This window comes from Beggiatoa alba B18LD (genome assembly GCF_000245015.1).
Classification (GTDB): Bacteria; Pseudomonadota; Gammaproteobacteria; order Beggiatoales; family Beggiatoaceae; genus Beggiatoa; species Beggiatoa alba.
In genome coordinates this window covers 3140923-3255634 of the sequence record NZ_JH600070.1, presented here as the reverse complement: position 1 = coordinate 3255634, position 114712 = coordinate 3140923, and the positions used below count along the sequence as shown (strand labels likewise).

Here is a 114712-nt window from a genome sequence, read left to right as displayed (position 1 = left end):
CATAACACCGTTGTCCCACCTGATTTACCTTCGATAATGTCATCCATTAACAAATCCATTTCGGCGGTTAAAATGTCGATTAAATCTGTTTGCTCAGGGGGTAAGATTAATTTATCTTTTAAATCAGGTTGATAAACATAAGGTTTCATATCATCCACATGCACCCAAACATGATGATGCAATTCTAGGTGAAACATGAGGATATAACCGTGTACGGGTAATTCGGTGAATAAATCAGGTGGGATTTTATCTTGTAATTTTTCGACAATCGCTTCTACTTTCGGATTGTAATTCGCGCTCCGCCCAGCTTTACGTAAATATTTCGCAAAAATATCGCCAGAACTATCAAGGGTTAATTCCCGCTCTTTCAGAATTTCTTCATCATTCACAACACGCGCCCAACCGCCCCCCGAAGATAAAACAATATTACTTTTACGTGTCCAGTCGGTACTACGATGAGAGGCTGTCGGGTCTTCGGTAAAAATGCCGATACCTCGCGCTGAAAATTGTCGGCTGTAATCAGAACGCCATTTAAAATACATTTCGCTAGAGGCATCATAAGCAGCGATTAAATCAGGAGTTTCCTTTAAATAACCACTGGCGGCAAAAATTTCTGCAATGGTTTTGCCGATAATGTCGCGCTCACGGATAATCATGGAAAGCGTAACGATTTTTGTCAGGCTATTGGCTTTTAAGTCTAATAAAATGCGTCCACTTTCTTCTTCTGCGGGCGGACTAAAATCAAGACGCACAATGAGATAAGGCAATGGCTTGCCAGCAGAATTAGCTTTAAACACCCAGCCACGAATAGCATCTTTTAATAAAAATTCTGCAATGGCGGGCAATAATTCCTCTAATTGTCCCTCCTCGAACCGTCTGCCACCGTCCATTAATGCTTGTCGTAAGGTCGCAATTTGTGCTGCTTGCCCGCTCATTTTTTCGCCAGTAGCGACATATAAACTATGCAAATGTCCTAAATGTTCTGTTGAAAGATGATGAAAAGGCAGTTCGGCTTTATTGCCAAATTTAAGCTGTTCGGCGAGGCTGTGCAGTTCGGGGAACTTTGTCACCATAGCCTCTACATAGGTTCGTTCGATGAGAAGTTTCATGCTATTGGCTAACTCACTGTGCAATAAATTGGAAAATGTGGCACTGCAAAGTATAAGCCATTCATTATTTGGTTTTATTTTTAACGATTTATATGATAATTCCTTATGAAAAATCTGGTTTATGACACCATTTTGAAGCTGAATCACTGTTTTTGCCTCTTAAAGAGGCGTGAAGCGAAAGCTGTATTAACTTGAGTTCGGCGGGTTTCCTTTAAAAAGATAAAAGATTGTCTGAATCAGAATTCACAGAATTTTCAGAATTAGCAAAATGCGAGTACGGCGAGTTTCTTTTAAAAAGACAATAGCTTGTTTGAATCAGAATTTTCAGAATTAAAAAGACAAGAAAATTAAAAGAATAAAAAATTATGTTTTTAATTGTTTTTAATTCTGCTAATTCTGAAAATTCTGTGAATTCTGATTCAGACAAAAAAAGACCTGCTAGATTTTCAAAACCTAGCAGGTCTCTGTTTTATTTTATAAAACTCGCCGAACTCAAGTTATTCCTACTTTTCCTTTAGGTACAACTTTTTATTTCTTCCATTCCGCTTTTATCATTAATCCTCTGTTTTATATCTATTATCTCGCCGTACTCGCGTTGTATTAGTTTGTAGCGTAATTAGCAGGATTGAAAAGCGTCATTCCCCTGACTTTTTGGTTTGCGGGTTTTAAATCCTGCTAATCCTGAAAATCCTGATTCAGACAATGTTTTAGTTTTAGGATTAAAAATAAGAGCCAATCCCATATCGTTCAAAATTTTCTAACATTGCGCGGGCTTTATGAGCACTGAGTGTGAACTGATAAGTTTCTGCTAGCTCAATGAACTGCGTTAAGATTGTTCCAATACGATTATCTCCCCCACGTACTTTCGGCAAAATTTTCTGCATAATCTGTTCGTCTAATGCGTCTTCCCACGTGACGGCTAATTGTTCCGCAGCAGTGACATAGGCGTTAATTTCTGCAATCACGCGAAAGGCAAACGGGGCAATCGGGTGTAAACAGTCCCAAACAGCTAATAAAGGCGTTTGATAAGCGGTATTTTCTAACTGTCGTGCTAATGTTTCTCTTTCTATTGTCAACTCAATCAATTGGGCGCGGTCGTAAACCTTATCGGCAAAACCGTGCGTCGTTTCGTCAATATTCACTGTACCGATAAAGTATAAATTTGGGGGTAACAAGACTTTTTCGCTGGGGGCTAACTCTATCATTGCCTCGCCTTGTCGTGCTCGAATTTCTAAGGCAGATAAAAACCGCGCAAAATAATATTCGATACGGGCTAAATTCATTTCATCCAAAATTAAATGATACGGTTGGGCAAACTCGCCGTATTGTGTGTAAATTTCTCCTGCTTCCCGTAAAAATTGACTAAAGGGTGTATCTTGATATTTATTCACTAATGGATTGATATAGCCTAATAAATCCTCGTTACTTGTCCAATTCGGCGCAACAGGTACTAATAAAGTTTTTGCTTGTACCGCTTCGCCATAAGTTTCTGCCAGCCATGTTTTACCCGTTCCGCTTAACCCTGAGAGAATGACAAAACCGCGTGTTTGTAGTGCGAGATGATATCGGCGGAGTGTGCGCGATTGAATGACAAGCTGTTTTTGTTGAATAAAGGCTTGAATCTCGGTAAAACTAGGCGGTGTATAACTAAGGCTTGGTTGTAGGAGAACTTGCCATGTGTTTGATGTTGCATCGTCCATCATCATTGCCTCGTCAGCTAAGTTAAGATATTGGACATGAAGGTATAAAAACCAGTCTAGCTCAATAAAATCTGTTGCATTTAAGCGATTCTTTAATTTTAAAATTTCTTCTTGAAAAGCGGTTAAATTCGCAACGGGGCAACCTAATTCTTCTAAAACCCGTTTTGCAGAGGAGCGATAGATTGCAAAGTGTTGCGGATGGAAGAGCATTACTAAGCCCGTTGCAATCATATCGCCAAAGCCAACCAGTTTTTTAATGGCGTGGGCTTTTTCTAATGGTGATAGTGTTGTGTTGTTTAAAAGGGTTAATGCGTGTTGAATATTCTGTTGTTTTTGTGCTTCATCTTTTAATTGTGGGGCAAAAACAGGGTTGCTAGAACTTGCTCCCCAAATGTGTTGCCCATGCAAGACCAATTCGCCTGTTTCTAATCCTTGTTCAAAGGATTGAATTTCATTAATTGTTAATGGCGTTTCATTAAAAAAAATTCGTCCTTTTACGTCTTCTCCGAATAAGGTAGCTGTACTTTCAAATTGCCAGACTTCTTGTTCAAACATTTGTACAGAAATGCTTGCAGGATTGGCTAATAAATCACGTAATCGTTGGGCTTGATGTTGACGGACTTTCACGCGAAAGCGTTCTAATGGGTCAGCTTTAAACTGTTGAAAGATAGTTTCTAAACTGGGTAATTTAGTATTATCTGTTGATAATTTTTTATTTTCTTTACGTTTTTTTGCATCTTCTCTGCGCCATTTTCGCCATAATTGCAAGGCTTCTTCATTGCTTAGGGTGAGTTTTTGCCCTTTTTCGGTCAATTGCCACACACCGCGCATTTTTGTTTCTAAAAACTTTTCTTTTTTTAAATAATGGCGTATCCAATTTAGGTGTAAATCGAGTCTATCATGGTCTTTTTTGCTTAAACTTTCGGCTGGCATATTGATTAAAGATAATAGGTTAGTTTTTATTTCTTTAGACTGGAGACTTCCGCCAGAGGTTTGGAACGCGGTTAAAACGAGAATGATATAGTCGGGATATTTGTATTTTTTTGTCATTATGAATGAATCACAGTTTTATCTTAATGATTTTTATTTGATTATATGTCAATAATAACCTATAACAATAATTATCTATTGACATAACTTTTTTATATGACCCTGATAAATTATATTATCCACAAGTCAGATATTATCGACTAATATTGAACAGCATTTGTCTTTGCTTGAGCAAAGCCTTATTTATTTTTATAACAGACTGTTTTTAATGACCACATCATCAAGGGGATAACGTATGGCACATATTGTCATTCTGGGAGCTGGTATTGGTGGATTACCCGCCGCATTGGAGTTAAAAACTGCTTTGGGAAATGGTCACGAGGTAACGGTTATTAACTCAGCTGATCATTTTCATTTTATTCCATCGAATCCATGGATTGCAGTGGGTTGGCGGAAACGGGAAGAGGTCAGCTTTGCATTAGAGCCTGTTTTAAAACGGAAAAATATTAATTTTATTGCGCAAACCGTGACCAAAATCGATGCGCAACAAAGTCAAATCACTTTATCTAATCAGCAAACTTTAAATTATGATTATTTAGTCATCGCAACAGGGCCTAAGTTATCTTTTGATGAGGTAGCAGGTTTAGGGCCTGTGAATGGTTTTACGCATTCTATTTGTAGCTTAGACCATGCTGAGAAAGCCTATGAAGGTTATTTGAAGTTGTTAGAAAATCCCGGCCCTGTGGTGGTGGGTGCGGTGCAAGGCGCGAGTTGTTATGGGCCTGCGTATGAGTTCGCCATGATACTGCATTCTGCATTAAGCAAGGCGAAGCGTCGGAAAGATATTCCGATGACGTATATCACGGCTGAACCTTATATCGGTCATATGGGCTTAGGCGGTGTCGGTGATTCTAAAGGAATGCTTGAGTCTGAATTGCGGGAACGGCATATTAAGTGGATTACGAATGCAAAAGTCAACAAAGTTGAGCAGGATAAGATGTTTGTTGATGAGCATAATGAAAAAGGTGAAGTGGTTAAACAGCATGAAGTGCCGTTTAATTATTCAATGATGTTGCCCGCGTTTAAAGGGGTTGACCCTGTTGCCGCTGTTGAGAACTTATGTAATCCACGTGGTTTTGTCATTGTGGATGATTATCAACGCAGTAAAGCCTATAAGAATATTTATTCTGTGGGGGTATGTATTGCGATTCCGCCTGTTGAAGCAACCCCAATTGCGGTGGGCGCGCCAAAAACAGGGTATATGATTGAATCGATGGTCAGCGCGACAGTTGGTAATATCGTCAATGAGTTGACAGGTAAACAGCCTGATAAAGTGGCGACATGGAACGCGATTTGTTTGGCAGATTTAGGCGATACAGGCGTGGCTTTTGTGGCAATTCCGCAAATTCCGCCCCGTAATGTGACGTGGTCGAAAAAAGGTAAGTGGGTGCATTTGGCAAAAATCGGTTTTGAAAAGTATTTCTTGCACAAGATGAAAAAAGGCGTTTCTGAGCCTACGTTTGAAAAATATATTTTAAAGGCGTTAGGGATTGAACGTTTAGAATAATGGGTTCGCTAAGACCTGTCGGATTTTTAGGCTATTTTTGAAAATCTAACAGGTCTTATTTTTTATTGCAGTTGGTCAACTTCTTCCTGTGTCATTGTTCGCGCTTCATCGGGTAACATCACAGGGATTCCATCACGAATGGGATACGCCAGTCGCGAGGCTTTACAGCGTAATTCATGCGCGTCTTTATCATAAATCAGTGGGGCTTTGGTTACTGGACAAACCAATATATCAAGCAGTCTTTTGTCCATTGATTTCTATCCTTTTTAAGCGTTGTAGTAACTTCTCACCAAAGGTGACAGATAAGCGGGCTTCTATTGGTAAGTACCAATGTTGTACACCCGCGATGGATCGACATTTTACCGCGTCTTTTTCCGTCATAATCACGGGTAAGTTATCGGCAAAGGTAATATCTTGCGCGGTATAGTAATAATGGTCGGGAAATTCATGACCAATCACTTTTAAGCCTAAATCGCGTAGCCGATTGAAAAACTTTTCAGGGTGTCCAATGCCAGCAATTGCGTGAACTTCCCGATTGCGCCATAGGCTAATAGCTTGTGTCGTCTGTGCATTTTGCAAGGCGTGCAGGGTTTGCCCTTCATAGTGCATAGAAAATTCATTTTTTAAACCAACCGCCCCTTTTGTCACAATAAAGTCAACTGTTTGTAAACGGCTCATCGGTTCACGCAACGCACCTGCGGGTAAACAGCGACGGTTGCTATAACGGCGCACATCATCCAATAGTAGAATTTCAATATCGCGTTGTAAGGCATAGTGTTGCAAGCCGTCATCACTTAGGATGAGATTGCAATTAAACGCTGTCAGCAACTTTTTAACAGCGTCTGTCCGTTTCGGCGCGATAACAACGGGGCAATGACTGTGCTGTGCTAATAAAACAGGTTCATCGCCAACAATGTGCGGGTCGCTTGTTGGGGTCACTGAGAGCGGATAAATCTTGCTAGTACCGCCATAACCGCGACTCACAATCCCAACTTGATACCCCTGTTGGGTTAAAAACTGGGCTAACCAGATAACTAGCGGGGTTTTTCCTGTTCCGCCTACGGTCAAATTTCCCACGATGATAACAGGGACAGGCGGACGATAGCGGGCTAGTAGTCCCCATGCATAGAGCTGACGACGTAATCGCACCAGTCCACAATATAGCCATGCAAGGGGCACAAGTAATAAGCTAACGGGATGACCTCCATACCAAACATCATTCCATTTCATAGATTGCGATAACTCACAAGTAGTTATTCAGGGGTTTGCTCAACTTCAAAACTTAAATGCACGTAATTTAAATTACGTGCGGCTTCCATCGCACGCATCACTGCTTCATGCGGTGTTTTTGCGTCAGCACTGATTAAAATACGCGGTTCAGGCGTACTACCCACCACCTGTTTCAATGCACTCATTAACGTATCTAATTGGTTGTTAATCAGCGTTTTACTGGTGTCATTAATCGCATATTCACCTTGTGCGGTGATATAAATTCGCGTGGGTGTTACTTGTTCTTTAGGTGCTTCACCAGCGGCTTGTGGCAAATGGATATTTAACTCTGACTGCCGATTAAATGTCGTCGTCATCATAAAAAATACTAATAACAAGAACACGGTATCAATCAACGGTGTTAAATTAATCCGCAAACTATCTCGGCTGTCTTTACGACGACGTTTAAACATTATTCAGCCTCGCGCTCACCGTGAATAATATCAATCATTTTCAGGGTTTCTTGTTCCATATCGACAATAAATTGGTCAACTTTACCGCGAAAATAACGATAAAAAACAAAGGTTGGGATGGCGACAAATAAACCTGCTGCGGTTGTAATTAACGCTTCTGATAAACCGCTAGATAAAACAGCAGGATTGCCTAAACCATGCTCACCGACAGCCGCAAACATGCTAATAATCCCTGTGACTGTTCCTAATAAGCCCAATAACGGGGAAATTTCTGCAATTGTTCCTAACGTGTTCAAATACTTTTCTAAATCGTGTTCTACTTCATTAGTGACTTCGGCAATGCCTGATTTCATCATCTCGCGGTCATGGTGCATGTGTGCAATGGCTGCGGCTAACATCTTGCCTAAAGGAGAATTATTGCGTAACACTTCTAAATGCTTCTTATCAAAATTTCCTTCCTGCATCCGCTTCCAAACCTGATTAGTTAAGCCTTTAGGAATGACATACTGACGCTGTAAACTCCAAAAACGCTCCCCAATAATGGCTAATGCCGCGATAGAACACAATAAAATTGGCAGCATCACCCAGCCACCAGCAACTATAATTTGAAACACAATTAACGATTCCTCATTGGCTTATATCGGATTAATTTTCAATTTTAACATTTTGTTGGCTTAACTCAGTAGCGTTATACAAATACGTAACTATGGATTAAACGTAATTCATATAAAACACATTTGTTTAAAGCCCTACCTAAGATACGCTATATTACAACGATCAACTGTTTCTTTTCACCCTAGAACCTGAGACGTATGCAACTGCCCGAACTTCTTCAAACGACCCTCTATTTTTTCATCGCCTACGGCTGGGTACTTTCCCTGCCCATTTTAGAACGCTTCTGGTACATTCAAAAACAACCCTTGCTGCGTCAAGGATTCGTCAGCGATTTACTCTACCCCTATCATCCTTTTGGCATAGAATTTTTTATTATTGTCGGCTTTGCTTGGTACGTTTTCCCTGCGGAACACAATGGCTATTTACAAGGCTACTTAAGCGATAAATCCTTTATTTATACCATGATAATCTTGATTATCTTAGGTGAAATTGTTTTTTATACGGCGCATTATTTCTCCCATAAAATTCCTTTTCTATGGGAATTCCACCGTGTTCACCACAGCTCGACAATGCTCGATTCGCTTTCAACCAGTCGCTTTCATATCTTTGATCGCGCCCTATTTACTGCGCCTATCCTTGTTATTATTGCCTATCTCACGCCTCGCCCTGAAATCGTACTAATTTACGAATTTGCACGCGGATTTATGGACAGATTTATTCATAGCAATTTAAATGCCCCCCGCATTCTGCATAAATTTCTGATTTCCAGCCCTCACTTCCACCGCTGGCATCATGCGCAAGACCGCGAAGCGTGGGACACCAATTTTTCAGGCAATTTTATTTTTATGGACTTAATTTTTAAAACTGCCTACGACCCTGACCCTAGTATCAAAGCTCCCCCCACGCTGTTTGGAGAAGAAGGCTATACCAACAATATTATTTTGCATCAACTTCTACCTTTCCATTTTTTACTCAAAAAAACCCTGTTCTATACGGCGCTTTGTCAAAAGATAAACATTGCCTATCAACAAATTCGTGAGCATAAATGGCATCAACAACTACTACGCTTAAAATGGGTACGTGAACTCTAACCGAAGGAGAGAACAATGGAATTATCACCTCGTGAAAAAGACAAACTCCTGCTTTTTACTGCGGGACTGTTAGCCGAGCGACGCAAAGCCAAAGGCTTAAAACTCAACTACCCTGAAGCGGTTGCTTATATCGCCTGTGCAATTATGGAAGGAGCGAGAGAAGGCAAAACCGTTGCGCAATTGATGAGTGAAGGCGCGCAACTATTAACCCGTGCTGACGTGATGGAAGGCGTAGCAGAAATGATTCCCGATGTCCAAGTAGAAGCGACTTTTCCCGATGGAACAAAATTAGTAACGGTACATAACCCCATTATATAACCACGAAAAGCACGAAAAACACGAAAAAACAATTCATATTATTTATTTCCAGATATCCTTTTCGTTCTTTCATTTTTTGCTTTTTTTCGTGCCTTTCGTGGACAATACGCTAATGACACACGGTTTACACCACCCCTTAACCGCTAAACAATTACAAGAAACCCTAAACGAGTACGTTGGGCTGATTTTAATGGCGCATCGTCAATTAGATGAAGCGGTCAAAGCCTTAGCGACTTTACCACGCCCGCAACAAGATTGGGTATTAGAATGGGTGCGCGTTGTCAGCCGACAAAATATGGAGTTAGGTTATGAGTTTATTCATCAAGTTTCTTATGCCTTGAGTTTAATGGATGAAAACGGCGTTGAAGAATGGATTACTGCTGTTATCGAAACTTATGATAAAGAAGGCTTAAATAAAGCGTTAGAACAATTAAGCATGGTCGGACAGTTTGCACAACAATATCGCTTAAATAATATGGGTTTACCCCTGATACAAGTGCAAAATATCTTGCAACATTTCATCATCGGTTTAGATGGACGTGCTTTAAAAATTGAGGCGGGCGATGTTGCTTTTACCGATACAGAAACCCTTTTTTTGCCAACCGCATTAAGCCATTTTGATGATAAAGAACTGAATTTTTTATTATATAAAGCCACCGCAACCCATTTATGGGCGCAAACATGGTTCGGTACGTGGCGATTGAGTTTAGCCACTGCAAGCACTCAATTCCCCAACCGCGAAAAAGCCATTCGATTATTCCATGTATTAGAACGCTTACGCTTAGATGCCTGTATTCAGAGAGAATTATCAGGCTTATATCGAGATATGCAAGCCTTACTTGCGCGTTTAGGTGAACCCGCTATCCCAACAGGCTGGGAAGCGATTGCACAACAGTTAGCCGACCCTCAAGCCAGCGTACAAGATAGTTACACGATACTAAATCAAATTCATTCATGGGCTGTGCCTGAACCTGTTGCTTATCAAGGTATTTTATTGCCAGAACAGGTCGAGCAAGTCATGAATTTGCGCAAAGTGCATGATAAAAAAACGTTACAAAAAGCATTAGCCGAATTATTGCAAAAACAACCAGAACAAACTCAAGAAACGGACGAAAGCACGCAACTAAATGCCCAACCCATTGCAGAACAACAACCGCAACTTAATGAAAAAACATTACAAAATTTATTATCTTTGCAGGGAGAAGGCGCGCCTGAACAGCCTGAATTAAAAGATGTCATTGCCTCAATTAAGCAAGATTATGGTGAAATTCCGCCCGATTATTGGCTAATTCCCGCAGGCGCAGGACAGGGCGAGCCTGATTTTTTTAACCCCGAGAAAAAACACCGCGATTTAGCAGATACCAACAGCCCCATTTTTTCTTATCCCGAATGGAATTATCAACGTCAACGTTATCATAAAGATTGGTGTCAGTTACGTGAAGTTGATGTCCCTCTAAAGCAAGATAATTTTGTGCAAGAAACCCGTTATAAATATCGCGGATTACTGTTAAATTTACGCCGTACTTTTGAAGCCTTACGCGGTGGCAATCAATGGCAACGTCGCCAACCTTACGGCGAGGATATTGATTTAGAAGCGTTAATCACCGCTTATACCGATGCGCAAGCAGGGCACGAAATGAGTCAGCGGGTTTTTACGCATTTACGCCGTTTAGACCGCGATATTGCCGTTATGCTCATGATAGACATGAGTGGTTCAACCAAAGGTTGGATTAATTTAGCCGAACGCGAAAGTTTAGTTTTATTATGTGATGTGTTGGAATTATTGGGCGACCGTTACGCGATTTATGGCTTTTCAGGCGCGACGCGCAAACGGTGCGAAATTTTCCCGATTAAATGCTTTGATGAACCGTATAATATGACAGTACAGCAACGGATTAGCGGGATTAATGCGCAAGAATACACCCGCATGGGCGTTGCGATTCGGCATTTAACGCAACGTTTATTAACAACAGATGCACAGATTCGCTTATTAATTACCCTTTCAGATGGCAGACCCGATGATGAAGGCGAGAATTATCGGGGCGTTTATGGCTTAGAAGATACTCGACGCGCCTTATTAGAGGCGAAAAAAGTCGGCATTCATCCGTTTTGCATCACGATTGATAGTCAAGCAAAAACCTATTTGCCTTATATGTATGGCGCGGTAAATTATGCGGTGATTGATAAAGTAGAACAATTACCGATAAAAGTAGCTGAAGTATATAGAAAATTAACAAGTTAAATAATAAATAAATTGACTTTGAGGATTTTATTGTGGATGAACCGATTGTTGTTGCTTTACTGGTCATTGTAAGTATTTATTTCTTTTTTCTTTTTATTCGTTTATTTGCAGATATTTATATGGCAGGCGTTGCGATTGTTTGCGCGGTGATTGCTTTTAATATTCCTGCTTTTTACCCTGAAGCCAGTGGTTTATTACAAGATATTGGTATTTTAAAGATTCTACATTTAAGTTTACCAGAACAACCTGATACAACAGCAATTTATACCATTGCTGGGCTGATTGTGCTGTGTGGTGTTTTAATCTGTTTACCTGTCTTACCTTTTTCAGCCACTTATCGCTGGATGTTAGGCGTAGAACGAATTTCCCGTAAAGAAGAAGCAAAAATTCGTTATTGGATTCAAGAAGAAATAGAAAGAACCATGCAGGATGATGACGAGTAGTTGCTACTCACTTAAAATCCAATCGCTTGAGTTAGCGATTGGATAATGTTATCAACAGGTCTTTTTTAAACGAAAAACCGTTCACAGTGCTAAAAATAAAATAAGCTAGATACTTTTCCACCCGTGTTAAAACCAGCGAGTTTTCTAGTTATCCTAAAAATCTCAATAAAATAAATAAATTATATTTTAATATGGCAATAATCCGATTATTCATTGTTTGGACATTTTTATTTATTTTTTACCACATAGCGACACGCTTATCTTGTGAATTTATTATTCTTTTCTCGCTACCCGTTATTCTAATTATCGCGCTCAGTATGTTGGAATCTGCACTGGTCAAACGACGGGCTTTTGTGCATACCTATTTAAATCCTGATAGTTGGTTATATCGCCTATTACGTGGCGGGCTTATCATGGCGATGTGGCAACTTCTAAAAGCGTTACTTTTTGGGCTTTTTTTGCTGGTTGAAATGATTTTTTGGGAATCGTGGGTATGGTGGGTTTTATTACTAGATATCTTCTTTGTTTACTTTCTCTATCAAACATTACATCTTTTTCTAAATCGTTATCTACGTCCTGCTTACAGTGCCGTTATTAGCCGTCACTATCTTGTCATCATCAATACGCTGATTTTTTCCATCTTACTGACAACGATTAGCCTTTACATGCCTTATGCCGATTACCGTAATCTCTCCTTATCATCCTCCATTCAATCCGAATTAGCACAATTAACGGTTTCTTGCGATGTTTTTGCCTTATTTGCCCGTTTATCCGTGACAAAAACGACAGTCAGCTGGTGGCTAGCACAACATTATTTAACACAAGAATCACAACTGATATTTCCCTACATTAAAGAAAGTATTTGGCTCTTATTTTTACTCAGTTCTACCGCCTTTATGTGGGGTTACAGCCGTTTATTAGCGGGAGCATTGCTTTCTCCCCGTGCGGTTATTCAATTGTTAGAATCACGAGGATAGAAAAAGACCTGCTAGGTTTTTTTGTCTGAATCAGAATTCACCGAATTTTCAGAATTAGCAGAATTAAAAAGCATGATTTATCTTACTTTTTGGTTTAAGGGTTTTAAATTCCGCTAATTCTGTTAATTCTGAAAATCCTGATTCAGACAATGTTGTAGTCTTGTCTGGTGAATCTTGATGAAAAACAAGAGAATAATCTCTGCCAGTCCGTCAAACCTTTTCGCGTGTTCCAACAGACCTGCTCGGTTTTCAAAACCTAGCAGGTCTCTGTTTTATTTTATAAAACTCGCCGAACTCAGGTTAACTACTTAACAAGCTGATTTAACTCAAAAATAGGCAGTAAAATTGCCAAAACAATCACTAACACGATTGCACCCATCGCCAAAATTAACAACGGCTCAAATAACGCCAGTAAAACCCCGATAAGCGTTTCTAATTCCCGTTCTTGTGTAATCGCTGCCCGCTCTAACATCTTCTCTAACGCGCCACTCGCTTCACCGCTGGCAATTAAATACACTGTCATCGGTGGAAATAAACCCGTCGCACTTAAGGCGGCTTGTAAACTAGAGCCTTCACGCACTTTATTCGTGACCTCTTCCACCGCTTGGCGCATGTGACGATTAGAAACCACTTGCGAGGTAATCCGTAACGCTTCCAAAACAGGCACACCGCTTTCTGTCAAAATGCTTAAAGTACGGGTAAAACGGGCAACATTCACCCCGCGTTCAATTCGTGAAATTAACGGCAATTTCAACAATAATCGATGATATTGCAATAAAAAACGCTCATAACGTAACGCATAACGCATACCCGCAATGCTAATACCTAAAATACCTAATAAGACAAATCCCCATTCGCGCAAAAAATCACTGATTTGAATCAATACACGGGTTAATAATGGCAATTCTTGTTTAATATTCACAAAAACCTGTACCACTTGCGGAACGACATAAGCTAGTAACCCAATAACCACGACTAAAGCAACAAGGGTTAAAAGCGCAGGATAAAACAACGCCATTAAAGTCTTTTGGCGCATGTATTGGCGATTTTCCGTATATTCCGCTAACCGCTCTAAAACAATATCCAAATGTCCCGACTGTTCCCCTGCGGCAACAGTTGCCCGATATATTTCAGGAAAAACTTGCGGAAAATCGCTTAAGCCCTCCGCCAAACTATGCCCCTCTAAAACCCGCGACCGTACTGCCAGCAACAAACTTTTAACCCGTTGTTTTTCCGTTTGCTCTGCAACTGCCCGCAAGGTTTCTTCAATGGCTAATCCTGAATGCACTAAAGTGGCTAATTGACGAGTTATCAAGGCTAAATCGGTCGCACTGACACGAATCCCCCGTTGTCGACGCTGTTGTTGTCGAGCTTGTACCACCGTATCAATGGATAAAGGCGTTAAACCCTGCTCACGCAATTGCTGCCGAATCTGGCGCGGTGTATCGCCTTCTAACACCCCTTTACGGGTACGTCCTTGTTTATCAAGCGCGGTATAATCAAAAGCAGTCATAATTTAAATGTCGAAAAATCCATAAAATCCGTGAGGCATGAAAAAGTGAGTATAACAGGCGGTTGTTATTGCGGACACGTTCGCTATGTCATTGCACAAACGCAATTAACCGATGTGGCGATTTGTCATTGCTCAGTCTGTCGACGCATCAGTGGCGGGACTCATATCACATGGGCAAGTGTGCCATTAAATGCATTTCAATGGACACAAGGCAAACCCGCCCTGTATCAATCAGAGCCAAGTTGTCAGCGTTATTTCTGCGCGAATTGTGGCACACAATTAAGTCTATACACCACGCTTGCCCCTGAAACGATGGATATTAGCGTGACTTCTTTGGATAACCCTGATTTATATCCCCCCCATAAACATATTTGGGTGAAAAATAAATTAAGTTGGGTGTCGTTAGCGGATGAGTTGGGGTGTGAGGATGAGGAGGTTTTGTAGGGAAAGATAATCTATTTCTTGGATAAGTTATAAAAGATTTATACTGGTAAAGTAGTATTTCATCTCCTATTTTTTTAAAAAATTTAAAGTATATTTTTCTGTATTGTTTGGTTTATAGAGATTATCAAATGAATAGACATAATAACTTGTCGAGTAAAATTGAAGATAGAGTAAAACTACTTGAGAAATTTGCAAATCATGCTAGAAAGTGGTTCAACGGTGACTATGGAAATGAAGAAAAAGAAGAATTAAAAAGGCTTATTAATCGTGATCTAATTGTTGTTAGACAAGCTGTTATTGATGCTGGAACTATGCAAAAGATAACTATTGCCCCTCCACCTGTTGGTGGAGTTATTCTCCAGTCTTATAGATCCATTTAGAAATTTTTTTGGTATGGTTCACGGAAGATCATTAATTCCTGAAATTATTGATTGTGTCGAACAAGCTATTGGAGTGTATCTCCATATGATGGAGAATCCCGAACTTATCCATTTACAAAGAAGAAACGCTATTGATATTGAAGCGGCTTTAGAGCGTGCATTAAGACCCGCTTTTAGTAAAGCTCAACCAACAAATGAGCGTGATGTTCAGGATATAATTGAAATTATATTAAATTCTCTTGGTGTTAGCTTTCAAAGAGAACGCGAAACCGCTCCTGTAGGGGGGTAAAAAATACGTTCCCGATTTTACTATTCAAGATTTAGACCTTGCTATAGAGGTAAAGTTAGCTAAAGAGAAGCATAACGAGGCAAAAATACAAGAAGAATTAAATGCTGATATTTCTGGATACGGAACAAAATGGAAAAATTTATTAGTTGTTATCTATGACTTAGGTTGCATTGCTGATCCTTATCGTCTTCGTCAAGAGAATCAAAAACATTTTGGTATAACTATGGTAATTATAAAACTAAATAATTACTTTAAAGTTAACTGCTACTTGTTGAACTTTAATGACTTTACATTTAGCCAATGTGTTTATTGTTCTTTAATAACAGTGAAATTAACGAGTAACATAACAAGATATGTGTTGAGTTAAATTTAAATATTGATGAAATTAACCAAGAATTTACCGCCCAGATTTAATGATATATTTGAAAAAACATCAACTAATCAGAAAGTTTGACAAAGCTAAAAGTTTGTTTGAATAGACAATACACACTCATCATTAAATGTTGAAGTGCTAGAACCCAAACACTAGTGTTATTTATCGTTGTTATTATCAATCATTATAAATGAAAAAATTTTGAACACTGTTCAATTATATGCTATAGTTTGACTAAATCGCTTTTTTATTCATACTTAAATTGAACACTGTTTAATTTTGGCACTACCAGTGCAATACGGAGGGGTATCATGTTTAGCATTTTTCGTCGGGTGAATGACATTTTAAACGCAAACGTCAATGATTTACTGGATAAAATCGAAGACCCTGAGCGGATGATTAAGCAACTGATTCGGGAAATGGAGGAACAGATTGCGCAGGCTAAAGATGGCGTGATTCATGCCATTGCCAGCGAAAAACAATTGTCGCGGGAATTAGCCGAGCAGAAAACGAATGCAGCTGAATGGCAAGGAAAAGCAGAAACCGCTTTACAGTTGGGGAAAGAAGACCTTGCCCGCTCTGCGTTACAACGCAAGTTAGAAATCGACAACGTTATTCGCAATTTAGAACCCGCTTGGCAAACTGCGAAAAACACCAGCGAGCGGTTAAAAACGCAGTTACATCAGTTAGAAAGCAAACTGGAAGAAACCAAGCGCAAACAAGGCGCGTTAGTCGCCCGTCAACGAGCGGCACAAGCCCGTCAGCAAATGGGGAAAACCCTAGACCGCTTTCAACAAGGATTGGATACACAAAGCCGTTTCGACCGTTTAGAAGACCGTATCGACGAGATGGAAGCCTATACGGAAGCTATGGCAGAAGTGAATGATAAACAAAGCGAATTAGATAAAGAATTCGCTAAGTTAGAATCCACGCACGAAGTTGATTTATTGATGGCTGAATTAAAAGTAAAAGTTCAGCAGAAGTAATAAAGATAAAAAGAGCTAGCATTTTTTAAAATGACTAGCTCTTTTTTTTATGTGGCGTTTTATCAAAAAATAGGTTTATTTTCCCTATTTGGGAGTCATTATCATGCAATGGCTTGTTAAATTTGCTTTAATTTTTTTATATTTCTACCTATTTCCGCCCATTGTTGCGGTAATTTTAGGCTTGATTACGTTTGCATGGCAAACAACGGATAAAAATAATAAAAATCCTGCTAATAATGCGAATGGGCAGGAAATAAAACGGCAAGATTTAAGCGATTTAATCACGCTTTATTTTGAATTGCGCAATAATTATCGACAATGGCAAGTTTCACCTGAAGAATATCAGCAGTTATTAACAGATATTGCAAGCCGTTGTCAGCGGTTAATTCATTATCATGAGATTGATGATGTTGAGAAAAATCGACGTTTATCTCATGCGTGGCGGTTATTACGTCCGAATACAGTCGCGTATTGGGAAAAACAAGAAACACAACTATCAGAAAATACGATTAAAATTAAGCAAGAAACAGTCGCTACGGTAGAGTCGGTCGATAATTTGATTCAGGAGTTAGACGCAAATCTTGCGCCTGTTGCGTTACCGTCTGCGGTTACTTTACCCCCGCCTGTGATTGTCCCGCCTGCTACTGTGGTGTCTAAAACTGCGCAATCAGTTCCGCAACCGTCTATCCAAAAGCCTAGCACTCGCCCCGTTGTTTCACGTCCTACGCAAAAACTCATGCCTGAAATACGTGCACGCCCTTCCGTTGTCAATCGTTTTCAGTTGTTTATACAACAAATTTTATTGCCGTTTATTTGGCAAAATATTGGCTGGTTTGTCGGTGGTTTTTGTTTTGTGTCGGGTTCTGGGTTGTTGGTCGCTTATACCGATGGTTTTGTCAATGGTTTGGTGGTGTTGTTAAGTTTGGCATTTTATACCTTTTTGATTTTGTGGGGAGCGTATCAAATCCGTCGACAACGTCCTGAATTATTTATTTCGCATCAGGTTTTAAATTTTTTAGGGATTTTTTTGATTCCGCTAAATTTTGCGGCGATTGTACGTTTATTCGTTGGAAGTGGTGATAATTTATTTTTATTAGCTATTGCTGTGAGTTGTGCTGTTATTTTATGGCTAGGCTTTTTATTTACGCTGAAATTAGCAAGCGGTAGTTTAGAACGGCAGTCGTTACAGGAATATCCACAATTATTTTTAATATTAGCGGGCTTACAGTTTGCTTTGCCATTTGTGCAATGGGCAAATAGTTGGTATTTCTTGGCTTTTTTACATATTTTGCTGTTAGTAGGCTTAAGCTATGCATTTTTGCGGTTTACACAGGGTTGGCTAAAGGCAATTTTTTTAGATGCGGATTTATTAACCTATTTTACCGTGAGCAGTTTGTTATATGCCGCCTTAATTTCCTTTATTCATCTGACGGTTAGTAGTGGTCTCTCCTTGCCTGAAGGTTATGCGGGCGGTTTGTTGATGGTAGTGTGTTTGTTGTTATTTTATGTGGATAGTTGCGCAAAAAAGGGCGAGTTTAAGCAAAGTGCGATTAATTATTTTACGTTTTTGATTTATGGCTTATCGGTCGTGGCGATTGTGGCGAGTTATGCCAGTGCGTGGTTTGTGCCGACGTTATCGTTAGCGATTGTTTTATATACGGCAATGGTTTGGCGGTATTTGACGTTATCGCCGTTGTATTTGTTGTTAGCGTCGGTCGTGTTGTGGTATTGGCATGTGGTGCTTGTTCATTTCACGCCTGACCAGCATTTTATCGCTAGCGTGCCGTTATTTGTCGGTTTGTGGCAGTTGTATCGCTTGGCGTGTCGTCGGGATAATCCGCGTTTTATTCATATTACTTATTATACGTTTTTAGGGTTATTAAGTAGTTCTGTGGCATGGAGTTTATATTATGCGCAACCAAGCGTCATTGGGTTAATAACGAGTTTATCTGCGTCTTTGCTGGTGTTTTTGTTATCTCGTGGGCGGAAAACGAGCGCGTATGTAAAGACGTTAGGGCTTATCGGTGCGGTGACGTTAAATGGGATTTACGCGCCGTTGTTTCCCGCGTTGACGGTGTCTGTGCAATATACGTTTTTATTCTTGTTGCTCAGTGTGTTGTGGGCAGTGGTGAGTGCGTCGCGTTGGATAAAACCGCCTTATTTGCCTGAGTGGTTTATGCAGGCGAGTTTGTTTAGTGCTTTTGTGAGTTTAGCGATTAGTTTATATGTGCGTGATTTGTGGCTAACGATTGAGGTTTTAAGCGTTTTAGCGGGTTTATTGTTAAGTTTTGGCTGGGGTTTGCGGGTTCAATCTTTCTTTTATAGCGGGTTGGGCTTAGTTGCTGGGATAGGGTTGTTATTAAAATGGGTTTATTTTCCACAACCGCATGTATTAACGGCGTTATTATTAGCTTTTGGGTTTTGGGGCTTGGCGTGGGTGTTACGTGGGTTACAAAAACGGCTTGTACCGAATCCTATCGCGTTAGAACCCTTTTCTTTTTTAGGCTATTCATTAGTACGGACAAATGACCGTTTTACGTTGTTAATTCCGCCCTGTTATGTGGCGATGGTGGTGTTGTGGGGCGCGGGTATTTTTGCCTTTTTTTATACTTTGTCATTTGCACGATTACCGCTGAATGGGGAATTATGGTTATTGCTGGCGTTAGAATCTTTGTTGACGGTTTTTATTGCGGGGCAGTTGCGACAAGTGAAGTTGTTGGTGGTCGCATTTTTCTTAATGGCGTTTAGTGTCTTTCCGTTAATTAATCATGGATATATTGCTTTAGGATTCTTTTTATTAGCCAGTTATGCATTAGTCACTTGGTTAATGACTTTGTTTAGTTTGCGGTTTTTACATCCGCTATTAACACGGGTGTTAGATTGGCAAGGGGGATATGGTCGTGCAGGTGGGGCGATTCAAACGAGAAATTGGATATTTTATAGTACGTTATTGTTAGCTACTGGGGTAACAGTGCTGACGGTGTTGTATGGGATTTTTATCACGTCTGCATCACCGTTATTAACGGCTACCTTTGTGGTTATCTCTTTGTATTATGGGTTAGTTGGATATTATTTCCGTTCAGTCTTATTAAGTTATGTAACATTATTAACGGTTACGTTGAGCTTGCTCAGTTTGGTCGGTTTATCGGCTTTGTGGGCGTTGGATGCGGTGCAATTGCCATTAGCGTTGTTAGGCGTTGCGGTGTTGTTGGTTGTTGTCAGTCGTTTTTTAAAACTTTTTCCTGTTATCGATACCTTGTATAACAAGCCATTACAGCATATGGCGACTTTGTTGTATGCCTATGTTTTTTGTTATGCCTTTGGGGTGTCCGTGTTGCAGTGGTTGCATCCAATGCAGGGCTTAGGCTGGGTTTTTGCGGGGTTATGGTTGGCGCAATTCCCTGTGTTGCAATGGTTGGGGGATGTTGCTAAACAATGGCGGGGTTGGTTATTTCCCGTATTGGGGTTGGCAATGTTGCTTTTGCTTGTACCGCAAGGGGATTCGCTCTTATGGCTTGCTACGCCATTTATTTTATTAGGCTTTGCTTATTACGGGTTGCCGTGGTTTAACCGTTATTTTTCTGCTTGGGCAATAGAGCCTTTACCTTGTTTATTATTAAGTATCGGGGTTTTATTAGGCTTACCCGCGTTGTATTTCCTCGATACAGGGCGAATTAGTTGGCAATATTTATTGATGATTGCCTTATATTTTGCCGTGTTGCAACAAAAAACGAACAGTGAAAGTAATAGAACCGTATTTACACATTTATTCCTGTTTGCGGTTATTAGCTTGTTGTATCGCTTGAACGCTTTATTTTTCGCATTTTCCACACCGATGTTCTTGTTGGGCTGGTCATTGTTGATGTTTTTAGGGTTACAACTGAACTATCGCCCGAAAGCGTTAGAAGCATGGTTATTTTTCTCGCTCTGTGCGAGTTTAGGCAGTTTATGGCTTGTTGATAATGCAATAACCACGCAGTTAGTAGTTTTTATTGCAGTGAGTAGTTTTGCGCTGGTGTTGGGCGTGCAACGAGTGGATAAAGCGTGGTTTAACGTTGGTGTTATAAATGCGCTTATCACAGTTCATCTTTTCTGGTTTTTCTTACCACAAGCGACGTTATGGGCAGTTCTGCCTTATTTCGCCTTACAAAATGCCATTTTTGCCTTTGTGTTACTTTTCTGGCTACCTGATGCAGAAACGAATACGGACAGTTTTCGCTATCGCTTTAATTTAACATGGTTATTGCCATTTATTGCAGGCAGTGCTTTGTTACTTTGGGGGGTTGGTTTATTTGCTAATATTTTAGTGAATCAGCATTTATTTGGTTTGTTAGATACAGGCGTTTTATTGGCAACAGGTGGCGTTTTTATCGGGTTGTGGTTATGGCTTCCTACGACGGCGACTTCAGAAAAATTTATCGGCACGGTGTTTTTACTCAGTGTATTAGCAATTTATTGCCGTTTCTTATTTTTCGGGTTTGTGGGGTTAAATGCGTGGGATAGTGTGGCTTTAATGGTAATGGCTTATGCGGGATTGTTGACACGGCGATTTATCGATGTTGACGCGCTGGATGTTTTAAATTTCTTACTGCCTTTAATCGCGCTTGTTCCGTTGTTTGTCGTCATGGATGCCAAACTTGCGACATGGGTTTTATTGATGGGCGCGACTTATTACTTTTTCTTGCATCAACAAACACAGCAAGTGGGGGTGTTATATCTGGCGATGGGTTTTATTAATATTGCCTTTTATCTGTGGATACCAGCACTTGCACAACAACAGCATTTAATTCAACTGTATGCTTTCCCTGCTGCTGTGACGGTGTTAATCATGACGCATATTCATACAGGCGAGATGAAAACAACGTTAAAGCATCATCTCCGTTTGTTAGCATTAACGGTACTTTATACCAGTGCGACCGCTGATGTATTTCTACGTCCTGAATTAAGCATTTTTATCCTTGCATTAGGGTTGAGTATGGTTGGCATTATTTTAGGGATTGCCTTACGGACACGTGCCTTTTTATATGCAGGGGTTATATTTTTAGTTGTCAATGTCTTAGGGCAATTAATCCAATTTTATCCTGAAGACCGTTTGAGTAAGGCGATTATTTTAATTGTGTTAGGCGGAGGAATTACGATTAGTATGATTTTCTTTAATTTAAAACGGGAAATGATATTACAACGTCTCCGTATCATGCGGGCAGATTTGGCGGAGTGGCGGTAGAGTTTAAGCTATTAGAGGGCGTATTATTGATGCCCTCTTACGTTATTAAAACAAGCTGGCATTGCTATCGCATTAATTGCTGAAACAACGGGATTAACGATTGAGGAAATCGAGGCATTATTCTTGTGTGCAAGTAAATTCCGAGTGTTTATATTTCCCTATACTGGCGAAATGTCTATAATTCTAGTGTTCTTAATCGTTGTATTAAGAATCAAGCTGTCAGTTAAGACAATAATGATTACAGGAGATTAAAACGAATGCGTTCTATTTTTGCCGCGACTTGTTTAAGTTTAGCCATGGCGAGCACTGTGTTTGCTGCCGAACCTGCTAAAGTTGCAACCACTGAAGAAGCAACCAAATTAATTCAAGATAAGGGTTATATTTGTTTAACCTGTCATCAAGTTGACACTAAAGTGTTAGGGCCTTCTTACAAAGAAGTGGCTGCGAAATATAAAGGGGCTGATGAAGCAACGATTGCCCGCTTAATGAAAGAAATCAAAGAAGGGAAAGCAACCGATTTAGTCTGGGGTCAAGTGCCTATGCCACCTAACCCAACGGTAACAGATGAAGATGCTTCTACCCTCGTTCATTGGATTCTTTCTTTAGCCGCTGATGCCCCAGCCGCTCCTGCAACAGGTGAAAAGAAGTAACAAGTCGTTAATGACCGTTTTTTCATAAGCGGTTTTTGTTTTTTTTGTTAAACTGCGTGAAAGTATGCGTTGTTTCACTTTCACGCAGATTTTTTGCGACGGGTTGTCTCATTTTTATTCTGCTGACAATCTACACGTTCATAATATTCTTGCTTACTTATCTTGAGACTTGCACAAGTAGAGTGTCCTCTATTTTTGTGTGTACCTGTGAATATGCACCTTATCCATTATTGTTTAGTCTGTTGGTTAATTCTTTTTCCGCTTTCTCTTGCTGCGCAACAAGTAACCTTAAATTTCCGTGATATGGATATTAATGTGTTAATTGATACAGTTGCAGAAATTACAGGAAAAACGTTTATTGTTGACCCTCGTGTAAAAGCAAATATCACTGTGGTTTCGAATAGCCCGATGAACAGTGAGCAGGTTTATCAAGTCTTTTTATCGATTTTAAGTGTGCATGGTTTTGCAGCAGTTGAATCTGGCAAAGTCGTGAAAATCCTTCCTGATTCTTTAGCAAAATCTGAGAATACCCCCGTTGAATCAGAAAATATAGATAGTATTCAAGGGGATGTATTAATTACTAAAGTAATTTCTTTAAAACATGTTTCAGCCGCACAGTTAATTCCTTTATTACGCCCTTTAGTCCCACAACAAGGGCATTTAGTCGCTTATCCCAGCAATAATACAATTATCGTTTCTGACCGTGCGGATAATGTGAGTCGTCTATTACGCATTGTCGAGAGAATCGACCAAGCGAGTCAGCAAGATATTGATATTGTAGTATTAAAACATGCTTCTGCGGCAGAAACTGCGCGAGTCGTTACCACGTTAGAGCAAAAAAATTCGGCCGCTTCTACAGCAGCGGGTACACCTGATACAACCAGCGTCGTTGCCGATGAGCGGACAAATAGCTTATTAATCAGTGGTGATAGCGCAACCCGTTTGCGGATTAAAACCTTAATCGCCCATTTAGATACACCTATCGCAACCGTTGGAAATACGATTGTGGTCTATTTGCACTATGCACGAGCAGAAGAGCTAGCTAAAGTCTTGCAGGGCATGTCGGATGGTGTGGTTGCCTCAACAACCGTGACGACAACAACAGGACAGACAGGGCAAGTAAATAGTGCATCAACCAACACACCTGCACCAATCTTGTTAGCAACAGGTAATCAAAATAATGCGAATGCAGGGCAAACAGTAAAAACCAGTATTCAAGCTGACCCCAGCACGAATAGTTTAGTGATTACTGGCGTGCCAGAGGTTTTACAAAATTTACAATCGGTTATTCGTCAATTAGATGTGCGACGTGCGCAAGTGTTGGTCGAGGCAATTATTGCCGAAGTGTCAACAGATATAACCAATGAGCTAGGCGTACAATGGTTTATGTATGGCTCAGGCAGTGGCCCGATTGGCTTGTCTAACTTTAATAATGCAGGCACAAGCATGAGCTCTTTAGCATCGGCTGTGGATAGTTATCGTAATGGTAGCTCTACCGCATTGGGTAATCTGGATTTAACAGGCTCATTTTTAGGCTTGGGAATTTTTGACAGCAATACGTTTAATATTGGCTTATTAGTCCGCGCGTTATCTACCGATACTGATAGCAATGTGCTTTCTACCCCGTCTTTACTGACCTTAGATAATCAAGAAGCTGAAATTGTTGTCGGGCAAAATGTACCTTTTATTACAGGGCAGTACACAAATACAGGCACAGGCTCAAGTACAAGTCCTTTTCAAACCATTCAACGAGAAGATGTAGGCTTAAAGCTGAAAGTAAAACCGCAGATAAATGAAGGTAATGCGGTAAAACTGGATATAGAACAGGAAGTATCTAGCGTTACGCGCAGTTCTGTGACAACGGCGGATATTGTGACGAATAAACGCACGATTAAAACCACGGTGATGGTAGAAGATGGCAATATGATTGTCTTAGGTGGGCTGATTGATGAAAACTTACAGCAATCGATTCAAAAAGTACCCGGTTTGGGCGATTTGCCCGTAATTGGTGGCTTGTTCCGTTCACAAAGCACACAAAAAGTCCGTAAAAATCTGATGGTTTTCTTGCGTCCTGTAATTATTCGTAATGATAATATTGGAACGATTGTGAGCGGTGGTAAATATGCCTATATGCGCACAAAGCAGTTAGAGCAACAAGAAAAAGAAGCCAATAATTTATTATTAAAATCTAATGAAGTTCCTGTCTTACCTGATATGAATGAATTTTTAACCGTTTTACCAGGAACAGCACAAGGCACACAAAAGGTTTTCCCCGCGCCATAAATAAAGAAAATACTGGCAGTCCTTGAAGCACTGCCAGTCCTGAAATTATCTTTTTTCGCCCAACTGGGGTTAATTTGCCCCCAGTAATTGTCTGTCTATCAAATCACACAAACAATGAATAACCAGCAGATGCACTTCTTGAATACGAGCCGTTGAGGTGCTAGGCACACGGATTTCTATATCATCAGGATATAACAACTCGGCAATTTTTCCGCCATCTTTTCCTGTTAAACAAATCACTTGCATTTGCTTTTCATGCGCAACATGGATGGCTTGTAACACATTCGGCGAATTACCGCTTGTACTGATAGCCAGTAAAATATCGCCTTCCTGTCCTAACGCATAAATTTGCTTTGCAAAAACTTGCTCATACGCATAATCATTGGCAATAGACGTAATTGTTGAACTATCTGTTGTTAATGCAATCGCGGGCAAGCCTATTCGTTCCCGTTCAAAACGATTTAACATTTCTGAAGAAAAATGTTGCGCATCACCAGCCGAACCGCCATTGCCACAACTGAGGATTTTTTTTTGCTGATTAAAACAGTGATACATACTCTCAGCCGCTCGCACAATAACAGGCGCGAGCAAAGGCAATGCTTGGGTTTTCAGCGTGATACTGCTGGTAAACAAAGTTTGTACTCTTGCTAATAAGTCCATTATTCCGTTGCCTTGAGTTGTTGCAGTTCCCATTGCCACGCATGTTGAATAATGGTTTTTAAATCTGCAAATTGTGGATTCCAACCTAGTTCTTGACGAGCTTTGCGGGCATCAGCCACTAATCGCGCGGTATCGCCTGCACGGTTGTCGCCATAAATCACATTAATGGCGCGTTGCGTCACTTGTTGCGCTGTCTCAATCACTTCGCGCACGGAAAAACCTTCACCATTGCCTAAATTATATTCAGCACTTGATGCACCTTGTAAGAGTTGTTCAAGGGCTAAAATATGCGCTTGGCACAAATCCTGAATATGGACATAATCCCGAATACATGTTCCGTCGGGTGTGTCATATTTTTGACCAAATACCGTGATACTTTTGCGTCGCCCAGAAGCCGTCTGCAACACTAGCGGAATTAAATGCGTTTCAGGTTCGTGACATTCCCCTAGTTGACATTCTGGGTCAGCTCCCGCCGCATTAAAGTAACGCAGGCAAATTGCACGCAAATCATAGGCTTTATCATAATCTGCAAGAATTTGCTCAACCATCCATTTAGTACGACCATAAGGATTTGCAGGATTTTTAGGGTGTTTTTCATCAATAGGAATAATCTGGGGTTCGCCGAAAATAGCGGCTGTTGAGGAAAAAATACACGCTTTTACCCCATGCGCTAGCATGATGTCTAAAAGATTAATCGTATTAACAACATTATTTTGATAGTACTTATTCGGTTGATGAACTGATTCGCCGACTTGAATAAAAGAAGCAAAATGCATGACGGCATCAATAGAATAGGTTTGAAAAACCCGTTGTAAATCGTCACGATTGGCTAAGTCGCCTAAAAAAAATTCTCCTCCTAAAACGGCTTTACGATAACCTGTTGATAAATTATCAAAAATAACGACATGATAGCCTGCTTTTAGCAGTTGTTTAACAATATGTGAACCAATATAGCCCGCACCACCGACCACTAAAATTGTTTTCATAACGCTGAGTAACGGAAAAGTAAATAAAAGCTGTATTTTAACTGATGTGCTTTATTCTCTCAAAAGTTAAATCTATCGTTATTTTTTTAGGTAAAAATCATTTAATTTATAGAAATTATAAAAAGTTATAGAAATGCTGATTGATATTTTTAAGCATTAATTTTAAGAAGATAAGCCAAAATTCTGGAATATAGACTATACTTCTATGTCATTTTTCTTGTGTTTATCCATTTTCTTTGGTATAAGGCAGGACTTTTTTAAAAAATAATGAGGAGGTACTCCCCATGTTAGATAAAGGCAAAGACCCCGTATTTAAGCCATATGAGCTAGTCGATGGCGAAGAATACATGAACGATAAACAATTAAGTCATTTTGAAGAAATCTTACTCGATTGGAAAAAGAGTTTGATGGAAGAAGTTGACCGAACTGTTCACCATATGCAAGACGATGCGGCAAACTTTCCTGACCCCAATGACCGTGCGACGCAAGAGGAAGAATTTACATTAGAATTACGGACTCGTGACAGAGAACGTAAGTTAATTAAAAAAATTGATGAATCTTTACAATTAATCAAAACAGGCGATTATGGTTATTGTGAAGCATGTGGCGTGGAAATTGGCGTGCGTCGTTTAGAAGCAAGACCAACCGCAACAAAATGTATTGATTGCAAAACGTTGGACGAATTCCGCGAAAAACAACACGCTTAAGACCTGCAAGAGAAACCAATAAAAAGCGGGCAAGGTTATTGAAATACCATTGATGACAACACCGCATTATCGAGGGCGGTTTGCGCCTTCACCAACGGGCTATTTACATTTAGGCTCATTGCTGACTGCTGTTGGTAGTTTTTTACATGCCCGCCATCATCAAGGTGAATGGCTAGTCCGCATTGAGGATTTAGATACACCGCGCAATGTACAAGGGGCGAGCGTCGCCATACTGGATACCCTGACACAACTAGGCATGTCTTGGGATAAAGAGGTTTGGTATCAAAGTCAGCGAGTTGCCCACTATGAAACGGCTTTAGAAGCATTAACGGCGCAACAGCTAACCTACCCTTGTGCGTGTCCCCGTCGTTTAACCGCTGGACAGATTTACTCAGGCTATTGCTGTCTTCACCCCCCCGCCCCGCAGTCAGCCCAAGCAATTCGCTTAAAAGTTCCCGCTAAAAACTTTTCTTTAACTGATGAAATTCAAGGTTTTTATAGTCAAAACTTGGCGGAGCAAGTAGGCGATTTTGTCTTAAAGCGTCGAGACGGGATTATTGCGTATCAATTGGCGGTTGTGGTAGATGATGCCGCACAAGGAATAACCCATGTCGTCCGTGGTGCTGATTTACTGGATAACACGCCCCGTCAATGTTATTTACAACAGTTATTCGCCTTCCCAACGCCACACTATGCGCATTTACCGATGATAGTCGATAGCCAAGGGTTGAAACTCAGCAAGCAAAACCATGCGCCTGCGGTAAATCCACAGCCCGCTGTTCCACTCATCTTACAAGCCCTGACTTTATTAGGACAATCGCCCCCTGATTTTTTAAAAAATAGCGATTTAAACCACTGTTGGGAATGGGCTATTGCTAACTGGGATAGTTGCAAAGTACCTGTTTTACATCAACTATCTGCGGATATTTCATAAATATGACGACTACATCACAAGGTATTGTCAGTTTAATTGTTGCGATGAACCCACAACGGGTTATCGGACTTCATAATAAAATGCCTTGGCATTTGCCTGCCGATTTAGCTTACTTTCGTCGTGTCACAACAGGCAAACCTGTGATTATGGGCAGAAAAACCTATGAATCTATCGGGCGACCTTTACCCCAACGAGAAAATTTCATCCTCTCACAACAAACGGATTTAACGATAGCAGGTTGCCAAGTTGTACATAACATGGCAGAAATATTGCATATTTTTCGCAGTTATCCAGAAACGATGGTTATTGGTGGCGGAAGCCTTTACCGCTTATTAATGCCCTATGCGCAACGGCTTTACCTGACTATTGTCGAAGAAACTTTTGCAGGAGATACCTATTTTCCTGAATTTTCTGCGGAACAATGGCGCGAAGTTTGGCGCGAACCGCATGTTGCAGACGCAAAGAATCCATTTAATTACACTTTTTGCAGGTTAGAACGTGTAAATTCAATGTCACTTTGCTATAGTTAAAATTAAGTGTCTAAATCAGCCTAGTTACTGGGGTTGATTAGCGCGTGAATGAAATTGTGTTATGTATGAAACACACGTTACAATAAAACAGGCTTTATAACGAGTCTTAACGGCTTTTTCTCTAACGAACTCAATTGCAAATAAAACACAACAGCGGTGAACATCATGATAGATACAGACGGTTACAGATTGAATGTCGGTATCATTCTCGTGAATCGGGAAGGCGGTGTTTTTTGGGCGAAACGAGTCGGACAAAATGCGTGGCAATTTCCACAAGGGGGAATTAAAGCGCATGAAAAGCCAGAACAAGCAGTTTTTCGGGAATTGTATGAAGAAGTTGGCTTGACGAGTAAACAAGTAAAAGTTGTTGGCAGTACTAAACGCTGGTTACGTTACAATCTGCCTAAAAATCTCATCCGTTACCATCAAAAACCCTTGTGTATTGGTCAAAAACAAATGTGGTTTATGCTACAACTGAACTGTAGCGATGAATTTATCTCTTTAACCAGTAGTAATACCCCAGAATTTGATAAATGGAAATGGGTGGACTATTGGTATCCGCTTGAAGAAGTCGTCTATTTTAAACGCAGTGTGTATGAAAGTGCTTTAGACGAATTACAATCTTGTCTCCCCAGCGCGACAAAAAAAGTTGTTAAAGTATCCCTGTCGCCTACTTCTGTCAGAACAACCGCTGCAGTTATTATTCGCTGAGTTTTTGCGGGGTTCTTGCTTAAATTATCATTAATCCAAATTGCGAAGCATCGAACCAAGCCTGATAACAGCTTATTCTCTCTTCATTTCTATAATTAATTTATCTAACCACGTCTTAAATCGTTCGCATCTCGACAATATGGTGTTTAGAGAAATAGCTTCCGCTAATAATGGTCCGTGGAAAGTCTTTTGATAGCTTGGTACTAAGTTTTTTAATCGTTTAGACGGTGCTGTTTCTGTCCCATCATTGAGTAGTTCAGGATTTTCATATTTTTCAACAGCTTTTTCTAATTCTATTCTATTCGCGTCTGGGATTTCAGGTAAAAAATCAAAGCCATCTGTTGATGAAAATAATAAGCTTTCAAACTCATGCAGTTGAATATAAGGGATAAATCTGTAATGATTTATATTTTCAGCGATAGCGTTCTCAAGAAATGTCACTCTTTGAATTTTGTCGTTTGGGTGTGCCTTTATTGCTTCTTGGTATTTTGGAAAATCTGTTTTTAATCGAAAAAAATCTATTAAAGAAGTAACAATTATATCTTTTTGATGGTTTAAAAGTTTTTCAGCATTTGATTTATATCTCTGATAGGATACATCTCCCCCTTTATGCCCTGAACTTGTTTCCATAAGGATACATCTAACATCATAAAGATTATTATTGGCAAAATAGGGTTGTAAAATTTCATTGATAAATTGTTCTTCTGTCTGTCCTTCTCCTAAAATATATAACCCCCTCATCTTGGTCTGCCCCCTAATACATTTTTCTCCCACAACTCGCCTAATGTATAGTCGTCAAGCCAATCTTTTAATTGTTCTTCATTCTGTCTTGAAAATACGGTTTGTTTCTCTTTTCGCTCAACAATAATGATGTCATCAGCGGTAAATTGGTCGACTAAATTTACAGACTGCGTTGAAATAATAATTTGCGATTTAGTCGATGCACTTTTTATTAATGCACCTAACTTTTGAATAGCAAAAGGGTGTAATCCTAATTCTGGTTCATCAATTATTATGGTTTTGGGTAATTCAGGTTGAAGCAATAACGTTGCTAATGCAATAAAACGAAGTGTTCCATCAGATAAATTATGTGCATTAAAATACTCATCAGAACCGCGCTCTAACCAATTTAAAAAAACCACGTCAGGATTTTTTGAATCGGGTTTTAAATCAAAGCGTTCAAAAAATGTTGCAACGGAACGAATCGCAAATTCAATGATTTTAAAATGCTTCGGATGAGTATCTTTAATTTTGTATAGAAAAGCGGCTAAATTACTACCGTCTTCCTTTAGATATTCATAGTCGTGTGTTTTATTTGGTTGTTTTAAAGGTGAACCTGAGCTGGTATCGTGAAAGTGAAAAACATTAAAATCTTCAAAATACGCCTTTAAAAAATCTGCTCTTGTCAGAAAGTTATTTATCAGTTCGCTTTCTTCCTTACCTGCTCCGCCTAAATCCTGAAAATCCCAGTTTTCGTTATATCCGCTTGCATAAGTGTTATATCCACCAAGGTCTTGTTCAAAATAAAAACCGCTTCCTTGTGTTTGAGGTATTAGTTTGAAATCATACCTATTATTGGTGTTTCCATTTTCTGGCTTAAAAACAATATATCCTTCTAAACTTTTAGAGTGTTTTCTGCCGAAATATAACATACGGTTTTCATAGCCATTTTCCGCAGTATAAAATTTTAGCCTTTGTTTGTATATATTGTTCAATAATTTGAAAAAGTGAATGAAATTGCTTTTTCCAGCACCATTTGGACCAATTAGCACATTGATAGCACGAATTTTAATATCGCCTGAATCACGAATTGATTTAAAATTTTTTATGTGTATTCGGTCTATTGGCATAATGCAGTCTGCAAATTTAGTTCAAATATCGCAACTTCCTACGCCGCCGTGATATTTTTATGGGTTACACATAAACAAGTGCGGTTGTAGCCTTGAATTTGGGCGGTGTGTAATGCGTTGTCGGCATCAGAAATTAAGGTTGCTAGGGTGGTTTCAGTCACGCCTTCGGAAGAGGTTAAGCCAATACTTATCGTTATATCGATATTTTCGGGTTTTAACTCGGTCATTTTTTGGCGGAGATTTTCGGCGATGGCTTTGCCTTTTTCTAGCCCTGCATTCGGGAGCAGTGCAGTAAACTTTTTACCCGCAAAGCGCACGAGCATGACTTCTGGGGCGAAATAGTTGAGTAAAAATCGTCCGATAACGTGCAAGATGTGGTCGCCGATGATATGCCCTTGTACTTCGTTGATAATTTCGAAGTGGTCTATGTCTATCATCATTAAACAGACTTGTTTGTGTTGTTGGATAAATGCGGGGGCTTCGTCCATTAAATATCGTTTATTCCGTACCCCTGTTAGGCTGTCTGTTGTTGCGAGTTGATACATGTCTTTGGAGTAGCGTTTTAAGACATTGTATTGATGTTTAACCAGTAATAGTGATTTTAATCGCGCAATTAATACCTCTTCAATGACTGGTTTGGTGATAAAGTCGTTTGCGCCCGCGTGGAAAATTTCCGCCTGACATTTTTGGTTGTCTTCTATGGTAATCACTAATAAGGGCATTTCTTGGCGGGAGTAGTGGAGTTGGGTGCGAATGGCATAGAGTAAATCACCGCCCGTCATTTGCCCTTCTAAAAAGAAATCTGTGAAAACAATGTCGTATTGTTCAACTTCTGGCGCGTCGGGGGAGTTTTGGGCTTTTTTCAATAAGCGTAAGGCTTCTTCGCCACTGGTGACGTGGGTGATGTAAAGCCCGTGTTTTTCCATCAATGTGATGGTGCTTTGTGCGGTGCTGGGGCTGTCTTCTACGTAGAGCACTCGTCCGACAAGTCCCGCATGGCGTTGGCAAACGTCTTTGATAAATTCGACAAGTCGTTTGTAGCCTAGGGATTTGTTGAAATAGTCGGTTACGCCCGCCGAAAAACCTTCGCGTAGTAAACGGGTATCTGCATCGCTGGAGACGACAATCACGGGGGTTAGGTGTTGTTTGTCGCTTTTACGGACTTCGTGGCATAAATCTAGCCCGTCTAGGCCCGGTAAAAGGAGTGCGGTTGTGATTAAGTCGAATTTTTCACGATGTAAGTATTCCAGTGCTTCTTCTGCACTGCCTGATGTGACGATGTAAGCATCGGGCATTTCTTTTTGCAGAATGTGCGAAATAATTGACCGTGCCACTTCTGAACGGTCAACAATCATGATGCGACTGGTTCTTTCGGGGTGTAAAGTGGTCATTTAGAGAATGCCATAAGTCATAGGGGATAAAAAAGGTATCTTAAATTATAGAGTTTACACACGATGATAACCATTTTGTTGTTGTTTTTTCTGTTTCCCCTGTGTTGCTAGTTAGTTGAAAAATCCAGAATCTTCAGAGGATATAAGCGAGTTGCTGCTTATCGTAACGTGGTAAATTATGATATTCCATGCAGTATGTCAAAATAAATTCCAGTAATTTGATTTAACTATCTTAAATTTTAAATCCTTTTTCCGTTAATCCGTTGGTTAATCGCTGATTGTAAAAATAATGGGTTGAAATTCTGTGAGGAAAGAGACAGTATAAAAATGCTACTGTTTTAGTAGGCAATCATATATCCCTGTAATAACTTAGTTACAAAGGAGTTTTTATGAAAATACGACAATTGTTAGCCATTGGGGCAACGCTGGTATTTAGTTTATTAACGCAAGCGGTACAAGCGGGTGCAACTTTTGACGCGATTAAGAAAAAAGGCTTTGTGCAATGCGGGGTTAATACGGGATTACCCGGATTTTCTAGCCCTGATGATAAGGGGAATTGGACTGGTTTAGATGTTGATTTTTGTCGTGCGGTTGCGGCGGTGGTTTTTGGGGATGCAACTAAGGTTAAATTTACGCCGTTAAATGCAAAAGAGCGGTTTACGGCGTTGCAGTCGGGCGAAATTGATATTTTATCGCGTAATACAACGTGGATTTTAACCCGTGATGCTTCGCTTGGTATGAACTTTGTCGGGACTATTTATTATGACGGACAAGGGTTTTTAGTGAGTAAGAAATTGGGGGTTAAAAGTGCTTTAGAGTTGGATGGGGCAACGGTTTGTATTCAGGCGGGGACGACAACAGAGTTGAATCTTGCGGATTATTTTCGTGAGAAAGGGATGAAATATACGCCAATTACGTTTGATAATTCGGATCAAACCGCGCAAGGTTTTGAAACAGGGCGTTGTGATGTGTTGACCAGTGACCAGTCTCAGTTATATGCGTTACGGATTAAGTTGAAAGACCCTGAATCGGCGGTTGTGTTACCTGAGGTGATTTCTAAAGAGCCGTTAGGGCCGTCTGTCCGTCAAGGGGATAATGAGTGGTTTAATGTGGTGAAATGGACGTTATTCGCTTTAATCAATGCGGAAGAGGCGGGCATTACGAGTGCTAATGTGGAAGCGATGAAGAAAAATGCAACGCCTTATTTGGGACGTTTATTAGGCAATGAAGGCAATATGGGTGAGTTGTTGGGCGTGCCGAATGATTGGGTTTATAAAATGGTGAAGCAGGTTGGTAATTATGGTGAAATCTTTGAGCGTAATGTTGGACAGGGTTCGCCTTTAAAAATTGCACGGGGTTTAAATGCGTTGTGGACAACGGGTGGCATTCAATACGCGCCACCTATTCGTTAATCCCGATAAGTTAAGTTTGATAAATGGGAAAGTTTAGCAATGGATTTCATGTAGAGGTGAGTTGCTTATCTCTACATGAATAACCCGAGCTCGGCGATATTTATAAAATAAAACAGATACCTGCTAGGTTTTCAAAACCTAGCAGGTCTTTTTTTGTCTGAATCAGGATTCACAGAATTTTCAGAATTAGCAGAATTAAAAAACGTGATTCGCATTAATTTCTTGGTTTAAGGGGTTTAAATTCTGTTAATTCTGATTCAGACAAGCTGTTGTCTTTTTAAAAGAATCTCACCGAACTCAGGTTGAATAGGTTGTTAGTACGAGTCAGCTAGCCACTGCAACGGGTAAATTAACGAGTAGGTTTTGCGGTTTGATTTGTACACATTGTGCATTATCCATGGCGATTGCTAAGTAAACAGGTTTGTCGCCAATGCTTGGGTCTATCATCGATACATCTAAAAACTCTAGTTTAAATAGGGCTAAGAGTTGTTGTAGGCGACGGTCAGAAACGTTTTTACGTTGATATAAATCGTTTAAAATCTGCATACTGTCCATATCTAGCCCGATATGCCATACCCAAGGTTCGTCTTTAATGGCGCGTAAAGGGCTAATACGGGTTGCAATGCCGTAAAAGTGATTAATCCATTTTTCCAAGACGCGACAAAATGCTTGTAATCCGCTGCTATCAATACTGATGTTTAAGACTGTGTCATATTTTTCATGCCGTCCCCAATAAATCGCGGCATTTTCCGTCGTCAATACATCCAATTCTATCGAGCGTGAAGTCATATCAGCCCCAACGACTAAATGACTGACTGCGCCATATCCACCTAACGTTGCCCGCATTTCAACAAGTTCTTCATCGGCTAATAAGATACCTTGTTCAGTGCTCACTTTTTGTGTGCGAAAAAATAATTCAGCGGCACGGACTTCTAAAGGGTTTTGTGTATCTCTTAACACATGGCGCAAAATCACATGTACCAGTTGATCCACAAATAACGGGGGAATCAGTTGATCAGGGGATAAGTTTTGCTGTTTGTCCTCATTAAATAAACTTAAGTAACACGCTTCAAGGCTAGGATGCGAAAGAAGCAAGTCTCTAAAACGTAATACATAGCCATAGTTTTCACGGGTGACATCCTCAGTTAACGCATCAATACGTTCCTGTTCAACCATAAGACGTGGATTATTTAATAAAGCATGGTGTAAAGATTTCTCTGCTTCGCTCGCTTCTGCAAGCGGGCGCATCTCAGGACGTAATAAGTACGCCCGTAAAAAATCATCGGTGACTGTTAACTGTCCATCCGCATTAACGGCTAATAAGTGAATCCCTGAAGATTGCCAAAAATCGGGCATAATGTTTTCCTGTGACAAGTCAGCAATATACGCCTACAATAAGGCGACCTGAATCAATCTTTCAAACGCTACAAGATTCATTACAATGGTACTGATTCTACCGTATGTCATGTGAATAACCCATGAAAATGGATTGAGATAGCGACAATAAGCCATACAACCATTACAGTAAGGCGTTTATTGTTAGATAAAATAGTTATCGCATCACGTGCTATCAATGCTTACGATATGCCTAAAAAGACAACGCTGATAATTTGCTCGCTATTGCTATTGGTGAGCTTAACAAGCGTCACGATAAAAAAACAATCGGAGTCAATATCATGACTAATCCTAATCAATTCGAAACCCTGTTTAAAGATTTCCTCAGTTCGCTACCCAAAGGCGCGATACAGTTACAGCAAGATGCTGAAAAAAACCTGCGTTTAGCAATGGAGGCGACATTTCGGCGGATGAATCTGGTCACTCGTGAAGAGTTTGACGTACAAGCCGCTGTATTAGCGCGGACACGGGAAAAATTGGATGCCTTAGAAAGCAAAGTTGCGCAATTAGAAGCTCAACTCGGCAAAGAAACACACGTCCCTTTTCCACCTGCTGATATGGAGTAATTCACCCTGTACGCCCTCTCTGTTGTTCACAGCCGTGCTCAAGTCGGCATACAAGCGATTCCTGTGACGATAGAAGTTCATCTCACAGGTGGATTACCCAGTTTATCTATTGTTGGCTTGCCCGAAGCAGCAGTAAAGGAAAGTAAAGATCGCGTCCGCAGTGCTCTTTTAAACGCACAATTTGATTTTCCCCTACAACGGGTTACTATCAATCTAGCCCCCGCAGACCTTCCTAAAGAAGGCGGACGTTTTGACCTTGCCATTGCCATTGGCATTCTTGCTGCTTCGGGACAACTTAATAGCCAACAACTTGCCGATTATGAATTTATTGGCGAATTAGCCCTCAGTGGTGAAGTCCGTCCTGTACGGGGTGTTTTACCCGTCGCCATGGCAGTCCGCGATAAACAGCGTAAACTCGTTGTTCCTCTGGATAATGCGCATGAAGCGTCGATGGTGCGCAATACGCCTATTTTGCCTGTTAAACACCTGCTAGAAATTTGCGCCCACTTACAAGGGGCTGCTCCAATTAGCCCTTATAGTGTCGACTGCGTACCCCATCCAACCCATGTGCGCCATGCCATAGACTTAAGCGAAGTTCGCGGACAACACCATGCTAAACGCGCCCTAGAAGTCGCTGCCGCTGGTGGACATAACCTTTTAATGCTGGGTCCCCCTGGTACAGGAAAAACCATGCTAGCCAGTCGTATGGCAACCATTTTACCGCCAATGACCGAAGAGGAAGCCCTAGAAACGGCGGCAATTTCTTCGATTGCGAATCAAGGCTTTGATCCGCAAACATGGGGACATAGACCCTTTCGCGCCCCTCATCATACCGCCTCCGCGATTGCCCTTGTTGGTGGGGGTAGCCAGCCACGACCGGGTGAAATTTCACTGGCTCATCATGGCATCTTATTTTTAGACGAATTACCCGAATTCGATAAAAAAGTGCTGGAAGTGTTACGAGAGCCTTTAGAATCCAATCGCATTGTGATTTCTCGCGCTGCACGACAAGCAGAATTCCCCGCACATTTTCAACTCATTGCAGCCATGAATCCTTGCCCCTGTGGCTACTTAGGCGACCCCCGCTGTCACTGCTCTGTTGAACAAATTCGCCGATATCGTAGTCGTTTATCAGGGCCATTACTTGACCGTATCGACCTGCATATTGAAGTGCCCAATTTACCGCGTACCGAATTACGGGCAGAAACCGTACGCGAAAGCAGCGCGGATGTACGGCAACGAGTGGTTAATGCCCGTCAAGTACAACTACAACGCAACGGAAAACCCAATAGTCACTTAAATAACCGTGACATTGAACAATATTGCCGTTTAAGTGCCAATGATGAACGTCTGCTTGATGCCGCTATCAATCAGTTAGGACTATCAGCGCGAGCATGGCATCGCATTTTAAAAGTAGCACGAACCATTGCAGACCTAGCGAATAGCGAACAGATTAATACCGCTCATCTCACCGAAGCAATAACGTATCGACGCATGGAACGCATGAAATAAGTTAGCAATAAAATTGCATTGATAACATGTTTAAAAGCAGAGAATTCGCGCTAGCAAGACAGAAATAAAACAATAATAGGTAAGGAAACCACTATAGACTTTAAAGTAAGCGTTTTAAAATAAATTGACTGTTTTAAAACACGGAACTCACTTGATTTCCCTATTGAGCAGAATCATTTTAAAGAACAGTTTGCAACCGCTCACAAAGCCGATTCAGGTTGAGTGCCTCCACCACTGCAAAGCGATTTACACATAAAAAGTGTTGGATTTTACAGAAGTTGTGTATAAAAAATTTTCTTACACCCTTGACATATTATGTCAAAAGACATATTATGTCACTAATTCAATCGTAATTCAGGAGGAAACATGACCCCCCAAGAAAAACTGAATCAACTGGCAGTCGGTCTTAATGGTGCGACAGGATTTAACGGTTTAGTTTTTAGTACGGAATTAATGCCGGGCGATGTAGATGTACTCATTCTCACCCTTGGTGATCGAGAAGAGTTTCCCATTTACATCACGGTAGATGAAAGCCAAATATTGTGCATTACCCACTTATGGACAGAAACAGAAGTTAATCCTGCGAAAAAAATGGACTTATTAGACGCATTATTAACGCTCAATATTCCAATTCCGCTTTCATCTTTTTCCAAGATTGGACAACAATATGTCATATTTGGGGCGTTATCTATTCACTCATCCCTAGATCAAGTCATCGAGGAAGTGGATACATTAAGTGACAACACGCTCACAGCGGTTGAAGAACTCAGCGCATATTTGCTTAAGAAGTAAGGAGAATTATCATGGGTGTATTTGGCAAATTATTTACGGCTTTACGCGGTGCAGCAACCGAAACAGGCGAAGCCATTGTTGACACACAAGCATTACGAATTCTGGATCAAGAAATGCGTGACGCAAGAACTAACTTAGACGAAGCAAAAGAAAACCTTGCAAAAGTCATTGCTGAACAAATGGGCGTAGAACGCTCTGTGAAAAAACTCGCTGACCGTGTCAAAGAGTACGAAGGCTATGCCATGCAAGCCATGGACAAAGGCGACGAAAAATTAGCCACCGAACTGGCTGACGAAGTCGCTAGAGCCGAAAACGAACTAGCGGCACAACAAGCCGTGTTAGATGGTTACAACAACAACATCAATAACCTGAAAAATATCATCCGCAACACTGAACGCAATATTGTCTCTATGGAGCGCGAAATCAGCGTGATTAAGACCACAGAAAGCGTACAGAAAGCAAGCACAGCCGCCGCGACCAAATTTACAGGCATGAACTCATCCATGCGTTCTGCGACGGAATCCTTAGAGCGGATTAAACAAAAACAACAACAACGTTCTGACCAAATGAACGCTGCGATTCAACTGCAACAAGAAGAATCAGGCGACGGCTTACAAAGCAAATTAGCCCAAGCAGGCATTATTCCTGAAAAAGGTACGAACAGTAACGCTGTGTTAGAACGCTTAAAAGCCAAACGTGCGGGTGTCAGTATTCCACCAACACCGCCAACCCAAATCATGGCGAATAGTGTTGAGATTAAAATTAACCAATAATCTTGGCACACCGTTATGATTAAATAAGGGGCAGACATAACAGCCATGTTGTGTTTGTCCTTTGTTTTTTCACTAACTAATTGTTACTGTAGGGAAGTTTAGGCATTATGACTGATTTACCAAATAACTGGAAAAAATCTGAACGCAGTGTGCGGGCGGTACAACTCGCCTTTGAATTTAGCAAAACCGTTTCCGATGTCATTCGCCAAGAAGCCAATAAACAAGGACTCAGCCCCTCTGACCAAATCCGCATGGTCATTGGCTTAGAATCTAAAAAACCTAAACGTCCCCGCTTAACAGTTTCGCTCTCCGAAGTTGACTATGAAAAACTCGCAAAACGCTACCAACTCTCGACAGAAGATAAAGTCGGCATCCGCGACGCGATTGCGAACGAACTCATTCAATACTCATCCACGGTTATCGCCCAAAAAGAAACAAAGTGAACCATCATGCAATACGCAATTTATGCGGTTCTTGGCATTATCGGCTTATACCTGATTTATGTCATTTCTACGACGATTATAGGCTTTGTCATTAAAGTCATTATTTACGGACTACTCCTAATCGGCATTGTTTACCTCTTATATAAAATGGGATTTTTTAAACTACTGAAAAAATGACAACACAAACAAAGGCAGGGGATATATGGGACTACTCGACACAATACTATCGCCCAAGATAGATGAAGCCGTCATTAAACAAGAGATTGAAAAGCTCAAAGCTGAACTACCAACCCCCGTTTTTTGGTTGTTGGGTAAAACCCAAGCAGGAAAAACCTCGCTAATCCGAGCATTAACAGGACTAGATGCCCTCGTTATTGGTAATGGTTTTCAAGCCTGCACAAAAACCGCACAACTCTACGACTTTCCAAATTCTGAATTTCCGCTCATTCGCTTTTTAGATACCCGAGGACTTGGCGAGGTTGATTACGACCCCCATGAGGATATGCAACTATTCCAGCAACAAGCGCATGTCCTCATCGTCGTGATGAAAGCGATGGATAAAAATCAATCCGCTGTGATTCGTGCCGTACAAACCATTTTAGCCCTACATCCCACATGGAAAGTCATTGTTGTACAAACACATCTACACGAGGGTTATCCTAGCCCCGACTTTCCCCACATACTTCCCTACCCCTACACACAAAATACGCAAGCATTAAAAATTCCCCAACAACTCGCAAGAGCCTTGGCACATCAACGCCAACTTTTTGTTAATGCAGAGATACAAGCACATTTTGTCCCGATTGATTTCACCCGTGCAGAAGAGGGTTATACCCCTGAGTTTTACGGCATCGACGAACTCTGGCAAACCTTAGAAAATGCCCTTTGCTTCAGCCTGCGTGATTTAGTGGGTCAACAAGAAACTAACCTATCTAGCATACACGCTGAAGCCGCGCATCAACACACCATTGCTTATGCGTTGATTGCAGGGGGAGCAGGTGCAATACCAATTCCTCTGGTCGGCACACCTGTTGTATTAGCGATTCAAGTTAAAATGGCACAAGCCATTGCCTCACTGTATCACCAACCGATGGATAGCGCATTGCTCATGGAATTAAGCAGTACATTAGGCATCAGCTATTTACTCCGTTTAGGCGGACGAGAACTGTTAAAACTTATTCCTGTTTATGGCTCTGCAGTCAGTGCCGTTTATACAGGCGCAACCACTTATGCACTAGGACAAACACTAACCTTATACTTTAGTCGCGTAAAAGAAGGACATTTACCAGATACCGCTATTTTTCAAGAATTGTTTCAACAAGAGTTTGAACGCGGGAAAAATCTATTAACACCATTTTTGCAAAAACAAGACCCTAATAAAACATGAATTCAATAGATATTTTTAAAAAAACAATATGTTATATGAATCAGAATTAACGGAATTTAAACCCCTTAAACCAAGAAATTAATGCGAATCACGTTTTTTAATTCTGCTAATTCTGAAAATTCTGTGAATTCTGATTCAGACAAAAAAAGACCTGCTAGGTTTTGAAAACCTAGCAGGTCTCTGTTTTATTTTATAAAAATCGCCGTACTCAGGTTAATTCCTATCTAATTGCTCAGTTTGTGGCAGATAAACGACTCGAAACAAACGAGTTAATTTTCCCCAATCTTTGAGGGTTAAACTCACCTCAATCGCTTTTAAAGCAACAATAGAGGATGTGCCATCATTTGTTTGTCGCGTTGTTTGTGTAGCAGAGAGTGCAGATGACCATTGGTCATGCCATCTCGCCTCGCTATCTAAAAAACGAATCTGCACAGCCGTCACATTTGATAATAATGTGGCTGTTTCTGGCTTACTGTCTTGAGCTTGGTCTAACACATTCCATGATGAACGCCACCACTGTTGCTCAGACCAATAATAACGGACACGTTGCAACGTGCTGCGTGTTGCTTGGGTTGGATTCCGCCAACCTGCCCGTGTAAACTCTAACTGAGTTATTTCACCTGTAAAAGCTGGCTCGTTATCCCCATATTTATTACGAATAGGACGCATGATAACTTGTTCTACATCGCGTGCTAATAAACTAAATACTTGTTGTAACTGCGCTAACTGCGCTGCTTGCAAATCTGTCTGTTCCCGAGTATTTAAAACAACGGTTAATCCTCCATAGGCTAAAACCGCAATTACAGCAAAAATCGCTAATGCAATTAATAACTCTAATAATGAAAAACCTTGATGTCTTAAAAATCGCTGTCTATTAATAAACGCTTGTTGTAAACCCATACTTGCTTTACTTACCTAAATTTAAGAGGAATTATCGTGGCAGTCATTGAATTAACGGCAGACAACTTCGAACAAGTCGTAACAGGGAACAGCACTGTATTCATCGACTTTTGGGCTCCTTGGTGTGCGCCGTGTCGTTCGTTTGCACCCACTTATGAAGCGGTTGCTGTAGAAAATCCTGATGTTGTCTTTGCAAAGGTCAATACAGAAGAGCAACAAAGTTTAGCGGCTCATTTCCAAATTCGTTCTATTCCAACCCTGATGATATTTCGCGATCAAATTATCATTTTTTCACAAGCAGGCGCGTTGCCAAAAACTCAACTACAAGAGGTTATAGAAAAAGCAAAAAGTTTAGATATGGATAAAGTACGCGCTGAAATTGCCAAACAGCAACAGGCTTAATCTATCCCATTCAAGGCGTATCAATACTGCTACGCCTTGTTTATCTCTTCTCACGACATTTCCATGGCTCGATTTATGATGATAACGCCACATCCTGCCGCATTATGGGCACAAACAACCCCATTTTCTCCTATTGATATTGATTGTGTTACAGCCGTTATGCTGAAAATACTAGATAGCAAATGCAAAATGGGACAAGCGGAACAAATTGCGTTAGCTGCCATTTATGACGTGGTTAAAGACCAACAAGGCGAATTACTCGATAGCAGTTTACACCCACTTATCGCAAGTGCACGACAACAGCACGATGAGGCACTATTAACCATCATTCACGCGCAACGGGTTCATGCCGAGTCAGTCATTCCTAAACCAACCATGAAAGCCTTTAAACAGCGTTTACGCAATGCACTGATGCCTAATAAAGCAGACAGTGAGATAGATGACGATGATTAATCATGTATTAATAGATTAAACATGACGATATTTATACAACCTGTAAAACGCCAGCGTGGTTTTATTCTCGTCATGACCTTGTGGATAATTGCCATAGCAACGCTTGCAGCGAGTGCATTTGCACTTTGGACGCAACAAACTATCGCGCTTGTACAGACCATGCAAGAAAATGTACAGGGCGAAATAGATATACAAAATACACAAGCAACATTACTGTATTTACTCAATACCAAAACCTTCAATATGGCAGGGCTGACTGTACCGTCCTTGCATCCCGTTGAGACGAAAACACCTGTCGATACAACACAATTATTCGAAGATGACTTTAGCCTAAGCGAAATTACACACACTGAAATAACCTTAGATGACCAAGTTTATCATGGCTTAGGGCTTGCCAAATTTGCCTTACAAGATGAAGGTGGATTGCTTAATGTGGGTTGGATTTCTGATGCAAGCTTTTTTCGCTTTTTAGGACTATTAGGCGTTGAAACCGATCAACGTGACCCCTTGCTGGATAAACTAAAAGACTTCACTGATTTAGACGATAACCACCGCATTAACGGTGCAGAAAGTTATCAATATCAAGAACAAAACCTCCCACCACCGCCCAATCGTCGCCTACAAACGCCTTCCCAAGTCAAACAAATTTTAGGTTGGCGTGAGTTACATCACTTATGGAAATCTGGCATCTGGGAACAAAATACGTCTATCGCAACCAGTGGTTATCCGAATATCAATACTGCACCTTCATTAGTCTTACAATCTGTCTATGGACTCAATGCTGAGGCTGCTCAACGTGTGATTGCGGCACGAATAGAACAACCCTTGACCTCTCTCGAACTCATTAGCCGTTTAACAGGGGTTATTTTACCAATGGGGGAAGAAGAAATGGTCTATTTTGCCAGTGCCTATTTACGCTTAACAATTTGGCATGAAAAAAGCCAGCGTATTCGGCAAATTCATTTCTGGTTTAATCCACTGATTGAAAAAAGTATGCCGTGGCAAGTGCTTTATAGCGTAGAATTACCGCTCTTTGAGACTTACCAGCAAGCTAAACCCAAGTATGTTGAAACGCCTCTTTTTACCACAACGCTATCTACAAACCCATCATGAAATTATTGCCCCAACCCATAACAGCAGTGGACGGCGAGAATGGATAATCGGGCGGTGTTTATGTCACTATCACCTTTTTGATTTAAGTGATGTTCCTAGCCATCGTTGGGAAACCGTTTTAACACTAAAAATCCGCCAATGGAGTCCTTTCAGCCAATATCAATGCTTTATCACATGGCAAGGAACATATGCGCAAGTGTGGGTGTGGGAACAAGCCCCTTATCAAGAAGCATTAACACAACAAGCCGTTAAACCCAGTATTACCCTACCTGAATCAGTCCTCTATGCCCGTCCTAAAACCGAAGGGGCACGCTTATTGGCTTGTCTAACAGGGGTTGAAGGACAGGTCTGGCAAAATGGCATTTTAATAGGAAGTCGTTGGTGGTCAAATCCCCCCACCTTATTAGAATGGCAACGTTTCCAACGTGCCCATGCCTTACCACTCAGCCATCAAATCCCCACCGTAGAAAACCCCCCTTTACTCGAAAAAACATGGGCAAAAACCCATCAACTTTTTTCTAGCACATTACTACGTCAAGAGCGCGTCTGGTTTGTATTAGCAGGCGGATTATTTATCGGATTAATAAGCTGGCAAGGGGTTAATATTTGGCGATGGCAACAAGGGCTAACAACATTAAAAACTGAAATAGATACATTGATGGGACAAGCCAGCCCCATTTTAGAAGCCCGTACCGCAACATTAGCAGACCAACAACGCTTAACCCAATTATTAGCGTTGAATAAACAACCGTCTCAATTGACGTTAATGGCTCAAGTTGCCGAAACACTGCCACAAAAAGTCAAATTAGTTGACTGGTCTTATCAAACAGGTCGTTTAAAATTTACGATTGAAGCAACCGCTATAGACCCTCGTTTTTATGTAGAAGCCTTTCAAGCCTTGCCGAATTTTCATGAAGTGCAAACCGAAGCAGGACGAACTGCAAATCAATTAGTCATTAATACACAAATTGAAGCTATACCAGCCTCAACAGTTGCTCCCGTTCCAGAAGAAAGGAAAACAAACCCATAAATTTTCCCCAAAAAAAAACCTGCCAAGCATGATACTTGACAGGTCAGATTGACTAACTAACTTGAAATCGTTTTAACGATTAGTTTGCACCATTAGAATAAGCCATTTCACCGTGTAATTTCACATCTAAACCACTTTGCTCAGATTCATCATCAACCCGTAAGCCAATAGTGAGTTTGAGAATAAAAGCAATTAAGAATGTACCGACTAATGCCATACCAATCGCAATACCAACGCTGATGAATTGAGTGGTCAACACGCTCATTTCACCACCATACATCAGCCCTTTACCTAAAGAATTAATAGCTGGGTCAGCTAACACGCCTGTTAAAATCGCGCCCCAAACACCACCAACCCCATGAATACCAAAAGCATCTAAAGTATCATCATAGCCTAATTTATGTTTTAAGCGAATAGCAATTAAACAAACTAGCGGAACGGTCGCCCCTAAAATTAAAGCCCCTGTAACATTGACAAAACCTGCTGCAGGCGTAATTGCGACAAGCCCCGCAACCGCGCCAGATGCAAAACCTAAAGCCGTTGGTTTGCCATAGAATAAAGACTCAAGCACTAACCAAGTTAATGCCGCTGTACCACAAGCAATTTGTGTCACCACAAAAGCACTCACCGCTAATTCATTAGAAGCAACCGCAGAACCTGCGTTAAAACCAAACCAACCAAACCACAATAAACCCGCCCCCACTAACGTAAAGGGTAAATTATGTGGACGGACATCTTCATGAGAACCAATTTTCCGTTTGCCTAATAAAATAGCCAGCATTAAACCAGAGAAACCAGAGGAAATATGAACGACTGCACCACCCGCAAAGTCTAACGCGCCCATATCAAATAAATAACCGCCTTTACCCCAAACCATGTGCGCTAAAGGTGCGTAAACGACTAAGCTCCAAATCCCCATAAAAATGACAAAGCTAACAAACTTCATCCGTTCTGCCACCGCGCCTGCAATCAGGGCAACAGTAATAATGGCAAACATCATTTGGAAAACCATAAATAATTGATGCGGTAAAGTAGTCGCGTAAAAATCATGCGGGGTTAAACCAACACCATTTAACAGCAACCAATCTATTCCACCAAAATACGGGTTATTCGGCTGGAAAGCGATACTATAGCCAATAACAACCCATAAAACAGAGATTAAACCCATGGATACAAACACTTTCATAAACATATTTAACGCATTTTTAGCCCGCACTAAACCACCATAAAACAGTGCTAACCCAGGGGTCATTAACAACACTAACGCGGTAGAAATCATAATCCACGCAATGTCACTTTTATCAACGGTTGGTTTCGGTGCTTCTTCTGCGGCGACAGGTGCGGCAGCCGTTGTCTCAGCTGGTGCAGAAACAGGGGCAGGATTTGCGGCATTTGTTGTATCTGTCGCAGTTGCAGGAGCTGTCGCTTCTGTACTAGGGGTTGTAGCAGGAGCAGGGGCTGCGGGTGGCTCATCCGCTAACGCCACTTGACTTAATACAAGCAGTAATATGCTTGAAAAGTGTAATAACGCTTTTTTCATTCAAGAAATCTCCATGAAAAACAAAGGTCAAAACAAACTTACATTAAATTTGTTTAAGAGAACATCACATGTCCTCTTAATAAAGAATTACTTATGCATAAACTCTGGATAAGCTTCTAAACCACACTCTGAAATATCCGCGCCTTCATATTCTTCCTCTTCTGACATGCGAATACCAATCGTGAGCTTTAAGATAAACCAGACAATAAAGCTAGTAATAAATACCCAAGAGAAAATAGCAATAATACCGACAAATTGGGCAGAGAATTTAGCCGCTGTATTGGTAATAGGAACAGCTAATAACCCCCAAATCCCTGCGACACCATGCACAGAAATAGCACCAACAGGATCATCAATCCGCATCTTATCCAAAGTGACAATAGAAAATATTACCAACACACCACCAACAGCCCCAATCATCACTGCAAAAGAAGGGGTTGGCGTAGAAGGTTCTGCGGTAATGGCAACTAAACCAGCTAATGCACCATTGAGTATCATGGTTAAATCCGCTTTACCGAAGAGAATACGCGACACTAATGTTGCTGCGACTAATCCCCCTGCCGCTGCCATGTTGGTATTCACAATGACTGACGCAATTGCATTAGCATCATTGATAGTACTGAGCTTTAATTGAGAACCACCATTAAACCCAAACCAACCAAACCATAAAATCATCGTTCCTAAAGTGGCTAAGGGTAAATTTGCCCCTGGCATAGGGTTGACTTGTCCGTTAGAACCATATTTGCCTTTACGTGCACCCAGTAATAAAACCCCTGCTAAAGCAGCCGTTGCACCACATAAATGGACAATACCTGAACCTGCGAAATCTTTAAAAGACGCGCCATTTAAGAAAGGAATAGCATCTAACCAACCTGCCCCCCATTTCCAATAGCCTTGAATGGGATAAATGAACGCTGTCATAACAATTGCAAATAGCAAAAACGCCCATAATTTCATGCGCTCCGCGACAGCACCAGAAACGACAGACATCGCAGTTGCAACAAAGACAACTTGGAAAAAGAAATCCGCTCTTAATGCATAGCCTTTGCTAGCAGTCCCATTTAACACACTCTCGGCTGTTTGCTCACTGCCTAGCATAAAACTTAAATGCGGAATAATACCTGCAATAATCCCCTCACCGCTAGGATACATGAGGTTGTAACCCACTAGCATGTACATAATGCAAGCGATTGCATATAACGTAATATTTTTTGTCAGGATTTCAGCTGTGTTTTTGGCGCGAACTAAGCCAGACTCTAACATTGCAAAGCCTGCCGCCATAAACATCACAAGTACGCCTGTCAATAATAAATAAAAAGTATCCAGTGCATATCGAGTTTCGATAGTGGCACTTGCGACATCTAAAGGCATTGTGAAACTCCCTATAGATTTAAATAGAAAAGGGATTTATTAAGAATTACAGTGCGTCGCTTCCTGTTTCGCCTGTACGAATACGAATAGCTTGCTCTAAATCGAAAACAAAAATTTTCCCATCACCAATCTTGCCAGTATTTGCAGCTTTTGTAATTGCATCAATAACCTGCTCTACTAAATCGTCTTGGATAGCAGCCTCAATTTTTACTTTAGGCAGAAAATCAACAACATATTCAGCACCGCGATATAATTCAGTATGACCTTTTTGTCTGCCGAATCCTTTAACTTCTGTTACCGTAATACCTTGCACACCGATATCAGATAAAGATTCGCGCACATCGTCAAGCTTGAAAGGTTTGATAATGGCAGTCACCATCTTCATGGATATTTCCTCCTAACAGTCAATAAATGAAAATAAAAGCCCTTAGCATAAAAATGTATTCATCTAACATGAACGAACATCATTACTTAAGTAGCCATAAGACACAAAAAAACGTGCGTATTATGTTACAGCAGAAATAAATAAAACAGCGAACGAACCGCCAGTAAAAAATTCTTGTTTCTAAAAGTGGGCTAAATCTAATTAGGTGAATCAATCCCATCCAGAGCGATTAACCAATTTGATTCAAAACTAAGCAGGTTATTTTGTAGCGTTTACCCATTTACAATAATTATGCCACGCTTTTTTTTATATAAAAATCAACCTGCTATTTATAGATATTCACTTAATTAGGAAAGGATAATTTATTTGATGCACCATAATAGTGCGTATAAAGTTTGAAATGGCTTAATTATAAGGCAAGAAAAATCTGGACTCGAAGAATAACCCTAATTCTCTATCAGTTAATTCCCCTCTATTCTATGGCGTATTTATGCCCCTATCAAATAAATACATCAAGAAAAATCTTGAAAGTTGCATCAGTTCATCTGTTTGTGTTGTACTTATTATTTTCCCTTACTATTAGCCTTGAGGCGAGGATAAAAGATGGCTGAAATTACAACAAATAGTGGTTTAATTTACGAAGATACAATCGTTGGTACTGGTGCTGAAGCCATTGCGGGCAAAAAAGTCTCTGTCCACTACACGGGTTGGCTAACCAATGGACAATTATTTGATTCCAGCAAAAAACGAAATGAACCCTTTCAATTCATCTTAGGAGGGAGACATGTTATTGCTGGTTGGGATGAAGGAGTGCAAGGTATGAAAATCGGGGGAACTCGTAAACTAACCATTCCACCACAATTAGGCTATGGCGCACGGGGTGCGGGTGGCGTAATTCCGCCAAATGCAACATTAATATTTGAAGTTGAATTGCTGGCTATTTTATAACCAGTTAAAGATAAGAAAAGGCGTGGATTTGACTGCGCCTTTATTTAAGGCAATGAAAAGATAAAGGCTATGGTCTCATTATCTTGTGGGGCTAAAAGCACCCACCTACCCAGTTTGTTACGGCGACATCTCTGAACCGTGTGGTTCAAGTGGGTATATCGAGCGATTTATCAGACTTCCCACTTCAAGGTGGGCATGCACAACAAAATCAGTAACTCTTTATTCCCGAGATGCAAAATTATAGGTTCAAGAGTATTACAAGCTTTCACAACCTAAGCAGGGGATGCCGAAACCGTTATTTACGTGACTAACTTTGCTTTTCTAACACAATAAAGAAAAGACTTGATTTAAGACTACCGCTTTATTTCTTGTAAGGCAAGCTCAATTTTTGACTGCAAAGAAACCACCTTATCTTTCAATGAGCTACTCTCAATTTCATGATTTTGTTTATACCGAAAATATTCATGAATGATGTTCAGCGCACTCACAACAACAATACGTTCAGTGCTAACTATTTTGCCACCATCCCGTACTTCCTTCACTTTTTTATTCAGATAATCCGCAGAGGCAAGGAGCGTTTCTCGTTCTTCTTCAGGGCAAGCAATCACATAATCCTTATCGAGAATATGTAAATTAACAGGAATTGTTTTACCACTGTGTACAGTCATACATTTAATTCCAACGTTTTTAAACGTTCAATCATGGCTTCAACACGGTTACGGGCTAACTGGTTTTTTTCAATTAAAATATCGCGCTCAATCAATAATTGCTCCTGTGTTTGTCGCAACTGCTGATTTTCATTTGCTAATTGTGCGCAAACTGTTAGCAACTCATCAAGACGGGTTTCAAGTAATCGTAGTTCAGCATTTTCCATTGGTTTCTAGCTTCTTATGATTTTTTCTAAGGGAAATCCACAAGGATTGAATAGGCTAAAAAACAGGCATTGCAACTCAGTGATGCACTTATTTAGTGGCGGGCTGAGTGCTGGCTTTGGGCTTGTCCTTATTATCTTCTATATCACTGAACAAATCATCTAATTCCTCAGAGGATTCTTTTTTAGGTGGATTGCCATCATAAACGAGGAATTCACGACGCTGTAAGTAGGCATTGCGAACATAGGTATATTGGTCTAACGCGCCTTGGTCGAGTACTTTTTCTACCCCAATTAAATCCGCCCGTTTATCAACAGCACTAACAACATTAGTAACCGCAATAAAATTACGAGTACGTTCACCTTCACCAATATACCAACGTGGGTCTAGGGCTAAATCACCCGCCCAGCCTACCGTATCTCGAGTTGAGCTAGGTCCAAAAAAAGGCAACACAATATAAGAACCGCTACCAACGCCCCAATAACCTAATGTTTGTCCAAAATCTTCATAATGTTTAGGAAAACCGAAGGCTGTACCCACATCTAAAATACCAAAAATGCCAATAGTAGAATTAAATAATAAACGCATTGAGTCTGATGCGGCTTGTTTTCCTTTGAACTGCAATAAATCATTCACAACTACTACAACATCGCCAACATTGCTAAATATATTAGAAACTCCTTCGTTAATAGGGCGTGGCGTAATTTCCTTATAGGTCATTGCTACAGGTCGTAAAACCGCATCATCAATGGCTTCATTAAATGCGTAAATCTTACGATTTATTGGTTCATAAGGGTCGACATTGTCAGCAGTAACAGTTGCACAACCTGAAAGACTTGATACGGCAGCGAATGTAATAAGACAGGAAAGGGGGCGGATGTGAGCAGTTAGCATAAAATCGGTACAGTTGGGAAAGTAATATTAGAAAACGTTTTTCATGTAAAAAGCATAAAGTATTGCTTATTAATGTTCAATCATGTAGACAGTTGTTTATTCTACGACTGATTTTTAATTTTTAAATGCCCCGCTATTAATTTTAAATACGTCACATTCAATTCTGTGAATTTCTGTTTAAAAATTAACTGTAAAAACAGATTATTACTAATCTCATAAATTAGTAACACTATAGTTGCCGTAATTGCAACAAATGTTCACGCAAAAAATATGCTTGAGAAAAACCTTACTTCACGCATAAAAAAAGAGTTCAAGTATGGAATCTTGAACTCTTTTTATTTTACCTAAAGCGAGAACATGCCTTCAAATAAGCATTATTGCATTTTTCTAGGGCGTTCTACAGCTAAGAACTCTTCCAGAGAGATGGAACCGTCGTTGTTGGCATCGATTTTTTCAAATGCCATTTCGCGACGTTTTTCCGCCTTTTGCTCATCCGCATGTTTCGGTACGGGGGCAGCGGCTAGTTCTTCTTTAGAGATAGCACCATCGCTGTTAGTATCAATTTTTTTGAACATCTCTGTTTTCATCTCCTTGATTTTTTCGGGAGAGGGAGGAGTACGACCTTCAGCCATCACAACATTTGTGGTTAATACGGCGAATAAAGCAACGGTAGATAACAGAGCGCGTTTCATAATAATTCCTCAATAAGAAAAGTTGTATAGAAAATACCTTGATTCAGGTATGTTGTATTGATTTATACGAACCGCTGTTATAAAAACCGTTGCATCTACAAAAATTTTTTAACCTTCATTCATCATCCGTAAAAAACCTGTGCTCATTACGATGGCAACGAACAGATTTACTTTATTCAAAAAAGCACATTCAAAGTTAGTAAGGCTTCAGGTAATATTCTCCGTATATACACGCTTTCGCCGTTTTGCAAGGAATCGTCAATGAAGTATCGCGTCACGCATAAAACACTTTATAGCTACAATGCACCTGTGTCTTTATGTCATAACGAAGCCCATCTTTCTCCACGCAGTTCCCTTTATCAAACCTGTCTAAAAAGCAAGTTATCTGTCAAACCAATACCTGCTATTCAATATGAACATGTTGATTATTTTGGTAATTCAGTTAGTTATTTTGCCATTCAATCACCGCACAAAGTATTGACAGTGACGGCTATTAGCGAAGTGGATATTAATCAATTACCTTTAACGCCTGCGGCAATTAAAAGTTCGCCCTCATGGGAGTCTGTGCGTCATTCATTGCAAGACCGTCAGCAATTACAAACAGCGATGATAGAAGCCCGCGAATATCTGCTCGATTCGCCCTTTATTCCGTTTCATCCCCAATTAAAGACTTTTGCAGAAGTCTCTTTTACTCCGAATCGTCCGATATTAGAAGCCAGTTTAGACTTGATGCAACGGATATTTACAGAATTTAAATATGACCCAAGTTTTACCACTATTGTGACTCCCGTTTTAGATGTTTTAGAACATAAACGGGGGGTTTGTCAGGATTTTGCGCACTTAATGATAGGTTGTTTACGCGCCTTAGGATTAGCTGCGCGTTATGTCAGTGGTTATTTAGAAACCTTACCACCGACTGGACAGGTAAAACTACAAGGCAGTGATGCCTCTCACGCTTGGCTTGCCGTTTATGTGCCCGAATTAGGGTGGATAGATTTTGACCCCACCAATAACCAAATTCCAATGAATCAGCACATAACAACTGCTTGGGGACGTGATTATAGTGATGTAACGCCTTTAAAAGGGGTTATTTTTGGTGGAGGTGATCATATGTTAACCGTCGCGGTAGATGTAGAAAGAATAGACGCGTAGTTTTAAAGTAAACACAATCAATCACAGGGCAAGGTTGAGGTAGGTAAAACTACGCAACATGACAGGAGATAAATACAATGTCGATTAACTGGAGTACTTATCAAACTCAACATTTTTATGATGAGTTAATTGATCATAAGGGAATACCGCGCCACGCCGCCGCTGAGCTCTGTAAATATTTAAGTAGCCTAACGGAAGACGATATTAAAGAGCGTAAAAATGCGGGCGAATTAGCTATTATCGTCATGGGCATTACCTTTACCGTTTATTTTGAAGGTACAACCATAGACCGTGCATGGCCATTTGACCTGATTCCGCGCATTATTCCTAAACAAGAATGGGATAAAACCGAAGCAGGATTAAAACAACGGGTTACTGCCTTAAATATGTTTATTGATGATTTATATCACAAGCAAAAAATCATCAAAGATAAACGCTTTCCTGCTGAATTATTAAAAAATTCTAAAAATTTTCGTGAACAATGTGTTGGTGTTACCCCACCGCTTAACATTTGGGCGCATATTTGTGGTAGCGATTTAGTCCGCGACAAAGACGGCACAATGTACGTTTTAGAAGATAATTTGCGCGTTCCTTCAGGCGTTTCCTACATGCTCGAAAATCGCTCTGTGATGAAACGGATATTGCCAGAATTATTTGAAAATCAGACTATTCTTCCTGTTGACGATTACCCTTCAAAATTGTACGACATGCTCGCGTCGATTTCTCCGCGCCCGTTAGATTACCCACAAGTCGTCGTTTTAACCCCTGGTATTTATAACTCTGCCTATTTTGAACACGCCTATTTAGCACAAAATATGGGCGCGGAATTAGTAGAAGGCACTGACTTAGTCGTCGGTGATGATGACTGTGTTTATATGCGCAATATCGAAGGCTTAAAACGGGTTGACGTTATTTACCGTCGCATTGATGACGTATTCTTAGACCCAGAAGCCTTTAACCCCGACTCGATTTTAGGCGTTAAAGGACTCCTGCGTGCATGGAAAAAAGGCAATGTTGCCTTAGCAAACGCACCAGGTGCAGGCGTAGCTGATGACAAAGTGGTTTACTCTTACGTTCCTGACATCATCAAATACTACTTAGATGAAGACCCAATTATTCCCAATGTTGAAACCTACCGCTGTATGGAAAGCAAACAACTCAACTACGTTCTTGCCAACTTAGAAAAGCTCGTTGTTAAACCTGCTAATGAATCAGGTGGCTATGGCATGTTGGTTGGCCCTCACTCCACCGCAAAAGAACGCAAACAATTTGCCGAATATGTGAAAAAAGACCCCCGCAATTACATCGCACAACCCGCGCTGAGTTTATCCACCACGCCGACATTATGCGGTGATAACCAAATTGAACCGCGCCACGTTGACCTGCGCCCGTTTATACTCTCCAGCAATACGACCTATGTCACCACAGGCGGACTCACACGGGTTGCTTTACGCAAAGGGTCGTTGGTTGTGAACTCTTCACAAGGGGGCGGGAGTAAAGATACTTGGATTGTTGATATGGAGGGTAAATAAATGTTATCCAGAGTTGCAAATACGGTTTACTGGTCAGGGCGTTACATTGAACGAGTTGAAGATACAGCACGCTTAGTGATTGTCACCAGCAATTTATTGCTCGATTTACCCAAAAGCCTAACCACAGGCTGGCAACCGCTTTTAACCATCACAGGCAGCGAAAGCCTGTTTTATGAACAATACAAAGAAGCCAATGAACGCAATGTTAGCAAGTTCTTAATCAGCGACATCAATAACCCCAGCTCGATTTTAAGTAGTTTAAGCTTTGCCCGTGAAAACATGCGCACCACACGCGATATAGTCCCAAATGACTTATGGGAACATTTGAACAACCTCTACTTATTGGTAAAAACACGGGTAGAAAAAGGGCTTACCAAAAATAACCGCTTTGAAGTACTGAAAGAAGTGATTACAGGCTGTCAACTCCTGACAGGATTAACCACAGGCACTATGAGCCGAGGCGCAGCCTATAGCTTTTTACGCACAGGCTTATATTTAGAGCGGGCAGATATGACTACCCGTATTTTAGACGTGCGGGCGGCAAATTTACTCCCCAAACAAGGCGACGACGCAAATTTAAGCCTCACTCCCTTTCAAAATATTCAATGGGTTAGCGTATTAAAATCACTGACAGCTTATCAAATGTATCGCCAACACATTCGTTTAGGCGTAAAAGGTTCAGACGTGCTGAAATTCCTGTTACAAGATGAACAATTCCCCCGTGCTGTGCGCTACTGCCTACGCATGGTAGAAAGTTATCTGACGAATTTACCCAAAAACGACATGCCCTTACGTACTCTTGCCCGTTTACAACGCCAAGTCCAATCTGCTGATGTCTATACCCTTGCACACTCAGGCTTGCATGAATTTATTGATGAGTTGCAAATTGGTTTAGCTGGTGTGCATGACCAAATCTCTACCACTTATTTTGGTGTGACTCCCAGCATAGGACAAACACAAAGCCAAGTTGCTTAATCGTTATCTATAACTCAAATACTGGTCATTCTTGAGTAATGACCAGTTTTCCTATTGAAATACTATCTTATTGCCTTTGCAAAATAGGCTTTAACCCTGTTTATAATTCAACGGTATAGATGAATATAAACGATAGGGAATCATTTTTGCAGCATATCCCCCGCGTCAATTTGACGATAACTGTAAACACTCACTAACATGCATGTCATTTATTTTTCAACGATTCAAAAAAGTTATCGTATTTGCTGCCCCTACGATAGCAATACACCCCATGACTTTATCCAATAAAAGCCGCATCGTTGCACTTATAATGCATTATTTTCCTGCAACTTTTTTACTTCTATTGTTATTCACTACACCTAGCAATGCCGAAATTATCTTAGATGGGTCTTTAGGACGTACTGACACGTTAACAGGTACAGAAATGGAAGTATCTGCCGATATGGGTAAACAAGTTGGAAGCAATTTATTTCATAGTTTTTCAGTCTTTAATTTAAATAAAGAAGAAAGTGTCCGTTTTACAGGCAGTAACAATACCAATAATGTGATTGCTCGCATCACTGGGGGAGAACGTTCTTCTATTGATGGCACGATTTACAACAGCATTCCTGATGCAAACTTATATTTAATCAACAGTAGCGGTTTTATTTTTGGTCCTAACGCCGTTTTAAACACAACAGGCGATGTTGTGATTACAACAGCCAGCGAATTGTATTTAGGCGATAAAGGCGTTTTTTACAGCACATTAGACCAGCCCAGCATTCTTGCCAGTGCTGCCCCCAGCGAATTTGGTTTTTTTAGCCCACAGCCTGCCGCAATTGATTTACAAAATAGTCTATTAGATACCGATATTGAACATACTTTGTCATTATCAGCTAATGCAATTAATCTCAATGGCGCGCAAATTTCTGCACCATCAGGGACGGTAAAACTACAAGCGATTGCTTTTAATAATCAGCTCATTCCCACCGCTGATGAATTGATACAAGCAGGTACAATTCGTTTAACCAATAACTCCGTTATCGATGTTGGAATAGAAGGCGGTGGCAGTATTTATATTCGTGCAGAACAATTTGAATTAACCAATAGCGATATTATCGCTAATGTCATGGAACATGATGGCGGTATTGTTTCGATTGAGACTAATACATTGACCATGAATAACGCTAATATCGATAGTCGTACCTTAGGTTCAGCGAATGGGGGCGATGTCTCTATTCAAGTTCGACAACAAGCAACCTTGTCAAATAGCAATATTTTCACAACCGCACGAAGCACCGAAGCGCAGGCAGGGAATGCAGGAGATATTAGCTTATGGGCAGATTGCTTAGACATGACTAATAGTACTATTAGTACAACAACTTACGGGGCAGGACAAGGCGGGGATATTACCCTAAACATTGCTAAAAATTTTAATTTAACCACTGTTGGCGGTCTATTACTGCCGACCAGTAGCGTTCAAGCCCGTTCAGAACAAACAGAAGGCGTGGCAGGTAATGCAGGTCGAATTATTGTCAATGCACGTAATTTAACTTTAAATGGCAATAATACTCGCATTGATAACAGCACGTTAGGTTCAGGGCAAGGGGGGAATATCACTCTTAATATCACTGACCGCTTACAGTTAGATAGCAATACTTCAATCTCAGCAGATAGCCGTGGAACAGGGAATGCAGGCGCAATTACTATTAATACCGCCGAATTGAGCCTACAAAATGCCTTTATTTCCAGTAAAGCAACGCAAGCAAATGGCGGGAATATTATTCTTAATGTTCGAAAAAGCTTAGATATTAACACGGGCGAGGTGAGTACCACTGTCAGTGGTGGCACAGGCAACGGCGGTAATATTGCCATTTCCAACCCGCATTTGTTTCGTTTAACTGATAGTAAAATCATTGCGAATGCAAAAGAAGGTAATGGCGGGTCAATTTTAATCATTACCGATTTACCTTTGAGCGCGTTAGGTAGTGAAATCACTGCCAGCTCAGAAACAGGCGCGGACGGACGGATTCAAATTGATATTCCGACTGTTAATATGACTGCCTTACCCGTTAATTTTTTAGACGCAGTCAACTTGATTCAACAACGTTGTGCTGCACGCTCAGATGACCAAGTGAGTAGTTTTGTATTAATCGGACGCGGTGGTTTACCCAATGCTCCTGAAGATTTACAAAGTTATTTCCCACTTTTTCTACAATCACCATACTGATTAAGAGGAAGAAAGCTAAATCATGAGTTTTTTTACCCGTTTGATGATTGCCCTGAGTTTATTAGTATTGCCCCTAGTCATCGTGTTAGTTTTAGGTTTTTTATGGTTATGGGAACATGAACTATTTAGACAATGGCTATTTATCAGTTTTGTCTGGGCAGGATTAGCATGGGCATGGATTCTCTATTTACGTTATGACTATCACAAAAAATATATTGCTAATACCAAAACAAATTCAATGCCGACAGATATTCCCACAACACCAGAAACAACCGTGTTATGGCAAGAAATCACAGAAATGGCAAACGCGGTAAATCCTGACGAATATCCCCTAGAAGATTTTAATAAACTCATAGTCCTAACAGAAACGGTTTTACAAAAAGTTGCGAATCATTACAAACCCAATGCAACACATCCTATTTTAGATATATCTCTCCCGCACTTACTCCGTATTGCTGAATTAGTCAGCGCAGACTTACAAAAAACCTTATCGCAAAATATTCCGCTGAGTCACACTGTGAGTATTTCTAACTTATTTCAAGGCTACCAATGGATGAACGCTGCGAGTAAATATTACAACCTTTACCGTATCGCCTCTGTGCCTGTAAATCCTGTCAACGCATTACTACGAGAAGCCCGCAGTTTTGCAGTAGAAAAAATGATGGGGTCTGTCTCCAGCAATGTAAAAGCATGGGTACTCAAAAGTTATATTGAACAAGTTGGACATTACAGTATTCGCTTGTATAGTGGCACATTACTATTGCAAGACCCGCAAGCGATTAAACAAGTTGAAGAAATACAAAAACCTATTTTTGCCGCTGAACCGCTACGCATTTTAATCATTGGACAAGTGGGAGTCGGTAAATCCAGCTTAATCGACGCACTGTTAAATCAACCTGAAACAACTGTTTTACCAAATATTCAAACAGTTACTAGCTATCCATTTGAGTTAGACGGACTTAAAAGCCTGCTGATAGAAACACAAGGCTACGAAACAGCGGAAGAAGCCAAACAACTGATGAAGCGTTTAAAAACGGAATTATTAAATGCAGATTTTATTCTATTAACTTGCGCCGCCAATAATGCCGCACGTGATGCTGATAAAGCCGCATTAACCGAAATCTACAAACATTATCAAGTTGTTGAATCACAATATCACCCACTACCGCCCATTATTTTAGTGGTCACTCATATAGACAAACTGAGTCCCGTTCAAGAATGGAATCCACCTTATAACCTTGTTAATCCACAAAGTTCAAAAAAAGCCCAAGCGATTTGTGCAGTTTTAGACGTGATTCATCACGAATTACAAGATAGTTTCCTCGACATTATTGCCGTCAATAGTGCGCCAGACCGACGTTATAATATTGAGGAGGGTTTACTACAACAATTATTGAATCATCTCCCAACAGCACAAAATCATCACTATATTCGCTGTATGGAAACTTATCAAAAACTTGAAACCCGTCAATTATTAGTGACTCAAGCTAAAAAAGCGGGGCAACTGGTGTTTGATAAAGCAAATGCGTTGGTTAAAAAGTTTGATATATGGAAAAAATGAAGTCCGCAAAAAGCATTGCAACCGTTGCAGTCTTTCCTTCATCATCATTAGACTGTGTTATGTTAAAAAACAGAAATTAATTTAGCTCATGTTTTCTTAAGGTTATATAAAAGTGAAGATTTACCAAGTAGGTGGTGCAGTACGCGATAAACTGCTCAACCGCCCTGTCCAAGATAAAGATTGGGTTGTTGTTGGTGCAACACCCACACAACTATTAGCAATGGGTTATCAACAAGTCGGCAAAGATTTTCCCGTTTTTTTGCACCCAGAAACTAAGGAAGAATATGCACTGGCGCGTACTGAACGAAAAATAGGCAAAGGTTATACAGGCTTTACCGTTTATGCCGATGCAAACGTAACGTTAGAAGAAGATTTACAACGCCGAGATTTAACGATTAATGCAATTGCAGAAGACAGTGAGGGACAAATTTACGACCCTTTTAACGGACGTGCGGACTTAGCACAAGGCGTTTTACGCCATATTTCTCCTGCATTTATTGAAGACCCTGTCCGTATTTTGCGGGTTGCGCGTTTTGCTGCACGCTTTGATTTTCACGTTGCGGAAGAAACACAATTTTTAATGCAAACAATGGTTGAAAATGGCGAAGTAGATGCTTTAGTGCCTGAACGTGTTTGGCAAGAAACCCAACGGGCTTTAGGCGAAGCAAAACCACAACGCTTTTTTGAAGTGCTTTACCAATGCGGGGCTTTAGCGCGAATTTTTCCTGCCATTCATTGCTTATTTGGCGTACCACAACCTGAAAAATATCATCCTGAGATTGATACAGGCATACACACACTATTGTGTTTACAAGCTGCACGCCAACTCACAACCGACCCAAGTGTCATCTTTGCCGTATTGCTCCACGATGTTGGCAAGGGTTTAACCAACCCCGATATTTTGCCACATCACTATGGTCATGAGGAAAAAGGCGTTTCACTCATCGAGGCATTATGTACACAATTTCATGTTCCAACACACTATCGAGAATTAGCCATTCTGGTTGCGCGTTATCACACACACTGTCATCAAGTTTATAATTTAAAAGCAAAAACTTTATTAGAAACCTTACTTGCATTAGATGCTTTCCGCCGTCCTCAACGGTTTGAACAATTTTTATTAGCCTGTCAAGCTGATTTTAAAGGACGTACTGGTCACGAAGAAAAAGTCTATCCACAAGCTGATTTTTTTTATCAAGCATTTGAAACTGCAAAACATATTACAGTGAAAGATATTATTGCTGAAGGGTTTAAAGGCGCGGCAATCAGTGAAGAGTTAAGACTACGCCAACTCTTCGCCATCAAAACATGGAAAAAACAACAAACAGTTCTACATGATTTAACACAAGAAAAAACCTGAATAATGCCACCACTTACTGTCTCTACAAGAAGCGGGACAAAAACAAGCGCGTGACAACATTTTAATCTTAATAAATACTGATAATTATCAGCAAGCTAATCAGGTAATTTATATAATTCGATAGGATAATCAGGCCACTTATTTTTAAGCTGAACAATTCGTAAACGCGGATATTCCATATCTTGAAAACGAGTTCCTTGCCCTGCTTCGCGCCATCCTAATGTTTCCTCATTCCACTCACTGATAGGTGCGCCCACACCAAATTGAAAGCGAATCACATATTCTCCAGTTACCACAGTAGATTGCGATTTTGTTGTAGGCATTTCTTCGGCGAGGGCTTCAGCAACATTAATATTTGGCACTGTATTCCGTGTTGTTTCTAACGGTGGCATATTTGCCAATGCTAAGGCTGTTTCCTCATCTAAAATATCCGTAAATGATGTTTTGCCGACATCCTCAATCACTGTGTCTAACACCAAATCAGTGCCCAATAAATTCCCCGCTTCATGAAATGCTAAGGTAATTTCTGTTACATCTTTTTGCTGACGTAATTGCTCTAACTCAATGGCAGAAACCCGTTTATCTAATGAAACACCTCTCGCTGATGAGATGTTTTCATGATCAGTATGTTTACCCATGGTTCTATCCTTTTGGAAAAACACTGTTTATAACGTACACTCATTTACTCTACAAACAGCATGATAAGAATCAATCATCCTATTGCTAGCGTTATAAGGATTCATCCTTAATGAACAACCTTTATCACCTTGCCTTATAAAAATGATTGACGTTTGTCAGAATCAGGATTTTCAGGATTTAAAAGATTTATTTGCGTTGTTTTTTTATTTTAGCGTTCTAAATCCTGTTAATCCTGAAAATCCTGATTCTGACAAGAAGGTTTTAGCTGTCTAAAACCTTTCTTGTTTAGCACTACCAATAATTTTACTTGATATATTCCAATACACAGCTTGTTGTTAGGTTATACCGTGTTTTTATAAGAATCAGAACAAACAAAGCCTTATACCGCCAAAAAATCAAGCTAATTAGCTGATTTAATAATAATTATTATTAAATATAAATTTTTTGTAATTTCTTACATATTGAGATCGATAAAACTAGCCATATTATGTCATCACACAATCGTGTAACATTTAATTACTCACTGAAATTATAAAAGGAGTCAGCAAGATGGGTTTATTCGATATGTTCAAAGGGGATTCAGGCGCAGCCATGACACCGCATTTAGCATTTGCAACCGCGTTGTTATACATGATTAGCGCAGATGGAGAAATCGATAACGAAGAAGTTGGGCAATTGCTGGCAGTATTAGGCGGGGAAAATAGTGGCGGTTCTATTGGTGTTGGCGCAAATAGTCGTCAACTCTTAGAAAGTGCGCAACGTTACATGAGAAGTCACTCTATTGATGATTTCTTAGCCGAAGCAACACCGTTATTAAGTGATGCCCAAAAAATGTGTATTTTAACGAATCTGATTGACTCCTCATTATCTGACGGACAAGCAGAACCACAAGAACAAGCTTTATTTGGGAAGATTTTACAAGCTTTCGGCATCAGCGAAGCACGTTTTACCCCGTTCTTTGAAGTGATTGCCTTAAAAAATGACCGCTCTGTCTTTACTAACCAATCCCATCCAAAAAATGACCCTGCTTATCAAGTCAAATTAAGCCTGTAATATAAAAATGCCCCTATTTATCTATAGCAAACGTATTATAAAACGACATGAAGGACTGGCAGTCCTAGATTTAAATCACTTTATGGTACGGTTACTATATTTGATAATATAGGGGCATTGATAGTTTTACCTTTCTCTTTCTGCTTAGAATGTCAACAATTGCGACGCTGAACCTGTGCCTAACGCTTGGCTTTGTGAACGAATACTTTTATCCACAAATGCCGCAAGTTTGGCTAATTTGTCAGGCGTTGCCGCATCAATTTCAACAAATTGATTCAAGCCCGCTTCTGTTTGAAAAATCTGTAAATAACCTGATGCGGTACTATTCCCCGTATTAACCCCCACTAAGACCGTTATCATCGATTCTAAAAACTCATCTTTGCTGATGTCATACACTTGTTTAGCAATCATTTTCGGCGTAACGGTTGAGCGATTATCTTCACCATCAGTAATGATATAAACCGCTGCATTAACCCCGAAATCTTGGTCGAACAAGGTTTTGCCATAAGTATTCGTCGCACCAATCGCATCATAACAAGCGTCATATAACGCTGTTGAGCCACTACACTGCAACTCAGGATAACTATTCGGGTCTATTTGATTTAAAGGGACAAACCCATGTACTTCTTGGCGATTGTCGTTAAAGGTCAATAAACGCACCATTAAATTATCGGCTCTAGGGCTACGTTGACAGCCTTGAATAATAGATTTAATACACGCTAACAAAGCTTTTTTAAAACCGTCCACGCTCCAACTAATATCAACCACAATGGTGACTAAAGTGTATTCTGTCGCGCCCAACTTATCAGGACGGATGGCTGAAAATTGGAAATTACCACCGCCTGCTAAAGTTGTCGTTTGCATATCATTAAATTTAGGCATGATTTTTCCCCTTAAGCGGAGTCTTTTAGACTAAAAACTCGGTTGATTTTGCCGTTCTCATACCGCGCCCTTTCATTTCCCGCAAAAATTGATCGGCTAAGGCTTCAAAACCTGATACGGGTGAAGTCGTATCTTCAATTAACACCATTTTGGAAATATTGGCTTCCCCAAAATTATTGGCAATATCTCGAATTGTATTCGCAACACAGTGGGATAAGGCTTGTCCTGATAAGGCAATTAAATCTGCATCTTCTAGTGTGCTAATCAATCGGGTATTTAATTGTGTGCTGGGGTCTTCTGGGTCTGGCACATCGGCTTGTACCGCGCTGTAGTGCTCTGTCCAAGGGTTAGAGCCTTTTGTCACCATATCGACGATAGCTAATTGATTTTCCCACTCAATTAAAGTTTTAGCGATAGGGTCAACCACATTATGCCCATAATGTCCGATTAAACAGTGAGGAGGCCAAATGGTTAAATCATAACGACCACCTGTCTTTAAGGCTTGTACATAATTTAAAGCACGGGCTTGGCAATTGGGTTGTGTGGTTCGCCATTTACCTGTTTGCACATCATCCACCGTAATCGTGGTAAATGGCGCGGGATGATTGCCTTTACTGTCCACCCAAAAAACAGGATGTGCGATATCTACCCAGTGATGCGAATCTAAAGTGACGTGAATGTCATCAATTTTGTCTAAATGCCGTTTTAACATAGCGGCTAAACGTTCAGAATCTTTATCCGCCCCCGCTACAAATAAATTGCCTTTAGGATTCGCAAAGTCGTTTTGTGGGTCAATGATTAAAAATTGTAAGTTCATCGTGATACCCTCCTGCGTTGTGGGTGAAAATATAAGAATAAATAAACTTATTCTCTATATGAAACTATCTTAGTTTAGAAATACAACTTTGTAAAGTAGGTAAATTTCCTAGAGTTGATGAAATTTTTTCAGAGTTAATCTGATTGAATAATCAGAAGATTTTATAGATAACCTGAGTTCGGTGAGTTTCTTTTAAAAAGACAACAGCTTGTCTCAATCAGGATTAACAGCAGGATTTTCAGGATTAAAAAGCGTGATTCACCTGACTTTTGGGTTTGAGGATTTTAAATCCTGCTAATCCTGAAAATCCTGATTCAGACAAGGTTTTAATCTTTTCGCGTGTTTGGACAGACCTACTAGGTTTTAAAAACCTAGTAGGTCTCTGTGATGGATGGCGATAAGCTATGAATTAACGCAATAACACAATATCAAATTGTTCTTGTGTGTAAGAAGTTTCGACTTGGAAACGGATAGAACGTTGAATAAAGGTTTCTAATTCGGCAACGCTATTGGATTCTTCATCTATCATCATATCAACAACATCTTGCGAGGCGAGTACTAAAAACTCTTGGTTTTCAAATTGACGCGCTTCGCGGAGGATTTCACGGAAAATTTCATAACAAACTGTTTCCGCTGTTTTTACGGAGCTACGCCCTTGACACGTCGGGCAGGTTTCACACAGCACATGCTCCAAACTTTCGCGGGTACGCTTGCGTGTCATTTGTACTAAGCCTAAAGAAGAGACTTCACTGGCGATAATGTGGCTCTTGGTATGGTCTTTTTCTAAACACTTTTCCAAGGTTTTTAAAACTTGGCGTTTATGTTCAGCGTCTATCATGTCGATAAAATCGAGGATGATAATGCCACCTAAATTGCGCAAGCGTAATTGACGCGCAATGGCTTGTGCTGCTTCTAAATTGGTCTTGAAAATCGTCTCTTCTAAGTTCCGCGTTCCAACAAATGCGCCTGTATTCACATCTATTGTAGTCATCGCTTCGGTTTGGTCTATTACTAGATAACCACCAGATTTTAAAGGGACTTTACGTGCTAAAGCGCGGTTAATTTCGTCTTCAATATTGTATAAATCGAAAATCGGACGTTCACCAGGATAGTGTTCTATAAGGGGAACAATGTGTGGAATAAACTTTTCAGCAAAACTAATAACCTCTCGATAAGTTTCGCGTGAATCAATTCGCACTTTTTCGATACTTCCTCCCATTAAATCACGGATAGTACGAATAACAAGGGAAAAATCTTCGTAAACCCGTGAGCAGGGTTTAGATTCGCTCGACTTTTCTAAAATCTCTTGCCAAAGTCGACATAAAAAATCCATATCTGCGCAGAGCATTTCTTCTGAAACGCCTTCCGCTGCGGTACGAATGATAAAGCCATAATTTAAGCAAGGGCGTATATTTGTCCCTGTCGAATTTTCAGCGGGGCGGGTTGCAAAAGTTTCGCGGTCGTTTTGGTTGTCTATTACACCTTGTTCAACCATACCCATATGACGCAATACAATTTCTTTTAAACGTCTGCGTTCATCTTCTTTTTCAATGCGGGTGGAAACGCCGATAGTATTGGCAGAATAGGGGATTAAGACGACATAACGTGAGGGAATAGATATTTGCGTGGTTAAACGCGCGCCTTTTGTCCCTAATGGGTCTTTAATAACCTGTACTAATAGGTTTTGTCCTTCATACAATAACTCATTAATTTTCCATTCCTCTTTAGAATCCCCCGCGATAGGTGGGGGTAAAATATCAGAGGCGTGTAGAAAAGCGGCGCGTTCTAGTCCAATATCGACAAAAGCGGCTTGCATACCAGGTAGAACCCGACAAACACGTCCTTTGTAGATATTACTAACGATACCTCTTTTACGGGTGCGTTCAATCACAACCTCTTGCAACATCCCGTTTTCCACCATGGCAACACGGGTTTCTCGAGGGGTGACATTGATGAGAATTTCCTCGCTCAAGTGCTTTGTTTCCTTTGTAAGTCATGAAGTTAATTTAATTTATTAAAATTCTGTTAGTTATTCTAGCATTCAAGCGGGTAGAAGCGTTATTTTCAACTGGTTAAAGCCATGATTTAACCCTGTCGACTTCTCTTTAAATCTGTCGCTTCTGCCTTATTTTCTATGCTAGTTTGCTGATGGATTCATGGAGGGATTATGTTAATACTGTCACGTTTATCTGCGTTTCTTAGTTTTATTTTATTGGCTTGCAGTAGTTTTGCCAGTTTTGCATATTTGCCTGTTGCTGTAGATGGACAACCTGTCCCAAGTCTTGCGCCGATGTTGGAAAAAATTACCCCAGCTGTTGTTAATATTTCTACAAAAGGGCGGGAGCGTATTCAAGAGAATCCGTTATTTAATGACCCTTTTTTTCGGCATTTTTTCGAGTTACCTGAGCAACCGCGTGAGAAAATCAATCAAAGTTTAGGCTCTGGGGTGGTGATTAATGCTAGTTTAGGCTATGTCGTTACCAATAATCACGTGATTGAGGCGGCTGATGAAATTTCGGTGACGTTACGCGATGGTCGTCAGTTAAGTGCGAAATTAGTTGGCACAGACCCACAAACGGATTTAGCGTTATTAAAAATCTTACCTGAAAATTTGGTTGCGATTCCATTGGCAAATTCCGATAGTGTACGGGTTGGTGATTTTGTGGTAGCCATTGGGAATCCTTTTGGCTTAGGGCAAACCGTTACGTCTGGAATTGTCAGCGCGTTAGGACGGAGTATTGGTATTGAGGATTATGAGGATTTTATTCAAACCGATGCGTCTATTAATCCGGGGAATTCTGGCGGGGCGTTGGTGAATTTGCGCGGGGAATTGATAGGTATTAATACGGCGATTCTTGCACCGGGCGGTAACGGGGGAAATATCGGTATTGGGTTTGCCATTCCAACGAATATGATGAATCAGATTATTCAGCATTTAATTGAGTATGGTGAAGTCCAGCGTGGGACTTTGGGCATTAGAATTCAGGATATTAATGCAGAATTAGCGAATGCTTTTGGCTTAAAAGAGAATAAAGGGGCGGCAATTACAGGGGTAGAACGCGGGTCAGCCGCTGAACAAGCAGGTTTGCAGGCGGGAGATGTAATTATTAGCGTCAATGATAAACCTGTCAGTAACGCAACGGAGTTGCGCAACCGTATTGGGTTATTACGCATTCAGGAAAAAATCAATATTGGGTTTATTCGTAATGGTAAGCTAATGACTGTAAAGGCTAAAATTGATGGCACAGAAACTATTCAAGCAGAGAGTATTAACCGCTTTTTGGCAGGAATGCGCTTGAAAGAGGATTCGCAAGGGGTAGTTGTGCATGATATTAAAAAGAATAGTAGTGCGTGGCAATTGGGTTTTCGTAAAGGGGATGTGATTGTTGGTATTAGTCGACGTGTTGTGAAAGATATTGCAGGGATACAGGCTTTATTAGATGGGAATGTGCGTAGTTTTAGCGTACAAATTGACCGTAATGGTGAAATTTTTAATATATTAGTGCGTTAAGCTTGTTATTTTCCTTTATTCCCACATGTACTGTTAGTACACCCACGTTGGAATCAACAATATGCAATCTTTAACACCTGCTGCACAACAACAAGTTCAACAACTCGCGCAACGTTACGGGGTTAGCGTTGATGCAGTGACGACCTTATTATATGCAGTCTCACAAGGTAACGGCTCGATGGCGCAGTTTAGTCATCCTGAATTAGGCGGGTCGGGGCAGTGGATGCAGGGCGGGATGTTGATGTTGGGCGATATGTTTAATTACAATTTAAAAAATATCGTCAATGGTTTATGTAATGATTTAAGTCAGTTACTTTATACTCAACCATTTGTTATCAGTCCAACATCAACATGGTATCCTAAAGAATTAGGTTCGCCTAACGCAAGCGGTTCACAAAATGGGATTCGTTACGCTTATTTTGCGAATGCATGTCGGTTAGCGGTGGAAATTAACGGACAAGTTTCCGTTTATGACACGTTAAACCATCAAATTGGTGGTTTTTCACAACAGCAAGGGGGCGGGAGTTCCTTGCTCTTTAGCAGTCAATACGGCACTGTGGATGTTTTAAACCTGCCATTGTTATCAGGGCAAGGGACTTTAGGCACTTTATTTAATAGCAATAATTCATCTAACATCCAACAACCGCAACCTGTTCCAATGAATAGCTTTAATTCAACGAACGCTCCTTCATCAAGCTCAACACAGGCGGCAGAAGATATTTTTGAAAAAGTTCAAAAATTAGCCGATTTACGCGCTAAAAATATTCTGTCTGAAGAAGAGTTTTTCACTAAGAAAGCCGAGTTGTTAAGTCGTTTATAACGTTAAGTAAGCATCAGGGCTGGCAGTTTTTAAAGAGCTGCCAGCCCTTTTTTATGGATTAACCTGAGTTCGGCGAGTTTCTTTTAAACGATAACAGCTTGTCTGAATCAGGATTAACAGGATTTAAAACCCTCAAACCCAAAAGTCAGGTGAATAACGTTTTTTAATTCCGCTAATTCTGAAAATTCTGTGAATTCTGATTCAGACAAAAAAAGACCCGCTAAGTTTTGAAAACCTAGCAGGTTTCTGTTTTATTTTATAAAAATCGCCGAATTCAGGTTATAGATTAATCAAGATTTTATCGGCGCAAAGCTCGCATGTTGGCGGGCTGCGTTGATAAAGCCTGTAAATAAGGGATGACCGTCACGCGGTGTCGAGGTAAATTCTGGATGGAATTGGCAACCAACAAACCAAGGATGATTAGGGTTTTCAATGACTTCAACTAAACGTTCATCTGTTGACATACCAACAAAAGCTAATCCTGCTTTTTCTAATAAATCTTTATAATGGTTATTAAATTCGTAACGATGGCGATGGCGTTCACGAATTACATTTTTACCGTATAAACGACGGATTAAACTGTGTTCTGATAACTGGCAGTCTTGTCCCCCTAAACGCATCGTTCCGCCTTTATGGCTGTTTTCTGTGCGTCGCTCAATTTCACCCGCATCGTTTAGCCATTCCGTAATCAGTGCAATAACAGGGTGCGGCGTGTGTTGGTCAAATTCGCTACTGTTTGCATTGGTCAAGCCTGCGACATGACGGGCAAACTCAATGACAGCAACTTGCATTCCTAGACAAATCCCTAAGTAGGGGATGCCATTCTCTCGGGCAAATTGTGCCGTTTTAATCTTGCCTTCAATCCCACGTAAGCCAAAACCACCTGGTACTAAAATCGCGCTCATCCCGCGCAAGCATTCTGTGCCTTGGGCTTCGATTTCTTCCGAATCAATATAGGTGATTTCAACTTGTGTATGGGTATGAATTCCTGCATGTTTTAGGGCTTCAGATAAGGATTTATAAGCATCAGTTAGGTCAACATATTTACCCACCATTGCAACATTGACACAGGCAACGGGGTTGTCTAATGCGGTCACAACTTTTGTCCATGCGCTTAAATCTGCTGGCGGGGTATTTAAACGAAATTTATCGCAGACTAATCTGTCTAAGCCTTGTTGTTGTAATTGTTCGGGAATTCGATAGATAGAATCCGCATCAACCAGAGAAATTACTGCCCATTCATCCACATTGGTAAATAAGGCAATCTTACGGCGTTCATTTTCTGGCAGGGGATGGGTAGAGCGACACAATAAAATATCAGGCTGAATGCCAATAGAACGTAATTCTTTCACAGAATGCTGTGTCGGTTTGGTTTTTAATTCGCCTGCGGTAGCAATGTAAGGCACTAGGGTTAAGTGAATAAATAAAACCCGTTCACGTCCGAGTTCAGATGCCATTTGGCGCAAGGCTTCTAAGAAAGGTAAGGATTCAATATCGCCAACTGTTCCACCGATTTCTATCATTGCCACGTCGGCATCGCCTGCGCCTGCGATAATAGAGCGTTTAATCTCATCCGTAATATGGGGAATGACTTGCACCGTCGCGCCTAAATAATCGCCTCGTCTTTCTTTATTAATGACGTTGGCATAAATCCGCCCTGTCGTGTAATTATTAGCTTGCGACATGGTAGTGCGGACAAAACGTTCATAATGCCCTAAGTCTAAATCTGTTTCTGCTCCATCGTCTGTTACATAAACTTCCCCATGTTGAAAAGGGCTCATTGTACCAGGGTCAACATTAATATAAGGGTCTAATTTTAGAAGAGTTACTTTAATTTTGCGGGATTCTAAAACAGCGGCAAGTGATGCGGCGGCGATGCCTTTGCCTAATGAGGAAACCACGCCACCTGTAATAAAAATAAATCGAGTCATGGGGATTGTGCGCTAGCTAGTGAGTAGAAGGACAAAAGCAATTAAAAATAGCAAATTTGCTAAGGCTTCTCAATGTGAAAAAAACTTGTAAGATAAGATTTTAAAATCGTTGTGATAGTTATAACGGGATTATTTTTCGTTAATCATAGGGGCATTTTTAATAATCTGAATCAAGATTATCGGGATTCACTAGACAAGATTAAAACCTTGTCTGAATCAGGATTAACAGGATTTAAAACCCTAAAACCAAAAAATTGAGGTAAATCACGCTTTTTAATTCTGCTAATTCTGAAAATTCTGTGAATTCTGATTCAGACAAGCTGTTGTCTTTTTTAAAAGAAACTCGCCGAACTCAGGTTAATACAAATTTAAGCATTAGAAACCATTCCCGCGCATAAACGTGCGTTGGGTAAGTAAATTGAGGAAGTAAAAGCTGAGTTAGTCACACACTGTGAGCAGAAAAAAACATAGCGTTACGTCATAATAGCAAGAGCACTTATCCGACAAACCACTTTGAACTTGTCGCGCAACACAAGGGACAACACAATTCAGAGGATGATATGAACAAAATCGGCATTTTTTTTGGCACTGAAACTGGCACTACGCGATTGGTCGCTAAAAAACTTCATCAACTCCTAGGCGCAGACCTTGCGGATAAACCCGTTAATGTCAACCGTATCCAGCCTGAAGACATGCTAGCATACGATGCACTGATTCTCGGCACTCCCAGCTATGGCATCGGCGATATTCCGGGCAAAAACGCTGCGGGTTGTTTTGAACCTAACTGGGAAGAGTTTTTGACCACCTTTGGCAAACCAGACCTTAGTGGCAAGCGCATTGCCTTCTTTGGACTTGGTGCGCAAGAGCGTTATTCCGAACAGTTTGCCAGCTCGTTGATGGCTTTATACACCGTGTTTGAATCTTTGGGCGCGGAGATAATTGGCGACTGGAGTACTGAGGGCTATACCTTTAAGCACTCGGATGCTGTGCGTGATGGGCGTTTTGTTGGACTCGTGATTGATCAACGTACTCAAGGTATGCTGACTGAGGAACGTCTTAAGCAGTGGTTAGCGCAAATCACGCCAGCTTTAAAAGAGAAATTAACTTAATACTGTTTCCAGCAAAAGAACCGCCAGTCCTTGAAGGACTGGCAGTCCTGAAACTCAGTTACTCACTTTAGTCGTTGTAATGTAAGCTAATAAAAAAGCCTCGCCCAGCAGTATGATAATATTGAGCAAGCTCATAATCTTTATCAAGAACATTATTCACGGTTGCGCGAATTAACCATTGTTGATTGAGCTTATATTCGCTATTAAGGTTTAACAAACCATAGCCCGCAACTTGGCGTTGATTGGCTGTATCTTCATAACGTTTCCCTTGTGCTAACACTTCTGCCCCAATACGTCCTTGATTAAATGTGTAATTCAGACTGAGTTTTGCAGATTGTTTTGCCCGACGCGGTAGCCAGTTACTTGTCGCATCATCTTCGTGGTCTAACCATGTTGCATTACCAGCTAATTGCCACGCGCCCCATGTCGTACCGATTTCTGCTTCAACTCCTTGAATCGTTGCTTTATTTAAATTCATGGGTAAATAGCTGTCAGTGCTTGCATCGTAGCTGGTTGCAATCAGTTTTTTCACTTGGTTTCGATATAAATTCAGTGACCAATGGTAAGCCGTTTCATGACCCCGTAAACCAAATTCTATGCTATCCGCTTCCTCAGGGTCTAAATTTGGACTACCAAAATAAGGGTAGTAAAGTTCATTAAATGAAGGGGCTTTAAACGCTGTTCCATAAGCAACAAATGTTTGTAATGTTGGGTTAATGTCATAACCAAGATTAATATTGCCCGTACTTTGTCCGCCAAATTGTTCGTTATCATCATAACGTCCGCCCAGAATTAACCGCCATGCGTCCCACTGTCCTTGGTATTGGGTAAAAATGCCGTGATTTTGCCGTGATGTTTCGTCGTAAGCGGTGTTACTGTCTAATTCATCTTTTAAATAATCATAACCCAATGTCATGATTTGATTATTTCCAATACTCCAATCATTTTGCCAAATCGCATTATTGCGTTTAGTTTGGTAATTGCTGGGGTCAGTTTCGTGTCCAAAACTATCTTGTTCATCCTGACTTTGCCCAATATTCAGCGACATATCCCATGTTTGAGAAACATGATATAACGCTTTAGCCCCGATAACTTGTTGCGTAAAATCAATTTCATTCGCAAACATCGAATCGTACTGATTATTACCCGTTGCCCGTAAAGCATATAGACTGGCTTGTAATTGGTTGCTAACTTGGTGATTCACTTGCGCACTAAATGACGTATTGTCATAGCCATCAGCATCAGGTTCTGTGGTGTAACAAGCACGGGATTCAGCACCATTACACGCATTAAATCCATCACTACTGGTATAGTCTGCGGTAACGCTATAACTGGTTTGTTGATTTTTACCGCTATGGCTGGCAGTTGCTTGATAAGTTTGATGATCACCCGCTCCAATACTTAACTGGGTGCTTGGCGCATTCCCTTGGCGGGTAAAAATTTGAATGACCCCACCAATGGCTTCTGAACCGTACAGCGATGAGCGTGTCCCACGCACGATTTCAATGCGTTCAATTTGACTGGGCGGTAAATATTGAAAAGCGGTTGTGCCCAAACTGGCAGAACCCACTTTAATGCCATTGACTAAGACTAAAACATGATCAGATTCAGCTCCTCGCACAAAAACCGATGTCACTTGTCCGACACCGCCACTACTGACAATATCGACACCCGCAACCCCTTTTAATAACTCCGTTACGGTTAATGCCTGACTCTGCTCAATCATTTTGCGGTCGATAACAGTCACAGACGCGAGTGTTTCATCAACACTTTGTACAGTACGTGTTGCGGTCACAACAACAGTTGGCTGAACCTTTTCATCTGCCGCCATCGCTGATAATGGCAACCCGATTATCATTACAGGGAAAAAACGTGAATAAAACCCAAAAGACATGACACACTTCCTTACTTCATCGAATTATCATGAAAGTGTGCAGAGGTAAAAAACGGACGCAATGACACATAAAAAAACGTAAACCACGCATCAGCCTGTTGCCCTCCGCAACACGACAGTACACCCTTAATAGGTCGGTATCCGGACTTGTCAGCGAATAATGATAATTATCCTCATCAAGTTCCCTTCCCATGCGATTTAGGCACAGTGGTTTTTGAACTGACGTTTAACTGAACTTACCGTTGCGGGGGCAGTATTGGCTTTGCACCAATTTCCCAGAATCGTGAGTGATACACTCACCCCTATTAAGTCGCGGGCGATTAAACGAGGTTAAATTAAGAATGTCAAGTCATATACACGCCATTTTTTAAAATAAAAAAATAGCTTCAATTCATTTTTACAGTACATACGCACTTGAAGTGCAACAAAATCATTCCTTCTAAATTATCTCGTTAAAAAATTTTTATGTCTTACAACTCCACAAAATACTTAAAAGTTTTCTTTTTAAAGACTTGACAGCGCAATAAAACATCATTATTATCCTTCGGCTCTAAAGAGCTGGAATTCTGTTAAAATTTCAGCTCGTTTTTATTTCATTGATTTCTTAACAGATGAGCTTTTAAGTCGTCTGTACGTAGTACCAGCCCCTGTATTCGGAGCAATTATGGCAACAATTAATCAGTTAGTGCGTAAACCGCGCAAATCGCCACAGACTAAGAGCAATGTGCCTGCCCTTAATGGGTGTCCGCAAAAGCGGGGCGTGTGTACGCGTGTTTATACCACTACCCCCAAAAAGCCAAACTCTGCGATGCGTAAAGTTGCGCGTGTGCGGTTAACAAACGGTATGGAAGTAACGACCTACATTGGTGGGGAAGGACATAACTTACAAGAGCACTCCGTCGTGTTGATTCGTGGTGGACGTGTGAAAGACTTACCCGGTGTGCGTTATCACACAGTACGCGGGTGTTTAGATACCTCTGGTGTAAACGCAAGACGGCAAGGACGTTCCAAGTACGGCGCGAAGCGTCCTAAATCCTAATGCTGTCATCCGTTTCTAAGTATTGATTAAAGCTAAAAGTTGAGTTCAATTTTATGCCAAGAAGAAGAGTCGTCGCAAAACGCGCTATATTACCTGATCCTAAATTCGGTAACGAAACCGTTGCTAAATTTATCAATATAGTCATGAAAAGTGGTAAAAAATCGGTTGCTGAACGCATTGTTTATGGTGCGTTAGACCAAATTGCCGAAAAGAACAAAGGTGATCCTTTAGAGATTTTTATTAAAGCCCTTGATAACGTCAGACCTGTTGTCGAAGTTAAATCCAGACGGGTAGGCGGTTCTAACTATCAAGTGCCTGTAGAAGTCCGTCCTGTCCGTCGTACTGCCTTAGCCATGCGTTGGTTAGCTGACTGTGCACGGAGTCGCGGTGAAAAATCTATGGGTCTGCGTTTAGCGGGTGAAATTTTAGATGCCTTTGAAAACAAAGGTTCCGCAATTAAAAAACGTGAAGACGTTCATCGTATGGCAGAAGCGAATAAAGCCTTTTCGCATTTCCGCTGGTAATTTATTTGGCTCAACCATTAACTGCTTGTTTAAAAGGTTCTTAACGTGGCACGAAAAACACCCATTGAGCGATACCGCAATATCGGTATTATGGCGCACATCGATGCGGGTAAAACAACAACGACCGAACGTGTATTGTTCTATACAGGTCGTTCCCACAAAATCGGTGAAGTACATGATGGCGCAGCAACCACAGACTGGATGGTGCAAGAGCAAGAGCGTGGGATTACCATTACCTCTGCGGCGGTAACATGTTTCTGGCGTGGTATGGGTCAACAATTCGATGAACATCGCATTAACATTATTGACACCCCTGGTCACGTTGACTTTACGATTGAAGTCGAACGTTCCTTACGGGTGCTAGACGGTGCATGTGCAGTCTTTTGTGCTGTGGGTGGTGTTCAGCCCCAATCCGAAACCGTTTGGAGACAAGCAAATAAGTATCGCGTTCCTCGTTTAGCGTTCGTTAATAAAATGGACCGTGCTGGCGCGAACTTCCTAAAAGTGGTTGAGCAAATCAAGACTCGTTTAGCAGGTAATCCTGTTGTATTACAGCTACCTATCGGTCAAGAAGATAAATTTGAAGGGGTTGTCGACCTCATCAAAATGAAAGCCATTTATTGGGATAATGAATCTCAAGGAATGCGTTTTGAAGAGCGTGAAATTGCTGCCGACATGTTAGCCGACTGTGAAGCATGGCGTGAAAAGTTAATAGAATCTGCTGCGGAAGCCAGTGAAGAGCTGATGGATAAATACCTTAACGGTGGGGATTTATCCGTAGAAGAAATCAAGCAAGGCATACGAGTACGTACTTTAGCCAATGAAATCGTCCCCATGATTTGCGGTTCTGCCTTTAAAAATAAAGGCGTGCAAGCCATGTTGGATGCTGTTGTTGAATATATGCCTTCCCCTGTGGACATTCCGCCAGTGAAAGGAACGCTTGATGATGCTGCACAAACAGAAGCAGAACGTCATGCGAGTGATGATGAGCCTTTCTCTGCATTAGCTTTCAAAATTGCAACAGACCCCTTCGTCGGTTCATTAACCTTTTTCCGCGTCTATTCTGGTGTCTTAAATTCTGGTGATACCATTTACAACGCCGTGAAAGGTAAAAAGGAACGGGTTGGTCGTATCGTGCAAATGCACGCAAATACCCGCGAAGAAATCAAAGAAGTTCGTGCAGGTGATATTGCGGCCGCCATTGGTTTAAAAGATGTTACCACGGGTGAGACCTTATGTGATGTTAATAACATCATTACGTTAGAAAGAATGGACTTCCCAGAACCCGTTATTTCTGTCGCTATTGAACCTAAAACTAAAGCTGACCAAGAAAAAATGGGCGTGGCATTGTCTAAACTGGCTGCTGAAGACCCCTCTTTCCGCGTTCGTACCGATGAAGAAACTGGGCAAACCATTATTTCAGGGATGGGTGAATTACATCTCGAAATCATTATCGACCGTATGAAACGTGAATTTAACGTTGAAGCGAATATCGGCGCACCTCAAGTCGCCTACCGTGAAACTATTCGTACAAATGTTGAACAAGAAGGCAAATTTGTTCGCCAATCAGGTGGTCGTGGTCAATACGGTCACGTTTGGCTTCGCCTCGAACCTCAAGAACCAGGTACGGGCTACACATTTGTTAACGCCATTGTTGGTGGTGTTGTACCTAAAGAGTACATTCCTGCTGTCGACAAAGGTGTCCAAGAACAAATGCAAAATGGGGTTATTGCTGGATTCCCCGTTGTTGACGTTAAAGTTACCATTATTGATGGTTCATTCCATGAAGTGGACTCTAACGAAATGGCATTCAAAATCGCAGGCTCTATGGCGTTCAAAGATGGTGCTAAAAAAGCCAAGCCTGTCCTCCTTGAACCTATCATGGCGGTAGAAGTTGAAACTCCTGAAGACTATATGGGCGACGTAATGGGCGACTTAAACCGTCGTCGCGGTATCCTGCAAGGGATGGATGACACCCCCACAGGGAAAACCATTAAGGCAGAAGTACCACTAGGTGAAATGTTTGGTTATGCAACTGACTTACGCTCCTTATCTCAAGGACGTGCCAGTTACACCATGCAGTTCACGAAGTACAGTGAAGCCCCCAATAACGTTGCTGAAACTGTCATTAAGAAAGCCGCCAGCAATTAATTCATTCGTTTTAATTTTTGGTTTTTGATTTTTGCGGCTACTTCATGTTGCTCAAAAGTCAAAAATCATTATTTTATTTTTCCGGTTAGGTTTACATCGTAAATCAGAAATCGTAGAGGATATAACTGATGTCCAAGGCAAAATTTGAACGCACTAAGCCGCACGTAAACGTAGGTACAATCGGCCACGTTGACCATGGCAAAACGACCCTGACAGCGGCATTAACCAAATGTATGGCAGAAAAATTCGGTGGCGAATTCAAAGCCTACGACCAAATTGACAAAGCGCCTGAAGAACGCGCTCGTGGGATTACCATTGCAACTGCCCACGTTGAATACCAATCAGAAACCCGTCACTACGCCCACGTTGACTGCCCAGGTCATGCTGACTACGTCAAAAACATGATTACAGGGGCTGCCCAAATGGACGGCGCGATTCTCGTGGTTTCCGCTGCTGACGGCCCTATGCCTCAAACGCGCGAACACATCCTGTTAGCCCGTCAAGTTGGCGTGCCTTACATTGTTGTGTTCATGAACAAAGCTGACATGGTTGACGACGCCGAGTTATTAGAACTCGTCGAGATGGAAGTCCGTGAATTATTAGACAAGTATCAATTCCCTGGTGACGACACCCCCGTTGTTATCGGCTCTGCCTTAAAAGCCTTAGAAGGTGATAGCAGTGATATTGGTGTAAATGCCATTTACAAACTGGTTGCAGAAATGGACAGATACATTCCTGAACCTGTTCGTGAAACCGACAAACCCTTCTTAATGCCGATTGAAGACGTATTCTCCATCTCTGGTCGCGGAACAGTCGTGACGGGACGTGTAGAACAAGGCAAAGTAAAAGTTGGCGAAGAAGTAGAAATTGTTGGTATTCGTCCGACCACCAAAACCACCTGCACAGGGGTTGAAATGTTCCGCAAACTGTTAGACGAAGGTGTCGCAGGGGACAACGTTGGCGTGTTATTACGGGGAACGAAACGGGATGACGTAGAACGCGGTCAAGTGTTAGCGAAACCTGGCACAATCACCCCACATACCCGTTTTGAAACAGAAGTTTACGTATTAAGCAAAGAAGAAGGTGGTCGTCATACGCCATTTTTCAACGGCTACCGTCCGCAATTCTACTTCCGTACCACCGACGTAACAGGCGCATGTGACTTACCCGCAGGCGTAGAAATGGTGATGCCTGGTGATAACGTGAAGTTAACTGTGAAATTGATTAACCCGATTGCAATGACCGAAGGTTTACGCTTTGCAATTCGTGAAGGTGGTCGCACCGTTGGTGCTGGTGTTGTTACTAAGGTTATTGAGTAATAACGAAAAATAAAGAAGAGGGTCTAACCCTCTTCTCACACATAGTGATTGGAACAGTAATTAATTATGGCAAATCAAAGAATTCGTATCCGACTCAAGGCGTTTGATCATCGCTTGATTGATCAATCCGCACGCGAAATCGTGGAAACCGCGAAGCGCACTGGAGCACAACTACGGGGACCTATTCCTCTGCCGACGAAGAAAGAAAAATTCACCGTCTTGATTTCTCCGCATGTCAATAAAGATGCGCGTGACCAGTATGAAATTCGCACCCATAAACGCTTATTAGACATCATCGATCCGACTGATAAAACAGTGGATTCATTGATGAAATTGGATTTGGCGGCCGGTGTTGACGTACAAATAAAGTTGAATTAGTCGAGATGTTATAAAGGTTAAAACAATGGCAATCGGAATTGTCGGTCGAAAATGCGGTATGACCCGCGTTTTTAAAGAGGACGGGCGTGCTGTTCCGGTCACAGTGATTGAAGCAGAACCTAATCGTGTGACACAAGTTAAAACGCTAGAAAATGATGGCTACAGTGCAGTTCAAGTGACCTGCGGCACTCGCCGTGCGGTACGTGTTAACAAAGCACTGGCTGGGCATTTTACTAAAGCAAGCGTAGAACCGGGACGCAATTTATGGGAGTTTCGCCTCAAAGAAGGGGAAAGCTCCGAACTTCAGCCTGGTAATGAAATTAAAGTAGATATCTTTGAAACAGGTCAAAAAGTTGATGTGACTGGCGTAACCAAAGGTAAAGGTTATGCAGGGACAATTAAGCGTCACAACTTTAGAGGTCAAGACGCAACACATGGTAACTCCGTGTCACACCGCGTACCAGGTTCTACAGGTCAACGTCAAACACCTGGACGTGTTTTCAAAGGTAAACGGATGTCTGGTCATATGGGTAACGAGCGTTGCAGTATTCAAAACCTCGAAGTTATCCGTGTCGACGTAGAAAGAAATTTATTGCTCGTTAAAGGTGCTGTACCTGGCGCGACAGGTGGCGACGTGATTGTACGTCCTGCTGTTAAATCACGTTAGAGGGTAACGTCATGGAACTGAATTTACAGTCTACGACAAGTACCGCCACTGCCGGTGTAGTCAATGTATCAGAAGCAGTGTTTGGGGCTAAATATAATGAGCCTCTTATTCATCAAGCCGTTGTTGCTTATTTAGCAGGTGGACGGTCAGGCACAAAAGCACAAAAAACCCGTGCAATGGTTCGCGGTGGTGGGATTAAGCCATGGCGTCAAAAAGGAACGGGGCGTGCGCGTGCGGGCACAAGCAGAGGACCAATTTGGCGGGGTGGTGGTGTTACTTTCGCTGCTCAACCTCGTGACCATAGCGTTAAATTGAACAAAAAAATGTACCGTGGTGCATTATGTTCAATTTTTTCTGAATTAATTCGTCAAGAACGCTTTGTTATCGTCGAAAAATTCAGCATAGAAACACCTAAAACCAAAGCGTTATTAGGTCAATTGCAGAACTTAAATTTAGACAATGTACTGATTATTACCGATCAAGACGATATGAATTTATATCTTGCTGCACGGAATCTATACAATGTTGACGTAAGCGACGCAAAAACTGTTGACCCAGTTAGCTTGGTCGGTTTTGAAAAAGTGCTAGTAACGCTATCAGCCCTGAAGCAAATTGAGGAACGATTAGCATGAATAAAGCACGTTTAATGCAAGTATTGTTGGCACCCCATATTTCAGAAAAAGCAACACAAGCAACTGATAAAAACCAACAATATGTATTTCAAGTTCTCCCTACTGCAACTAAGCAAGAAATCAAAGAAGCGGTTGAGTTGCTGTTTAACGTAAAAGTGACCAACGTCCAAACCGTTTGTGCTAAAGGTAAGCGTAAGAATTTCGGACGCACCCGTGGCAAACGTTCTGATTGGAAAAAAGCTTACGTGGGATTACAGGAAGGATTTGATATTAACTTCAGTGGGAACTGAGCAATAACGTGAAATTGCCGTTAACTCAGTTAAGGATATAGTCATGGCACTTGTTAAAGCAAAACCGACCTCTCCTGGACGCCGTTTTGTTGTTCGCGTAAAAACCGCTGAACTGCATAAAGGCAAGCCACATGCGCCCTTATTAGATAAACAATCTAAAAATGGTGGACGCAATAACTTTGGACGCATTACTGTGCGTCATCAGGGGGGCGGGCATAAGCAACATTATCGTTTGATTGATTTTAAACGGGATAAAGATGATATTCCCGCTAAAGTTGAACGTATTGAATATGATCCAAACCGTAGCGCGAACATTGCATTAGTTTTATATGCGGATGGCGAACGTCGCTATATTATCGCCCCTAAAGATGTTAAAGCGGGTGATGCCATTATGTCGGGTGCACATGCCCCGATTAAAGCAGGCAATTGTATGCCACTGCGCAGCATTCCTGTTGGTAGCATGGTGCATTGCATCGAATTAAAACCCAATAAGGGTGCTCAATTAGCCCGCAGCGCAGGAGCTGCTGTGCAATTAGTTGCTCGTGAAGGTCAATATGCAACATTGCGTTTACGCTCTGGTGAAATGCGTAAAGTGTTAGTAGATTGCCGTGCGGTTATTGGTGAAGTTGGCAACAGCGAACATAACCTGATTTCTTTAGGTAAAGCTGGTGCAAAACGTTGGCGTGGTGTTCGCCCAACGGTACGTGGGGTTGCAATGAACCCTGTTGACCACCCACATGGTGGGGGCGAAGGAAGAACTTCTGGTGGTCGTCACCCTGTTACGCCTTGGGGCTTCCCAACGAAGGGTGCTAAGACACGGCACAATAAACGCACTGATAATATGATCGTGCGTCGCCGTAAATAATATCACTAGATCATAGTAACGGGATTAAAACACTATGCCACGTTCAATTAAAAAAGGGCCGTTTATAGACCTGCACTTACTTAAAAAAGTAGAGGCATTGCAGGGTGTTGCAAACAAACGTCCTATTAAAACATGGTCACGCCGCTCAATGATCATTCCAGATATGGTAGGCATGACGATTGCCGTTCATAACGGTAAGCAACATGTCCCTGTGTTTGTTAATGAAAACATGGTCGGACATAAGCTCGGTGAATTCGCTGCAACCCGTACCTATCGTGGGCATGTTGCGGATAAAAAAGCTGGTAAGAAGTGAGGGATATCATGGAAATTGTTAGCAAATATAAGTACGCTCACATTTCTCCACAGAAATGTCGCTTGGTCGCTGACTTAATTCGTGGTTTATCCGTTGATAAAGCCCTCGATGTTCTTAATTTCAGCAACAAAAAAGCAGCTTTAATGGTGAAAAAAGCCTTAGAAGCTGCTATCGCAAATGCCGAACATAATGAAGGGGCTGATGTAGACGAGTTGAAAGTTTCTCGTATCTGCATTGACGAAGGTCCTGTCATGAAGCGGATGCACGCTCGTGCAAAAGGGCGGGGCAATCGGATTACTAAACGTACCAGTCACATTACGGTGGCAGTTGCCGATCGTTGAGAGAATAAGTTATGGGTCAGAAAGTCCATCCAACAGGCATACGCTTAGGTGTGATCAAAGATTGGTCATCTAAGTGGTATGCGAATACAAAAGATTACGCAAATTACTTAAATACCGATTTAAAAGTACGTGAGTTCATTAAAAAGAAATTAATACAAGCTTCTGTCAGTGAAGTCCGTATTGAAAGACCAGCACGTAATGCGCGTATTGTTATCCACACCGCTCGTCCCGGCATTGTGATTGGGAAGAAAGGTGAAGATATCGATAGTTTACGGAAAGAAGTCTCTGACATGATGGGCGTACCTGTTCATGTTGGTGTTGAAGAAGTTCGTAAGCCCGAAATTGATGCAACCTTAGTAGCCATTAGTGTCGCCCAACAGTTAGAGCGGCGTATTATGTTTAGACGCGCCATGAAACGTGCCGTCAGCAACGCGTTACGCTTAGGTGCTCAAGGCATTCGTATCAATGTCAGCGGTCGTTTAAACGGTGCCGAAATCGCACGAATGGAATGGTATCGTGAAGGTCGCGTGCCTTTACATACCTTACGTGCAGACATTGATTATGGTTTTGCTGAGGCTCATACCACATACGGCGTTATTGGCGTTAAGGTATGGATTTTCAAAGGTGAGATTATTGGCAAACAACCACAGGAAACCACTGCCAGCAAGGATAATTAACCACAAGCGGCATGTTTTCTGATGTGTGACTTCTATAGCAATGTTGCTATAGGAGTGATTAAGGATAAGCGGTCATGTTACAACCGAAGCGGACTAAGTTTAGAAAGCAAATGAAGGGCAGGAATCGTGGTCTTGCCCAGCGTGGTAATAAAGTGAGCTTTGGCGAGTATGGTTTAAAAGCCATCGGACGGGGTCAGTTGACCGCCCGTCAAATTGAAGCGGCACGTCGTACCATTTCCCGTTATGTTAAGCGGGGTGGAAAGTTATGGATACGGGTTTTCCCTGATAAACCAATTACTCAAAAGCCATTAGAAGTGCGTATGGGTAAAGGAAAAGGGAACGTAGAATATTGGGTTGCTCTCATTCAACCTGGTAAAATGTTGTATGAAATTGAAGGTGTACCAGAAGAAATGGCACGGGAAGCGTTCCGCCTTGCATCGGCGAAACTCTCTGTCCCTACTACCTTTGTTAGTCGGACGGTGATGTGATGAAAGCAAGCGAATTAAGACAAAAAAGCATCGCAGAATTAAATGATGAGTTGTTAGCTTTATTACGCGAGCAATTTAACTTGCGGATGCAAAAGGCAAACGATCAGCTTAAGCGTTATAGCCAATTTAAAGTGGTTCGACGCGATATCGCTCGCATTAAAACCCTGTTAACTGAGAAAGGTAAACACGTATGACAGAACAAGGTGAACAAACGGATAAAGTGCGTACCCTGACTGGACGTGTCGTCAGTAACAAAATGGATAAAACCATTACAGTCCTGATTGAGCGGATGGTTAAGCACCCTAAATATGGTAAGTACATTAAACGTTCTACCAAACTGCATGTTCACGATGAAGAAAACACCTGCCAAGAAGGCGATGTCGTTCTCATCGAAGAGTGTCGTCCCATTTCTAAAACGAAAGCATGGCGATTAAATAAGGTAGTCACCCGTGCTGAAGCTTAATCACAAAATATTGTGATTTAGTACACTTTACAATTGATTAACAACGAGTTACCTGCCGCGCACCACCTTTTTTAAACCGATTCAGTGTTTAAGAAAGGTGGTGGCTCTTTTCATTCAAAAAAAATAATGTTATCATTATTGTCTTTATTTGCGGTGGGCTATACAGGATATGATGTGGAGCATATGCCATGATACAAATGCAAACAATGCTTGAGGCGGCAGACAACAGTGGTGCACGACGTTTAATGTGCATCAAGGTGTTGGGTGGTTCACATCGCCGCTACGCAAATATTGGTGATGTTATTAAAGTTAGCGTAAAAGAAGCGATACCGCGTGGTAAAGTAAAAAAAGGCGAAGTTTACAACGCAGTGGTCGTAAGAACCCGTAAGGGTATTCGTCGTTCAGATGGTTCGGTGATTCGTTTCGATACTAATGCAGCAGTATTATTGAACAATCAAAAACAACCTATTGGAACTCGCATATTCGGACCAGTGACGCGTGAACTGAGAACAGAAAGTTTCATGAAGATCATCTCTCTGGCACCCGAAGTGCTGTAAGAGGACTTAGGTAATGCGCAAAATTAAAACAGGTGATGAAGTCGAAGTCATCACAGGTAAAGATAAAGGCAAACGCGGTAAAGTTGTTCGTGTTATGTCTTCAACCGATCGTGTCGTGGTTGAAAATATCAATATGGTAAAACGCCATACACGTGGTAACCCATATCAAAATAAACCCGGTGGCATTGTTGATAAAGAGTTGTCCATCCACATTTCCAATGTGGCTATTGTCAACGCGAATACCAACAAGAAAGATAAGGTTGGTTTCAAATTCTTAGAAGACGGTAAAAAAGTCCGTTATTTTAAATCCACTGGCGAAGTCGTTGACGTGTAGGTTTTTAACATGGCGAGATTACAAACATATTACCGCGAAACCGTCATCAAGCAATTGATGGAAAAGTTTGGCTACAAAAACGTAATGCAAGTGCCACGTATTACAAAAATTACGTTAAATATGGGATTAGGCGAAGCCGTTGGCGATAAGAAAATTATCGAAAAAGCGGTTGGCGATATGACCGCAATTGCTGGTCAAAAACCCGTAGTCACTGTTGCACGTAAATCTATTGCAGGCTTCAAAATTCGTGAAGGCTGGCCAATTGGTTGTAAAGTTACTTTACGTAGTAATCAGATGTATGAATTCTTAGATCGTTTGGTAACGATTGCTATTCCTCGTATTCGCGACTTCCGTGGCTTTAGTTCAAAAGCATTTGATGGTCAAGGCAACTACAGTATGGGTGTGCGTGAGCAAATTATTTTCCCCGAAATTGATTATGACAAAATCGATGCAATTCGTGGGATGAATATTACTATCACAACAACGGCACAAACTGATGAAGAAGGTCGCGCCTTGTTGAAAGCTTTCCAATTCCCATTTAGATAAGCGACGAGACAGAGTTATGGCAAAGTCATCTATGATTAACCGCGAAGTTAAGCGCAAGAAAATGGTGCAAAAATACGCGGAAAAACGTGCGAAGTTAAAAACAACCATCCTTGATATGAAAATCAGTGATGAAGAACGTGACTTAGCACGTCAACAATTACAAGCGTTACCACGTGATTCAAGTCCATGCCGTATCCGTAATCGTTGTCGTATTACAGGTCGTCCGCATGGCGTTTATAGAAAATTTGGATTGGCACGTAATAAATTACGTGAAATGGCAATGCTGGGCTATATCCCCGGTTTAGTCAAGGCCAGTTGGTAAAGGGGAAATTGCTATGAGCATGACTGATCCGATTGCTGATATGTTGACGCGCATCCGTAATGCGCAATCAACCAGAAAACAGACTGTTGAAATGCCTGTTTCTAAAATTAAAGTAGAAGTTGCCAAAATCCTCAAAGCAGAGGGTTACATTAATGACTATCGTATTTCTGATGGCATTAAAGCAATTTTAACTTTAGATTTAAAATATTATTTAAATAAACCCGTTATTTCCGAAATTAAACGGATTAGCCGCCCAGGTTTACGGATTTATAGAGATAAAGATAGCTTACCTAAAGTTCTAAATGGCTTGGGTATTGCGATTGTTTCTACTTCTAAAGGCTTGATGACTGACCGTGTTGCGCGTGTGCAAGGACACGGTGGTGAAGTCTTGTGCATCGTGTCATAGGAGTCGCGAATCATGTCAAGAATTGCAAAAAATCCTGTGACTGTCCCTAAAGGTACAGATGTTAATCTGCAAGGGCAACTCTTAAAAATCAAAGGTACTAAAGGTGCTTTAGAACATGAAATTCACGAGGATGTAGAAGTGACGTTAACAGAAAATGTTTTAACGTTCGCGCCTCGGAAAGAAACCAAAGAGTCCAATGCACTAGCAGGAACAACCCGCGCACTTGTCAATAATATGGTTGTTGGTGCAAGTAAAGGATTTGAGAAAAAATTAACGTTAGTCGGCGTTGGATACCGTGCCCAAGTGCAAGGTACAACACTGAATTTAACCTTAGGATTCTCTCATCCCGTTAACTTCGCAATCCCTACAGGTATTACCATTGAAACGCCTTCACAAACAGAAGTTATTGTGAAAGGTGCTGACAGACAACAAGTAGGGCAGGTTGCTGCTAATATTCGCGCTTACCGTCCGCCAGAACCTTATAAAGGCAAAGGTGTGCGTTATGCTGACGAAGTCATCATCATGAAAGAAGTGAAGAAGAAATAATCACTATGGATAAGAAAACTGCCCGTTTACGTCGTGCGCAACGGACTCGTGCCAAAATTAAGGTGCTCGGTTCGCACAGATTATGTGTCCATAAAACACCACGCCATATTTATGCTCAAGTGATTACCCCTGAAGGGGATAAAGTGTTAGCCAGTGCATCTACATTAGATAAAACACTGCGTGAGCAAATCGGTTATGGCGGGAACATCGCTGCCGCTGTCGCAGTGGGTAAAGCAATTGCAGAACGCGCAAAAGCCGCTGGTGTCAGCGAAATTGCATTTGATCGCTCTGGCTTTAAATATCATGGCCGTGTTAAAGCATTAGCAGATGCCGCACGTGAAAATGGTCTGAACTTCTAGGTAAAGTCAATATGGCAACGAATAATTACGATATTCCAACCACAAAAAACGATGACTTAGTCGAGAAGTTGGTTGCTGTTAATCGTGTCGCAAAAGTTGTAAAAGGTGGACGTATATTCAGTTTTACGGCATTAACTGTTGTAGGTGATGGTAAGGGCAAGATTGGCTTTGGTTATGGTAAAGCCCGTGAAGTGCCTGCAGCTATTCAAAAAGCAATGGAAAGTGCTCGTAAAAACATGAAGACCGTTTCTTTAAAAGGCACAACTTTATACTATCCCGTTAGTGCAGAACATGGTGCATCTAAAGTTTATATGCAGCCCGCTTCTGAAGGGACAGGGGTTATTGCTGGTGGCGCAATGCGTGCTGTGCTTGATGCTGTCGGCATTCGTGACGTATTAGCAAAGAGTTTTGGCTCATCTAACCCTATGAATGTTGTGCGTGCAACCTTTAAGGCATTAACCGATGTTTCTAGCCCTGATTATATTGCGGCAAAGCGCGGTAAAACTTTAGAAGAACTTCAAGGTTAATATCGACAGAATCATTTAAGGTTCTGCTAAAGACTGGGTGTTGTATGAAAAAGATGCTAAAAGTAACGCAAATTAAAAGCGTATTTGGACGCTTACCTAAGCACAGAGCATGTGTTGCTGGTTTAGGTTTGCGCCGTATGCACCATACTGTACAAGTGGAAGACACGCCAGCCGTACGAGGCATGATTAATAAAGTGGCTTACCTCTTGAAAGTTGAGGAAGTGTAACGATGTACTTAAACACCATTAAGCCTGCCCAAGGGGCAAAGAAAACAGCGGCACGTGTTGGTCGCGGTATTGGTTCTGGCTTAGGAAAAACCTGCGGTCGCGGGCATAAAGGTCAACATGCGCGCGCTGGTGGTTTCCACAAAGTTGGTTTTGAAGGCGGTCAAATGCCTTTACAAAGACGAACACCTAAACGGGGTTTCGTTTCCTTAAAGCAAGCAGAAACAGCTGAAGTTCGTTTGCACGAGTTAATGAAAGTACAAAAAGATGTGATTGAATTAGCTGACTTAAAGGCTGCTAAAATTGTTCCACAAGCTTGTTTACGTGCAAAAGTCATTGCCTCTGGACAATTAGAAAAAGCAGTTCATTTACGTGGTATTCTTGTGACTAAAGGCGCACGCGCAGCGATTGAAGCGGCGGGTGGTAGCATCGAGGGCTAAATCGTTTGACGACGAACAGCATCAGCGAACTGGGTAAGTTAGGTAGACTTACTGAACTAAAAAATAGACTGTTGTTTGTACTAGGCGCGATTATTGTCTTTCGTGTGGGTACATTCATCCCAGTGCCAGGGATTGACCCTGTTGCACTTGCGCAAATGTTTGAACAACAACGTGGTACTATCATTGATATGTTTAACATGTTCTCTGGTGGTGCATTGACACGGTTTTCTGTGTTTGCGATTGGGATTATGCCCTACATCTCTGCATCTATTATTATCCAGTTGCTGAGTGTTGTGCATCCTAAGCTCGAACAATTAAAGAAAGAAGGCGAATCTGGCAGACGTAAAATGACGCAATACACGCGTTATGGCACGCTTGGTTTAGCCCTGTTTCAAGCATTAGGCGTGGCTATTGCCTTAGAAAGTCAAAATGTCGTTCTTGATCCTGGATATGCATTTCGGATTACGACAGTTGCAGCATTAGTAACGGGTACAATGTTCCTGATGTGGTTAGGGGAACAAGTCAGTGAGCGTGGAATTGGTAATGGGATTTCTATTATCATTTTTTCAGGTATTATTGCAGGTTTACCCGCTGCAGTTGGTGGAACATTGGAATTAGCACGAACAGGTCAATTGCATATTCTAACTGTCTTACTTTTATTTGGCATTGTCTTAGCTGTGACCGCATTTGTTGTATTTGTGGAACGCGGACAACGTCGTATTACCGTCAATTATGCAAAACGCCAAGTTGGTAATCGGTTATATGCAGGACAAACCAGTCATTTACCGTTAAAGTTAAATATGGCTGGTGTAATTCCTCCTATTTTCGCCTCTAGTATCATTCTCTTCCCAGCAACATTGGGGGGATGGTTTGGCAGTGCAGAAGGCATGGGATGGTTACAAACCCTGTCACAAACTCTATCACCTGGTCAACCGCTTTATGTAATGCTATATGCAGTAGCCATTGTGTTTTTCTGTTTCTTCTATACTGCATTGGTTTTTAATCCGAAAGAGACCGCTGACAACCTTAAAAAATCAGGGGCTTTTATACCTGGCGTTCGTCCTGGTAAACAAACAGCTGATTATATTGATAGAGTAATGTCACGTCTTACAATGGCGGGTGCGGTTTATATTACGGCGGTTTGCTTGCTTCCAGAATTTTTAATTTTGGAATTTAGTGTTCCTTTCTACTTTGGTGGTACATCATTACTCATTATTGTCGTTGTGGTTATGGATTTCATGGCACAAGTACAAGCACATTTAATGTCACACCAATATGAAGGCTTATTAAAGAAAGCAAACTTAAAAGGACATGGGCGTAACCCTATGTTGCGTTGACCAACATGACCAGTTATCAGAGGCTTTAGCATTTGCAAGAAGCACAGATAGCTGGTAATCAACATCACTGATAACTGGTAACTCATCATGAAAGTCAGAGCATCTGTAAAAAAGATTTGCCGCAACTGTAAGATTATCCGTCGTAATGGTTCAGTACGGATAATTTGTAGCGATAAACGGCACAAGCAAAAACAAGGTTAATCATTTTGCATTTGCAAAGTGTTATAGCGGATAATCAACAGTTTAGGTTAGAGGAATAGATATGGCACGTATTGCCGGCATCAATATCCCGGTACAAAAGCATACCGTTATCGCTTTGACCGCCATTTATGGGATTGGTCGTACAAGAGCAAAAAGTATTTGCGAAGCGAGTGGCATTGCACCTGATAGAAAGGTCAAAGACCTGACAGAAAGTGAATTAGAAAGTTTGCGGACAGAAGTTGCAAAATACAACGTCGAAGGTGATTTGCGCCGCGAGGTTGCCATGAATATTAAACGTTTAATGGATTTGGGTTGTTATCGCGGCTTGCGTCACCGTCGTGGGTTAACTGTACATGGTCAAAGAACCCGCACCAATGCACGTACCCGTAAGGGACCCCGCAAAGCGATTAAGAAATAGTAAACAACTCCAGCATTAATAAAATCAGGAAATACTATGGCAAAAGCAGCTCCCCGTGTTCGTAAACGGGTTAAAAAGAATGTTACGGATGGCATTGCACACGTTCATGCCTCTTTTAACAACACCATTATCACCATCACTGATCGTCAGGGAAACACCCTAGCATGGGCGACTGCGGGTGGTACGGGTTTCCGTGGTTCACGGAAAAGTACCCCGTTTGCCGCACAGGTTGCTGCTGAAAAAGCAGGTGCTGCCATCAAAGAATATGGTGTCAAGAATTTAGAAGTACGTATTAAAGGACCGGGTCCTGGTCGTGAATCAGCTGTTCGCGCACTAAATAACAGTGGTTTTAAAATCATCAGTATTACTGACGCAACACCGATTCCTCATAATGGTTGTCGTCCTCCCAAACGTCGCCGCGTCTAGTCAGGAGAACCGAAATGGCAAGATATCTTGGTCCTAAATGTAAGTTAAGTCGTCGTGAAGGGACAGACTTATTTTTAAAAAGCCGCGCTCGTGCTTTAGATTCTAAATGCAAATTAGATAAAGTACCTGGTCAACACGGTGACAAACGTCAGCGTTTATCTGACTATGCTTCTCAGTTACGGGAAAAACAAAAACTCCGTCGTATTTATGGCATTTTAGAACGTCAGTTCCATAACTACTATACCAAAGCCAGCTCTATGAAAGGCTCTACAGGTGAAAACTTATTGCACTTGTTAGAATGCCGTTTAGATAACGTGGTGTATCGCATGGGGTTTGCTGCCACACGTGCAGAAGCAAGACAGTTAGTCAGCCATAAAGCCATTGTGATTAATGAGCAATGTGTCAACATTCCTTCTTATCAAGTCAAAGCAGGTGATGTTGTTGCTGTGCGCGAAAAAAGCCGTAACCAATTACGGATTAAAAGTGCATTGTCAAGCGCAGAAGAGTATGGTTTTCCTGAGTGGGTTGATGTGGATGTAAGTAAAATGCAAGGAGTTTTCAAAACAGCTCCTGCACGGATGGAATTGCCTAGCGACATCAATGAACAATTAGTTGTCGAACTGTACTCCAAGTAATCCTTTGTCTTAAGAGGACATGCTATGCAATCCCACGTCACGGAATTATTAAAACCACGTATTGTTGATGTCGAACGTATTACTGAAACGATAGCGAAAATTACGTTGGAGCCGTTGGAACGAGGGTTTGGATATACCTTAGGTAATGCCCTAAGACGTGTTTTACTCTCATCCTTACCCGGTTCAGCCGTTGTAGAGGCAACCATTGAAGGTGTTTTACACGAGTACACCAGTATTGAAGGCGTACAGGAAGATGTTGTAGAAATCCTGTTAAACCTCAAAGGGCTTGCAATCAAAATGCATGGTCGCTCTGAAGTGACCTTGCAATTGAATAAAAAAGGGCCTGGTGTTGTTTGTGCGTCTGATATTGTGTTGGATCATGATGTAGAAATCATTAACCGTGACTATGAACTGGCTCACCTGACTAAGGGTGAATTGAGTATGACGCTCAAAGTCAAGATAGGTCGCGGTTATCAACCTTCTAGTCAACGTTATTCGGAAGAAGAAGATAGTGCTATTGGTGTCTTAAAACTTGATGCTTCCTTTAGTCCTATTAAACGGGTTGCTTATACCGTAGAAAATGCGCGTGTAGAGCAACGGACTAACTTAGATAGATTAATTATTGAGTTAGAAACAAATGGCACAATTGATCCAGAATCAGCTGTGAAACAAGCAGCTTCCATTCTAATGGATCAGTTGTCCATTATTGCGGACTTGAAAGGCAAGCCGCAAGTTGAAATGCCAAAGCAAGAAGTCGACATCGATCCGATTTTATTGCGTCCTGTTGATGAATTAGAACTAACTGTTCGCTCCGCTAATTGTTTAAAAGCCGAAAGTATTTACTATATCGGTGATTTAATTCAAAAAACAGAAAGCGAGTTGTTAAAGACTCCCAATTTAGGGAAAAAATCTTTAACAGAAATCAAGGACGTATTAGCGTCACGTGGGCTCTCTTTGGGTATGCGTTTAGAGAACTGGCCTCCTGTAGGCTTATATGACGAACAACCGTCAGGTTCTTAAAATTGGTTTTGAACATTTGTACTTAGGATAAAAATCATGCGTCATCGTAATGCGGGCAGACAGCTGAGTCGTAACAGCAGTCATCGAAAAGCCATGTTTAAGAATATGGCGGCTTCCTTGATGCGTCACGAAATCATCAAAACAACATTGCCCAAAGCGAAAGAGTTACGTCGTGTTGCTGAACCTTTAATCACGTTAGCGAAAGAAGATAGCGTCGCTAAACGTCGTTTAGCGTTTGCAAGACTGCGTGATCGGGAAATTGTTACCAAGTTATTTAATGAATTAGGTCCTCGTTATAAAGAGCGTCCAGGTGGATATTTACGTATCCTGAAATGTGGTTTTAGAGCTGGTGACAAAGCTCCTATGGCTATTGTCGAGTTGGTTGATAGACCAGAAATGACTGTTGAGCCTGTAGAAGCAGAGTAAAAATAATGCTTTGCTGTTAAAAAGCCGAACTTAAGCAATTCAGTTCGGCTTTTTTTATGTTTAATACTGATTAAACCTATAGGTTTTAGGTTTAATGACTTGTTCAACGTCTGGGGGCAACAACTTCCAAGTGGGTTGGGAAACTGGGAAACTCGCGCGGGGTGACGATAGACGTAACGGGTTTACCTGCTATGAGTTCTTGTAAGGCTTTTATCGCGTCTGCATCGCCTTGACGGGCTGCAATATTGAGCCAATGGCGGGCAAGATTTAAGTCTGGTGGTAGGTTAGGGCGACCTTGGGCATACATCACGCCTAAATTGTATTGCGTAATGGCATCGCCTAATTCTGCGGCCTTTTGATACCATGCGACGGCGATTTGTATATCTTGCGGTACGCCTAATCCTTCTTCATATAACATGCCTAATAAGAGTAAAGAGGGGATGTGATTAGTTTCTGCAAGCTGACTCCAGACTTCAATGGCTTGTGCGTAGTCGCCTGATTTAAAGGCTTGATAGGCATAAGTGGCCAATAAGCCCCGTTTGGCGGGGTCGGTTTCGGTTTGGGCGTAGGAGTTTACGCTGTAGAAACTCAGCAGTGTTGCACTTACACAATGAATCATGAGTTTATTCATATTATTCATGATGATGCCCCGCCATTGACCGCATTATTAATGGGCTGATTGTGCTTGTACAGCGTCATATTTAGCTTTTTGTTCTGCTGTAGCTTCGGTTTGATAGCATTTTTTCCATTCTTCGTAAGGCATTCCATAAACGATTTCACGGGCTTCTTCATAGTCCATGCTCATGCCTTTTTCTTCTGCGGCAGCTTTGTACCATTTTGATAAACAGTTGCGACAAAAGCCTGCTAAGTTCATTAAATCAATATTTTGTACGTCTGTTCTTTCGCGTAAGTGTTGGACGAGTTGGCGAAAGGCAGCGGCTTCAAGTTCGAGGCGGGTTTGTTCGTCCATTGGTGAACTCCTTCTTTTTTTAGATGTGTGTGGGTGTAGTGAATAGCTTTATCGTTGGGGTTTATACTGCTTTTGCAATGCGTTTTGCAAAGTAGTAAACACGGCGGAATTTTTCTAAGATGTCTGTTTTAATGGTGTATGACATCACACGTTGTGCAGGTTCTTGTTGGGTTGCAACTAATCTTTCTACTTGGTTTTGTCCTGCGTGGTTGATTAATTCGTGTAAGCGGTCTTTCATATTAATAACTTGTTTAGTTTTTTCAGTATCTTGTTCGACCAAGCCTTCTATAGCGGTTTTTAGTAAATCGCCGATAGTGTGGTGAACTTGTCTTAAAATTTCTTGGGTTTCAGGACTAAAACTGATGTGATGGCTTAAGCGTTTTTGTCCTAAGACAACTAAGTCTGTTTCTAATAAATCGCCAATATTTTCTAGGCTGTTAGTGGCATCAATGAGATTTAAAAGGTCTTGCGTTTGTTTATTGGTTAAGGAGCGTTTACTAATTTCGCCTAAGTAGTAAATGATGTCTCCGTGCAGGGTGTCGATATCATTATCCATACCTGCAATATTGGTTAAGGCTTGATAGTCGCTACTCAATAGGGCGGGCATGATAGCAGCAAACATCTCATTGATGCGTTTGCCTAAGTGTTGTAGTTCGTGGCGAACAGCTTCTAGGGCTAATGAGGGTGTTTCAAGTAATAAGCTATCGAGGTATTTGGGTTTTATGCGGATATCGCCTTCGGGTTTTTCTGGGATTATCCAGTAAATAATACGAGTAATCGTGCTTGTAAACCAGACGAAAATTAGTAAATTTATAAGGTTAAAGAGAGTGTAGGCGTTTGCTATTTGACGCGGTACTTCCACTGCTTGTTTTTCTATATCTGTGCTAGCGGGCGAAAACGCGACGGTTAATTGTGCTAAATCGTCGATAAAGGCAACCCATAAGATAACGCCTAATATGCTGGTGAATAAATGCGCAACGGCAGCACGTACCGCTTCACGTGGTCGCCCAATGGCAGCCAGTAGAGCCGTGAGGCAAGTTCCAATATGTGCGCCAAAAGAAATGGCAATAGCGACAGGTAAAGTAATTAAGCCTTGTCCTGCAAGAATCAATAAAATCCCCAATGTTGCGGCAGAGGATTGGATTAAGGCAGTAAATAACCAACCGATAAAAATGCTTAACCAAACATTGTCTAAATGCGTAAGAAAGCTTAAAAACGGCGGATAAGTGCGTAGTGGTTGCATCGCGTCGCTCATCACACCCATCCCAAAAAATAATAATCCCAACCCCATCAAACTTCTACCGTATTCAATTAAGTTGTCACGTTTGGCTAGGAATTGCATTAGAAAGCCAATAGCGAGCATCAATAGGGCATATTTGGTAATTTTAAACGCAATAATTTGTGCGGTAATGGTCGAGCCAAGTTGTGCACCAATAATAATGCTGACCGCTTGGTTAAGAGTGAGTAAATTACCTGCGACAAAGCCAACAACTAAAACGGTTGTAACGGAGGAGGATTGTACAACAGCAGTAACCACCGTGCCCGTAAATGCGCCCATAGCAGGATTTTTAGTGAGTTTAGCTAAAATCACTTGCATCCGTTCACCTGCAATGCGTTTGAGCGCGACGGAGAGCATATCCATGCCATATAAAAACAGGGCTAAACCACCCAGCAAACCCATACTCATATCAAACAGGGAGAAAGTTAGTGGGGATGTCGCCGTATCAAGTGCAAATACGGCGGGCAAAAAGCAGAAACTCGCTAGTAAGCCAAACCATCGCGAAAATTGTAGAAAACCTTGTGTGTGTTTTGAATATCTGTTCATTGTTATTTTTCTTATTGATGCAGATGTTATGAAAACATCTTTTTTATTTATCATTCAGTTGTTAGCAAACCAGCATTGCACCGTCTGCTTTAAAATCCTATCCGTCCAATTCCTGGAAAGCGGATAGTTATATCGAGTAAGTCTAGCCCAAAGTGTAAGCCTAATAAGTTCAGTTCTAAGCCCTCCTCAGTCGCAAGAGTCGCGCTGACGATGCCAAATAAAGAAACTTGTCCGCCTGTTCCACTGGGGGCTATAGCGAAAAAAGTACCATCAGATAAATAATCTTTACCCATCGCTGTACTTGGTAAATCAAGGCGTAATTCAGGTAATGCACGGGCAACGTAAGCCGTAAATGTATTACTGTTAGGACCAAACCATGCGCGGTAATGATTTTTGTAGGGATAACTTATCACCACCTGATCCAATCGGTCTATCAAGGCATCAATCTCGCCAGCTCCACGAACATCCACTAAACGTTGAGGTGCTTGTCCATACCAATACACATCAGGGGTATCATTTTCAGGCAATAGTTGCATACTTAAAACGCTGGTATTCATCTGCTTATACCAACCCACAACTTGATAAAGTTTGTATTGCTTCTCTGCTTGGCGTTTGCAAGCTATCCACGTATGCACACTAAAGGCCCCTTGCCAACCAAACGAACGCGCGGCATAAACTTGGATAATTGCTTGTTCCGTGCTGGGCGGAGGTGCGAGCTTTGCGCGTTGGTCTTGAAATGCCTGCCAATTTTCATTATTACTGCTCAGATTGCCAAAAATCAGCACCATAATAGGTCCTGACAACAATATCCAAAAAAATACAATGCTATAAAGCAAATATCTCACATATCGCATGGGTTTTAATCCTTAAGTGCATTGCGATTGCTGAAAGTGCTCCCGCTGTTTACGCTTATTTTTATTCCACGCAAACAGGCGAAAACCCACTAAACACGCTAGAAAATCCATCTTGCAACAGTAAGATTCCGCAAGAATTATGTCATAATGGCATATCTCTTTTTTCTGCGTTGCTTATCACCATTCACTATGTCACTGACTCACACCATTTCCTTAGGCGCGTCATTAACGCCTGCTGACTTCTTAAAATACTATTGGCAAAAACGTCCGCTCTTGATTCGCCAAGCCATCCCCAATTTTAAAAGTCCCATTACGCCAAAAGAATTAATCGACCTCGCTTGCGAAGAAAGTGTCGAATCCCGCTTAATTTTAGAAAAAGGCGGGAAAAATCCTTGGGAAGTACATTATAGCCCGTTAGAAAAAAAGCAATTTAAACGCCTCCCTAAAACGCATTGGACAGTTTTAGTTCAAGAGACAAACCGCTATTTTACCGATGCTGAGGATATTTTAGACCAATTCCGCTTTATCCCGAATTGGCGAATTGATGACTTAATGATGAGCTATGCTGTACCTGAAGGCTCTGTCGGCCCTCATTTAGACAGTTACGACGTGTTTTTACTCCAAGCCCACGGCAAACGTCGCTGGCAAATTAGTCGCCAACAAGGTGACTTTATTCCTGATTTAGAATTACGCATTCTGCGCGAATTTACCCCCGAAGAAGAATGGATACTCGAACCAGGTGACATGCTCTATTTACCGCCTAATGTCGCCCATCACGGTGTTGCTATTGACGAATGCATGACCTTCTCTATCGGCTTTCTCGCGCCCTCACACACCGATATGTTAAACAACTATGTCACACATACCGTGATGCAATTAGACTCCGACCACCGTTATACCGACCCCGATTTAAGCCTACAAAACGAACAAGGCGAAATCAGCCAAGCTGCCCTCGATAAAATCTACCCCATTATCCATAGCCTACCAACCGACAAACACAGTATTAACCAATGGTTTGGTTGCTTTATTACCGAAGGACGACACCACGAAGGGGGAGAATTTGACTGCCCAGAACCGCCATACTCGCCAGATGAATGGTTAGCCGAATTTGCACAAACCCCTTGCTTACGTCGCGCTGCTCGCATGGCATTTATTCGTGAAGGCGACAATATCACGCTCTTTGCCCAAGGGGCTGCTTATCCATTAATTAAAAAACTTGCCTTTGTTGCCCCCCTCCTAACAGAACAACGTGAGCTAACCTATATAGCATTAAAACCTTATTTTAATGACATGGAATTTGTGCAATTGTTTACTGACTTTACCAACGCAGGCTATTTATACTTTATTGAATAAGCAAAAATAATCGTGACTAAAGGATAAAAAACTGACCGCCTGCCATTTTCCCATCACAAAATGAGCGCGTTCCCTGATGAAAAAATCTACCTCTATATCACTCTTACTCATTGCCCCAAGCGCATTGACCCTAATCGGTTGCTCTGACAACAATGTCCCTAAAGACCTGAGCTTTAAAGACCGTGATGAATGCAGCATTTATTACAGCAGTCATGAATGTGACAAAATTGTTTCCCAATCTCGCCCCATGTTTGAAAAACGCGAAGCCTGCGAAAACTATGCAGGCGTTGGCAAATGTGAAACAACTGCATGGCAAGGGCAAGCGTATTGGATGCCTCTACGTAATGTTCGCCCCATTGCCCCACTAACCCAAAATACCGCAACAAGTTCATCTTTTAGCAATACAGGCAGTTCTTCTACCCTAAGCACTAACGGCTTTTCCCGCTGGTATGTGCCTGCGGATGTAACAACAGATATAACGCCCCGTCGTGCGATTTCTACAAGTAACTTTGCAGGAAAATATGCCGAGAATTACAGCAATAATAGTTCAACGACGGGCAGTTATAGCGGAAATCAAAGCAGTAGCTCTACCTCTTATTCCTCATCTAGCTATAGCAACAATTCGCCGTCTTCTACCTCCTCGTCCTCCACGTCAACACGTAATTTAGCAGGGAGTACAAGCCGCTCATCCAGCAGTAGCAGCAGTTCATAAAGCATCGATTTACCATGTGAACATTTACACAGGGTTATCTATAGCTCACGCTATTTATCCACAATGACCAAAGGTTTCATATGCCATCACTTGTTTTGAACATTACCTGCTATCCATTACAATGGCTGAATGTGAAAATACAGCGTCTTTACAAAGAAGCAATTTATTTGTCATACATAAAACCTTACAATAATTTCTTTGCTTTTCAGTTTTGAAAGGTCAATTTTCTGATTTTTCTATAAAAATCTAAGGAGAACAGGGTTGAGTTTAGTGACTTCACAAAGGGTACTGTCTGGCATGAGACCGACAGGTCAACTACACCTAGGACATTATCACGGTGTGTTAAAAAATTGGATAAAACTGCAATACGAATACCGCTGTTTTTTCTTTGCGGCTGATTGGCACGCTTTAACCACACAATATGATGATGTCAGCATGATAGCGTCCAATGTTTGGGATATGCTCATCGATTGGCTCTCCGTTGGGGTGAATCCCAGTGAAGCAACTATTTTTATTCAATCTAAAGTGCCTGAACATGCTGAATTGCATTTATTGCTCTCTATGTCCACGCCCCTAAGTTGGTTAGAACGTGTCCCGACCTACAAAGACCAACAACAGAAGTTAAAAGATAAAGATTTATCAACTTATGGTTTTCTCGGCTATCCCTTATTACAAAGTGCGGACATTTTAGTTTATAAAGCAGGGCTTGTGCCCGTTGGTGAAGACCAAGTTGCACATATTGAAATCACCCGCGAATTAGCCCGCCGTTTTAATTTCCTCTATGGTCGTGAACCTGATTTTCAAGAAAAAGCGAAAGAAGCTATACGGAAAATGGGGAAAAAGAACGCTAATTTATACAATGAGTTGCGCAAGCGTTACCAAGAACAAGGCGATGCAGAAGCCTTAAGCACCGCACAAGTGTTAGTGAATGCCCAGCAAAATATCAGCTTAGGCGATAAAAAACGCCTGTTAGGCTTCTTAGAAGGGGAAACCCGTACGATTCTGCCTGAGCCTGAAGCGTTATTGACAGAAACCTCAAAAATGCCTGGTTTAGATGGGCAAAAAATGTCCAAATCGTATGGCAATACCATTACTTTGCGCGATACGCCTGTCAATGTTGAGCAAAAAGTTCGCACGATGCCAACCGACCCCGCCCGAATTCGGCGCACAGATGCGGGCGAGCCTGAAAAATGTCCCGTTTGGCAATTACATAAAATCTATTCACCTGAAGATGTTAAAGCGTGGGTACAAGAAGGCTGTAGAAGCGCGACCATTGGCTGTATTGAGTGTAAACAGCCTGTAATTGAAGGAATTAAAGCAGAATTAACACCAATTCAAGAAAAATGTCGCCGTTATCAAGAATCGCCTGAAACCGTGCGTGCGATTATGAGCGAAGGCTGTGAAAAAGCCCGCGCAGTCGCACGGGAAACGTTAGAAGAAGTTCGTCAAGTCATGGGCTTATCTTATCGTTAGTTAGCCTAACCTGAGTTCGGCGAGATTTTTAAAAAGACAAGCATTTGTCTCAATCAGGATTTTCAGGATTAACAGGCTTTAAACCTCTTAAACCAAGTAATGCGAATCACGCTTTTTAATCCTGCTAATTCTGAAAATTCTGTGAATTCTGATTCAGACAAAAAAAACCTGCTAGGTTTTCAAAACCTAGCAGGTTTTTTCCGATGTGAGCCAAAGAAAAGACGAGATGTTCACCTTTTCCCCTTCCCCTCTGCAAGCAATCACATGGGCTGATAAACAATGCTGGGTAAAACGCGACGATTTACTACACCCAACACTTAACGGCAATAAAGCCCGCAAATTACTGTATTACTTGCAACATGATTTCCCCAATAAAACAACATTGGTTTCCTGTGGGGGCAATCAATCCAATGCCATGCTGGCGTTAGCAATACTTGCGCAATTAAAACAGTGGCAATTTTGCTACTATCTCAAGCCATTACCACAAGCATTACATCAACAAACACATGGTAATTTTCAACAAGCCGTCGCGTTAGGTATGAATTATCGAGAAATCATGGATTTTTCACAGATTCATTTAGCACCAACTGATTTATGGATACCACAAGGGGGCGCGAGTGCTGAAGCCAGTTGGGGGTTACAAACCTTAGCGGATGAATTAACAATTTTTATTCAGGAAAAACAATTAACCGATGTCGGGATTTTTGTCCCCTCTGGGACAGGCGCGACCGCTTTTTATTTACAACAGTTTTGTGATTATCCAGTTTATACAACGCCTTGTGTTGGTTCTTCTGCTTATTTGCAAGATAGTTTTTGCCAATTAGCGATTGAACAAAACGCACGTTATCCCATTATTTTAGAACAGCCTCAAAAACGTACTTTTGGTAAACCTGACCCAACTTTATTCGCAATTTGGCAAGAATGTTGTGCAAAGACGGGTATTGAATTTGATTTATTGTACGACCCTTTAGGTTGGTTAGCGTTACAAACTCATCAAGCGACATTACCCAACCAATTGATTTATATTCATTGTGGTGGATTAACGGGTAATCCAAGCATGTTGGCACGTTATCAGCGATTGTTACGCCCTCGTTCTTAAGCAGGACTCAAAGGCTCAAACAAAGCATCTAAATCAGCGGGAGACAGTTGCAACGCGCCTTGTCCTGTTCCTGCAAATAATGCATCTGCCAATTGTTTTTTACGCTCTTGTAATGCCTGAATTTTTTCTTCAACCGTGCCTGTCGTGATGAATTTATAAACAAAAACATTTTTATCTTGTCCAATCCGATGAGCGCGGTCAGTTGCCTGCTCTTCAACCGCAGGATTCCACCACGGGTCATAATGTATCACTGTATCAGCGGCGGTTAAATTCAGCCCTGTACCGCCCGCTTTAAGACTGATAAGAAAAACAGGCACGTCTTGCTCCTGAAAACGGGCAATCACTTCGCTCCGTTTTTGTGTTTGCCCCGTTAAGCTGACGTAAGGAATTGAGACTTGCTGAAAAGCATCCGCGATAAGGCTTAACATGCTGGTAAATTGTGAAAATATAAGAATTTTCCGCCCTTCCTCTATCATTTCTGGAACTAAATCCATCAATAAATTGAGTTTTGCCGATTGTTTTACTTTTTTCGCACTGGGGAGTGAGACCAGACGCGGGTCACAACAAACTTGTCTGAGTTTTAATAGGGCATCAAGGATAATCAATTGACTTTTTGCCATGCCTCTTTCTGCAATTTCTTTACGGACTTTATCATGCATTGCAAGGCGAATTGTTTCGTATAGGTCTAATTGCGCCCCTTCTAGGTTAATCATGCGGATAATTTCATTTTTTTCGGGTAATTCGCTGATAACATGCTCTTTTGTCCGACGCAGCATAAAGGGTTTAATGCGTTTGGATAAGGCTTGATGACGTAAAGTATCCCCTTCTTTTTCAATCGGTTTACGGAAGTGTTGATGGAAATATTTTTTAGTGCTGAGTAAACCTGGCATGAGAAAATGAAACAATGACCAAATTTCGCCTAAATGATTTTCTAGCGGTGTGCCTGTTAAGCAAAGACGATGATTAGCTTTGATTTGATGCGCAACTAATGTTGCTTTCGCATTAGGATTTTTAATATTTTGCGCTTCATCTAGGATTAATAAGTGATATTCGTGTTGTAGTAAAAAAACCTTATCACGAGCCAGTAATGGGTAAGTCGTGAGAATTAAATCATGCTCATGAATTTGTTCAAATTGTTCTTTGCGTTGCAATCCTTGCAAAATGAGTACGCGCAAGGTAGGAACAAATCGATGAGCTTCAGCTCGCCAATTGCCCATTAAACTGGTGGGGGCAACAATTAAGCAGGGTTTAGTCAAACGTCCTTGATATTTTTCAATGGCGATATGTCCTAAGGTTTGTACCGTTTTACCAAGTCCCATATCATCGGCAAGAATGCCACCGAGTTGATATTCGCGGAGAAATTGTAGCCAATTGACACCATGTTGTTGATAAGGTCTTAGCGTTGCGTGAAATTGGCTTGGTAAATGAATGGTTTTAATGCCTTGAAAATCCCTTAGTTTACGTCCTAACGCCAGTAGTTTTTCTCCGCCAAACCAGCGCAGTTGAATCGCGCCTAAGCTAGCTTCTAATTCTATCAATTGCGCCGCTTGTAAATGGTTGAGTTGTAAGCGTCCTGTTTCATCTAAGACAGTGTCGTCTAGCAGTTCAATTAAGACGCTGAGAATATTGCGCACCCGTCCAACCGCAATTGGTAATAAACGGTTATCAGCTAAACGAATCGGTAAGGTTGTATTATCAGGTAGGTTTAATAATTTATATAACTCTTGCGTAGTTGCCGTTTTTTTCAGCAGTTGCACTAAGAGCGGTAAAAGATTTATCCGCTTACCATCAATTTTGATACCTAATGATAGGCTAAACCAATCCATGCCTGTGGTTTCGTCAATTTCGCCATACCATTCTTCAATAGATTCAGGGCGTACAGTGTGATACTGGTAATTTTTATCGATATCAATTTCCCAACCTTCTGCTTGTAATTGGGGCAGGGCATACATGAAAAAGTGGGACAGATGTTCTTCTAAACGGTAAGAATCGCGTAGCAGGGAAACATTGGGCAAATAATTAAAGGCGTAGCGTTGTGGTGTTGCAAACAGTTGAATATTTTCAGGGTGTTCATGGACAGGAATAAATTGCAGTTCTTGTAATTTTTCTCGGGCAGCTTGTTCTGTTTTGACATCACGGGTGATGGTAATGCGTACTTCATTGAGCGTATCTAAATATGAAAATGTCTCCGCTTGTGGAATTAGGCTATCAATGGTTTTATTTTTATAGCAAAAATAGAGTTTTGCAAAAGGGACACTTTCATGAAATTTATGGGCGCGATTTTGTATAGCAGGGACAACAGCTTGATTAAATAAGATGAGACGAATTTTAGGGGGGTCAGTTTCTTGGCGGTCTTGATAGTTAAAAATGGGTTTGGGAATGGTGAGCGTTGGGACTAGATGTTCTAATTGAATGCAAACTTGTGTTGCTTCTTCTGTTTTTAAAACAGGGGCTCTAGTAACCATCAGCGCGACAGGGTTCGGTAAGCCTGTTATCAGTTCGCCACACTCGTGCGTTGTCGTATCGATGTACCACAGCGGCATTAAAGGAAGAATATGCGCGTTATTATCCCCTTGAAAAGTAAAATGTAGCATGTGGGTTTTATTGGGCTGTTCTGTCCAATGGAGTGTTGCTTGACGGGCTTTGCCTTGTATGAGTGCGGGGGTATTGAGTTTTTCCCAATGACAACGTGCTGTTTTTAAAATTTTGCTTAAAATTTCAGTTGTTACATGGTCAGTGGGCATTAACGAGAATGTTTTAATAGATTCAGTGGAACGAATTTGATTAATTTCTCTCAGCGAATTAATGATGTCCTCATCGATAGTGGACAAAGGATGAGGGCGCAGAGTATTCAATGAAAAGGAGGGAGATTGGTTAGTCTGATGGGGATAGCATAACTCAACTGTTAATATTTTATTTTGATTAGCAATTTTTTTTAATTGGAGTAAATACAGTAAATCTAGTGGGGTTTGTTTGGGGAGGTTGCTTGTTTTCATCCGATTTCTTAAGGCATTTTCTCAAAGATTGTGTTGTATTTACGCGAAATTGTGAAAATAATGGGTTTATTCAGGGCAAATGAGAAGATTCATTATAAATCTGCTTGGTGTGAAAGCGTAGATTAAACTTATTCTATCGAGGATTTTTGTCTTTCTTTAACCTGAGTTCGGCGAGATTCTTTTAAAAAGACAACAGCTTGTCTGGTGAATTCCGATGAAAAACAAGAGAATAATCTCTGCCAGTCCTTCAACCCTTTTCGCGTGTTCCGACAGACCTGCTAGGTTTTGAAAACCTAGCAGGTCTCTGTTTTATTTTATAAAACTCGCCGAACTCAAGTTTCTTTAGCATATTAAGCAGGAAACAGAGAAAAAAAGTACATAAAAAAACCCAGCAGATTTTTAAGTATCTGCTAGGTCTTTAATAACACAATGATTTAAAGACATTGTGTTAGTTAATAGCCCGTTGACAAATGGTTATTGTTTAGCAGGCTCAGTTTTTTGTTCAATTTTTAAATCTTTTAAGTCAATTTTTTCCTCTTTTGAGGTTTCTTCTTTCTTCTCTTCGCCAACGGATAATAATTCGATGTCGAATATTAATGTTGAATTAGGCTCAATGGTTTCGCCCATTGCGCGTTCGCCATAGGCTAATTTGGCAGGAATAAATAATTGCCATTTAGAGCCTTCTTTCATGAGTTGTAAGGCTTCTGTCCAGCCTGCAATCACGCCATTAACAGGGAAAGTAGCGGGTTGACCACGAGAATAAGAGCTGTCGAACTCTTTGCCGTTGATTAACGTGCCTTTGTAGTGAGTGGTCACGGTGTCGGTTAATTTGGGGGTTTTCCCAGCACCTTCAGTGATGACTTTGTATTGTAAGCCACTGGGCAATGTGGTAACGCCTTCTTTCTTTTTATTTTCTTCTAGGAACTTGTCGCCTTCAGCCTGATTTTTTTCGGCGGTGGCTTTACGTTTGGCTTCGAGTTGTGCCATGCGCTCTTTTTGGAAAGTCGCGATGGTTTCTTGCATTTGTTCTTCTGTCAGTGCGGCGGTTTTGCCTTCATATGCATCGCGCAAGCCTTGCATGACGGTGTCAACATTGACTTTGAGGTCTTGTTTTTTGATGTTACTACCGACTTGATGACCAATGGTGTAGCTGAGTTTGTCTTCAGGGGCTTTAGCAGCTTCTTCAGCAAGGACGAGTTGGGTGCTTAATAAACTAGCAGTTAAGACAGAAAGATAACGTAATTTCATTGAGTTTATCCAGAAAATGAGTTTTGGGTTGGTTGCAAGTAATTTGGTGTCACTGTTGTTTCTCATGTCAGTAGGATAAACAGGATTTATCAGTTAGCTGTTGTCTCTGCTGACCATTAATTAAGCTGATTGTCTTAAAAAAACGAAAAGGTGCATTTTTATAATTGCATTTTAGTTTCTATTAGCTAATCAGTTAGTAGAACAGTTAATAAGAACAGGTAATTATAGTGTCCCTTGAAAATGATGTAAATCATTTTAGCGTAAAATGCGGTTTATTTTGTATAAATCAATATTTATGTCTATTTTATAGGGTTAATTATGCTGAGATTAAAAAAATTTAACGATTTGGTAGGGGGTTAAAAGTCATTTTTCTGTGGGTTGAGAGGGGGGCGGTAGCAGGCGTTTTGCTAATTGGTCTGCCCATTCGCGCACACTGTGGAAGTTGCGATAATCGCCTTCAGGGAGTCCTGTTATTTTTGCGACTAGCCACCAGAAGTATTTTAAGCGTTTATCGCGGACAAGTGCGCCTGCAAAGAGTCCAATTTCTACAGGGTGTAATAGGTCTTTGATGGGGTTTAGGACAGTGAGGGCTTTTTCTCGGGTCGTTTGCGTGTCTTCGCGCAGGGTCATACCGACAATGAAATAAGCAATTTGTTTATGTTTAAGCACTTGTTGGTGAACAACGATAAAGCGGAGTGCTTCAGGTAGCCAAGCCATATCACGAATAGGGCTACCAATAATGACGATGTCGTAAGTTTGTAGGTCTTTAACATCTAAGATAAAACGGAGTTCAACATCTGCCCCATGCCGAACAAAGACTTCTCCAATGGCTTGGGCAATTCCTTGTGTAGAGCCTGCACGACTGGCATAGGTAATTAATACTTTTTTTTTCATTTTTTTATTGATGGGTCAAGATTTCAAAATTCAATGGTAGTAAGGATTAATCCATGTACGGCGTGATTTTTCATAAATGAGACTGTATGTCATATTTATGACGGTTTCTAAGTCTAGGGCATCTAAACGTAATTTTAGTTCAAAGGCATCGATGCCTGCGGAAAGTTCAATAATGGTGCTTTTGATACGATTCAGTTTTTGGGTGGAGTGCACAATAATATCGTGTGGATTACGTTCTCCATTTTTAAGGATTGCTTTGTATTTATTAGCTAAACTTTCATGTTCACTCAGTTTTAAGTAATTTTTGACGCTGCGATAGAGTAATTTGATATTTTCACGAATTTCTTTGAGTTTAAACAAAATATTTAATACGCTGGATGCAAGAAATAAGACTTTTAATTCATCAGGTAAGCGTTTATCCGCAGGGATATCGCCGACATCATCCCCTTCTGTCCCGTCAATCAGGGTTTCGGAAATGCCAATAACGATGAGCAGTTTATCATTGAGCAAGCCAATGAGTTTATCACTTACATCGTTAATATGTTCAAATTGTAATTTAGCATCTAGCTGTTTTAAGCTCGCGTTATTGTGTTCTAATGCATTAATAATATTTGTTAATTGGGGGTCTTCTAATTTGCCGAGTAAGGCGTTCGTGATTTCTATCAGCACTAAATCGGTGTTGTAGTCTTCTTCCTCTTTATCTTTGGTTTTTAATAAGACTTTAATCACAGGGGTTAGTTTGTTAATCCATAGGATATTACGGGTCGTTTTAATAATACTGAGGACGATATTGTCTATATTATGGGTGAGTTCTTTGAGAAGCTTTTGTTGTGTCGCAGGCAGGCTACGGGTTTGTTCTAGTTTTAAATGTTTATTGTATTGATTTAAAGTCACCATTGATTGATGTAAGGCGGCACAATCTACTTTATTTTCTAAATTTATTTCATAGATGCTTGCCGCCGCTAAATTCATGGTGCGTTCTATGCTGAGAAGTTTCTGCGACTCTTCGTATAGGCGCATATATTTCCGCATATTCATAAATTCATAAAGCCGCTCTTCCAAGCTATGAAAAATTCGGTCGAAATAATTCATCATGGATGTGTGGGCGTTATTATTACGCGCTTTAGGAATTTTTAGCGGTTGTTTTTTGTTGGTTGATTTGCTATCAGCCATAGCACCTTCAACACCTCTTTTATGGTGTATCTCGTCTATTAAATAGACGGTTTGTCTTTATAGATGATGAGACAAAACTCCCCCTGCTGTCCTGCGTTTCTGTCAGTGTTTAGGTTGGGGGATGCCAATCTGGTGTTACTTCTTTTGCTTGATTGAGTAAGGTCTGAATATCGGATGAGGGTTTGCCCCAAAGTTGCTCAAGCAATTTGTCCGCCAATTTGTGCTTATCTTTGACTAAAACATTAGCAGCGCGTTGTAGTGCCTGTTTAACCGTCGTGACATCAGTATCGTCTTCTAGTAGGTCAAAATCTTGTATTAAATTATGCAGATAAGTTGCCCGTAGTTTGTTATTCAGCCAATCAAAATCCATCAACAGGGTTTTAAGTTCGCGCGTTCTTTCAGCTGCGAGCAGGTGTAAGCAGAGATATTCAAAGAAATAACCATCATCGGGTCCTTTTGCCCAGCCATGAGGTTGGCAGTAACGGCGATAAGCGGCAAGCAAGTGTGTATGCAATTTATCTAAGTCTGCAAATTCACATAAATAATCATGTTGATAGGGATGTAGATGCACATCGCTACGGGGTGAATCGCTGTTGAAATATAACAAGCCTTGTGCATTGAGTTGTTGAATAAAGTTATAAGCGGTTTCATCGGGCAGATGATAGAGATAACGCCAGAGTAAGACGATGGCAGCTTGCGGAATTTTTGTATAGTCTGCAAATACGCCTAAGGTTAAGTAATACTCGCCATAATCGCCTAAGGCTTCTACATTGAGATGTAGTGCTTGTAATAAAGAGACTGGATGCGCTTCAGGAAAATCAAGGGTTCTATCTTGTAACTGTGTTAATAAACCTGTCCAATCTGGTTTTGCGGTGGCTTTCGCAAGTTGGGCAGATAATTTTAGGGCAGTGGGGGAATATTCGCAGGTGTTAAACAGTGCTGTCAAATCAGCGGGTAATGGCTCTGGTAAAGGTTGCGTGTAACATTGTTTAAAATAATCAATTGCCTGCTCTTTCGTAAATGCCTCTAAGGTATAGCTTTGTAAACTGGGCATGAAATGCTTTAAATCGTCAGCAATTTCAGGATGACAGGACGTAATCAGTAATTGACAAGCTTTTCCCAACCCTGAAAAAGCCATGACATCGCGTACATCATAAACATCATCGAGAATAAATAAGCAGGCTCTCCCTTTTCCAATCCCGCGTAAAATCGTTAATCCTTCCTCTGCACTGATAAATTCAGGTGTACCGATTGCAGAAATATTAAATGCCCGAATCAAGGCTTGCTGATGAGCAATAATATCAGGCTGCGACCCCATATTAATCCAGAAAATCCCCTCAGAAAAAGCGCGACGAACAGAAATATCATGTGCCAATACAATTGCTTGCAAAGATTTACCACGACCGCTTGGGGCGAGGAATAAAATAGGATTTTTTTGCCCATCTGCGCCTTCAGCAAGCGTAGGTTTAACCACTAATTTAGCTTTTAGCTCATTAAAAATCGGTGCAGGTAGGCAATAATCAGGTAAGGCAGGAACGCCATGTAATTTAGCAGGCGCGCCTAATTTTTGCTCATCCTCTTTATCCCCCCCCGATTGCTGTGCTGTTAGCGTGACTAATTTCTTTTGAGCCTCGACAAGCTCTTGCTGAATATCATTAATTTTCCCTACTAATACAAGATGCTGTGCCTCATTTTTTTCCTGCGCTAACTTCTGCTGTAACTCCGCTAAGGATTCATTTAATAATGTAGTATCTTGTTTTAATAATGTAATTTCTTGTTCTAATGTGAATTCATCAGACATGTAAACACCTCTTTAATTTTTACTTTCTACTTTTATGGTATTGAAACGCAGGAAGTATTCACGGATAACGAGTTATTGACTAGCAAGTTATTCAGTTATACCCGCTTAAACAAACAGACATCGACACTATTCAGAAAACTGGATGTTTTTAGCAGATAAATATATTAAGCGAAGAAAATACTTGAAGTTTGAATTTTAGATAATTGATAGGTCTTGTGTATTCTAAGAGTTTTTTTAAAAAGATGCCTACAAATTTTTTATAATCATCGGTTGCAAAAATTCCGACAAGAAAAGTCTGTGATTGATTCCGATACACACAGCACCATTTTCAACCGCCTGCGACAAAGACCCTCCCCCAAACATTTGCTTATAAAGCAAGTCAAAAATCATACCGACAAATGTTGGCACGATTACTGTAATCCCTATATCGCTTTTGGTATCATATGCTGATCACCCTGTTAAACTTAGCAATTATACTATACATATCAAAATATTAGTATGATGTTATCTCACGACACAAAATTAGATGCAATCCCATTTTGGGGCAATAGAAAACAAATCATCGTAAATAGGGATTTCCCCTTTTCAACGAACAATTCACCCTTATAGTGCTAACAACGTATTTAGACTGGATACGCGCTATCCGACAGGCTTAATGTTTTCCGTGTTCTTTCCTACACCGAGTTTCAACAATGGTAAGCGTTAAAGACCCGCTTTTATTGCCCGTTATGGGGAATACACTCAATGTCAACAACTGGTTGACACTCATCATGAAAGGTCGCTCCGCGTCTGAACAACAGGCTATTCAACAAGCGTATCAATTCGCCTGCGAAATTTATCAAGAACAAACCCGCCCATCGGGAGAACCTTATTTAATACATGTCTTAACCGTTGCCGATATTTTGGCAGATTTAGGCATGGATACAGATGTATTAGTTGCAGCTATCCTGCATGAAGCCCTAGATCAACATTTTTCCCTAGAAACGATACAAAACCGCTTTGGTAAAGTCGTCACCAATTTATTAGACGGTGTCAATAAAATGCGTTTTATTGATAACCTCATTGAATATCAAAAATTTTCTGAAGAATCTCAAGAAGCTGAAGGCTTGCGCAAAATGTTATTGGCAATGGTCGAAGATGTGCGCGTTGTGCTCATCAAACTTGCTGACCGCTTGCACAACATGCGCACCCTCAAACATTTACCGATTGATGTCCAAAAACGTTTTGCCCAAGACACCCTTGATATTTTCGTCCCCTTAGCAAACCGCTTAGGCATTTGGCAAATAAAATGGGAATTAGAAGACCTTGCCCTACGCTACTTACATGCTGATGAATACCAAGAAATTGCACGTAAACTGGATGAAAAGCGCGTCGATAGAGAGCGTTATATCGCCCAAGTGATTCAAATCTTACAAGAAGAACTCCGCCAAGCTGGGATAAAAGGCGATGTGATGGGGAGACCTAAGCACATTTACAGCATTTGGCGCAAAATGCAAAAAAAGAACTTAGATTTTGACCGCATTTACGACATCCGCGCCGTGCGCGTGCTCGTTCACAATGTTCACGACTGCTATTTAGCCCTAGGACTGATACACAGCAAATGGAAACACCTGCCCAGCGAATTTGACGACTACATCAGCAATCCTAAACCAAATAACTACCAATCATTACACACCGCCGTTTATGGTCCTGAAGATAAAGTCTTTGAAGTACAAATTAGAACAGAAGCCATGCACCACCACGCCGAATTAGGCGTTGCCTCACACTGGCGATATAAAGAAAATAGCTTAGGCTACGATAAAAATTTCGAGCAAAAAATTGGCTGGCTTCGCAAAGTCCTCAAAATGAAAGAGGAAAATACCGAAGGGGATGTCGATTTTATCGACCAATTTAAATCCGAAATTTTAGATGACCGCGTCTATGTTATGTCCCCACAAGGCAAAGTCCTAGACCTGCCCACAGGCTCAACCCCGCTCGATTTCGCCTACCATATCCACACCAGCCTTGGACATCGTTGCCGTGGCGCGAAAATCAACAACCGCATTGTTTCACTCAACTACATTTTAAAAAGTGGCGACCAAGTCGAAATTCTCGCCGCCAAAGACGAACGCCCCAGCCGCGACTGGCTTGTACCTCATTTCAACTATTTAAAAACCTCGCGGGCGCGTTCTAAAGTCAAACAATGGCTGAAAAAACAAGATGAAAAACAACATCTCCGCGATGGACGTACCCTATTAGAACGCGAACTGCGACGGCTGAATTTACACGAAGTCAACTACGACAAACTCGCAACACGCTTTAAACTAGAAAACGCTGAACAACTCATGCTTGCCTTAGGGCGTGGTGATTTAACCCTACAACAAATCGCCCACGCACTCAACGAACAAGTATTTCCCGAAAAAACCCCGATTTACCCTGTTACCACCCAACCCTATAAAACCGACGGCATCATCATCAAAGGCGTTGGCGGATTACTCAGCTACACCGCCCGCTGTTGCAACCCCATCCCCTACGAACCCATTATTGGCTACATCACCAAAGGGCGAGGCGTTGCCATTCACCGCCGTGACTGCCCCCACGCGGTACACTGGCAAGACGAAGAAAACGAACGCCTGATCGAAGTCACATGGAGTCGACAAGATGCACAAACAAAACCCGTTTTCCCTGTAGATATTCAAATTCATGCCTATGACCGTACAGGACTACTCCGCGACATTACCGTTATCGCCGCTAACGAAAACATCAACATCATCGCAGTCAACACCATCAGCAACAAAGCAGAACACATGGCAAGAATGCAATTTACCTTAGAAGTAAGCAACTTAGAAGAATTAAGCAATATTTTGGCACGTATAGACAACCTACCCAACGTCATTGAAGCCTACCGCAAGATATAAATAAAAATGGCTCACAACAAAAAGACTTAACAGAATTAACCCGACACAACGCAAATCCAAAAAATGCAACACCATGCAAACTGCTAGAATCTGATACAATTCACCCGCATTTTTAATGGTCGCGCTACGACGGGCGCGACTCCACATTGTCTAACACCATCAAGATGGGGGAAATCATCATGTGGATTAAACAAACCATTGGTGAACAACGCAAAGTCCTAACATCCTTGCTTGAACCACCAATGCTAAATTTGTCCAAACTGTGCGTTTCCGCATGGACAGATGTCAACGCCTTAGACCAACTGTTAAACACGCAATTTACCACAGTACCCCATTGTCACCTGATTTACGTCATCGACAAAATGGGCAAACAAATCAGCTCAAATATCCGTGCAAACCAACAAATAGACATGGATTTTCGTGGACAAGACCTCTCGCGCCGTCCCTACTCCGTCAGCCTCTACCCCAAACGACACTTTATGCTGTCCTCCGTCTATATCAGCAATACCACAGGTCGCCCCTGTATCAGTGCTGTACAACCCATTATTGACGAACAACAATTTCTTGGCTTTCTCGTCGCAGACTTCGATATTGCAGAAATTCCCGTTTCAATGGCATCAACACAAAGCACATCCCTGCTTACCCCCAAAGAAATGCGCAATCCCGCAACCAATGGTCAAGCATCCCGCGTCGTACAAGCACGCACCATCAGCCCCCTAGACCAACATATTCACGAAATCAACGAAGTCCTAGAACGACTGATAAAACAATATGGTATATTTCACTGCACCCTGCACTACTCCAGCGCACAAGTCATGCTCTGGCATGTTTACGACCCCTACCAATACCGCCTATTTACCATAGAACAACTCTTTGACTCAGAAACCATCATGAACTATCCGCTGAGTCCCTACCCACCACAAGCACAACTCCCCGCGAAGAATATTCGCACAGTCCTAGACCGCTTTCGTACCCTGCGCCTTGCCCACGAAAGAATTTACTTACGCTCAGGCTCTATCAACATCATGAATGGTATGGTTGGACTCAGCTTCTCAACCGAAGGCTCACAATACCTCCCTGTTGATGTATTCCTAAGCAAAGACCTTTCATTCTGGTTTGGACAATCCGCCGTCAACGAATGAATGCGCAAGGGTTACTTCATTAATCCACTGCAAATAACTGGGTAATCCTGCAACAATAGGTAACATAATTAATTCAGGCACTTCATAAGGATGTAACGCTTGTAAAACCTGCTCAACTTGTGCATACAAAAAACGGCGGGTTTTCATCATCAACAACACTTCTGTTTCCTGCTGTACTGTCCCATCCCACAAATACACTGACTGCAAGGCAGGAAAAATATTAACGCACGCAACCAAACGTTCCTCGACCAACGTTGTTGCGATAGACTGCGCAACTTCCATTGTGGGGCAGGTACTTAATAAAATGACATGCTCTCTTGTTTCCATACAAACCTTTCGTTTTTATATCTAAACCGTAATTTATCGAATAACGTAACAAGACAACTTATTGCATGGTTTTCCCCATTTAAAGCATAAACCCGCTAGCATTTAAGACGCTAGTAAGGCTTTTTAAGACATCACAAAAATTTTTATTTCATCCTGTGTGTGCACTCATCAACCCCTCCCCCAACCCCGAATTACGCAAAATCCGCGCTTGTACGGCTTTGGTAAAAACAGGTTCTTTTCCCCAAATACTCACGGTTTTTTTAGCGCGGGTAATGCCTGTATAAAGCAATTCTCGCGTTAAAATCGGCGATTCTTGCTCAGGTAATAACAGTAATACATTATCAAATTCAGAACCTTGACTTTTATGAATCGTCATTGCATAAACGGTTTCATGTTCTGGTAAACGGTTAAGCCAAAATGCGCGAGGTTCTCCGCCATCTGTTGCGGGGAAATAGGCTTGCAATTCATTGCGCGATTCTTGACTCCATAACACTATCCCAATATCACCATTGTATAAATGCGTGGTGTAATCATTTTGGGTGATTAAAATCGGTCGTCCGACATACCAAGGATAATAAGACTTTATTAACCCTTCGGCTTTTAAAATCTGTTCAATCACGCGGTTTACCGCTTCCACGCCATACATGCCCTTGCGTAAGGCGCATAAAATACGAAACTCATCAAATGCTTGTAATATCTTTTGTGGGTCTTGAGAACGTTGATTAATCAGGCTTAAATAATGGCTAAAACCCGCGATAACTTGCTCACGTAATGCTGTTTGTAAACGGGTGTTTATCGGCAAGCTGAACCATTGCACATTAGAATCAGCTGTTTTTAGTGCGTTTAACGCGCCTTGTGCATTCCCTGTTTTAACCGCGTGCGCCACTTTTCCAATACCGCTATTATCATCAAAACGATAACTTTTTCTTAATAACACAATATTTTCACTCAATTTGTTTAAAATCGGGTGACTTGGTGGATTATCTAAAACTGCGCATAAATCGCCTAATACTGTCCCTGCTTCAACAGAAGCCAGTTGGTCTTTATCGCCGAGTAAAATTAAACGGGCGTGGGGCTGAATCGCTTGCACCAGCTTTGCCATTAATGCCAAATCAACCATAGAGGCTTCATCGACAACAATCACATCATAAGGTAGAGGATTTTGTGCATTACGTTGAAAATAGGGAGAGTTGGGAATACTGCCTAATAAGCGATGAATCGTTGACGTTTCTTGTGGAATTTTTGCTTTTATTTCAACAGAACAACTGAGACGGTGTTTATTTTGGGTAATTGCTTCTTGTAAACGGGCGGCGGCTTTGCCTGTTGGCGCGACAAGGGCAATTTGTAAGTCAGTTTTTTGGGCGAGTAATAGGGCGAGAATTTTAACAACTGTAGTGGTTTTGCCTGTTCCCGGCCCGCCTGAAATAATACAAAAACGGTTTGATACCGCTTGTAATGCTACGGTTCTTTGCCAATCGGTTTCGCCTGCGGGCAGAGTGGAATTATGAAATAAATCATGTAAACCCAGTCTTAAGGTTTCTTGATTCAGTTCTTGTTCTAAGCTATCAGTTTCTGTTAATCGTTGATGAATTTGTCGCGCTAATAGTTGTTCATAATCCCAGTAACGATAGAGATATAAACGGGTTTCTTCTAAAATAAATGGTTTATAGTCGCCTTTTTGTCCAACAACGCGACTGTGTTGCAGACTGTGTAACCATGTGTTTAAGGCGGGAAGTTGTAAACGGGCTGTTTCAGGCAATTCGGTTTCAGGATTAGCGGGAAAAAGTTGACCTGCAAATTGTTTTAAATCTAAGCAAACATGCCCTTGCGCAACCATATAGCTGGTTAATGCGGCACTTAAGGGGATATTGTCATCTTCTGATTGGGCTAAACGGGCAATAAAGCGACTAAAATGTAAATCCATTTCCGATAAAACGGCATTTTCTTGTAAGACAGCTAGACGTTGAAGCATGGATTTTGTCTCTATCATATTGTCTGAGTTAGGATTTACAGAGTTAGTAGGATTAAAAAGCGGTTAGGGTTAGCGGTCTTTAAAGGACTGCCAGCTATTTTACTTATTGTAAAGTAAGGATTTTTTGCAAAAATT

At 41.2% G+C, this 114712-nt stretch carries 118 protein-coding genes, 1 other RNA gene and 1 riboswitch (2 of these 120 running past the window's edge); of the genes, 79 read left to right on the top strand and 40 right to left on the bottom strand.

The genetic code is table 11. The features are described from left to right. Positions 1–1109, bottom strand: partial view of an AAA family ATPase gene (locus BEGALDRAFT_RS13305; RefSeq protein ID WP_040294973.1) — the 5' portion only. It extends 607 nt beyond the left edge of the window; 1109 of the gene's 1716 nt are visible here — the first part of the coding sequence; it begins with the start codon at positions 1107–1109; the stop codon falls past the left edge of the window. A 719-nt stretch (positions 1110–1828) separates the two neighbouring features. Beyond that, positions 1829–3859: a winged helix-turn-helix domain-containing protein gene (locus BEGALDRAFT_RS18390; protein ID WP_002690796.1), complete on the bottom strand. Its 2031-nt coding sequence runs from the start codon at positions 3857–3859 to the stop codon at positions 1829–1831. Between the two features lie 235 nt (positions 3860–4094). Between BEGALDRAFT_RS18390 and BEGALDRAFT_RS13295 the strand changes: the two genes are divergently transcribed. After that, on the top strand, positions 4095–5366 hold the full coding sequence (locus tag BEGALDRAFT_RS13295; protein ID WP_002690795.1) for an NAD(P)/FAD-dependent oxidoreductase: 1272 nt from the start codon (positions 4095–4097) through the stop codon (positions 5364–5366). Positions 5367–5428: 62 nt separating this feature from the next. Here BEGALDRAFT_RS13295 and BEGALDRAFT_RS13290 read toward each other — a convergent pair whose 3' ends face one another. Genes BEGALDRAFT_RS13290 through BEGALDRAFT_RS13275 form a run of 4 tightly spaced genes read right to left on the bottom strand, consistent with a single transcriptional unit; the run spans position 5429 to position 7662 of the window. Beyond that, positions 5429–5617, bottom strand: a complete 189-nt coding sequence (locus BEGALDRAFT_RS13290; RefSeq protein WP_002690793.1) for a Trm112 family protein — start codon at positions 5615–5617, stop codon at positions 5429–5431. Then, entirely contained in the window at positions 5598–6596 is a 999-nt protein-coding gene (gene lpxK, locus BEGALDRAFT_RS13285) for a tetraacyldisaccharide 4'-kinase (protein ID WP_002690791.1), read from the bottom strand. Before lpxK ends, BEGALDRAFT_RS13290 begins: the two co-directional genes overlap by 20 nt. A 23-nt stretch (positions 6597–6619) precedes the next feature. Further along, positions 6620–7048 carry an ExbD/TolR family protein gene (locus BEGALDRAFT_RS13280; RefSeq protein ID WP_002690789.1) on the bottom strand — a complete coding sequence of 143 codons (429 nt, stop codon included), beginning with the start codon at positions 7046–7048 and terminating at the stop codon, positions 6620–6622. Further along, on the bottom strand, positions 7048–7662 hold the full coding sequence (locus tag BEGALDRAFT_RS13275; RefSeq protein ID WP_002690788.1) for a MotA/TolQ/ExbB proton channel family protein: 615 nt from the start codon (positions 7660–7662) through the stop codon (positions 7048–7050). Before BEGALDRAFT_RS13275 ends, BEGALDRAFT_RS13280 begins: the two co-directional genes overlap by 1 nt. 198 nt (positions 7663–7860) lie before the next feature. Between BEGALDRAFT_RS13275 and BEGALDRAFT_RS13270 the strand changes: the two genes are divergently transcribed. The 5 genes from BEGALDRAFT_RS13270 (at position 7861) to BEGALDRAFT_RS13250 (ending at position 12734) form a co-directional block, all read left to right on the top strand. Next, positions 7861–8754: a sterol desaturase family protein gene (locus BEGALDRAFT_RS13270; RefSeq protein WP_002690786.1), complete on the top strand. Its 894-nt coding sequence runs from the start codon at positions 7861–7863 to the stop codon at positions 8752–8754. A gap of 15 nt (positions 8755–8769) precedes the next feature. Beyond that, positions 8770–9072: an urease subunit gamma gene (gene ureA / locus BEGALDRAFT_RS13265; protein WP_002690784.1), complete on the top strand. Its 303-nt coding sequence runs from the start codon at positions 8770–8772 to the stop codon at positions 9070–9072. Between the two features lie 112 nt (positions 9073–9184). Continuing rightward, positions 9185–11314: a nitric oxide reductase activation protein NorD gene (locus BEGALDRAFT_RS13260; protein WP_002690782.1), complete on the top strand. Its 2130-nt coding sequence runs from the start codon at positions 9185–9187 to the stop codon at positions 11312–11314. A gap of 32 nt (positions 11315–11346) precedes the next feature. After that, positions 11347–11757 carry a hypothetical protein gene (locus BEGALDRAFT_RS13255; protein ID WP_002690781.1) on the top strand — a complete coding sequence of 137 codons (411 nt, stop codon included), beginning with the start codon at positions 11347–11349 and terminating at the stop codon, positions 11755–11757. Positions 11758–11948: 191 nt separating this feature from the next. Then, positions 11949–12734, top strand: coding sequence for a hypothetical protein (locus tag BEGALDRAFT_RS13250; protein ID WP_002690779.1), 786 nt, complete (start codon positions 11949–11951; stop codon positions 12732–12734). Positions 12735–13038: 304 nt separating this feature from the next. Here the strand turns inward: BEGALDRAFT_RS13250 and gspF are convergent, their stop codons facing one another. Further along, the gene (gene gspF / locus BEGALDRAFT_RS13245) at positions 13039–14247 is read right to left on the bottom strand and encodes a type II secretion system inner membrane protein GspF (RefSeq protein WP_002690778.1); all 1209 of its coding nucleotides are present in this window, start codon (positions 14245–14247) and stop codon (positions 13039–13041) included. A 45-nt stretch (positions 14248–14292) separates the two neighbouring features. Between gspF and BEGALDRAFT_RS13240 the strand changes: the two genes are divergently transcribed. The 8 genes from BEGALDRAFT_RS13240 to gspD all read left to right on the top strand — a co-directional run bounded on the left by BEGALDRAFT_RS13240 (position 14293) and on the right by gspD (position 24876). Then, a complete protein-coding gene (locus BEGALDRAFT_RS13240; RefSeq protein WP_002690777.1) occupies positions 14293–14691 on the top strand; it encodes a GFA family protein in 399 nt (132 codons plus the stop codon). A 128-nt stretch (positions 14692–14819) separates the two neighbouring features. After that, positions 14820–15071 carry a hypothetical protein gene (locus BEGALDRAFT_RS13235; RefSeq protein WP_002690776.1) on the top strand — a complete coding sequence of 84 codons (252 nt, stop codon included), beginning with the start codon at positions 14820–14822 and terminating at the stop codon, positions 15069–15071. An 85-nt stretch (positions 15072–15156) separates the two neighbouring features. Beyond that, on the top strand, positions 15157–15360 hold the full coding sequence (locus tag BEGALDRAFT_RS13230; protein ID WP_157237594.1) for a hypothetical protein: 204 nt from the start codon (positions 15157–15159) through the stop codon (positions 15358–15360). A 22-nt stretch (positions 15361–15382) separates the two neighbouring features. Beyond that, positions 15383–15727 carry a PD-(D/E)XK nuclease domain-containing protein gene (locus BEGALDRAFT_RS19680; RefSeq protein WP_198284702.1) on the top strand — a complete coding sequence of 115 codons (345 nt, stop codon included), beginning with the start codon at positions 15383–15385 and terminating at the stop codon, positions 15725–15727. Between the two features lie 317 nt (positions 15728–16044). Continuing rightward, on the top strand, positions 16045–16719 hold the full coding sequence (locus tag BEGALDRAFT_RS13225) for a PspA/IM30 family protein (RefSeq protein ID WP_002690772.1): 675 nt from the start codon (positions 16045–16047) through the stop codon (positions 16717–16719). Between the two features lie 103 nt (positions 16720–16822). After that, entirely contained in the window at positions 16823–21943 is a 5121-nt protein-coding gene (locus tag BEGALDRAFT_RS13220; RefSeq protein WP_002690770.1) for a hypothetical protein, read from the top strand. A gap of 257 nt (positions 21944–22200) precedes the next feature. Then, positions 22201–22593: a c-type cytochrome gene (locus BEGALDRAFT_RS13215; protein ID WP_002690759.1), complete on the top strand. Its 393-nt coding sequence runs from the start codon at positions 22201–22203 to the stop codon at positions 22591–22593. A 213-nt stretch (positions 22594–22806) separates the two neighbouring features. Then, a complete protein-coding gene (gene gspD, locus BEGALDRAFT_RS13210) occupies positions 22807–24876 on the top strand; it encodes a type II secretion system secretin GspD (protein WP_157237593.1) in 2070 nt (689 codons plus the stop codon). A 69-nt stretch (positions 24877–24945) separates the two neighbouring features. On the opposite strand, the gene BEGALDRAFT_RS13205 is transcribed toward gspD, so the two are convergent. Both BEGALDRAFT_RS13205 and galE read right to left on the bottom strand, forming a co-directional pair. After that, on the bottom strand, positions 24946–25536 hold the full coding sequence (locus BEGALDRAFT_RS13205) for a phosphoheptose isomerase (RefSeq protein ID WP_002690755.1): 591 nt from the start codon (positions 25534–25536) through the stop codon (positions 24946–24948). Continuing rightward, the gene (galE, locus tag BEGALDRAFT_RS13200; RefSeq protein WP_002690753.1) at positions 25536–26522 is read right to left on the bottom strand and encodes a UDP-glucose 4-epimerase GalE; all 987 of its coding nucleotides are present in this window, start codon (positions 26520–26522) and stop codon (positions 25536–25538) included. Before galE ends, BEGALDRAFT_RS13205 begins: the two co-directional genes overlap by 1 nt. A 284-nt stretch (positions 26523–26806) precedes the next feature. Here galE and dksA point away from each other — a divergent pair, with 284 nt between their 5' ends. The 4 genes from dksA (at position 26807) to rppH (ending at position 29404) form a co-directional block, all read left to right on the top strand. After that, complete coding sequence (gene dksA, locus BEGALDRAFT_RS13195; RefSeq protein ID WP_002690751.1) at positions 26807–27229, top strand: RNA polymerase-binding protein DksA; 423 nt, start codon at positions 26807–26809, stop codon at positions 27227–27229. Between the two features lie 52 nt (positions 27230–27281). After that, positions 27282–28163 carry a tRNA glutamyl-Q(34) synthetase GluQRS gene (gene gluQRS / locus BEGALDRAFT_RS13190; protein ID WP_002690749.1) on the top strand — a complete coding sequence of 294 codons (882 nt, stop codon included), beginning with the start codon at positions 27282–27284 and terminating at the stop codon, positions 28161–28163. 80 nt (positions 28164–28243) lie between these two features. Further along, positions 28244–28693, top strand: coding sequence for a dihydrofolate reductase (locus BEGALDRAFT_RS13185; protein WP_408610394.1), 450 nt, complete (start codon positions 28244–28246; stop codon positions 28691–28693). Positions 28694–28858: 165 nt separating this feature from the next. Then, positions 28859–29404: an RNA pyrophosphohydrolase gene (gene rppH, locus BEGALDRAFT_RS13180; protein ID WP_002690745.1), complete on the top strand. Its 546-nt coding sequence runs from the start codon at positions 28859–28861 to the stop codon at positions 29402–29404. A 72-nt stretch (positions 29405–29476) separates the two neighbouring features. Here the strand turns inward: rppH and BEGALDRAFT_RS13175 are convergent, their stop codons facing one another. From BEGALDRAFT_RS13175 to BEGALDRAFT_RS13165, 3 genes are read right to left on the bottom strand one after another with little or no spacing between them, the layout of a single operon-like run. Then, positions 29477–30145, bottom strand: a complete 669-nt coding sequence (locus BEGALDRAFT_RS13175) for a DUF4276 family protein (RefSeq protein ID WP_002690744.1) — start codon at positions 30143–30145, stop codon at positions 29477–29479. After that, positions 30142–31254, bottom strand: a complete 1113-nt coding sequence (locus BEGALDRAFT_RS13170) for an AAA family ATPase (RefSeq protein ID WP_002690742.1) — start codon at positions 31252–31254, stop codon at positions 30142–30144. Before BEGALDRAFT_RS13170 ends, BEGALDRAFT_RS13175 begins: the two co-directional genes overlap by 4 nt. Before the next feature lie 38 nt (positions 31255–31292). Beyond that, complete coding sequence (locus BEGALDRAFT_RS13165) at positions 31293–32645, bottom strand: GGDEF domain-containing response regulator (RefSeq protein ID WP_002690739.1); 1353 nt, start codon at positions 32643–32645, stop codon at positions 31293–31295. Between the two features lie 389 nt (positions 32646–33034). Here BEGALDRAFT_RS13165 and BEGALDRAFT_RS13160 point away from each other — a divergent pair, with 389 nt between their 5' ends. Further along, complete coding sequence (locus tag BEGALDRAFT_RS13160; RefSeq protein ID WP_002690738.1) at positions 33035–34057, top strand: amino acid ABC transporter substrate-binding protein; 1023 nt, start codon at positions 33035–33037, stop codon at positions 34055–34057. Positions 34058–34381: 324 nt separating this feature from the next. Here BEGALDRAFT_RS13160 and BEGALDRAFT_RS13155 read toward each other — a convergent pair whose 3' ends face one another. Further along, positions 34382–35413, bottom strand: coding sequence for a DUF6352 family protein (locus BEGALDRAFT_RS13155; protein ID WP_002690737.1), 1032 nt, complete (start codon positions 35411–35413; stop codon positions 34382–34384). Positions 35414–35733: 320 nt separating this feature from the next. On the opposite strand from BEGALDRAFT_RS13155, the gene BEGALDRAFT_RS13150 reads away from it, so the two are divergent. The 7 genes from BEGALDRAFT_RS13150 (at position 35734) to BEGALDRAFT_RS13125 (ending at position 40925) form a co-directional block, all read left to right on the top strand. Then, complete coding sequence (locus tag BEGALDRAFT_RS13150; RefSeq protein WP_002690736.1) at positions 35734–36018, top strand: accessory factor UbiK family protein; 285 nt, start codon at positions 35734–35736, stop codon at positions 36016–36018. A 6-nt stretch (positions 36019–36024) separates the two neighbouring features. Continuing rightward, on the top strand, positions 36025–37530 hold the full coding sequence (locus tag BEGALDRAFT_RS13145) for a YifB family Mg chelatase-like AAA ATPase (RefSeq protein ID WP_002690735.1): 1506 nt from the start codon (positions 36025–36027) through the stop codon (positions 37528–37530). 366 nt (positions 37531–37896) lie between these two features. Continuing rightward, the gene (locus BEGALDRAFT_RS13140; protein WP_002690734.1) at positions 37897–38322 is read left to right on the top strand and encodes a YjfI family protein; all 426 of its coding nucleotides are present in this window, start codon (positions 37897–37899) and stop codon (positions 38320–38322) included. A gap of 11 nt (positions 38323–38333) precedes the next feature. Next, positions 38334–39095 carry a PspA/IM30 family protein gene (locus BEGALDRAFT_RS13135; RefSeq protein ID WP_002690733.1) on the top strand — a complete coding sequence of 254 codons (762 nt, stop codon included), beginning with the start codon at positions 38334–38336 and terminating at the stop codon, positions 39093–39095. Between the two features lie 107 nt (positions 39096–39202). After that, a complete protein-coding gene (locus tag BEGALDRAFT_RS13130; protein WP_002690732.1) occupies positions 39203–39538 on the top strand; it encodes a hypothetical protein in 336 nt (111 codons plus the stop codon). A 6-nt stretch (positions 39539–39544) separates the two neighbouring features. After that, positions 39545–39715, top strand: coding sequence for a hypothetical protein (locus BEGALDRAFT_RS19235; RefSeq protein WP_002690730.1), 171 nt, complete (start codon positions 39545–39547; stop codon positions 39713–39715). 25 nt (positions 39716–39740) lie between these two features. Continuing rightward, positions 39741–40925: a GTPase family protein gene (locus BEGALDRAFT_RS13125; RefSeq protein WP_002690728.1), complete on the top strand. Its 1185-nt coding sequence runs from the start codon at positions 39741–39743 to the stop codon at positions 40923–40925. Between the two features lie 213 nt (positions 40926–41138). Here the strand turns inward: BEGALDRAFT_RS13125 and gspJ are convergent, their stop codons facing one another. Beyond that, complete coding sequence (gene gspJ, locus BEGALDRAFT_RS13120; protein WP_002690726.1) at positions 41139–41825, bottom strand: type II secretion system minor pseudopilin GspJ; 687 nt, start codon at positions 41823–41825, stop codon at positions 41139–41141. Positions 41826–41861: 36 nt separating this feature from the next. Between gspJ and trxA the strand changes: the two genes are divergently transcribed. The 4 genes from trxA (at position 41862) to BEGALDRAFT_RS13100 (ending at position 44823) form a co-directional block, all read left to right on the top strand. After that, the gene (trxA, locus tag BEGALDRAFT_RS13115; RefSeq protein WP_002690725.1) at positions 41862–42227 is read left to right on the top strand and encodes a thioredoxin; all 366 of its coding nucleotides are present in this window, start codon (positions 41862–41864) and stop codon (positions 42225–42227) included. 75 nt (positions 42228–42302) lie between these two features. Beyond that, positions 42303–42680, top strand: coding sequence for a hypothetical protein (locus BEGALDRAFT_RS13110; RefSeq protein ID WP_002690724.1), 378 nt, complete (start codon positions 42303–42305; stop codon positions 42678–42680). 21 nt (positions 42681–42701) lie between these two features. Continuing rightward, positions 42702–43793: a type II secretion system minor pseudopilin gene (locus tag BEGALDRAFT_RS13105; protein WP_002690723.1), complete on the top strand. Its 1092-nt coding sequence runs from the start codon at positions 42702–42704 to the stop codon at positions 43791–43793. Further along, positions 43744–44823 (top strand): hypothetical protein, encoded by a 1080-nt coding sequence (locus BEGALDRAFT_RS13100; RefSeq protein ID WP_002690722.1) that lies wholly within the window; start codon positions 43744–43746, stop codon positions 44821–44823. The genes BEGALDRAFT_RS13105 and BEGALDRAFT_RS13100 overlap by 50 nt, the downstream gene beginning before the upstream one ends. 79 nt (positions 44824–44902) lie before the next feature. On the opposite strand, the gene BEGALDRAFT_RS13095 is transcribed toward BEGALDRAFT_RS13100, so the two are convergent. From BEGALDRAFT_RS13095 to glnK, 3 genes are all read right to left on the bottom strand, one after another. Next, complete coding sequence (locus BEGALDRAFT_RS13095) at positions 44903–46363, bottom strand: ammonium transporter (protein ID WP_002690721.1); 1461 nt, start codon at positions 46361–46363, stop codon at positions 44903–44905. 87 nt (positions 46364–46450) lie between these two features. Next, on the bottom strand, positions 46451–47734 hold the full coding sequence (locus BEGALDRAFT_RS13090) for an ammonium transporter (protein ID WP_002690720.1): 1284 nt from the start codon (positions 47732–47734) through the stop codon (positions 46451–46453). 46 nt (positions 47735–47780) lie between these two features. Further along, positions 47781–48119 carry a P-II family nitrogen regulator gene (glnK, locus tag BEGALDRAFT_RS13085; protein WP_002690718.1) on the bottom strand — a complete coding sequence of 113 codons (339 nt, stop codon included), beginning with the start codon at positions 48117–48119 and terminating at the stop codon, positions 47781–47783. Between the two features lie 603 nt (positions 48120–48722). Between glnK and BEGALDRAFT_RS13080 the strand changes: the two genes are divergently transcribed. Further along, a complete protein-coding gene (locus BEGALDRAFT_RS13080; protein ID WP_002690717.1) occupies positions 48723–49067 on the top strand; it encodes an FKBP-type peptidyl-prolyl cis-trans isomerase in 345 nt (114 codons plus the stop codon). 102 nt (positions 49068–49169) lie between these two features. On the opposite strand, the gene ssrS is transcribed toward BEGALDRAFT_RS13080, so the two are convergent. The 5 genes from ssrS to BEGALDRAFT_RS13060 form a co-directional block, all read right to left on the bottom strand. Beyond that, positions 49170–49349: non-coding RNA, 6S RNA (gene ssrS / locus BEGALDRAFT_RS18955), on the bottom strand. 71 nt (positions 49350–49420) lie between these two features. Then, a complete protein-coding gene (locus tag BEGALDRAFT_RS13075; protein ID WP_002690716.1) occupies positions 49421–49735 on the bottom strand; it encodes a cell division protein ZapA in 315 nt (104 codons plus the stop codon). Further along, a complete protein-coding gene (locus BEGALDRAFT_RS13070; protein ID WP_002690715.1) occupies positions 49732–49941 on the bottom strand; it encodes a TIGR02449 family protein in 210 nt (69 codons plus the stop codon). Before BEGALDRAFT_RS13070 ends, BEGALDRAFT_RS13075 begins: the two co-directional genes overlap by 4 nt. A gap of 88 nt (positions 49942–50029) precedes the next feature. Beyond that, positions 50030–50833, bottom strand: a complete 804-nt coding sequence (locus tag BEGALDRAFT_RS13065) for an MlaA family lipoprotein (protein WP_002690713.1) — start codon at positions 50831–50833, stop codon at positions 50030–50032. Positions 50834–51207: 374 nt separating this feature from the next. After that, positions 51208–51525, bottom strand: coding sequence for an EF-hand domain-containing protein (locus BEGALDRAFT_RS13060; RefSeq protein ID WP_002690711.1), 318 nt, complete (start codon positions 51523–51525; stop codon positions 51208–51210). Between the two features lie 261 nt (positions 51526–51786). Here BEGALDRAFT_RS13060 and BEGALDRAFT_RS13055 point away from each other — a divergent pair, with 261 nt between their 5' ends. From BEGALDRAFT_RS13055 to BEGALDRAFT_RS13030, 6 genes are all read left to right on the top strand, one after another. After that, entirely contained in the window at positions 51787–52677 is an 891-nt protein-coding gene (locus tag BEGALDRAFT_RS13055; protein WP_002690709.1) for a transglutaminase family protein, read from the top strand. A 77-nt stretch (positions 52678–52754) separates the two neighbouring features. Further along, a complete protein-coding gene (locus tag BEGALDRAFT_RS13050; RefSeq protein ID WP_002690707.1) occupies positions 52755–54209 on the top strand; it encodes a circularly permuted type 2 ATP-grasp protein in 1455 nt (484 codons plus the stop codon). Continuing rightward, entirely contained in the window at positions 54210–55184 is a 975-nt protein-coding gene (locus BEGALDRAFT_RS13045; RefSeq protein ID WP_002690706.1) for an alpha-E domain-containing protein, read from the top strand. A gap of 271 nt (positions 55185–55455) precedes the next feature. Beyond that, positions 55456–57393, top strand: coding sequence for a two-partner secretion domain-containing protein (locus BEGALDRAFT_RS13040; RefSeq protein WP_002690705.1), 1938 nt, complete (start codon positions 55456–55458; stop codon positions 57391–57393). A 22-nt stretch (positions 57394–57415) separates the two neighbouring features. After that, entirely contained in the window at positions 57416–58954 is a 1539-nt protein-coding gene (locus BEGALDRAFT_RS13035) for a GTPase family protein (RefSeq protein WP_002690704.1), read from the top strand. Between the two features lie 112 nt (positions 58955–59066). After that, positions 59067–60314: a multifunctional CCA addition/repair protein gene (locus tag BEGALDRAFT_RS13030; protein ID WP_002690702.1), complete on the top strand. Its 1248-nt coding sequence runs from the start codon at positions 59067–59069 to the stop codon at positions 60312–60314. Positions 60315–60409: 95 nt separating this feature from the next. On the opposite strand, the gene BEGALDRAFT_RS13025 is transcribed toward BEGALDRAFT_RS13030, so the two are convergent. Next, positions 60410–60952 (bottom strand): hypothetical protein, encoded by a 543-nt coding sequence (locus BEGALDRAFT_RS13025; protein WP_002690700.1) that lies wholly within the window; start codon positions 60950–60952, stop codon positions 60410–60412. 550 nt (positions 60953–61502) lie between these two features. Between BEGALDRAFT_RS13025 and BEGALDRAFT_RS13020 the strand changes: the two genes are divergently transcribed. After that, complete coding sequence (locus BEGALDRAFT_RS13020; RefSeq protein WP_002690699.1) at positions 61503–62006, top strand: tellurite resistance TerB family protein; 504 nt, start codon at positions 61503–61505, stop codon at positions 62004–62006. Positions 62007–62150: 144 nt separating this feature from the next. Here the strand turns inward: BEGALDRAFT_RS13020 and BEGALDRAFT_RS13015 are convergent, their stop codons facing one another. The 3 genes from BEGALDRAFT_RS13015 to BEGALDRAFT_RS13005 form a co-directional block, all read right to left on the bottom strand. Beyond that, a complete protein-coding gene (locus tag BEGALDRAFT_RS13015) occupies positions 62151–62888 on the bottom strand; it encodes a vWA domain-containing protein (protein ID WP_002690698.1) in 738 nt (245 codons plus the stop codon). Positions 62889–62913: 25 nt separating this feature from the next. Further along, positions 62914–63705: a cysteine hydrolase family protein gene (locus BEGALDRAFT_RS13010; RefSeq protein ID WP_002690697.1), complete on the bottom strand. Its 792-nt coding sequence runs from the start codon at positions 63703–63705 to the stop codon at positions 62914–62916. Positions 63706–64114: 409 nt separating this feature from the next. After that, the gene (locus BEGALDRAFT_RS13005; protein WP_002690696.1) at positions 64115–65677 is read right to left on the bottom strand and encodes an Rne/Rng family ribonuclease; all 1563 of its coding nucleotides are present in this window, start codon (positions 65675–65677) and stop codon (positions 64115–64117) included. Between the two features lie 195 nt (positions 65678–65872). Here BEGALDRAFT_RS13005 and BEGALDRAFT_RS13000 point away from each other — a divergent pair, with 195 nt between their 5' ends. Both BEGALDRAFT_RS13000 and BEGALDRAFT_RS12995 read left to right on the top strand, forming a co-directional pair. Next, the gene (locus BEGALDRAFT_RS13000) at positions 65873–67216 is read left to right on the top strand and encodes a DegQ family serine endoprotease (protein WP_002690694.1); all 1344 of its coding nucleotides are present in this window, start codon (positions 65873–65875) and stop codon (positions 67214–67216) included. 61 nt (positions 67217–67277) lie between these two features. After that, on the top strand, positions 67278–68036 hold the full coding sequence (locus tag BEGALDRAFT_RS12995) for an SHOCT domain-containing protein (protein ID WP_002690692.1): 759 nt from the start codon (positions 67278–67280) through the stop codon (positions 68034–68036). A 290-nt stretch (positions 68037–68326) separates the two neighbouring features. On the opposite strand, the gene BEGALDRAFT_RS12990 is transcribed toward BEGALDRAFT_RS12995, so the two are convergent. Next, a complete protein-coding gene (locus BEGALDRAFT_RS12990; RefSeq protein WP_002690690.1) occupies positions 68327–69967 on the bottom strand; it encodes a CTP synthase in 1641 nt (546 codons plus the stop codon). 560 nt (positions 69968–70527) lie between these two features. On the opposite strand from BEGALDRAFT_RS12990, the gene BEGALDRAFT_RS12985 reads away from it, so the two are divergent. After that, positions 70528–71076 carry a flavodoxin gene (locus BEGALDRAFT_RS12985; RefSeq protein ID WP_002690687.1) on the top strand — a complete coding sequence of 183 codons (549 nt, stop codon included), beginning with the start codon at positions 70528–70530 and terminating at the stop codon, positions 71074–71076. A 67-nt stretch (positions 71077–71143) separates the two neighbouring features. On the opposite strand, the gene BEGALDRAFT_RS12980 is transcribed toward BEGALDRAFT_RS12985, so the two are convergent. Beyond that, positions 71144–72970 (bottom strand): TonB-dependent receptor domain-containing protein, encoded by a 1827-nt coding sequence (locus BEGALDRAFT_RS12980; protein WP_002690686.1) that lies wholly within the window; start codon positions 72968–72970, stop codon positions 71144–71146. 115 nt (positions 72971–73085) lie between these two features. Continuing rightward, a riboswitch (cobalamin riboswitch) is annotated at positions 73086–73291 on the bottom strand. 343 nt (positions 73292–73634) lie between these two features. Here BEGALDRAFT_RS12980 and rpsL point away from each other — a divergent pair. The 32 genes from rpsL (at position 73635) to rplQ (ending at position 91841) form a co-directional block, all read left to right on the top strand. Further along, positions 73635–74009 (top strand): 30S ribosomal protein S12, encoded by a 375-nt coding sequence (gene rpsL / locus BEGALDRAFT_RS12975; protein WP_002690684.1) that lies wholly within the window; start codon positions 73635–73637, stop codon positions 74007–74009. A gap of 53 nt (positions 74010–74062) precedes the next feature. Beyond that, positions 74063–74533, top strand: coding sequence for a 30S ribosomal protein S7 (gene rpsG / locus BEGALDRAFT_RS12970; protein WP_002690682.1), 471 nt, complete (start codon positions 74063–74065; stop codon positions 74531–74533). 45 nt (positions 74534–74578) lie between these two features. Further along, positions 74579–76684, top strand: coding sequence for an elongation factor G (fusA, locus tag BEGALDRAFT_RS12965; protein ID WP_002690680.1), 2106 nt, complete (start codon positions 74579–74581; stop codon positions 76682–76684). Between the two features lie 128 nt (positions 76685–76812). Then, a complete protein-coding gene (gene tuf, locus BEGALDRAFT_RS12960) occupies positions 76813–78003 on the top strand; it encodes an elongation factor Tu (protein WP_002690678.1) in 1191 nt (396 codons plus the stop codon). 66 nt (positions 78004–78069) lie between these two features. After that, complete coding sequence (rpsJ, locus tag BEGALDRAFT_RS12955) at positions 78070–78381, top strand: 30S ribosomal protein S10 (protein WP_002690675.1); 312 nt, start codon at positions 78070–78072, stop codon at positions 78379–78381. 25 nt (positions 78382–78406) lie between these two features. Further along, on the top strand, positions 78407–79048 hold the full coding sequence (rplC, locus tag BEGALDRAFT_RS12950; protein ID WP_002690673.1) for a 50S ribosomal protein L3: 642 nt from the start codon (positions 78407–78409) through the stop codon (positions 79046–79048). Positions 79049–79059: 11 nt separating this feature from the next. Beyond that, on the top strand, positions 79060–79680 hold the full coding sequence (gene rplD / locus BEGALDRAFT_RS12945) for a 50S ribosomal protein L4 (RefSeq protein ID WP_002690659.1): 621 nt from the start codon (positions 79060–79062) through the stop codon (positions 79678–79680). Continuing rightward, the gene (rplW, locus tag BEGALDRAFT_RS12940; RefSeq protein ID WP_002690657.1) at positions 79677–79970 is read left to right on the top strand and encodes a 50S ribosomal protein L23; all 294 of its coding nucleotides are present in this window, start codon (positions 79677–79679) and stop codon (positions 79968–79970) included. Before rplD ends, rplW begins: the two co-directional genes overlap by 4 nt. 43 nt (positions 79971–80013) lie before the next feature. Further along, positions 80014–80835, top strand: coding sequence for a 50S ribosomal protein L2 (gene rplB / locus BEGALDRAFT_RS12935; protein ID WP_002690655.1), 822 nt, complete (start codon positions 80014–80016; stop codon positions 80833–80835). A 34-nt stretch (positions 80836–80869) separates the two neighbouring features. Then, positions 80870–81148, top strand: a complete 279-nt coding sequence (rpsS, locus tag BEGALDRAFT_RS12930; RefSeq protein WP_002690654.1) for a 30S ribosomal protein S19 — start codon at positions 80870–80872, stop codon at positions 81146–81148. Between the two features lie 8 nt (positions 81149–81156). Then, positions 81157–81489, top strand: coding sequence for a 50S ribosomal protein L22 (gene rplV / locus BEGALDRAFT_RS12925; protein WP_002690653.1), 333 nt, complete (start codon positions 81157–81159; stop codon positions 81487–81489). A gap of 11 nt (positions 81490–81500) precedes the next feature. Beyond that, positions 81501–82166, top strand: coding sequence for a 30S ribosomal protein S3 (rpsC, locus tag BEGALDRAFT_RS12920; RefSeq protein WP_002690652.1), 666 nt, complete (start codon positions 81501–81503; stop codon positions 82164–82166). Between the two features lie 74 nt (positions 82167–82240). Next, on the top strand, positions 82241–82654 hold the full coding sequence (gene rplP, locus BEGALDRAFT_RS12915; protein ID WP_002690650.1) for a 50S ribosomal protein L16: 414 nt from the start codon (positions 82241–82243) through the stop codon (positions 82652–82654). Beyond that, the gene (rpmC, locus tag BEGALDRAFT_RS12910; protein ID WP_002690645.1) at positions 82654–82848 is read left to right on the top strand and encodes a 50S ribosomal protein L29; all 195 of its coding nucleotides are present in this window, start codon (positions 82654–82656) and stop codon (positions 82846–82848) included. The genes rplP and rpmC overlap by 1 nt, the downstream gene beginning before the upstream one ends. Further along, a complete protein-coding gene (rpsQ, locus tag BEGALDRAFT_RS12905; RefSeq protein ID WP_002690644.1) occupies positions 82845–83117 on the top strand; it encodes a 30S ribosomal protein S17 in 273 nt (90 codons plus the stop codon). Before rpmC ends, rpsQ begins: the two co-directional genes overlap by 4 nt. 188 nt (positions 83118–83305) lie before the next feature. After that, the gene (gene rplN / locus BEGALDRAFT_RS12900) at positions 83306–83674 is read left to right on the top strand and encodes a 50S ribosomal protein L14 (RefSeq protein ID WP_002690643.1); all 369 of its coding nucleotides are present in this window, start codon (positions 83306–83308) and stop codon (positions 83672–83674) included. A gap of 13 nt (positions 83675–83687) precedes the next feature. Then, positions 83688–84008 (top strand): 50S ribosomal protein L24, encoded by a 321-nt coding sequence (gene rplX, locus BEGALDRAFT_RS12895; protein ID WP_002690642.1) that lies wholly within the window; start codon positions 83688–83690, stop codon positions 84006–84008. Between the two features lie 9 nt (positions 84009–84017). Further along, positions 84018–84554, top strand: a complete 537-nt coding sequence (gene rplE / locus BEGALDRAFT_RS12890) for a 50S ribosomal protein L5 (protein WP_002690641.1) — start codon at positions 84018–84020, stop codon at positions 84552–84554. 16 nt (positions 84555–84570) lie between these two features. Continuing rightward, positions 84571–84876, top strand: coding sequence for a 30S ribosomal protein S14 (gene rpsN / locus BEGALDRAFT_RS12885; protein WP_002690640.1), 306 nt, complete (start codon positions 84571–84573; stop codon positions 84874–84876). A gap of 13 nt (positions 84877–84889) precedes the next feature. After that, on the top strand, positions 84890–85282 hold the full coding sequence (gene rpsH / locus BEGALDRAFT_RS12880; RefSeq protein WP_002690639.1) for a 30S ribosomal protein S8: 393 nt from the start codon (positions 84890–84892) through the stop codon (positions 85280–85282). Between the two features lie 12 nt (positions 85283–85294). After that, entirely contained in the window at positions 85295–85828 is a 534-nt protein-coding gene (rplF, locus tag BEGALDRAFT_RS12875; RefSeq protein WP_002690637.1) for a 50S ribosomal protein L6, read from the top strand. 5 nt (positions 85829–85833) lie between these two features. Beyond that, the gene (gene rplR / locus BEGALDRAFT_RS12870; RefSeq protein WP_002690634.1) at positions 85834–86187 is read left to right on the top strand and encodes a 50S ribosomal protein L18; all 354 of its coding nucleotides are present in this window, start codon (positions 85834–85836) and stop codon (positions 86185–86187) included. Between the two features lie 11 nt (positions 86188–86198). Then, positions 86199–86714 (top strand): 30S ribosomal protein S5, encoded by a 516-nt coding sequence (gene rpsE / locus BEGALDRAFT_RS12865; protein WP_002690630.1) that lies wholly within the window; start codon positions 86199–86201, stop codon positions 86712–86714. Between the two features lie 44 nt (positions 86715–86758). Beyond that, complete coding sequence (rpmD, locus tag BEGALDRAFT_RS12860; RefSeq protein WP_002690628.1) at positions 86759–86941, top strand: 50S ribosomal protein L30; 183 nt, start codon at positions 86759–86761, stop codon at positions 86939–86941. Positions 86942–86943: 2 nt separating this feature from the next. After that, positions 86944–87378 (top strand): 50S ribosomal protein L15, encoded by a 435-nt coding sequence (rplO, locus tag BEGALDRAFT_RS12855; RefSeq protein ID WP_002690626.1) that lies wholly within the window; start codon positions 86944–86946, stop codon positions 87376–87378. A gap of 5 nt (positions 87379–87383) precedes the next feature. After that, complete coding sequence (gene secY / locus BEGALDRAFT_RS12850; protein WP_002690624.1) at positions 87384–88715, top strand: preprotein translocase subunit SecY; 1332 nt, start codon at positions 87384–87386, stop codon at positions 88713–88715. Positions 88716–88802: 87 nt separating this feature from the next. Then, the gene (rpmJ, locus tag BEGALDRAFT_RS18950; RefSeq protein ID WP_002690621.1) at positions 88803–88916 is read left to right on the top strand and encodes a 50S ribosomal protein L36; all 114 of its coding nucleotides are present in this window, start codon (positions 88803–88805) and stop codon (positions 88914–88916) included. A gap of 61 nt (positions 88917–88977) precedes the next feature. After that, positions 88978–89334, top strand: coding sequence for a 30S ribosomal protein S13 (gene rpsM, locus BEGALDRAFT_RS12845; RefSeq protein ID WP_002690620.1), 357 nt, complete (start codon positions 88978–88980; stop codon positions 89332–89334). A gap of 36 nt (positions 89335–89370) precedes the next feature. Beyond that, positions 89371–89760 carry a 30S ribosomal protein S11 gene (rpsK, locus tag BEGALDRAFT_RS12840; RefSeq protein WP_002690618.1) on the top strand — a complete coding sequence of 130 codons (390 nt, stop codon included), beginning with the start codon at positions 89371–89373 and terminating at the stop codon, positions 89758–89760. Between the two features lie 14 nt (positions 89761–89774). Next, positions 89775–90395 (top strand): 30S ribosomal protein S4, encoded by a 621-nt coding sequence (gene rpsD / locus BEGALDRAFT_RS12835; protein WP_002690615.1) that lies wholly within the window; start codon positions 89775–89777, stop codon positions 90393–90395. A 24-nt stretch (positions 90396–90419) separates the two neighbouring features. After that, positions 90420–91415 carry a DNA-directed RNA polymerase subunit alpha gene (locus BEGALDRAFT_RS12830; RefSeq protein WP_002690614.1) on the top strand — a complete coding sequence of 332 codons (996 nt, stop codon included), beginning with the start codon at positions 90420–90422 and terminating at the stop codon, positions 91413–91415. A gap of 36 nt (positions 91416–91451) precedes the next feature. Then, complete coding sequence (gene rplQ, locus BEGALDRAFT_RS12825; protein WP_002690612.1) at positions 91452–91841, top strand: 50S ribosomal protein L17; 390 nt, start codon at positions 91452–91454, stop codon at positions 91839–91841. Positions 91842–91944: 103 nt separating this feature from the next. On the opposite strand, the gene BEGALDRAFT_RS12820 is transcribed toward rplQ, so the two are convergent. From BEGALDRAFT_RS12820 to BEGALDRAFT_RS12805, 4 genes are all read right to left on the bottom strand, one after another. Beyond that, positions 91945–92481 carry a tetratricopeptide repeat protein gene (locus tag BEGALDRAFT_RS12820; RefSeq protein WP_002690610.1) on the bottom strand — a complete coding sequence of 179 codons (537 nt, stop codon included), beginning with the start codon at positions 92479–92481 and terminating at the stop codon, positions 91945–91947. Between the two features lie 27 nt (positions 92482–92508). Next, positions 92509–92811 (bottom strand): DUF1244 domain-containing protein, encoded by a 303-nt coding sequence (locus BEGALDRAFT_RS12815; RefSeq protein ID WP_002690609.1) that lies wholly within the window; start codon positions 92809–92811, stop codon positions 92509–92511. 61 nt (positions 92812–92872) lie between these two features. Beyond that, positions 92873–94636, bottom strand: a complete 1764-nt coding sequence (locus tag BEGALDRAFT_RS12810; RefSeq protein WP_002690608.1) for a Na/Pi cotransporter family protein — start codon at positions 94634–94636, stop codon at positions 92873–92875. Between the two features lie 89 nt (positions 94637–94725). Continuing rightward, on the bottom strand, positions 94726–95424 hold the full coding sequence (locus BEGALDRAFT_RS12805; protein WP_157237592.1) for a DUF3750 domain-containing protein: 699 nt from the start codon (positions 95422–95424) through the stop codon (positions 94726–94728). 255 nt (positions 95425–95679) lie between these two features. Here BEGALDRAFT_RS12805 and BEGALDRAFT_RS12800 point away from each other — a divergent pair, with 255 nt between their 5' ends. The 4 genes from BEGALDRAFT_RS12800 (at position 95680) to BEGALDRAFT_RS12785 (ending at position 100127) form a co-directional block, all read left to right on the top strand. Beyond that, the gene (locus tag BEGALDRAFT_RS12800; protein WP_002690606.1) at positions 95680–96843 is read left to right on the top strand and encodes a cupin domain-containing protein; all 1164 of its coding nucleotides are present in this window, start codon (positions 95680–95682) and stop codon (positions 96841–96843) included. Positions 96844–96919: 76 nt separating this feature from the next. After that, positions 96920–97555: a hypothetical protein gene (locus BEGALDRAFT_RS12795; RefSeq protein ID WP_002690605.1), complete on the top strand. Its 636-nt coding sequence runs from the start codon at positions 96920–96922 to the stop codon at positions 97553–97555. Between the two features lie 261 nt (positions 97556–97816). Then, the gene (locus tag BEGALDRAFT_RS12790) at positions 97817–99028 is read left to right on the top strand and encodes a tryptophan--tRNA ligase (protein WP_002690604.1); all 1212 of its coding nucleotides are present in this window, start codon (positions 97817–97819) and stop codon (positions 99026–99028) included. A 226-nt stretch (positions 99029–99254) separates the two neighbouring features. Then, the gene (locus BEGALDRAFT_RS12785; protein ID WP_040294967.1) at positions 99255–100127 is read left to right on the top strand and encodes a hypothetical protein; all 873 of its coding nucleotides are present in this window, start codon (positions 99255–99257) and stop codon (positions 100125–100127) included. On the opposite strand, the gene BEGALDRAFT_RS12780 is transcribed toward BEGALDRAFT_RS12785, so the two are convergent. From BEGALDRAFT_RS12780 to BEGALDRAFT_RS12760, 5 genes are all read right to left on the bottom strand, one after another. Then, a complete protein-coding gene (locus BEGALDRAFT_RS12780) occupies positions 100124–103123 on the bottom strand; it encodes a DEAD/DEAH box helicase (RefSeq protein WP_002690602.1) in 3000 nt (999 codons plus the stop codon). The genes BEGALDRAFT_RS12785 and BEGALDRAFT_RS12780 overlap by 4 nt on opposite strands. Positions 103124–103597: 474 nt before the next feature. Beyond that, on the bottom strand, positions 103598–104371 hold the full coding sequence (locus tag BEGALDRAFT_RS12775) for an FKBP-type peptidyl-prolyl cis-trans isomerase (protein WP_002690600.1): 774 nt from the start codon (positions 104369–104371) through the stop codon (positions 103598–103600). Positions 104372–104734: 363 nt separating this feature from the next. Next, on the bottom strand, positions 104735–105265 hold the full coding sequence (locus BEGALDRAFT_RS12770; protein WP_002690598.1) for a flavodoxin domain-containing protein: 531 nt from the start codon (positions 105263–105265) through the stop codon (positions 104735–104737). Between the two features lie 30 nt (positions 105266–105295). Then, complete coding sequence (locus tag BEGALDRAFT_RS12765; RefSeq protein ID WP_002690596.1) at positions 105296–106438, bottom strand: hypothetical protein; 1143 nt, start codon at positions 106436–106438, stop codon at positions 105296–105298. 109 nt (positions 106439–106547) lie between these two features. Further along, a complete protein-coding gene (locus BEGALDRAFT_RS12760) occupies positions 106548–108239 on the bottom strand; it encodes an NB-ARC domain-containing protein (RefSeq protein ID WP_002690594.1) in 1692 nt (563 codons plus the stop codon). A gap of 692 nt (positions 108240–108931) precedes the next feature. On the opposite strand from BEGALDRAFT_RS12760, the gene relA reads away from it, so the two are divergent. Then, positions 108932–111136 (top strand): GTP diphosphokinase, encoded by a 2205-nt coding sequence (relA, locus tag BEGALDRAFT_RS12755; RefSeq protein WP_002690592.1) that lies wholly within the window; start codon positions 108932–108934, stop codon positions 111134–111136. A 179-nt stretch (positions 111137–111315) separates the two neighbouring features. Beyond that, a complete protein-coding gene (locus BEGALDRAFT_RS12750; RefSeq protein ID WP_002690591.1) occupies positions 111316–112278 on the top strand; it encodes a PDC sensor domain-containing protein in 963 nt (320 codons plus the stop codon). Here the strand turns inward: BEGALDRAFT_RS12750 and cutA are convergent. From cutA to BEGALDRAFT_RS12735, 3 genes are all read right to left on the bottom strand, one after another. After that, complete coding sequence (cutA, locus tag BEGALDRAFT_RS12745) at positions 112243–112605, bottom strand: divalent-cation tolerance protein CutA (RefSeq protein WP_002690589.1); 363 nt, start codon at positions 112603–112605, stop codon at positions 112243–112245. The genes BEGALDRAFT_RS12750 and cutA overlap by 36 nt on opposite strands. A 148-nt stretch (positions 112606–112753) precedes the next feature. Then, positions 112754–114577 (bottom strand): exodeoxyribonuclease V subunit alpha, encoded by a 1824-nt coding sequence (recD, locus tag BEGALDRAFT_RS12740; RefSeq protein WP_002690587.1) that lies wholly within the window; start codon positions 114575–114577, stop codon positions 112754–112756. A gap of 133 nt (positions 114578–114710) precedes the next feature. Continuing rightward, positions 114711–114712: a 2-nt sliver of an AIM24 family protein gene (locus BEGALDRAFT_RS12735; protein ID WP_081484180.1), read on the bottom strand. Its footprint extends 712 nt past the window's final position; only 2 of the gene's 714 nt are visible here; its start codon lies off the right edge, out of view; the stop codon is cut by the window's right edge — 2 of its three bases fall inside, at positions 114711–114712.

What these genes read in the sequence shown, in the direction of transcription:
- BEGALDRAFT_RS13250 (WP_002690779.1), top strand. Translation starts at nt 11,949, where the DNA reads ATGGCAATAATCCGATTATTCATTGTTTGGACATTTTTATTTATTTTT.
- gspD (WP_157237593.1), top strand. Translation starts at nt 22,807, where the DNA reads ATGCACCTTATCCATTATTGTTTAGTCTGTTGGTTAATTCTTTTTCCG.
- BEGALDRAFT_RS13290 (WP_002690793.1), bottom strand. Translation starts at nt 5,617, where the DNA reads ATGGACAAAAGACTGCTTGATATATTGGTTTGTCCAGTAACCAAAGCC.
- BEGALDRAFT_RS13295 (WP_002690795.1), top strand. Translation starts at nt 4,095, where the DNA reads ATGGCACATATTGTCATTCTGGGAGCTGGTATTGGTGGATTACCCGCC.
- BEGALDRAFT_RS13170 (WP_002690742.1), bottom strand. Translation starts at nt 31,254, where the DNA reads ATGCCAATAGACCGAATACACATAAAAAATTTTAAATCAATTCGTGAT.
- BEGALDRAFT_RS18390 (WP_002690796.1), bottom strand. Translation starts at nt 3,859, where the DNA reads ATGACAAAAAAATACAAATATCCCGACTATATCATTCTCGTTTTAACC.
- BEGALDRAFT_RS12750 (WP_002690591.1), top strand. Translation starts at nt 111,316, where the DNA reads ATGTGGATTAAACAAACCATTGGTGAACAACGCAAAGTCCTAACATCC.
- BEGALDRAFT_RS13215 (WP_002690759.1), top strand. Translation starts at nt 22,201, where the DNA reads ATGCGTTCTATTTTTGCCGCGACTTGTTTAAGTTTAGCCATGGCGAGC.
- galE (WP_002690753.1), bottom strand. Translation starts at nt 26,522, where the DNA reads ATGAAAACAATTTTAGTGGTCGGTGGTGCGGGCTATATTGGTTCACAT.
- BEGALDRAFT_RS13225 (WP_002690772.1), top strand. Translation starts at nt 16,045, where the DNA reads ATGTTTAGCATTTTTCGTCGGGTGAATGACATTTTAAACGCAAACGTC.
- BEGALDRAFT_RS13100 (WP_002690722.1), top strand. Translation starts at nt 43,744, where the DNA reads ATGTTGAAACGCCTCTTTTTACCACAACGCTATCTACAAACCCATCAT.
- BEGALDRAFT_RS13075 (WP_002690716.1), bottom strand. Translation starts at nt 49,735, where the DNA reads ATGACTGTACACAGTGGTAAAACAATTCCTGTTAATTTACATATTCTC.
- BEGALDRAFT_RS13160 (WP_002690738.1), top strand. Translation starts at nt 33,035, where the DNA reads ATGAAAATACGACAATTGTTAGCCATTGGGGCAACGCTGGTATTTAGT.
- relA (WP_002690592.1), top strand. Translation starts at nt 108,932, where the DNA reads ATGGTAAGCGTTAAAGACCCGCTTTTATTGCCCGTTATGGGGAATACA.
- BEGALDRAFT_RS13105 (WP_002690723.1), top strand. Translation starts at nt 42,702, where the DNA reads ATGACGATATTTATACAACCTGTAAAACGCCAGCGTGGTTTTATTCTC.
- BEGALDRAFT_RS13110 (WP_002690724.1), top strand. Translation starts at nt 42,303, where the DNA reads ATGATGATAACGCCACATCCTGCCGCATTATGGGCACAAACAACCCCA.
- rpsL (WP_002690684.1), top strand. Translation starts at nt 73,635, where the DNA reads ATGGCAACAATTAATCAGTTAGTGCGTAAACCGCGCAAATCGCCACAG.
- BEGALDRAFT_RS13130 (WP_002690732.1), top strand. Translation starts at nt 39,203, where the DNA reads ATGACTGATTTACCAAATAACTGGAAAAAATCTGAACGCAGTGTGCGG.
- BEGALDRAFT_RS13260 (WP_002690782.1), top strand. Translation starts at nt 9,185, where the DNA reads ATGACACACGGTTTACACCACCCCTTAACCGCTAAACAATTACAAGAA.
- dksA (WP_002690751.1), top strand. Translation starts at nt 26,807, where the DNA reads ATGTTAGATAAAGGCAAAGACCCCGTATTTAAGCCATATGAGCTAGTC.
- BEGALDRAFT_RS13070 (WP_002690715.1), bottom strand. Translation starts at nt 49,941, where the DNA reads ATGGAAAATGCTGAACTACGATTACTTGAAACCCGTCTTGATGAGTTG.
- rpsG (WP_002690682.1), top strand. Translation starts at nt 74,063, where the DNA reads ATGCCAAGAAGAAGAGTCGTCGCAAAACGCGCTATATTACCTGATCCT.
- BEGALDRAFT_RS13280 (WP_002690789.1), bottom strand. Translation starts at nt 7,048, where the DNA reads ATGTTTAAACGTCGTCGTAAAGACAGCCGAGATAGTTTGCGGATTAAT.
- BEGALDRAFT_RS13155 (WP_002690737.1), bottom strand. Translation starts at nt 35,413, where the DNA reads ATGCCCGATTTTTGGCAATCTTCAGGGATTCACTTATTAGCCGTTAAT.
- rpsN (WP_002690640.1), top strand. Translation starts at nt 84,571, where the DNA reads ATGGCAAAGTCATCTATGATTAACCGCGAAGTTAAGCGCAAGAAAATG.
- BEGALDRAFT_RS12810 (WP_002690608.1), bottom strand. Translation starts at nt 94,636, where the DNA reads ATGAACAGATATTCAAAACACACACAAGGTTTTCTACAATTTTCGCGA.
- BEGALDRAFT_RS13015 (WP_002690698.1), bottom strand. Translation starts at nt 62,888, where the DNA reads ATGCCTAAATTTAATGATATGCAAACGACAACTTTAGCAGGCGGTGGT.
- BEGALDRAFT_RS13095 (WP_002690721.1), bottom strand. Translation starts at nt 46,363, where the DNA reads ATGAAAAAAGCGTTATTACACTTTTCAAGCATATTACTGCTTGTATTA.
- BEGALDRAFT_RS13050 (WP_002690707.1), top strand. Translation starts at nt 52,755, where the DNA reads ATGTCGATTAACTGGAGTACTTATCAAACTCAACATTTTTATGATGAG.
- gspF (WP_002690778.1), bottom strand. Translation starts at nt 14,247, where the DNA reads ATGACTGCTTTTGATTATACCGCGCTTGATAAACAAGGACGTACCCGT.
- rpsM (WP_002690620.1), top strand. Translation starts at nt 88,978, where the DNA reads ATGGCACGTATTGCCGGCATCAATATCCCGGTACAAAAGCATACCGTT.
- BEGALDRAFT_RS13135 (WP_002690733.1), top strand. Translation starts at nt 38,334, where the DNA reads ATGGGTGTATTTGGCAAATTATTTACGGCTTTACGCGGTGCAGCAACC.
- BEGALDRAFT_RS13000 (WP_002690694.1), top strand. Translation starts at nt 65,873, where the DNA reads ATGTTAATACTGTCACGTTTATCTGCGTTTCTTAGTTTTATTTTATTG.
- rpsD (WP_002690615.1), top strand. Translation starts at nt 89,775, where the DNA reads ATGGCAAGATATCTTGGTCCTAAATGTAAGTTAAGTCGTCGTGAAGGG.
- rplB (WP_002690655.1), top strand. Translation starts at nt 80,014, where the DNA reads ATGGCACTTGTTAAAGCAAAACCGACCTCTCCTGGACGCCGTTTTGTT.
- BEGALDRAFT_RS13045 (WP_002690706.1), top strand. Translation starts at nt 54,210, where the DNA reads ATGTTATCCAGAGTTGCAAATACGGTTTACTGGTCAGGGCGTTACATT.
- BEGALDRAFT_RS13185 (WP_408610394.1), top strand. Translation starts at nt 28,244, where the DNA reads ATGCCTTGGCATTTGCCTGCCGATTTAGCTTACTTTCGTCGTGTCACA.
- BEGALDRAFT_RS12990 (WP_002690690.1), bottom strand. Translation starts at nt 69,967, where the DNA reads ATGACTCGATTTATTTTTATTACAGGTGGCGTGGTTTCCTCATTAGGC.
- rplC (WP_002690673.1), top strand. Translation starts at nt 78,407, where the DNA reads ATGGCAATCGGAATTGTCGGTCGAAAATGCGGTATGACCCGCGTTTTT.
- BEGALDRAFT_RS13165 (WP_002690739.1), bottom strand. Translation starts at nt 32,645, where the DNA reads ATGACCACTTTACACCCCGAAAGAACCAGTCGCATCATGATTGTTGAC.
- rplR (WP_002690634.1), top strand. Translation starts at nt 85,834, where the DNA reads ATGGATAAGAAAACTGCCCGTTTACGTCGTGCGCAACGGACTCGTGCC.
- gluQRS (WP_002690749.1), top strand. Translation starts at nt 27,282, where the DNA reads ATGACAACACCGCATTATCGAGGGCGGTTTGCGCCTTCACCAACGGGC.
- rpsS (WP_002690654.1), top strand. Translation starts at nt 80,870, where the DNA reads ATGCCACGTTCAATTAAAAAAGGGCCGTTTATAGACCTGCACTTACTT.
- BEGALDRAFT_RS13140 (WP_002690734.1), top strand. Translation starts at nt 37,897, where the DNA reads ATGACCCCCCAAGAAAAACTGAATCAACTGGCAGTCGGTCTTAATGGT.
- rplN (WP_002690643.1), top strand. Translation starts at nt 83,306, where the DNA reads ATGATACAAATGCAAACAATGCTTGAGGCGGCAGACAACAGTGGTGCA.
- BEGALDRAFT_RS12805 (WP_157237592.1), bottom strand. Translation starts at nt 95,424, where the DNA reads ATGGTGCTGATTTTTGGCAATCTGAGCAGTAATAATGAAAATTGGCAG.
- rplV (WP_002690653.1), top strand. Translation starts at nt 81,157, where the DNA reads ATGGAAATTGTTAGCAAATATAAGTACGCTCACATTTCTCCACAGAAA.
- BEGALDRAFT_RS13020 (WP_002690699.1), top strand. Translation starts at nt 61,503, where the DNA reads ATGGGTTTATTCGATATGTTCAAAGGGGATTCAGGCGCAGCCATGACA.
- BEGALDRAFT_RS12795 (WP_002690605.1), top strand. Translation starts at nt 96,920, where the DNA reads ATGAAAAAATCTACCTCTATATCACTCTTACTCATTGCCCCAAGCGCA.
- BEGALDRAFT_RS13270 (WP_002690786.1), top strand. Translation starts at nt 7,861, where the DNA reads ATGCAACTGCCCGAACTTCTTCAAACGACCCTCTATTTTTTCATCGCC.
- ureA (WP_002690784.1), top strand. Translation starts at nt 8,770, where the DNA reads ATGGAATTATCACCTCGTGAAAAAGACAAACTCCTGCTTTTTACTGCG.
- BEGALDRAFT_RS12815 (WP_002690609.1), bottom strand. Translation starts at nt 92,811, where the DNA reads ATGGACGAACAAACCCGCCTCGAACTTGAAGCCGCTGCCTTTCGCCAA.
- rplW (WP_002690657.1), top strand. Translation starts at nt 79,677, where the DNA reads ATGAATAAAGCACGTTTAATGCAAGTATTGTTGGCACCCCATATTTCA.
- rplE (WP_002690641.1), top strand. Translation starts at nt 84,018, where the DNA reads ATGGCGAGATTACAAACATATTACCGCGAAACCGTCATCAAGCAATTG.
- rpsQ (WP_002690644.1), top strand. Translation starts at nt 82,845, where the DNA reads ATGACAGAACAAGGTGAACAAACGGATAAAGTGCGTACCCTGACTGGA.
- BEGALDRAFT_RS12985 (WP_002690687.1), top strand. Translation starts at nt 70,528, where the DNA reads ATGAACAAAATCGGCATTTTTTTTGGCACTGAAACTGGCACTACGCGA.
- rpmJ (WP_002690621.1), top strand. Translation starts at nt 88,803, where the DNA reads ATGAAAGTCAGAGCATCTGTAAAAAAGATTTGCCGCAACTGTAAGATT.
- BEGALDRAFT_RS12765 (WP_002690596.1), bottom strand. Translation starts at nt 106,438, where the DNA reads ATGGCTGATAGCAAATCAACCAACAAAAAACAACCGCTAAAAATTCCT.
- BEGALDRAFT_RS19235 (WP_002690730.1), top strand. Translation starts at nt 39,545, where the DNA reads ATGCAATACGCAATTTATGCGGTTCTTGGCATTATCGGCTTATACCTG.
- rpsC (WP_002690652.1), top strand. Translation starts at nt 81,501, where the DNA reads ATGGGTCAGAAAGTCCATCCAACAGGCATACGCTTAGGTGTGATCAAA.
- rplD (WP_002690659.1), top strand. Translation starts at nt 79,060, where the DNA reads ATGGAACTGAATTTACAGTCTACGACAAGTACCGCCACTGCCGGTGTA.
- rplX (WP_002690642.1), top strand. Translation starts at nt 83,688, where the DNA reads ATGCGCAAAATTAAAACAGGTGATGAAGTCGAAGTCATCACAGGTAAA.
- BEGALDRAFT_RS13025 (WP_002690700.1), bottom strand. Translation starts at nt 60,952, where the DNA reads ATGGGTAAACATACTGATCATGAAAACATCTCATCAGCGAGAGGTGTT.
- BEGALDRAFT_RS13080 (WP_002690717.1), top strand. Translation starts at nt 48,723, where the DNA reads ATGGCTGAAATTACAACAAATAGTGGTTTAATTTACGAAGATACAATC.
- BEGALDRAFT_RS13205 (WP_002690755.1), bottom strand. Translation starts at nt 25,536, where the DNA reads ATGGACTTATTAGCAAGAGTACAAACTTTGTTTACCAGCAGTATCACG.
- rpsK (WP_002690618.1), top strand. Translation starts at nt 89,371, where the DNA reads ATGGCAAAAGCAGCTCCCCGTGTTCGTAAACGGGTTAAAAAGAATGTT.
- BEGALDRAFT_RS12830 (WP_002690614.1), top strand. Translation starts at nt 90,420, where the DNA reads ATGCAATCCCACGTCACGGAATTATTAAAACCACGTATTGTTGATGTC.
- BEGALDRAFT_RS12800 (WP_002690606.1), top strand. Translation starts at nt 95,680, where the DNA reads ATGTCACTGACTCACACCATTTCCTTAGGCGCGTCATTAACGCCTGCT.
- rplQ (WP_002690612.1), top strand. Translation starts at nt 91,452, where the DNA reads ATGCGTCATCGTAATGCGGGCAGACAGCTGAGTCGTAACAGCAGTCAT.
- cutA (WP_002690589.1), bottom strand. Translation starts at nt 112,605, where the DNA reads ATGGAAACAAGAGAGCATGTCATTTTATTAAGTACCTGCCCCACAATG.
- rpmC (WP_002690645.1), top strand. Translation starts at nt 82,654, where the DNA reads ATGAAAGCAAGCGAATTAAGACAAAAAAGCATCGCAGAATTAAATGAT.
- BEGALDRAFT_RS12820 (WP_002690610.1), bottom strand. Translation starts at nt 92,481, where the DNA reads ATGAATAATATGAATAAACTCATGATTCATTGTGTAAGTGCAACACTG.
- rppH (WP_002690745.1), top strand. Translation starts at nt 28,859, where the DNA reads ATGATAGATACAGACGGTTACAGATTGAATGTCGGTATCATTCTCGTG.
- rplO (WP_002690626.1), top strand. Translation starts at nt 86,944, where the DNA reads ATGTACTTAAACACCATTAAGCCTGCCCAAGGGGCAAAGAAAACAGCG.
- BEGALDRAFT_RS13055 (WP_002690709.1), top strand. Translation starts at nt 51,787, where the DNA reads ATGAAGTATCGCGTCACGCATAAAACACTTTATAGCTACAATGCACCT.
- rpsJ (WP_002690675.1), top strand. Translation starts at nt 78,070, where the DNA reads ATGGCAAATCAAAGAATTCGTATCCGACTCAAGGCGTTTGATCATCGC.
- lpxK (WP_002690791.1), bottom strand. Translation starts at nt 6,596, where the DNA reads ATGAAATGGAATGATGTTTGGTATGGAGGTCATCCCGTTAGCTTATTA.
- BEGALDRAFT_RS12760 (WP_002690594.1), bottom strand. Translation starts at nt 108,239, where the DNA reads ATGTCTGATGAATTCACATTAGAACAAGAAATTACATTATTAAAACAA.
- gspJ (WP_002690726.1), bottom strand. Translation starts at nt 41,825, where the DNA reads ATGGGTTTACAACAAGCGTTTATTAATAGACAGCGATTTTTAAGACAT.
- tuf (WP_002690678.1), top strand. Translation starts at nt 76,813, where the DNA reads ATGTCCAAGGCAAAATTTGAACGCACTAAGCCGCACGTAAACGTAGGT.
- BEGALDRAFT_RS12775 (WP_002690600.1), bottom strand. Translation starts at nt 104,371, where the DNA reads ATGAAATTACGTTATCTTTCTGTCTTAACTGCTAGTTTATTAAGCACC.
- BEGALDRAFT_RS13035 (WP_002690704.1), top strand. Translation starts at nt 57,416, where the DNA reads ATGAGTTTTTTTACCCGTTTGATGATTGCCCTGAGTTTATTAGTATTG.
- BEGALDRAFT_RS12770 (WP_002690598.1), bottom strand. Translation starts at nt 105,265, where the DNA reads ATGAAAAAAAAAGTATTAATTACCTATGCCAGTCGTGCAGGCTCTACA.
- rpsE (WP_002690630.1), top strand. Translation starts at nt 86,199, where the DNA reads ATGGCAACGAATAATTACGATATTCCAACCACAAAAAACGATGACTTA.
- rpsH (WP_002690639.1), top strand. Translation starts at nt 84,890, where the DNA reads ATGAGCATGACTGATCCGATTGCTGATATGTTGACGCGCATCCGTAAT.
- rpmD (WP_002690628.1), top strand. Translation starts at nt 86,759, where the DNA reads ATGAAAAAGATGCTAAAAGTAACGCAAATTAAAAGCGTATTTGGACGC.
- BEGALDRAFT_RS12785 (WP_040294967.1), top strand. Translation starts at nt 99,255, where the DNA reads ATGTTCACCTTTTCCCCTTCCCCTCTGCAAGCAATCACATGGGCTGAT.
- rplP (WP_002690650.1), top strand. Translation starts at nt 82,241, where the DNA reads ATGTTACAACCGAAGCGGACTAAGTTTAGAAAGCAAATGAAGGGCAGG.
- BEGALDRAFT_RS13230 (WP_157237594.1), top strand. Translation starts at nt 15,157, where the DNA reads ATGATGGAGAATCCCGAACTTATCCATTTACAAAGAAGAAACGCTATT.
- BEGALDRAFT_RS13175 (WP_002690744.1), bottom strand. Translation starts at nt 30,145, where the DNA reads ATGAGGGGGTTATATATTTTAGGAGAAGGACAGACAGAAGAACAATTT.
- BEGALDRAFT_RS12995 (WP_002690692.1), top strand. Translation starts at nt 67,278, where the DNA reads ATGCAATCTTTAACACCTGCTGCACAACAACAAGTTCAACAACTCGCG.
- BEGALDRAFT_RS13090 (WP_002690720.1), bottom strand. Translation starts at nt 47,734, where the DNA reads ATGCCTTTAGATGTCGCAAGTGCCACTATCGAAACTCGATATGCACTG.
- recD (WP_002690587.1), bottom strand. Translation starts at nt 114,577, where the DNA reads ATGCTTCAACGTCTAGCTGTCTTACAAGAAAATGCCGTTTTATCGGAA.
- rplF (WP_002690637.1), top strand. Translation starts at nt 85,295, where the DNA reads ATGTCAAGAATTGCAAAAAATCCTGTGACTGTCCCTAAAGGTACAGAT.
- BEGALDRAFT_RS12980 (WP_002690686.1), bottom strand. Translation starts at nt 72,970, where the DNA reads ATGTCTTTTGGGTTTTATTCACGTTTTTTCCCTGTAATGATAATCGGG.
- glnK (WP_002690718.1), bottom strand. Translation starts at nt 48,119, where the DNA reads ATGAAGATGGTGACTGCCATTATCAAACCTTTCAAGCTTGACGATGTG.
- BEGALDRAFT_RS13040 (WP_002690705.1), top strand. Translation starts at nt 55,456, where the DNA reads ATGACTTTATCCAATAAAAGCCGCATCGTTGCACTTATAATGCATTAT.
- BEGALDRAFT_RS13060 (WP_002690711.1), bottom strand. Translation starts at nt 51,525, where the DNA reads ATGAAACGCGCTCTGTTATCTACCGTTGCTTTATTCGCCGTATTAACC.
- BEGALDRAFT_RS13010 (WP_002690697.1), bottom strand. Translation starts at nt 63,705, where the DNA reads ATGAACTTACAATTTTTAATCATTGACCCACAAAACGACTTTGCGAAT.
- BEGALDRAFT_RS13220 (WP_002690770.1), top strand. Translation starts at nt 16,823, where the DNA reads ATGCAATGGCTTGTTAAATTTGCTTTAATTTTTTTATATTTCTACCTA.
- BEGALDRAFT_RS12780 (WP_002690602.1), bottom strand. Translation starts at nt 103,123, where the DNA reads ATGAAAACAAGCAACCTCCCCAAACAAACCCCACTAGATTTACTGTAT.
- BEGALDRAFT_RS13235 (WP_002690776.1), top strand. Translation starts at nt 14,820, where the DNA reads ATGAATAGACATAATAACTTGTCGAGTAAAATTGAAGATAGAGTAAAA.
- BEGALDRAFT_RS13125 (WP_002690728.1), top strand. Translation starts at nt 39,741, where the DNA reads ATGGGACTACTCGACACAATACTATCGCCCAAGATAGATGAAGCCGTC.
- BEGALDRAFT_RS13065 (WP_002690713.1), bottom strand. Translation starts at nt 50,833, where the DNA reads ATGCTAACTGCTCACATCCGCCCCCTTTCCTGTCTTATTACATTCGCT.
- BEGALDRAFT_RS13150 (WP_002690736.1), top strand. Translation starts at nt 35,734, where the DNA reads ATGACTAATCCTAATCAATTCGAAACCCTGTTTAAAGATTTCCTCAGT.